This window comes from Shewanella cutis, from assembly GCF_022410515.1.
In the GTDB taxonomy this organism is placed as follows: Bacteria; Pseudomonadota; Gammaproteobacteria; order Enterobacterales; family Shewanellaceae; genus Shewanella; species Shewanella cutis.
In genome coordinates, this window is sequence record NZ_JACSDI010000003.1 from 115,344 (window position 1) to 230,686 (window position 115,343).

A 115,343-nucleotide genomic window follows, 5' to 3' on the forward strand; every position below is an offset into this window, starting at 1 on the left:
CTTATTCCATGCCGAGGCTAATCAACTTCCGCCTGCTGATTTTAAAGAGGTCACCCAGTGGATGGGTCAATTAAAGGAGGCTAGTTCGGTCAGTCTTGCTGGCGGTGATTATTGGATGGTTTCCCCTGTGATGGTCAATAGTCGCCAAACACGTTGGGTAGTAGATGCCAGCAATTCAATTATTGAATCAGTGGATTATTGGTTGCTTGGCAGTGATGGGTCCGTACAATTCGCCCACAGTGGTTACTACGCGCCCTATGAGTTTTTGTTCGATTATGGGCGCAAGGTTAGGCTGAATATGGGCACGGATTATTGGTTAGTGACCAGACTCAGCAGTCAATATTTCTCCTCCGCGCCTGAAGTGGCATTAGAGTCGCAAGAGGCACATCAGTTAACGACTGACCGCATGGCCATGGCGATACTGCTTTGTTTGGGCGGATTACTGTTTATCGCTTGTTATAATTTACTGATTTATATCTCTATTTTTGACAAGGCATTCTTGTATTACGGCCTATATGTATTGGCTTATTTGGGTGGTTGGGCGCTGACGTTCCATTTACCCGCTCACTTATTTAACTTCCATCAGCTTGAATTACATCATCTGTTTTTTATCAGTTTGCCGATATTTAACATTATGTTCTACAAGCATTTTTTGCAGCTTCCTAGTTATTCACCTCGATTGTGGCGGCTTAGCCAATACTTGTTGATTGCCTGTGTTATAGCCTTACCAACCAGCATTTGGTTGTTGCCCTATACCGCGATTATTGCCTCTGTACTCATTATGCTGTGGATTGCATTGGCGATTACCTGCGGTAATGTGTGCTTGATGAAAGGCTTTGCTCCCGCACGCTATTTTATTATGGCTTTTACCTGTTTATTGCTACCCGCAGTCATTATTTTACCCGGTAATATGGGAATTACCCCCGATTTTATTGAACACGCTGAGTTTGCCACTCTACTAGGCGGTACTGTGGATGCCTTACTGTTATCCCTTGCTTTGGCGAATAAACTTAAGCTTATGTCTGAGGAACGTAAGGCGCACATCGAAGAGTTGGGTATTGCTTGGGAAAAAGCACGGCTTGATGGTTTAACGCGAGTAGGTAACCGTTATGCCTTTGATGAATATATGAATTCTCAATTAGCCTTTGCCAATAAGGTCGTTAACCCTATGGCGCTGGTGCTGCTCAATGCCGACAGCCTCAAAATGGTGAATGAAACCTTAGGGCATCAAGAGGGGGATCGTTTACTACAAAGACTTGTGCAGTTTTTGCAATCGACCAATATTGCTCAACTTAAAATCTACCGAATCAGTGGTGATGAGTTTGTTGCTATCCTGCCTGCGAGTGGTGTGACGAGTTTTGTTAACACGCTAAGAGGATTAACTGCGCAATTTGCTACCGAGGGCTTTAGGGATTGCCAGTTTAGTTTTGGTCTTGCGATTAATGCTGATGTAGCCAATCCCCATGAATGGCTTCGTAGCGCTGATACGAGTTTATATCACTCGCGTATGGAAAAACGGCGTCAGGAATATGCCGATACCCTTACGGGTGAAATTGTTTCGCTCTAACGTTGTTTAAAAAATACCACGATACAGAGGGGCTGCATGATGCAGCCCCTCTGTCGACTAGCCGAAGTCTTTTTCACCTTTTATCACTGCTGGATGGCCACAAATTGCTTTAGCAGTATGCATCCCCGCCATCGTGGCTGCTTCAACACATCCGGCATTAAGGCCAGTTTTAATCCAGTCGCCCGTCATGTACAAATTGTCGATACCGGTCCCATCCGTGGTTATCCGGTATTGTGAACTGCCTTTGACCGATAACACATAACGTTCGGAAGGGTCCACGTTCGCCCGCCAATATTGGCTATCAAAGCGTGCCTCGTCTTGGCGGTTTTGTTCATCATGTAACCATTCCCACGGGAAGGTGTCGCCAACATGCTGCCATAGCTTATGAATTTCTGTGTTGAGTTGATGGATAGCACCCGCCTTGGCTTCGGCTGTTTTACGTTGCTGGAAACCTATATCGGTACGCGGTGGATAAATATCAACGGGCAAAGCCGAGCAGAAATAACTGGCATTTTTAGGCTCAGTGCCGCGCCAGTCCTCCTTATTGAGTAATTGATCCATTGAGGCCCAAGTATCAAAGGGTTCGGTAAATCCTGATAATACAGGCTGCTCGCCATCCTCTGAATAATTTGGCCAACCTATTCCGTTAAGATCTTGGTCCATCCACAGTTGATAGGCTTGGGTCGCTACTGCCTGCACTTTATCTACGCAGGTTTTTAGTGCCGGACTCTGCGCCATGACTTCACTAGCCACATGGGGAACCGAGCCGATTGACAGGCCAAAAATCACTTTGTCGAAGTCGACTCCTTTGACCAGACGTTTTTTCGGTAGTGCTTGGCCAAATTCTGCCTCGTAGATATTGTCCCAATCGCTCCAAAAGTGTTCGAGATTAATATCATGGGCTTTTAGTAGCGCCGCTTGGGCGGTATCAAGTTGCTCATAATTAGGTGTGCTTGGCCAACAGGCTAAGCCCTTTACATCCACCAAAGGATTGTAGCTCTCCACCGAAGGATCAAGTGCGACTTGCTCTGTGATTTCAATCGCTTGAATACTGTTGTTACGACATTCTAGATTGTCGACTCGATTGAAAAAGTGGAAGTTGACCCCGCGACGTTTGAGTACTTCATAGTAGGGGCTAAAGACCACATCGCCCATGCCAGCCTGCATTTTCCACATGATCCCACCTTGATAACAAAGGGCGATACGCAGCATGGCGCGAATAATAGTACCCGCTTCAACATTGGGTTGGTCAAAATTGCCTTTCTCGTAGGCAAAAACAAGATCATAGAAACCGCGCACAGGCGCACTATCGACAGTGTATTTTTGGCTTGCGCCGTGTTTGGTTAGCCATTCGCGGTAATCATAGTCATTGATGGCATCGAAGCCTTTTTCAAACACATTATCGACAAACATGCCTTTTAATATGGTTAAGCCTAAATCGACGGCGATATACAGATGGCGCAAATCATCATTGGTGTCTAAATGGTCGCTAAAGCGGTTTACCAGTCGTTGGTGCAGGGCATCGACGGCGGATTCGACCAGTCCATCATCGCTCAGGCTATGCACATGCTCATCGCATTCACGGCCAATCATCTGATTAAAATGGCATTCTAGCTTATCACCCAAGGCGTCGAGGGACTCCATTGCATCTTCAACGGAATTTTCTAATTTATCCTTCAATTGCTCAAACCAGTGAGTATCGAGCCAGTTTTTAGGTGTCTCCATGGCCTTTTCATCGGCTTCGAGTAAGGTGTCCATATCCTTAAGCCACTCTTTTATCCATGCAAAGGCGGCTTTAACGACCTTCCAGAAGGTTAAGGTTTCAGTGCCATCTCCAGGGATCCCCGGCAATGATGGGAAAGTGATAGGCCAACTGACGGAGCGACCATTGATTTCCTCCTGAAGCACAATAAAGTGATGGGGCTTAAAGGCATCGAAAAAGGTTGCCAGTGGCGCTTCGGGCGGGCGGTCTAATTCTTCATAGGCTTTACGCATCAAGGCGAAGGCGTTTTGATAAAATCCGAACCAGATATGCAAACCATGTTCTTCAATACGCTGTCCCATCGCCGCATTGCGACCACTTGCTCCTTTTCCACCGATTCGCCAACCTAGTTGATAGACATCAATCTCATATTGATTTTGCCAACCGGGTTTATCAGTGAGGTAGCAAGCTGCGGTCATGGCTGCGACACCGCCGCCTAGAATGGCAATTTTCTGTTTTTTGATTTCCGAGTTATCCACGAGCACTTCGCCCGGCGGCACTTCAAAATCAAAGTTTACATGATAGGGCAGTAACACGTGTTGCTCGCCAAGTTCAACCCCAAGAGTGTCTTTGAGCGGGAAACTGGCATTGTCAAAAAGGGTGGCGACAAAATCATTTTCCAGTAGTGCAACGCTGTGTACTTTATTGACCTTAGCGGGCGATGCAGTAATCGCTTGATAAACGGCTTTTTGGCCTGACGCATCGGGGAACTGCTTTAAAAATACTTGATCGATAGCGGGCTTAAACAGTAGACGGAAGATTTGCTCTTCACCGAGTTTATCAAGATCCGGAATAAAATCTGTTTGTTCCTTAAAGAATTGCCAGGTTTGGGTTATCGCTTCGAGCGTTGAAAGCTGCGCCTCTGGTTTCGCATTACAATTCACCTCAAGCAGCGGATGCATGGCAAGCTCTGTGTCAGGGCTAAAATGTAAAAAGCTTTTTGCGGCAAGGGAGAGGCGAGTTAACGGCTGACCGACCGCGGGCATAGTGTATTCACACAAATACTTAGGATAACCAAATAGCTCTCGGCCATTGATTAAGGCCATCGCATCGTTTACCCAGATATGCAGTGGCTGAAAATATACATGGCTGATTTTTGTACTGCTGCTATTGTCCTGACGGCCGACCATAACCCAAGTGATGATGTCGGTTTCTTGGATCCAGCCCTTTGCTCTATCTGTGGGGTAGTCTGAATAAGCTTTTTCTATCTGAGTAAAGGTGGTCAATACATAGGGCGACAAGACTTTAAAGTACATGGCGCTACCTGCGACTTGATTCAGTGTTTTATCGATAGAGCGTTGAAGATTTGCGAGTTTTCCCTTGAGAAAGAAACCGTACATATCGGCTTTATTCAACACCAAGGGAGAGTGCATTAACATGCTGCCTTGAGGATAGATAAAATCAGGGCGTTGTTTTTCCATGGGATCATCCTTTAAACCCGTTAAAATGTGTAAGGTAGCTAACCTCAGCTCGGGATAATAAATATATATTTAACAGCTCTTTGCACCGTTTACTGCGTTGAGTTTACTTGCAATAGGTTCGCTATTGACGCGTAAATTCACCTTGTTATCAGCGCAAAGCGTACGTTTGCGTGTAACTACTTAAGTTTTTGCTTTGTTGATTGCATTTATCCATCTCTTAACTCGGAGTTGAAGCGAGTAATGGAGATGAATGCGTTAACAAACCCTAAAAAGCATAGGGTAAATAAACTAATTAGCCTATTGATTTTACAATTGAATTAAAAAGAAAAGCAGAAGGGAAATATTTGAATTAACTAGCAAGTTGGAGTGGCTCCAACTTGCTGGGATTTGACTGGTTTGGTAAAGATCGAATTTGCTAAGGCAAACGGGTCGTTGGTCGGTTACTTCGATTTATGCTGATAGAAATCCACCTCTGCATCATCAGAATAACGGCGCTTAGTATCCCTGCGACGTTGTTTTACGCGTTTGTTTTTTTGCTTACCTTTGACGTTATCGCCCCATGGCGCATCATCGTCTTCAAATTCATAGGAGTGTGACATGGTCAAAATTCCAAAAATATCTGTGCCATTCTCAGCACTCGATCTTTTTACCCAAAGGTGCGATTAAGCTAAAGTGAAATATTTAATCACTAATGGTGAAAAGTTTTGTTCAACAAGGGGCTTTGACGAGTTAAAGAACGCTTTTAGGGATTTGACTGTGGTGCGTATGGTTTATCTTAATGATTATTAAATGAATAAATTAACTGACTCGTTAATCTGATAAGTTATGTGAAAAATGGCACTCTGGGAAAGAGTGCCAAGTTCTGATAAAAAATAAGGAGTTAGTGCTAGGGCGTGTTGACGTTTCAGGGTTATTTTTGCTGCCCGAAGGGTTCGTCTGGCAAGCCCTTGCGCTTACTGTCTGTCAGAAGAGCCGCTCGTCATTTGAGTAAACTACGCATCATTCGTCGTTTCGCGAGCACGAGCTTGCCAGAACGAACAAAATTTAATCTCGAAACGTCAACATACCCTAGTGTTTACGTTGCATTCGCGCAACAAACATCCCATCTGTGTTAGCTTCGAAGGGCCACACGGTCAACATTTCTGTTTGTTCACCGGTAAAGGGGTGGCGTATCGGTAATAAGTTGAACTCTGGGTGTTGTTGCAAAAAGGCTGAAACGACTTCCTCGTTTTCAACCGGTGACAGTGAGCAAGTGGCATAGATTAAGGTTCCGCCCGCTTTTACCGCCTTGCTGCTGCGGCTTAAAATATCGAGCTGTAACGTTGCTTTATCCATCACGGCGTCAAGTGTATCGAGCCAGCGCATATCTGGGTTGCGTCGCCATGTGCCAGTACAACTGCAGGGGGCATCGACTAATACTCCATCAAAATAGTTGGTGGCTACGGGAAGGACATCACTGCGCCAGCGCGCAATGCTGATCCCATCAAACTGTGCTCGCTGCGCGCGTTTGCTAAGTTCTTCTAAGGCGTTGGCGCGAATATCCGATGACACTATGCTGCCCTGTAATGGTGTACGTTGCTTGGTTGCAGCGGTTTGCATTAATGAACGTAATTGCAGAGTTTTACCTCCAGCGCCACTGCAGGCATCCCACCAGTGTTGCCAAGGCTCAGGTGCACAAATTTGGCCTATTACCTGTGAGGCTAAATCTTGGATCTCAATTTTACCTTCTTTGTAGAGGGTAATTTCATTGAGATTCATACTTTTACTGCCAAGATTGATCGCATCTTCAAAAAATGGACTGAGACTCGCCTCAATGCCTAATGCTTGCAATTGGCTCACCGCAGTTTGGCTGTTTATGCTCTGTGCTCGCCCCCAAATAGGCGGACGGCTTGACATGGCTTCTATCAAATTGGGGCGGCGCTTTGCATCAATGGGACAAACCTGCCAAAACCACTCGGGTAATAAATCTGTCAGTTCCAAGACTACCTGAGGGAATAATTGCCGAACTAACGCCAACTTATCCGTGAGATTGTTAACGGGGATGGATTGTAAGCGTTGATAATCGTGAGTCGATTGAGAGAGTTCATGCCACGCTTGGGCAATGTCTTGCCAAGGGTGCGCTTCAAGTAAGGCGCTGGCGCTCAGCATTGAAAAAAAGTGCTCCGCCTGCTGATAATCGCCTGCGGCTTTAAACCAGCCCCACCAACGGAACAGGCTAAATAGCGATTCGCGGATGACTTTGCGATCCTTCGAACCGTGCTTTTTATGTTCCCGAAAGTAGTTCGCTAATACTCGGTCAGCGGGTTGTTTTGCGCTTAAAATCTCATCAAACAACAACTTAATGGTATTGGCATAGCTCAACGCGCGTTTTTGCGCGGGCGTTTGCGGTTCGATATTAAAAGCGGAGTGAATAGTGATAGATGATAAGCCGTTTGGATTGCCCATAAAGTTAGCCTGAAAAGGGGCTCGGCCGAGTGACATCCATCCGGTGGGATGAATATGGCCAAGCAAAAATAAGTGGCGCAGAGTGTAGCAGTTTTACGTATCGCTAGCAGTAAAAAAGCCCCAATACTGAATTGGGGCTTGATGGGTAAAAACGAATGTGCGCGAGAGGAAATATTGACCTACTTAGTCACCATCTTTTGAATTTGCTTTGCACGTTCTTCATCTGTCATTACGGCGGGTGGTGGGGTCACAATGCCCTTTTGGCAGGCGGGCCTCTGTGCTAACTCGTCTAACCAATGTTGTAAGTGGGGTAGACCTACCATATTGATACCGCTCCATTCATGGATTCGTACCCAAGGCCAAGTCGCAATATCGGCGATAGTGTATTCATCACCCGCAAGATATTGATGTTTGGCTAATTGAGTGTCCATTACCTCAAACAAACGTCGACCTTCTTTTTGGTAACGTTCTATCGCTGCTGGGATTTTTTCAGGGAAGTAACGGTAGAATACGTTCGCTTGACCCATCATCGGGCCAACGCCGCTCATCTGGAACATCAGCCATTGAATGACTTGAGAGCGTTTTTTCGGATCGGCAGGCAGGAACTGACCGGTTTTTTCCGCCAAATAAAGCAGGATCGCACCAGATTCGAACACCACAAAGTCATCGTTATCTCGGTCAATAATTGCTGGAATACGGCCATTGGGGTTAATGGCGAGAAACTCGGGCTGCTTTTGTTCGTTGGTGCTGAAATCTAACTTATGTACTCGATAATCGAGCCCCATTTCTTCGAGTGCGATGGAGATTTTAAAGCCGTTTGGGGTAGCGGCGGTATATAAATCAATCATAGTAATCCTTTAAGTCTTGACTCGTTGATACTGAACTTGAACGCCTAATCAAGGCGTTGTTGTTAGTTTTTGGGGTTAAGCGACACTATCGCAGGACGCTGCGCCATTGTCGCAAACCAAGCCTGAATATGGGGCAAGGAATCATCCACCAGAATATCTAAGTTTTTAATAAAGCTGATAAAAACATATGCGGTAATATCCGCGATCGTAAAGTTATCACCCGCCACATAGCTTGATTGGGCTAATTGTTGGTCCAAGGTCGGTAGGAAGTCAATGACCCGTTGGCGTGATTCTGCGCCCCATGCTTCGATGCAATTTTCTCTATCTTTATAGATACCCGTTAGGTTTCTAAAGGCTTGAAAGCCAACCATCAGACCTTGCAACTCAATGATACGTTGCCACATTTCTACTTTGGCACGCTCTAGCGGATTGTTACCAAATAAGGACGTTTCACTGGGATGGATTTCTTCTAAGTAGCGGCAAATGGCGACAGATTCACACAGATAGCTACCATCATCAAGTTCGAGCAGGGGGATACGGCCGTTGGTACTTTTTGCTTTAAATTCGGGATTGAGATTTTCACCGCTGCGAATATCAACATTCACACGTGGAATAACAATACCTTTTTCTGCGAGGAAAATACTGACGCGTCTTGCGCTTGGCGTAGGGGCTAATTCGTATAACTTCATGGAATTTCCTTGTTCTGATGAGGATGTGCTGTCAAATAGTACTTTAACGGAACGATCGGTTAGGATAAAATTTACGCCATATCTAAACGGTCAGTCAAGAATGTTTTTGTCCTAAGATATTTCGTTTACCACTTGAATAACGTTAGGTTTCGTCCATGGCTCGTAGCTGTAACTTTGATAGACAAGAAAAGCTCATCCTCGCAATGGAACTCTTTTGGCAGAAGGGGTTTGCCGAAACCTCGATTGCCGATCTGGTTGAGCATTTAGGTATTAATCGCTTTAGTTTGTATAACAGCTTTGGCGATAAACAGAGTTTGTATCGCGAGTGCCTGCGGTTTTACCTCGACCATTTTTCCTTTGGAACACAGGAAAAATTGTTGCATCCGCAGGCTGGACTCGTAGACATACTGACTTATCTCGTGCGATTTGTGGCCTTACAGCGTGAGCAAAAATACGGCTGCTTTATGCAGAATGCGCTAATGGAAAAGTGTCTCGATGATGATTGTGTGCAGCAGGAATGCCAGCGGAGGTTTGCACAATTGCAATCGACTTTTACTCAAGTATTAACGCACAGTCAATCGCAGGGCGAGTTAAGCTTATCGGTTCAGCCTGAGGCGTTAGCGGCATTTTTAGTGCTGCAATTACAAGGGATTAGAGTACTAGGTAAGGCGAAGGAATATGCCTTGTTGGATAATGCATTTGGGGTATTAAGCGAATATCTTAAGAGTTTGGCATTAACACCACTTAAACCGATTGATGGAAAATAGCGCTTAAGCAAAACCGAAAAGCATGAGGCCAAGTGAATGCTTGGCCTCGTTAACTGCAAAACTTATATAAACACTTATACAAAAACTAAAAGTCCAATTCGAGGGCAAAACACAAGTAAGCCATTAACTGGCTACAATGGGCGAATTGCTCGGCGCAGTAATGGACGGCATCCACTTGGCAGAGCCGCTCAAAGGGAATATTTTTTACCGCAATAAAGTCTTTGCGCTTGAGCTCGGCTAGCATGGGGTGGTGTTTATCGAATCCCTTTGGCGGGCGAGTCAGGCTATCACCATCCATCATAAATCCATGATCTGTTAAGGTTTGCAGCGCCTTTTTGTAGCTATTGGGATTTTCATCAATACAAGTGCGAATAGCATTGAGCGCTTTCGATTCGGGGTGCCAAATACCCGCGGCAATAAAACAATCGTCTTCGGCGATGTGCAAATATAGCCCAGGCGCATGCACATCTTTCCCCTGAAAATGCCGAAACTGGATCCCCACATTGGTTTTGTAGGGCGTCTTGTCATTGCTAAAGCGACTATCGCGCTGCGGGCGCATTAAGCTACCACCGACTTTTTTAGCTACCGCGGTTAGCCTTGGTGAAATCGCAATAATATGAGGCTGAATTTGCTCGATAAAACGCAGTGCGGGCGTTCTGACGTTATCTTCATATTCATCCTGATGGGCTTTAAACCAGTCGCGGGAATTATGTTGAGCCAGTTGTTTGAGAAACGCTAAGCTGGCGACTGTAAATGTCCCTTCAGTCTGGGGTTGAGCGGTAAGCTTCGTCATATTACTAAAACCTTTGATGTACTTGAAAGCAGACCGTTTGATCGCCTTCGCAGCCGCAAGTGTACGTTCTTAAGGCTGGATTCTTATAGTTTTTATCAGACTTTTCAATCTGTTTATGATTTACATGTAAAGCTATGTGAGAATTATTCTCATCTTTGTCTTTGATGCCTATAATGCCGCCCTATTTTTTACATTTTGTATCAGGGGGCGAGGATGGGATATCAACCTAAGATAGGGATATCTAAAACAATGATTGGGTGTTTAGGCTTATGTGCGTTACCTGCCTTGCCACTTAATGCCAAAGAAGTATTAGGTGCGCCTAAAGTTGAGCCAATTGAGATCTTAACGGTCCATGGTCAGCAATATCGTCGGGCGACAACCATGACTAAGCCGGGAGAAGCGATCATCTCGATGGAGCAAATTGAAGAGATGCAAGCGACCACATTTGCCGAGGTCATTGATGATATGGCGGGAGCCCATATTGATGGTGGCACTCGCAGCGGTGGCGAGCGTATCAATGTGTGGGGATTTGGTGAAACCGAAGATTTTAACGTTTATGTGGATAATGCCCCCGTGGGGTTTGAGCAATATCGTTATGGGTCGTTTTTCTTAGATCCGGATTTAATTAAACGGGTAGAAGTGATTAAAGGCGCCCACGATGTGCGCTCTGGCAACGGTGGTTTTGGTGGCGCTATGTATGTTGTCACTAAATCGGCGGATGATTTTTTAAAATATGACCAAAGTGTTGGTGCTAGGGTTAAAGCCAGTTACGCCAGTAATAACGACGCCCAAAGCTATACGGGAACGGTTTATGGACGAGCTAATCAACAACTTTCTGGCTTATTGCATTTTACCCGTCGCGATGCGCAGGATGTGACGCTCGCCAATGGCGAAGCATTCGAATACTCAGGTTATGAGCAAAATAATTACCTAGGTAAAGTTGATTATGAGCAGGGCGATCATCAACTTATGCTAAGCGTGACCCATTATTTGGATGAAGGTCGTAAGCCTTGGGCCAATCGTCGTGGACCCATGCCCGCGATTTCTGACTTTAATATTCGTAAATACGGCTCTTATGAACAGGCACTTTATGCCACAACGGCCTACAACACCTATGAAGACAATACTTGGTCGGCAAATTACCGTTACTCGCCCAGCAATCCGTTGATTGATACACAAATTGTAGTGTCCCATTCTGCCAATGCGCGGCATTGGATTCGCCCGCCGATTGCTTGGGAGAAAATGACGGTATCGGTGGGCAATTTCGGCCATGAATCTTGGTTGGATTACAAACGTGATTATATCGACATCAATAACTTAAGTGTTGTTGGTGCCCATGAAATTACCGCGGGATTGCAGTTTCGGAGTCTCGATAGGACTTCATTAGTCTTTAATAAAAGCTATGAGAAGAATCCTGAGAAAAACTTCGGCTGGTATACCCCTTATTATCAGCCTGAGGGACGTCAAGATACCTATGCGGCGTATCTGCGAGATGCAATAAGCCTAACAGATGAACTGACCATAACCCCTTCATTACGATATGATTTTATCTACAGTGTTGGTAAGCCTAATATTGCTCCCGACTATAATGATATTACTGCAGGGCATGATTATAGTTCGACTCACCACTCAGGCTTTTCACCAAGATTGGGCGTGGATTACCAATTAACACCTAATACCCGAGTGAATTTTGATTACGCCTACAGTTTACAGGCGCCTGTTGTCGATGAAATTTATGCGGTGCAATATGCCAAGGCCAGCATTACGGCCACGAGCCGCGATATCGAGGTTGAGCGTTTACATGCCTTTAAATTGGGTTTGATGAACCAGCAAACCGATCTTTTTGCCGATCAAGATGCGCTTTCAACCCAAATCACCGTATATGCTAACCTTGGACGCGATGATATTGCCCAGCGCCGTGGGGCGAAGTCCGATCCTAATCAAGCCATCCAAAGCGGCTATACCAATCTTGATGGTTATGATATCTACGGTGCCGATCTGGAGTCTCAATACCGTTATCAAGGCTTTTTCAGTGACTTAGCTGTATCTTGGTTACAGGGCGAGCATCGTGGATCACTCAAAGATAGCCAAGGTGAGGATGAATACCTTGCCAACATTGCGCCGCTGGATATTCGCCTGCGGGTGGGTATGTATATTACGGATGACATTTCAGTCGCTTGGCAGGGAACTTGGTATGATGCACAGGATAATGTGCCTGAAGGCGATATTTTTAATGCAGAATCCCCAAGTGAGAATTACTTTCTACAAAATATATACCTAGCCTATGAACCCCTCGATAGTTTAAAAGGGCTGAGTGTACGTTTAATGGCAAAAAATCTCACAAATCAGCAGGTGACGCCGTTTTTATCGGACGGTATTCCCGCCGCTGGGCGTGATGTGAGACTTAGCTTAGCCTATGAGTTTTAAAGATAAAATGTAGTGCTGGTGGGATAGTCAATAGATAACGCATATTAAAAATAGGGTTATCTTGCCTTCCCCCCTGCCGTGAAAAGCCAATTTATGGCATAATCCGCGTTTTATTACGCATGTAGACAGAAAAATGACTGAAAATGAATTGCTAACTCGCTGTGGCGGCAAATGTGAACTCTGTGGAAGCGATGTTGAACTCGCTATTTATGACTTACCAGCTTCCGATGGTCATGAAAACGAGATCATGATTTGTGAAAATTGCAGCAGCCAAATCGCCGCACCGGATACGATGGACATGAACCACTGGCGTTGTTTGAACGACAGCATGTGGAGCCAAGTCCCTGCGGTTCAAGTGATGTCATACCGCATGCTAAAACGCTTAAGTGGTGAAAGCTGGGCGCAGGATCTGCTGGATATGTTGTATCTGGAAGATGATTTACGCGCTTGGGGCGACGCAGAAGCCGCTGCCGCCAGCGATGATACGCCACCGACTTTAGACAGCAACGGTGCCGTGCTTAACGCGGGTGATACTGTGGTAATTATTAAAGATCTCAACGTAAAAGGTACCAGCTTTGTGGCCAAGCGTGGCACTGCGGTACGTAATATTGCGCTGACCAATAATCCAGAGCATATTGAAGGCCGCGTCAATGGTACTCGCATTGTGATCCTGACGTGCTTTGTTAAAAAGTCTTAAACGACAATCTGTTAGCCCGTCATCTAAGCCGCCCAATTTGTTATAGATTGGGCGGTTTTTTATGCAGAATTGAATCTTGTCTGCCCACTAAAAGCATATACAAATCGTTAAAATAGGCGATAAAATGGTTAGCATGTAAAGAATCTTTATATAGAGATAACACCATGGCTGAAATACCACAATCACTCGACGCAAAGCAGAGATTCACTTCGCCAGAAGATGGATTAGATAAAATCATTGGCCAGTGGCAGACTCAGGGTGTTACGGATGATCTTGTCCCTATGGCAGTTTTAGGTCGCATCGCGCGGCTGACAAAATATGTGGAAAACGCCATTGCGGTATGCCATGGCGAATTTGGTTTAGGTCAGGGAGAGTTTGATGTGCTCGCGACACTCAGGCGCTCTGGTGAGCCTTTCACACTATCACCCTCGCAGCTGTATCAAAGTATGATGTTAAGTTCTGGCGCCATGACTAGCCGCTTAGACCGGCTTGAAAATAAAGGGTTAATTGCCCGTGAACACAGTAAGGAAGACCGCCGCGCTGTGCATGTGTCCTTAACAACCGAAGGTAAAGTACTGATCGATGCAGCGTTACCCAAACATCTGCAATGTCAACATGCGTTATTGGCGGGGGTGCCAAGTGCCGAGCGCACGGCATTGCAGCAGATTCTAAAACATTGGTTAACCCAGTTTGAAGGGGAATAACCGTTTAAGCGTGTCATGCCTTGATGTTTGAGTTATCACACAAGGCGCAATGTGTATCAGGGAGTGACTATGGTTAAAAGACGCGAAGCATTTGAGATTGAAGGCAAGCGAGTGATTGCAGGCTCGCAAATGGGGATTAAGTTACCTGCAGCCAAGCTCTATACCGATACCCAGCTTGATATTCATGTCGAAGTGTTTCATGGCGTAAAACCCGGCCCAACGCTTCTGGTTTGCGCTGCCATTCATGGTGATGAATTAAATGGCATTGAGATCTGTAGGCGTTTACTGGGACGGGTTAATCCTAAAAATCTGGTCGGTACCTTGATTGTTGTGCCGATTGTGAATGTGTTTGGTTTTATTCAACAATCCCGATATTTGCCCGATAGGCGCGATCTCAACCGTTGCTTCCCTGGTTCGAGTAAAGGTGCATTAGCGAGCCGTTTAGCCAACCTTTTTGCGACCCAATTACTGGTTCATGCAACCCATGTGATTGATTTACACACGGGCGCCATTCATCGAGATAACTTGCCGCAAATTCGCTGTGATACTAATGATGAGACTATGCTCGCCATGGCGAATGCCTTTGGTGCGCCGCTTATCATGCATTCCAAGGCGCGTAGCGTGTCGATGCGTGGCTATGCTAACCAGCAGGGCATTCCTTGTATTTTGTATGAGGCGGGCGAGGCGCTGCGCTTTAGTGAGCTTGCAATTAAGTCGGGTCTTAAGGGCGTGCTCAATGTGATGCGTAGTCTTGGTATGCTTAAGGGGCGTGTCAGTAATAAAATTGCCAGTGTGAGTGCGATACGCAGCTATTGGATCCGCAGTGAGTCCGATGGCTTAGTCAATATGAAGCTCAAACTTGGTCAGCGGGTCAATAAGGGTTATATCATCGCCCATATTGTCAGTCCGCATGGGGGCGACAGTGTGGCCATTCGTGCGCCAACGGATGGTATTATCATCGGGATCAGCAATATACCTGTGACGAATGAAGGCGAGGGCATGTTCCATATTGCACAGTTTGAAGGCGACGAGATTGAAATCGCTAATGAGCAACTCGATGAGTTTTTAATGGAATATGCTTAGTCTGTTATTCTCTCATTTTTGTTATTTTGTTGATGTTTAAGAAAAAAGTGGCCATTAGATTGCTGGTGGCCGTTGTTGTCCTGTTTATATCGATTTGTGCCGCAGCATTATTAATACTTCCACGCAAGTCTCATTTGCTCATCACTAAAGTGTAAAGCGTTCGACAGAGCGGGTGAGCGAGTGGGCTAATTGAGTCACTTGGTCACTGCGTTTTGCCATATCCATAGCCTCATGGGCATTTTGATCTGCCGCGAGGGCGACCTCTCCCATACTGGATTCAATATGTCTGCTGTAATCGAGTTGTTCATGGGCCGCTTGGGTTATTTGTAAACTCATCTCATTAATTGCACTGAATGTGGCTTCAATTTGAGCGATCGCATGGTGGAGTGTTTTACTTTGCTCCACACAGTCGTTGGCTTGTTTTTGCCCAGAGCTTATGGCCGTCGAGGCCGTAGTGGTTTCCTGTTGTAAGGCTAAGATCATCTTTTGGATTTCGGCGGTTGAGGCTTGTGTCCTTGAGGCGAGTGAACGCACTTCATCGGCAACAACAGCAAACCCCCTGCCATGTTCACCTGCCCTTGCAGCTTCGATGGCGGCATTGAGGGCGAGTAGGTTAGTTTGCTCCGCAATGCTACTGATGGTGGTGAGAATCCCGCCAATATTGTGGCTGTGTGCACTCAGGCGCGACATGATAGCAACAGATTCACTCAACTCAGTGCTTAACTCGGCAATTTGGGCCTGATTATTGGCGGCAATAAGCTGTGCTTGCTGACTATGTCGCGACGCTTGGGTGATTTGTGTTGCCGAACTACTTGCTTGTTCCGCAACGAGGTTAGAGCTAGTAAACATTTGTTCTGTTAAGGCTTTCGTGCCATTAATTCGCTCAATTTGTGCCGATGCTGCATTAGCGATGCTTTGGCCTTGCTGATGCGTTTGTGTCGCGGAATTATCTAATGAGTGAGCGTCATTACTGATGTGGGTTAACAGTTTTGCCAGATCATCACATAGGGTATTCATGTTATCGATAAGTTTACCAAATTCATCATTGTGACGTTTTGGAATGCGTTTCGATAAATCTCCCCGTGCAATATTTGCAAGGGCACTATTAGCAAGAGACAGCGGTGTGAGCATGGCTCTGAGGGTGAAAAATGAAATAAAGCTCACCATCAATACAAATATTACCGTGAGGGCTATCGCTAATGTTTGCCCCTGTTGAATATCACTATTAGCAATATTTTGTAGTTGGCTAAAACGTCGGTCGGCTAAGGTCACTAATTTATCCAGTGCAAGAGTATTGGCATTAAACTCCTGTTCGGCATTTTTAAAGTGCAGCTCTGCCTGTGTGTGGGTGTCAACTACTTGTTGCTGGGCTTGGTAAAGTTCGCCAGGGCTTGAAACTAACCGATTGAGGATCGACGCTTGTTGCTCAAAAGTTTGCAGTAATCCTAACGTGTCTATCCCACTTGACTGTTGTTTAAGAAAGGAAAAATTGGTATTTAAATTCCCCAGTAAAATCGCAACGTCCTGCTTATGGGAGTTGACCGTATTTACGTCCAGAGCATGGGTCAGTTCTGACAGGGTATTTGTTAGCGTGTAAAGCATATCGTCAATGCGTGTCCCCGTTCCGATAATCTCCTCAAGTAGGGCAGGGTTATCAGGTAGTGAGATTGTCTCCAAATCAATCATGGCATTACTGGCTTGGGTTTTAGCCTCAATAAATTGATTTAAAAGTGTTTGGTAATGCTGTTTTGCCTGTTCATTGGCAAGCTTAGCGTTAAACATGGCCTGGGTTTGTTGCTGATAAGCTTGGTAGTGTTTTTGTGCATCATTAAGGGATGATTGCATTTGTGACTGGTCGCTAACGCGTTGCTTTAGCTCGTTTTCAATGTTCTGATATTTTTGCTCTAGGGCATTAAATCCCTGTTGGCTGTGCGTTAATTCGGCAGAGCTAGTTTGGCTATGGGCTAATGTCGCAAGGCGTGACATTTTGACTAATACCAGTTGTAAACTATCGCTTTGTTTTTGTACGGGGACAGCGAGGGTTTCAATATTGCTATAGCTGATTTGTACTTGGTGGAGTGAGTAGTAGAAAAAACTGTTTCCAGCCAACAGTAGAATGCCAATTGCACTGAAACTTAACAGCATTTTTTGCTTGATACTGAGTGTTAACATTGAGTCATCGACCTTTTCGTCTATGATGTCAGCCAAATCAGGCTGTAACATCGAGTGGACAAGGGAAGAATACGCCGGATCACAAGTATTAGTTGCTTGTTTTTATTGGAGTATAAAAATAAGTGTAGCAGAGAGTTGCCAGAGTAAAGCCGTAACGAAGAAGGCTTGGATAATTATGTTGCCCGCTGATGTTTAAAGGAGTGTTAATGAAAACCGTGATGTTAGAAAACAAAGCCATTGCCCCCAGCAAAATCCTCTGTATTGGGCGCAATTATGTGGACCATATTCATGAACTCGGCAATGAAATCCCCGATGATATGGTGGTGTTTTTTAAGCCAAACTCGGCCATCAGTGCTCAATTATATTCCCAGCATCTCGGTGAGACACTGCACTATGAAACCGAGCTGTGTTTTATCTACCAGCAGGGGCGCTTTAGCCATGCTGGCGTGGGGCTTGATCTGACTAAGCGTGAACTGCAAAGTAAACTTAAGGCAAAGGGATTACCCTGGGAAAAAGCCAAAGCCTTTGATGGTGCAGCGCTTTTTAGCCCTTTTGTTGCCATTGATGACGCAAATGCTCAATTTCAATTTAGCTTATGCATTGATGGGGTGTTAACCCAAGAAGGCCATGTAGATTTAATGATCTATAATCCGCGGACGATTTTGTCTGAGTTACAACGCTTTATTACTTTAGAAGACGGCGACATTGTGATGACAGGCACGCCTCAAGGGGTGGGTAGCATAGCGCCTAATAGCATGTTTAAGGTGGCGTTACATATAAAAGATACGGTCAAGCAAACGCCTTTGGTTGAGCATCAGTGGCTGAGCCTGTAATCACAGAGGATGAATGGTTAAAAGATGATGGCGCTATCTGCTTTCACACCTCAGTCTGCTACTGAGCTGGCGATTAAGCCCCTGTGGCAATATCTCTTATCACTCGGTGCTAAGCCGGCGGCTTTAACGCCATTGCAGACACAGGCGCGGATACTGGAGCCTCAGCCTAACGAAGTGCTCTTGTCCCAAGGTGAGCAACAAACATCGGCCTATTATGTGGTAGATGGCATAGTGCGGGCCTGCCACTATGCCCAAGAGGGGACTGAGCGTTGCAAAGAGTTTTATTTCGAGGGTGAGCTGTGTTTTTTGTATATCAGTTGGCTAAAGCAGGAGGTTGCTCCTTATCAACTCGAAGCCGTAACGCGCTGTAAACTGGTGCAAATGCCCCTCTCAATACTGGATGATACCGCGATGCAGGGCGTTCAACTGGCGCTGCTTAAACAGCAATTACTCTATAAAGAACAAAAAGAAGCTTTTTTGCTACTCAATACGCCAGAGCAACGTTACTTATATCTACTCGAACATTTTCCCCTGTGGGTGACTCGTTTAACCCACGCCCAACTGGCTAATTATATTGGTATTACCTCCATTAGCTTGTCGCGGATCCGTAAACGATTACAAGATTCACGGTAAAATCTTCTGCCAGTTAACTTAAGTTAATGCGTTTAAAGACTATTCCTTTCATGCTCCTTAGCGATTGCTAATCCAAGCAAATTGGGCTTATTCCTGAGCCTATACCTAACCTTTAAGGAGCTTCTGTTGAGTGCTTTTACCCTGTCGCAACTATTGGTGGCCATTGCCATTGTATTTGATTTGATATCGTTTCAATTTAAGGCGCGCGAACGTATTGTCGCCTGCTTGTTTATTTCGGGGATCTTGATTTCAATCCACTTTTGCTTATTAGCGCAATGGACCGCAGCGGGATTGATGGGGATTGCCACGGTGCGTTATCTCACCAGCATTTTTACAACGTCTAAAAAGGCCATGTGGGGTTTTAGTGGCGCAGCGGTCGTGATGAGCGCGCTGACATTTAGCGGCATAACGAGTTTAATCAGTTGCCTTGGCACCTTATTTCAAACCCGGGCGGCTTTTTGTCAGCGTGATAAAGACTTGCGGCTACTGATGATTGTCGGCACCAGTTTTTGGTTAATCCACAATATCTTAGTGGGGTCGCCCGTTGCGGTATTAATGGAAATGTTGTTTATCGGCAGCAATTTAGTGGGCTATTATCGGCATTATTTGCGCGAAAAATTAACTCCATCGTAAGGCGAAAGCCGCCGATTAAATGCCTGCCACGGCTTGCATATCTAATTCGATATCAGTACAACCCTTAGGGCAGAAAATCCCCGCGGCTTGCTCGGCTTTGGCCGTTTCTGGCAATATCACTTTAAGGGTTTGATTGCAGCTTGGACATTGCACTGGCTTACCCTTAAAGACACGTTTAATTAAGTTTTTTTGTTCATTAAACGAGTGCGCAGTGGTTTGGTTTAACACCGCAAAGGGGCTGGTAGATGCATTGGTCATAGGCAATAAAATCCTTAATACTCGGAGATTTTTCGAAACAACAGGTGCTTAAGCTCAGGAATTATAGCCCGATTGGGAACATGAATGAAAAGCCTAAATCGTTTCCCATCATCTGCAGTCGGCAATGTACCCTAAAATTCGCCTATCAAGCTGGCTTGAATTTATTAGAGAAGCGGGTGGTAACTTGCTGAACTTGGACTGACTAAAAGCAAAAATAAGCTGTTTTAGCCTTGTAGAACGGGCTATTTTTTGATGCTATCAGCAAGGCTGGTCTTGCCATCCGCGCAAATGATGCAGCGCGTAGGGAAATGGGGGAGAAAATGAGTATGTTTGTTAAATTAACCATCGCGGCGACAGTCTTAGTACTGGCTATTCTGGCCGTAGGTGTTTATCGCTTTAATATGACCAACGATGATATTTATATGGTCATGGAAGATGGTCAAGTGCTGCAATATGATGAGGCTATGGCTAAAGCCGATGCCAAGGCACAAGCTAAAGAAGCACAATTTGCGAGCCGCGAAGATGCGATTGAATCTGTGGTACCCAGTGAAGTTAAGCCTGTTGTTAATGCCTCTGAAGTGATGCTTAAGCTGTTTAGCTTAAATACCGCCAATCCATTTGAAGTGAGCTTACCAGACAGCCACAAAGCGGTGGTGTTAACTCACTTTATTAACGTTAAACAAACGGAGTTTGCTATTGGGGATTATCAAGATGGCGAGGCTAAAGGCCGAGTGTTATTGGATTATTTACGTATTACGCCGCTTAATTTCGACCCTGCTTTAGAGCCAGATACCCAAAGTGATGCACCATTACAGGATGATCCACAGCAGCAAACCATGCCCTTTGTGGCGCCTTTTATTGTGACTAACCAAGGTTCAGGTGTGTTTTGGTATCTCGGCTTGTTTAGCCTAGATTATGGACACAATCGTTTGCAGCAACTAGGCAGTGTATTTATTGGCGATCGTATTGAGGTCGATAATATTGAGCCCGTTTATCCCTTTGAAGCCCCATTTAAAGTCGCCGTTACCTACCGCGAAAGAGCCGCTGATCAACCCATGACAACACCGCCAAGTGTTATTAAAACCCTTGAAATAGGTGTCAGTGCAGCTGAAATTAAAGCGCTAAATTAGGTTAATATTTGGCCTTGTGCTAAGTTATTTTTACCTCAGCTTCGGCTGAGGTATTTATTTCATCTAGCAGTCTGGAACGCTAAGATATTGAAGCAACGTATAATATCAAAACAAGGAGTGAGTTTATGGAGATGACCAAAGTCACGGGCAAGTTTGATGTTAAGCTCACCCCCGAGAATGCCTATGCCACAGGTGTGGGCGGCGTGAACTTGGGCAGAATGACTTTAGATAAAACTTTTTATGGTGAGCTAGAGGCCCGCAGCCAAGGGGAAATGCTTAGCGCTATGACTGCCGTAAAAGGCTCAGCGGGTTATGTGGCGATTGAACAAGTGGTGGGTAAACTCTGCGGCAGACAGGGCAGTTTTGTACTGCAACATTTTGGCATTATGACCGATGGACAAAACCGCTTACACCTTGAGGTAGTCCCCCATTCTGGTGCGGGTGAACTCACAGGACTCTACGGCACAATGGCGATCAGCATTGAAAACGGTCAACATTTTTATGAATTTAGCTTTTGTTTTGAGCCAGCATCGGAAGTTGAAGCTTAGATCGTATTGAGGTTTTAGCGGCATTGTCGATGATTGAGGTGCAAGGTCAACATCTATTTGAGGAATGGGTTAAGTGGCTCAGAATCGACCTTCAAAAAATGCACATTATATCAAGGTACTAAGTACCCAATACCGACCTATTTTATGGTTTTTTGCCGTTGTATTGTTAGTGCTCGCGTTACTCAGTGCTCGTGCGGCATGGTTACAACCCGATCCGGTTTTGCGACTTGTGCTAGGCTGGGCGGCACTTTTCTTGTTTCTACCCGCGTTACCGATAGCTCTGATTCGGCAACAGTGTTGGTTAGATGTCGAACGACAACAATTTTGGCTCGGTAAAGGCGTTATTAATGGCAAATCGCTTGGCTTATGGCGCTGGCGGTCCTATGCCTTTTCGGATATTCACGCCGTGCAACTCTACCTGCTGCAAACAACCCATTGGCACCAGTTCGAGCGTAATCGCCAAGCAGAAGATATCGTTGAGCATTATCTCGCCTATCTACAATTGCAGCAGCCTAAGGGCGCGCAACTAAAATTGGCTAACAGCACTGATAGAAAGGAATTACAACAAGCGTTGCAGCAATGTGTCCAGGATATAGGCTGTAAATTTCAGGACTTTAGCAACACCACTCAAAAATCCCTTCCCAAAAGCAGGGAATTTAATTTTATGCGGGTGTTAATTGTGCTAACGATATTTATCCTGATTAATATCGTGATACTGTCATCGATGGATCTTTAAAACCACCGCTTATTTTTGTGTCTAAGTTATGGGAATTGGGTTCTCAGTTATGGGAAATTGCCAGTCAAATGGCATTGCATTTTTGCTAACGGATTACCTTGAATGAGCGGATGGTCAGGCCGAATTTTTCGTAATGTTCAACGGGCCGTAATCAGTGACAATACAGTTAAGTTACTGGCAAAATTAAACATTTACCATAACATTGGGCTCAGACTGACCACAGAGTTTGGCAAACTATTTTATGGTTCAATGGACTCGCTGCAACAACTGACCGATTACTGCTAATATCTTGAAAAGCGACGACGGCACTTTGCGGCAAGCTGCCTGCATTTTTACAGCAACTAAAAACTACCTCATCACTTTAAAAGCAATCCTTGCTGAGCATCTCCTAAACACGATGGGATGACTTACCTCGTCTGAAGTACACTATTTTTGAAGGAATTAGCTCAATCTACTGCCTCAGATGTAGTCCCCGCGACTTTTGATGACTCTCATTCAAGTCATTTAAAGCAAGAGCAACTTGTAAGTAAATTAAATATTTTAAATTTATGTTTTTAAAGGTTAATTTGTTTTCATCTTCACGGTGGTCGTGATTTTTATACTAATGATGTATTTTATGTGCCAAGACTGCATGGCAATATTATAAATTTAATAGAGTTTGGAAGAAATTATAAATGAGGCTGTTAAAATTTTTTCAAGTTATTTTTTTAACTTTCCGCTTATCAGTTTTTTTTCGTATGGTTCCATAACCTCAAAGACTGCAGCATACGTATGTCATAATTGTAGCAATGCAGATTTTATTAGCTTAGTGAAAAAAGAGATTCTTTCTAATAACTGTAAGTTTTCAACTTCAAAAGGAAAAGTTTCTCGAGAAGATAGTGTTTGTTATAAACAAAATGAAAAAGTGATTGTAGTAAATCCCACTGCAAAAATTGCAAGTAAGTTTATTGTCCAATCCGCGGAAAAATTTGGTGGCAGTGAGATAAAGTCAATACCATTAACACAAAGTGAGAAGAATGATTTAGACATGTTTTATCAAATTGATAATTCATTCCGCCAACTTAGTTTGAAATCAATAGTGGCTTATGCTGGAGAATATGATAACAGCTATTTAAATAAGAAAACTCCATCTACAAAGTTTGTTCAAGGAATTGATTATAATAAAAATGCCCAGTGTAGTATGTCATCTTTCCCAACTGATTTTTTTACATCAAAAGATTATAAACAACGAGTGTTGAATGAGCTTGGTGCTTTAATGAAGGCAAGTTTAGGTGGTCTAACTTGGACGCAGTTTGTTGGTGGCTTTAAGGATACAGATCTGACTGGGCTAACTCTAGAGCTTACTGATGTTGAGATTATTTTTAATCACAGTAATGCTAGCAAAATATTTGTGCATGTGATTTATGACAAAAATGATTACCGTGTTGCTCCAGATAATAGACTAACTTTTAGTGTTTCATATGTAGGTGAATATTATAGGGAAGGGAATAAAAATATAAGTTTTAATTTTGAATTAGAATCAGAGCTTTCTTATGCTGGTGGTGTTTCAATCAGCGACCTTTTTACGCCATCAGGTAGTGATAATTCAGTACGATTTAATGGGGATAAGGTTGATCCATGCCTAGTACAATTTTTTGAACTAAACAAAACTCAAGCCACTACACGAACTCCTCTGTCTAATGATGAAATATATGGCCATTGGGCAGGTGTTCTAGATGAGGGCGGTGGGCAAATTTGTCGCTTGCGGACGCCCATACGTGGCTATTCAGGATATGGATGCTTCACAGATAAAAACGAGGTGCAAGATCTGATTTATGAGTATATGGGGTTATGTAATTAAGTTTTTTAGGATTCTAATTCATAAAAAGCTTAGGCACTTAACAAAAGCTAGCTTGATGTTATTCATAATGATGTTACAGATTAATTTCCATATCGATTTAGCTCCATTTTATGCCATAACTTGCAGGTGAGCATTGTCACGGCAGTGGCCATCGGAAAAAGGGATTTTTCCGTTGAGCCCCCAAGGATGGGTTTACGGCGTGCCACTGAAGTGACAATGCAGAGCGGAAACGGAACTCCAATCGGCTTTTGGTATTATTTATTCGATTGATAGCAATCATGCCGAGCGGAAGTTGACCCGTAAATGAATCAAAAATTGAAGTCAAAAAAGCGAGTTAAGTTTTCACTTAACTCGCTCAATACGATTTAGCAAAGCGAATTAGCAGCGTTGCAGTGGTTTCCAACGTTGCAGGCTGACCGGAATACTTACCCCTTGGGATAACAACAGGTTAATCCGTGCTTGGTAGGCGGCGCCCTGCATTAAATGTTTGGCCAAATCCACCGCATTGCGCTCGCGGTAATCATCTAAATAACTGCCTTTAGCCCAGGCATTAAAGGCGCCGAGGGCGGGGCCTGCCCAAATCTGATAATCCATTTCGCGGCCGACTTCGCCCGTGTTTGACCAGCGGCTCGAAAGACCCAAATACCAGCGGAAAATCAATGCCATTTTACGTTTTGGGTTATCCAGTGCACGCTCAATTTGTTTAGGATCGCGCTCATTAAAGTGCGCCACAGTACCCGCCCAAATCTCATCTAATGAGGCGCGAAATACTTGCTCTTCCAGCTTTTGCCTTTCCTCTGTTGGAATCGCCTCAATCGAGTCGTAGCGGGTGTAAATCTCGTAGAGTTTGTTAGCACGCATAGGGAATAGGGTGCCTCGCTTAACCACTTGTAACTTAACGCCCATTTCAAACATATCGGCGGCGGGCGCCATAGTCACATCCGCCATTTCAGTGGTGGCGAGTAACTTACGGGTATGTTCGCTGGCACCTGCTTCAACACAGGCTTGGTTGATAGAGCCGGTGACAATATAGGCCGCGCCCATATTGAAGGTCGCCAGCGCCGCATCGGGCGTGCCAATCCCCCCTCCTGCGCCCACACGGATCGGCGTTTTGTACTGGTACTTGGCTTGAATGGTATCTTTGAGCGCCAAAATGGTCGGTAATAGCGTGACCAGAGGGCGGTTGTCAGTATGCCCGCCTGAGTCTGCTTCGGCGGTAATGTCATCGGCCATAGGCACAGATTGCGCCATCAGCATTTGATCTTCGCTGATAAGCCCTTCGTTCACTAATTGCTGCAGCATCTTAACGGGGGCGGGCTCCATAAACTTGGTGGCCACCTCGGTACGGCTGATTTTAGCAATCACTTTATTGCCAATCACAATCTCGCCGTTGGCGTCGCGACTCAGGCCCGCTGCGCGGTAATAGACGATTTGCGGGGTTAAGCCCAAGAAGGCCGAGGCTTCAACCGTACGCACTTGATGTTTAAGGAAGAGTTCGACACTGCCACGCTCCAGCGCTGGCTCACTTGGGCTATGGATCAAGTTAAAGGCGTAGGGGCCATTGGGCAATGCCGCTTGAATGCGTTTAATCGCGGCTTCAACGCGCGACGGAATTAACCCCGCCGCGCCAAAGGAGCACAGAATGCCCGCCTGACCTAAGGCGATAACTAACTCTTCCGAGGCGATACCGTTAGCCATAGCGCCTGCGTAGTAGGCGTATTTCACCCCATGCACGCGGCGAAAATTGCTGTCGCCTAAGCTTTGGGTGCCAAGGGCGGGGGCGAAGGCGCTTACAGGATGCAAACCATTGCTTTTGTGTAAGCCATTGCTGGGGTGAGCTTCAGCAAGACCCACCACCTCGGCACTTTGGGCTATGCCTAGGTCTTTTTCGGCATGATTGACTAAGTAACAGGCTTGATTGAGATCTTTAAGTTTTTTGCCAAGGGAATCGATATCGAAACTGATGGCGGCTTCATCAACCTGCCATGGCCAAGGACTGAGCTTATTATTATCGAGTGTGGTATTCGTCATTTGGACTGTTCACTTTTGGGTGTTTGGGCCTGAATTTGTTTGCCGCAGAGGGGTTATTCCCTTGTACTGCGGCTGTTGTGTACTGTTCTTAAGCTAACTGTGGCTAATGCTGCAAGTTAGGCGCTAGCGTTATGCCTCTTCGATACAGATAGCAATATCGGTCACCTCATAAATGCGCAGGCCATCCTTACTCAGGTTGGCATCGCCTTTGATGATGCGTTTACCGTCTTTATCTTCAATACTGGTGATATGCACATCCAGCGACATCTGTTTGTTTAATGGATTAATTTGACCGCGATACTTCCATTTAATTTCTGACAGGATCTGGCCAAATTTCGGATTATTAAAGCCTGCGCCTAGGTCTTGGTCTATGGCATAGGTTTGCAGTAATTCGATAATCGCCTCGACGCCGAGGGAGCCTGGCATCACAGGGTCCTGATGGAAATGGAACTGGAAGAACCAATCACTCGGATCAATGGAGCGCTCGGCGTACAAGTAACCCAGCCCCTTCTTACCGCCAGTTTTTACAATCTCAGCCTTGTCGATAAAGTTCAGCTGCCCACCCGCGAGGCGGTAGTATGGTTTGCCCAGCGGCGCTACAAAACTGCGGCCATTTTTATCTAACAGATTGATTTGGCTGTCGGCTTTAATAGCGCGCTCAAGGTGCCAGGCTTGGGTTATTTTACCATTGTCGATACCCAACTGGTTTTTAAGCGCATCAGCCTTAAAGTAACCGAAAACCGCATTGCCACGGTAGAAGGGCTCGCCATCGCAGCTCAGTTCGAAACTAAAGTTTTGAATGATATTGCTGCCAGCTATCACGGTGGACAGTAGGCGCGAATCGTTGACTATGGTTTTACCGCGTAAATCCACTTCGCGCAGTAACTTGCCACTGCCGTCGAGGTTGCGGAAAAATAATTCCTGCCCCGGGAAGCCTAAGGTCGTGCCCATATAACCCGAGATAAAGCCATTGGGCTGCAATGAGATTTCCATCAGCACTGAGTAAGGCATCACACTCGGGTGGCTGTTTTTAGCGTAATACCAAGCATTGCTGGGCACTTCATACTCGGCAATACAGGAGGATGGCTTTTTCAGCTCGCCACGTTTGCCCTCAATGGCCACCACGCGGGTGGTGAGTTGCAGATCGCCGCAGGGCGTGCGCGGCGGGATTAAACCACGGTAAATACTAAAATCGGGGCCGAAGCAGTTTTCAATATCGCCAGTGGCAAACTCAAACAAATGGTAAGGCGTAAACGGCAGGGTGTCGGGCACGCGGTTGGCGTACTTAGAGCCTGCTGGCGCAATCGGCGCACTCACATGTTTTAGTGGCACAACGCCTTTATTTACCGGAGCTGCAACATCCGGGATTTGTGCCATCAGTGGCGCTTGTTCCGCTTGGTTGTCGATATTTGCTGCTTTGGGAGCATTACTCTGTGAAGAACTGCTTTGCGAAGAGCAGCCCTGTGAAAAATGGCTTTGCGAATAGCGGGTGCAATCCGCTTCTTCTTTAATCATCACCCCGAGGTTTTGGAAATCCACTACCACTTTGCCATTGAGCAGAATATCGATATTCGCCTTGGCATAGGGGCGAGGACTCATGCCAATTTCGGTGACTTCCATGCGATAGGTGAGGGTGCCTGATTGTGGCAATACCTGACCGCGGCAGCGTACTTTTTGCGATGCGTTTTCAAGGGGTTGGAAACGACCGTTTGTGACGCCACCTGCTTGTGTATTAGCGTGCATACCAATATGCAGCATAAAGAATTGCAGCAACTGGCCACAACCTTCGGCCATCAGGGAGCCGGCCATCACTTGGTCGCCCTTGAAATGGCAGGGGAAATACCAATGGTCGGGGGCTAATTGCTTGTGACCTTCAATCAAGCCTAAGCCCCAGGCGCCGCCATGCACGTCGAGCTTACTTACTTGCTCGATCATCAGGAATTTTTCCGAGGCGAAGCAGAGTGAAGGCTGGAGGCCAAACTTTGCCTGATGGGCTGCATGTTCACCGCCGAAACAGCCGCCAATGTCGGCGCTCAGCAGACGATGGATTTGGCCGTAGCTAAAGGCCGTTTGCGCGCAGTTAAGTAGCGGCGTGAAGAGTGGCTTATTGCCGTTTCGGGCATATTCATTGGCCAGTGCAATTTGTGCCTGCTCGTGTGCTTTAATTTCGGCCTCGGTGCGGATCACCCCTTTGCCATCGGCCAGTTCTTTATCGGTAAAGAATCCCGCGCAGCCGCCATCCATCTTGAGGATCAGCTTATCGCCCACGAAGCATTCGTAGGAGAAGAAAAACAGCAGGGTATCGCCATTGCGGGCAAAGTGGTTGATGGAGATATCGTAGCGCAGGGTGTCACCGCCGCGGGGTAGATCCCCAAGGAAGGTGAGGGTGCAGTCGAGCAAGCGATAGACGCGCTCGCCCTTGTTTTCAAAATCGATACCTAAGTAGCTGATCAGCATTAAGTCGCATTGGCCCGATTCGACCGCCACAGCCCAAGGAATTTGGCCATCGACCAAGAAGGGCGCATCCACGGGAATGTCGTACTCTGTGGTCATAGTGCTCGGCTGATAGCGGTTCATTTGCGCGTTGAGCTTAGTCACCCGCGAGACCAGCAGATAATCCGAGGTCGGCAGACGCACGCGGCGCGAATAACTATCGATAATGGCGTAGTCTTTGCCAAATACCTTGGCAATATCACCCTCGGCGTATTCCACTAGGTCGTGGTAATCCCAAATGCAGGGCTTAAGCGCAGGGATCGGCGGCGTGTAGGGCAACACATTAGCATGATCAGGTTTTAACTCTGATTTTAGTTCTGGGACTGATACCGCTTGCTGCACCGCGGGAGCGGCATTGGCGCTGGTGGCAACATGGGGTGCAACAGAACCCATTTGTGTCGTCTGGGACAATTGCGCTTTTAACAGCGCATCGGCCAGTTTGAGCCCTTGCTCTCGGCTCTGTAAAAAGGCTAAGTGCGCCTCGCGGGCAAGCTGCTGGTTTTGCAACAGTTGCTGGTTTTGTAACAGTGCCGCGCTATCCTGCGACGCCCTATCCTGCGCCAAGGGCTCCGCCGAATATTGGTGTGGTGCGTTAGATGACATACCGCTCTCTACTGCTAATGGTGTGGCAAATGGGGTGGCGTTTTTTGCCGTGATATCAAGTGCTGCTTCTACTATGGGCTCAGTTTGTGTCGCCTGTGGTGCGACAGGCTGTAACAGGCGCATTTTGCCTTGGATGGCGGTAAGTGCGGGCAGTGGCGTATCCACAATATGTTGATAGATATCGCGGCCACCGAGCGTCACAGGTTTGATTAAATGCTTTTGCTCACTCAAGGTTAAATCTTGCGCTAGGCGCTGTTCTAGTTGTGCCGCCTGCGTTGCAGTCTGGCTTAACAGCAGCAGCGAGCTCACTCCTTGGCTTTGGGTGGAGACTAATGCCTGTTTAGCGGCGTTTTTATCTGAACCCGCAGACCCATTCTTTAGGTTTAACAGGGCACTCAAAAGACTGGCCATACCCGCAGCGGCAAAGTTATGCCCAAGGGTATTGGCGACTCGGCTGCATGGCGTCCCCATAAGATTAAGCTGCGTTAATAGCTGCTCTGCGGGCAGTCGCTCTTCTGGGGCAATACATTGCTCAACCATATGGATGGTAGAGGGCACTGAAGGATTGGCGATAGCTGTTTCGGTTATCAACGAATCAAGCAGCTTGGGCAGCTGATGATGTGTGCCAAATGCTTGACCACGAATCTGGCCGTAACCCGTTTGTTGACTGTTGCTCGCTTGCTGGCTGGTCAGCACGATAGCGCCCGCGCCTTCACCCACCTTCCACTGTGGATTCGCGCTGTTGGCATCGAGATCAACGGCGGCTTGAGCATTTTTCAATATGACCTGTTCAATACTGCCGCTTAAATCCACGGCGGCAATCACTACGCCATCGAGTGCCTCTTGGGACAGTAAGTTTTGCGCCACATCGATACAGCGAGCGACCGATTGCTCGGCGGCTGAGATGGTAAAGGCCGGGCCGTTAAAGTCCCACAGCGAGGCGATGCGCGACGCCATAATATTGCCAATAAAGCTGGTGTATTGATTGAGCTTGGCGGCATCGAGCACGCTGTCCATGGCGATGGCTTCGAGGGCGAGGTATTCATCATTGGAGAGGTGAACGCCTTGTCGCGTTAAGCTATCTGCAAGTTGGGTGTGCAAATTCACGCGGCCACGGAATTGGTGCAGTTCAAGCTCGGTTTCCATCGCCACTAACACCGCGACCTTGCTGCCTGCGGTTAACTTGGCGTCGCGAATCGCTTCGTCGGCGACTTTGATCAGCAACAATTGCTGGGAGATTAGCCTGTCATCCTCATTGGGCGGCACTTTAAAGCGCAAAAAGTCGAAATCAAACTGCTCGATATAGGCGCCTTTGGGCGCGCGATTTAGGCCAAAGTGGTTAAGGATATCGGGGTGCTTATCTAAGCCTTTCCAGCGGTTAGGTGGCAGCGGGATAAAGGCATCTGTTTGATCTGATAACGCCTTATCCAGCTCATTGATGGAGGCCAAAGGCCCAAAGTGCGACGCCATGCCGATAACGGTTAATGCTTGCTGCTGATAAACAGGTTTGTTGGCTTGCTTCTCGGCGCTGTGAATTGTTGGCTGATAGGATTCCAACAACAGATGGGCATTACAGCCGCCAAAACCAAATACAGACACCCCCGCATGGCGACGATCGTTGCCTGTTTTATCGGGCCAAGTCTGCAGCTGAGTGGGGATATTATTTCCGCTAAACAATCCCTTAGGCGATGATATCGGCGCCTTAAGGTTGATACTTGGCGGTAGATGGCCTGAACGCATGGCAAAAATCATTTTCATGATCCCAGGCATGCCAGCAGCGGTGAGCAAATGTCCAAGGTTGGATTTAGCCGAGCCAATCAGTGGCGCGTGTGTGCCCTCAAGTTTATCTTCGAAAAAACGCTCCATCGAGGTGAGCTCAACCTTATCCCCCAGCGGCGTGCCGGTGGCATGGCATTCAATCACTTCGATATTGCTCGGGTGGGTGTTGGCGGCGGCATAGGCGCGCTCGAAGGCTTGCACTTGGCCCTTACTGTTGGGGCTTAAGACAAATTGGCCTTTGCCATCGTTCGATAAGCCAATACCACTGACCACGGCATAGATATTATCGCCATCGCGTTCGGCATCCTCTAAACGCTTAAGCACTAATACGCCAGCGCCTTCGCCTGCGAATAAGCCTTTGCTATTGCTATCGAAAGGTGCCGAAATTCCATGGTCTGGATAGGCGTGGAAAATCGAGAATCCCATATTGATAAAGAAGGGATCGGCGCCCGATACCGCGCCTGCGAGCATCATATCGGCCTTGCCTGTGGTTAAATAATCGCAGGCAAGTTTGAGGGCATAGACTGAGCTGGCGCAGGCGGCATCGAGGCTCAGCTGCGTGCCGCCAAGGCCGAGGGCATCACTGACTAACTTTGATGCGGTATGGGCAATGGCACCATTGGCGGCCTGTTGCGTGGCCGCCATCGAACCATTGGCGAAGGGCGCTAAGGCAAATTGTGGTTGATTAAGCTTGGTTTTTAATGCCTTTTCAACCGCTTGATGGTAAATCGGTAAAAACAGTTCATTGGAGCTTGCAGTCGGGAACGACAATGTGCCCATTACTATCCCTGTGCGTTCAAGCAATGGCGCCGTTAAGTCGATGCCTGCATCAATTAGCGCTTTTTTACTGCAATCTAATGCCCATAAAAAGCTTTCATCGAGCCCATCAAAGGCCGTCGGCGGCAGCTGATAACCCTGTGGGGCAAAACGAAAATTGCGGATATAGCCGCCCTTGTCGCAATAAAAACGGTCGGCTTGGCCTTGAACGCCTTGGTAATCCGCTGGATTGGCATTGAGTTTGGCCGCATCGATTTGGCTGCGGGAATCTTTTTTATCCAGCAGATTTTGCCAAAACTGCTCCGGTGTGTCGGCATCGGGATACTGGACGGCAAGGCCGACGATGGCAATCTTTGGCATCGCCTTTGAGCTTTGGCGCTGGTCGTTTGGCACAGCGGCGCTGTCTTGCAGAGTCGGGTGAGCATGCATTTGAGAACTCAAAGGGGTTCTCCTTCTTGGAATACGTTTGAAAAATGGCCTAATGCGCAGGCGTTGGCAGAGTGTGACGCTATCGTTTTAGCCGCATTCTTATCTGCATGAATAGTTGCTGAGTGCGTTACTGATTGAGCTGCCGATTGAGGCATTAGCGGCGCAAGGGAAAGTGGCACTCTATGGCTGATAAGTTGGGCTAAGCATTTGAGTAAACTGGTGATCGTATCGCTGCCCTTGGCATTGCATGCCATGGCTAATATCGGTTGTTCCTGTGTTTGAATGCCATCGACACCCAACTCTAATTGGCGGCCGATTTTATCGATAAGTGTGCTGGTTTGCCGATCGGCGCCCACCTCAACAAATAAGCGCGCACCTTGGTGATACGCGGTGTTAATCAGCCCGGTAAAATTAAGCGGCGCGCAAAAGGTGTCGGCAATGCTTTTGGCAATGCTTTGGCTATCGATACTGACGGTGCTTTGCTGCGCCGCGCTAATAAAACGCACCTGAGTCTCGTAGGCATTCGCCTTTAAGCCCAAGGTATAAAACCCTTGGATAGCACTGTGCTGTGACTGCGAGGGCGAAGTATGCATGGCGGTGACTTTATTGCTGGCAATGCCACGCTTATTCAGCCTTTTAAGGAGTTGTAAGCAGCTTGCTTCGCAGCCCGCGAGAATGCAGGTATCACCCTGTTCAATCGCCAGATAAACCCGTGGAAAATCAGTCAGCAGGGTATTAATTTCGGCGCGAGAGGCTCGCACTAAAAAGCTATTCCACGCCAGCGGTGCATCTTCACTCAACTGCCAATCGCGGCGCACCGCAAGCAGTGGGCCTGAAATCTCCTGATTAAAGATGGCGCTGTTTTGGGTGGCGTTAATCAGGGCATGTGGCGTTTGCCAGATATCCAAACTTGCCCACATTGCCGCTTCGCCCATGGAATAGCCCAGAGCCAGTTGCGGTTGAATAGTAAAGACTCGAGTCAACAGCTTACTGAATAGGTAACTGGCGCCAACACCGCTAATCGCAAGCTGGCTTAAGCTCATCTCTGCTGCATCTTTTACATCAACGGCACTTTTGGCATATGCAGCGCTTTGGTAAATCGCCTCGGCCTGCAGCATGGCGGCTAAATCCCCCTCGCGTTCAAGCTCGCGATAAAGCGCAGGGAAATAGCCATGTAAGTCACTGAACATATTCGGATAAACTGTGCCAACCCCTGGATAGACAAAGGTTAAGCCCGTATCGCCAAGGGGCGAGGCCGTAAAATAACTGCCCGCAGGGGTCTTAAAGGCTAGATTGGCCGATGGCGTTGGCGCTGGAGTCTGTTGCGTCTTTTCAATATAAGCGCGCATCGCCTTGGCTTCTTGCATTAGCTCCTCAAGAGAGCCAGCCATCAGCACTAGGGCTAATTTATCCTGTGCTTGATAACGCTCAAACCAATCACTGCCTTGGATACTAAGCCAATCCGTATCAGGTTGTTTTACCGATAAATCTAATGAATCAATCAGTTGCGACAACTTAAGCGTTAACGACTCAAACTCATTGCCGCTGATGGGGATAAACAACCTGTTAGTATTGAGTAATGGCTGAGCAATAAGCCGAGTGCCTTGGGTCAAGATAAGGCTCTGGGCTGTCTGAGCTTGAGGGGCTTTACCCAAGAGATTACCCAAGAGATTTAGGCTTAATACCCTTGCCTGATGAGGCTTGGTAAACCAATAGCTGTTCTCCGCGTTTTTTACTGGCTTTTCAGCGCGCAGTTCAGCGTGTTGCTCAGCAAGTTGCACTGCATCAGTCGCATCAAGCATTGGTTCAATGCCTTTAAGGCTTCGATGACTTAACGCCTCAACCGCTTGAGCTAATACATTCAACTGACTGGCAAGATTGCCTGCATCCGCGTAGCAATTTACCGCCTGAGCAGGATTGCGTTTGGCGAGGGCAAAAGCGCGATTTGCACAGTTTTTGATTTCTATATCGCAAAGTGCTTCATTCGCTTGGGCTTGAGTCTGTGTCAAGGCTGAAATATAAGCCTCGGCATGCAGATGTAATTGCGCGGCAAGTAGTCCATCAAGCAGATACAGGCAGCGTACTTGCTGCTGATGGTCAAAGCGGATTTCAACGAGTTGTTTTTGCGCAATATGGGCGAGCTGATCTGTGATCAAGGCGACCAGTGTTGGCTCATCTGATGGCTCATCAATCAGTGGCTTATCTTCAACATTGAGCAGAACTCGACAAGCCATCAACTGTTGCAGCTTACTGACATCGGTTTGTGCATGGTTAAGCGCACTCTGCATCCGCGTATCGTCAAGTCTGGCATCACCAAGCCATACGGCTATTCGCAGTGGCTTGGCATTGGGATGCGGACTGTTTAGTGCCGCATTGCTTAATGCGGCATGTGCGATTGGGTCGAGTGTCACTTAACACTTACCTCGGCCGTGCTTTGGGCGACTGCCTGCTCTTGCGCCTGTTGTTGGAGTTTATTAGCCAAAAACGCTTGGTTAAGCGTCTTACTGATCGTGACTTTTGCTCGCTTCATCTCGCAGCTTAGACGGCCATCTTGATGATAAAGCGCAATATTGGCTTCAAGTGAACGGGACGAATGCTTGATAACATCCAACACTAATACCGCCTTCTCGCCAAAACCTAAGGGCGAATAGGACACGAACTCGCCAATTGTGCTAGGTAAGCTTGCCGCTTGATATTTAAGACGCGCCCACACGAGCATGGCCTGCAATAACAGATCTTCGGCAAAGGGTTGTGTGCCCTTATCCTCAAGCTTTGGCGCAAACTCGCCGCAGTCATCTAATGTCACCTGTGGCAGTTCTACTTTGGCTATAAGCTGTTGGTCATCAAAGGTGAGCACTTCGCTTATGCCTTGCAGTCTTGGGCCATGGAACAGTGTGCCATCGCGGTAGAGCGACTCGCGGCTCGCGATAGCGGGTTGCTGCGTTATCTCCTCTATCAGAGAATGCAACTCGCCAACCTCGAAACGCTGCGCGTCTTGCTTATCATCCGTCTGCGCTACTAACACCGCCTGATACTGCGGGCGACCTTCAAAGCTAATCAGCGCGGCTAACGCCTCAGTCGATTGCTGTGTAGCGTCGGCAAGCGGCGTGAGCATCAATTCGAGCTCAATAGGCGCATCGCGGGCAAGCAGCGCCTCATCGAAGATTATTCCTTTGAGTAGTCGATAATCGCTGACACTCACCGCCGTACCTAAATGGGCCTTGGCGGCCTCACGCATCCAATCTATGGCGCACACCGTTGGCAACACCGCATGACCATTGATGCGATGATCCTCAATAAAGCTCATGCGGTTAGGGTCGAGGCTGCGTGTAACGCGAATACTCTGCGGCACCGTTTGGGCCATAGGCTGCGGATCTAACGCCGTGGTTAGATCCGCTTCAGGCTTTTTTACTGATGCAACTTCAACGGCATTGGCGGTATTGCCCTGCATATCGGTTCCGACCAACAGCTGCGCCCCTGTATCAGCCAATAATTGGCTGGCAAATAACTCAGCACCGGCTTTGAGTGGAATGACATAAACCCCGCGGTCGATAAACATTTTCTTCAGCGCTGGATTGACCATGCCGCCATCCCAAGGACCCCAATCGAAGCTCATCACTTTGGCTGTAGGTAATTGCTGCGCAAGTTGCAGCGCGGCCTTATTGAGAATGTCGTTAGACATGGCGTAGTCGCTCTGGCCGGTATTGCCGTAAAAACCTGCCGCCGAGGAAAACAGCGCAATGAGTTTTACTTGGCTCAGATCCAGCGTTGACAGCAGATTGTTAAGTCCGGTCACCTTAGTGCCATAAACGCGTTCAAGTTCGCTTAAGGTTTTGTCTTGAATATGTTTATCGGCTAGGACTCCCGCACCGTGAATAATCCCCGTGATGGGCGATAGGGCACTGATAGGCGCAATAGTGCTGGCAATGGCGGCAGGATCGTTGACATCCACACTTAAGTACTCGGCGCTGGCGCCCACCGCTTCAAATGCCTGCAAGGCATGGCTGATTTCAAGGCTGCTTTGTACTGGCCAAACTAAGGCATCCACTTGTTTTGGTGTGGGTTTATCACCCAGGCTTTGCAGATGCGCAATGGCTGCGGCTTTCAGCTCGTTGCGATTTTTACCCAGAGCCCAAGCGGGGATCCCCTGATGGGCGCTACGACCCGCGAGGATAAAATGTGCCTTGCAGCGTTTCGCTAAACTTAAGGCGCACTCGAAGGTAACGCCCTTAGCGCCGCCTGTGACGAGGATTTTGTCCGCATTGCTAAGGGCCGCGGGTGGATGAAGAAGTGCTGCACTGCCCGCAACTAAGGTGGTGCGCTCAAGCTCGCTATCAATACCGACTTCGACTGGCGCATCTTGGAGGTAGAATTCCTGCACCACCGCATTGGCAACCGTTTTGGCGTCCAAGTTTGGCGCGATATCCAGTGCGCGGCAGACCACTCCCGGCCACTCGTGATTTAAGGTTTTAGTGAGTCCAAAGAGTGCCGCTTGGTTGAGTTCACTCTGGCTGATGAGGGCGCTTGCAGACTCATTCATGCCGATATAGCCAAAGCCACCGTCGATACGGCTGACGGTGACAAAGCGGCAATAGTCACGTTCAGTTAAAAGTGGTTGTAAGTGCTTGGCGAACAAGAAGGCTTGCTCGACCGAAGCTTTGGCTTCGTCTGCCAGCACTAAGCCTGCACCTTGATCGGCAACGGACTTATGCTGTGGCTGCAGATGAATAAAACCGGCGATTTGGCCAAGTGCTTCAATCTGATTGATGACCTCACAAATGCTTTCATCATCAATCGCCTCTAGCGTGAAGCTGGCAATATGGCTATCGAGTGGCGATGCACTGGCCACAACCGTTTTCGGTGAGCGTACAACCGCGACCTTAACACCTTGGGCGTGAAGCTTTTCGGCAATCACCCCCGCGTTGTGGCCATCGTCGCCGATAACGACGTAACTGTTTGACGTCAGTTGAATATCGCTAGTTGAGATGATGCGCGCTAACTCAGCCGCCGCTGGCAACTTTTTTAGCATCACCTCACTATGGGGCGGCAGGTCGATGATTTCCTCGACTGTTTCTGTAATCGCCTCTTGAATTGGCGCAGCATGGTTTTGTTGTAGCGCCTCACTTGAGGCTTGCGAACCAGCATAGAGGGCGACAATTTCACCCAAGGTGCGACACTCGGTTAAATCTTCAGGGCTGAGTTCTGGCAGGTTCGGCATTTGATCTTGTACCGTGCCTAGAATTTCCACGCGCTTAATAGAATCGATACCAAGGTCGGCCTCCATATCCATGCTGAGTTCCAGCATTTCAACGGGATAGCCAGTCTTATCGGCCACGACCGCCATCATAGTGCGCTCAATTTCATCATTAGAAACCGCCGCACTTGCAGCGACTGCATTTTGTGTCGCATGGCTAACTGTGGCCGCAGCTGTTACGGCTGTTGATACTAGAGGAATTGCTTGGCTAAAGAGCGCCACAATTTCCCCTAGGGTGCGACATTCGGCTAAATCTTCAGGGCTGAGTTCTGGCAGGTTTGGCATTTGATCTTGTACCGTGCCTAAAATTTCTACGCGCTTAATGGAATCGATCCCAAGGTCGGCCTCCATATCCATGCTTAGCTCAAGCATTTCCACGGGATAGCCGGTTTTATCGGCCACCACCGCCATCATAGTGCGCTCAATCTCATCATTTGAAACCGCCGCACTTGCAGCGACTGCACTTTGTGTCGCCTGGCTGACTGAGGCCACAGCTGTTACGGCTGTTGATACTAGAGGAATTGCTTGGCTAAAGAGCGCCACAATTTCCTCTAGGGTGCGACACTCGGCTAAATCCTCTGGGCTGAGTTCTGGCAGGTTGGGTAACTCGTCTTGTACTGTGCCTAAAATTTCTACGCGCTTAATGGAATCGATCCCAAGGTCGGCTTCCATATCCATGCCAAGTTCTAGCATTTCAACGGGATAGCCAGTCTTATCGGCCACGACTGCCATCATAGTGCGCTCAATTTCATCATTAGAAACCGCCGCACTTGCAGCGACTGCACTTTGTGTCGCCTGGCTAACTGTGGCCGCAGCTGTTACGGCTGTTGATACTAGAGGAATTGCTTGGCTAAATAACGTCACAATTTCCCCTAGGGTGCGGCACTCGGCGAGATCTTCTGGGCTGAGTTCTGGCAGGTTGGGTAATTCGTCCTGCACAGTGCCTAGAATTTCTACACGCTTAATGGAATCGATCCCAAGGTCGGCCTCCATATCCATGCTTAGCTCAAGCATTTCCACGGGATAGCCGGTTTTATCGGCCACCACCGCCATCATAGTGCGCTCAATCTCATCATTTGAAACCGCCGCACTTGCAGCGACTGCACTTTGTGTCGCCTGGCTAACTGTGCCCGCAGCTGTTACGGCTGTTGATACTAGAGGAATTGCTTGGCTAAAGAGCGCCACAATTTCCTCTAGGGTGCGACACTCGGCTAAATCCTCTGGGCTGAGTTCTGGCAGGTTGGGTAATTCGTCCTGCACAGTGCCTAGAATTTCTACACGCTTAATGGAATCGATCCCAAGGTCGGCCTCCATATCCATGCTTAGCTCAAGCATTTCCACGGGATAGCCAGTTTTATCGGCCACCACCGCCATCATAGTACGCTCAATTTCATCATTAGAAACCGCCGCACTTGCAGCGACTGCACTTTGTGTCGCCTGGCTAACTGTGGCCGCAACTGTTACGGCTGTTGATACTAGAGGAATTGCTTGGCTAAATAACGCCACAATTTCCCCAAGGGTGCGACACTCGGCAAGATCTTCTGGGCTGAGTTCTGGCAGGTTGGGTAATTGATCTTGCACAGTGCCTAAAATTTCTACGCGCTTAATAGAATCGATCCCTAGGTCGGCTTCCATATCCATGCTAAGTTCTAACATTTCAACCGGATAGCCCGTCTTCTCTGCGACCACCGAGAGCATAGCGTGCTCGATTTGCTGCACGACTGACTTCTCGGAAAGCACGCGGGTTGCTGCCGCCACAGTTTGCACTTGTGGTTGCGCTAATGGTGGCTGGGCAACTTGTGGTTGCTGAACTTTGGGCTCGCTCACAGGCACAGCAGTCACTTTTGGCTCTGCGGCTAAGGCTTGAACCACGGGCGCATGCGCTGGAACGACAGGCGTTGCCACAGCTACCGCCACTGGTGCAGCGACTTGAATGGGGGCTTGAACCTGAAGCGCAGGCATTTGGCCGAGTAGAGCTAATGCCGCTTGGCTGCTGCTGGTTTGCAATTGCATAAATTCAGCATGGCTCTTTAGGGTTTGTGCCTGATGCTGGTGGAACAACTCCATCGAGCGTTGTAGGCTCTCAGGAATGGCGATGCCAAGGCTTGCCATTTTCGCTTGCTCTGCCATCAGAGCACTGACGGTATCGCCGTATTGCTGCGGTATCGCTAAAAATTGTTGATGTAATTGCGCTGCCTGGGTTTGGGCGGCAAAAAAGGCGCTCAGGGCATCTTGATTCGCCTGTCCAGCGGTAAAGCTGGCTGGCTGTGCTGGTGTTTGCTGTTGAATATTATTGTTATTTTGTGCCACGGGCTTTTCCACTTCGACAACCTTTTCTAGAATTTTTTCGACAATCACTGGTTTTTCAACGACTTTTTCAACCACTTTCTCAACGAGGCGATCCACATACTGCACTTGGCTGGTAATTTTGCCCGATTGCAGCGAATCGACCATTTTGCGGCGGGTACTAGGGCTGATGTAGTTGGTGGCATTGAGCTTGATATTCATGGCCGACGTTGCTGCTGGGGCAATCAACTCTGCTTGATACGGATCAATCTCACCCAGTTTTACCCCAGCAACAGCCAGTTGCACTGCGGCGCTGCGCAGTTGGCTGTCACTATCGCCCTTGGGATTAGGGTTAACGCTGATAATACACAGCTCGTTTAACTGCGCCGCGAGGGTATTTTCTGTCAACTTTTGCAGAATATTTTTCGGGCCGAACTCGACAAACACCCGTGCGCCTGCGGCATACATAGCTTCTAGCTGCTCACTAAAGCGCACCGACTGCAGCATATGGTCTTTAAAGGCGGCTTTGATGGCATGGGCATCGGTTGGATGCAGCTGGCCTGTGCCATTGGCATACAGGGCAAGCTTAGGTGTGTTGAACTGAGCCTTATCGATGGCTGCACTAAAGGGCTTTTGTGCATGGGCAACCAATGGCGTGTGGAAGGCGCCGGAAACGGGCAGGGAAATCGCCTTAAAGCCTAACTCGCTAATGGCCTTAGCCGCCTGTTGGGTGGCGGCACTAGCGCCTGCAATCACCAGCTGAGTGGGGGAGTTGTAGTTGGCAATCTTGACGTCGTCAAACTGCGCCAGGCAACCTCTGATAGCCTCAATATCCTGTTTTTGCTTAAGGATCACTGCATACATAACACCCGCATCGGTATCTTGGGATGACTGCGCCATCGCCTGTCCACGCTCAAAGGCAAGTTTGATGTAGTCATCCATTGAGATAACTTCTGCGGCGCACAGGGCCGAAAGCTCACCAAAGCTATGACCAGCCAGCATATCCGGGGCGAAACCTGCCTGAGTAAACAGTGCGTACTGCGCCATTGAGAGCGCGCCGATGGCGCTTTGGGCATAAAGAGTGTCGGTTAATGCCGTATCCTGCGCTTTTATCGACTCATCATCAAAGGCTGGAATAGGATAGAGCACGCTTGAAAGCGCAGGCTTATCATGGGCATTAAACACTTTATCGCTGGCGTGGATATGGCGGCGAAGCTCGGGGAAGTTATTTGCAAGCTCCAGTCCCATATTCAGGTACTGCGCGCCTTGACCAGCAAATAGCGCGGCGATCTTGGTTTGCTCATTGACTAAGGCCTTGGCGCGGTAGCTGATCCCTGAAGGTAATTGCCAGCTCTCAGCGTTATTGGCTTCAAGCTGCGCTATCGCTTGGGTTAACAGAGTCTGTAACTGGGCATAGTCTTTGGCGATAAAGCCAAGACGGGCCGATTGCGGGGGGAGTTCGCGCAGGGCGTAGGGTTTTGCAAAGGCAACAAAATGGGCATCAGAAAGCTCAGCCTTAGCCGCAGTTGCTTGCTGTAGCGCGTTTTTTAACTCGCCAAGCAGTGCGATTTTATCGGCGGCGGCAAACAGCCAGCTTTGTGCCACGCTGCGTTGGCGATAGGCGTCATCGCGCGTGTGATCTGGGCGGTATTCTTCGAGTACTAAATGGAAGTTAGTGCCACCAAAACCGAAGGAGCTGACCCCAGCGCGGCGCGGCGTATCGTCACTGCGTTGGATCCAAGGGCGCGCCTCGGTATTGAGATAAAAGGGCGAGCGGGCAATGTTTAATTTAGGGTTAGGCTGACTAACGTTAATTGTTGGCGGCAAGACTTTATGGTGCAGCGCCAATGCAGCCTTAATCACACCCGCCGTGCCCGCGGTGGACTTAGTATGACCGACCTGAGATTTAACTGAGCCTAAGGCGATATGCTGTAACTGCTCATTATCCTTAGAAAACACTGAGCTTAAGCCAGTAAATTCAGCTACATCGCCTGCGGCTGTGCCTGTGCCGTGGGCCTCAATCAAGCCTACTGTGTGCGGCGCAAAGCCTGCGTCATCATAGGCGCGCTCTAATGCCTTGGCTTGGCCTTCGGGGCGCGGCGCATAAATGCTCTTAAATTTACCGTCCGATGAGGCGCCTACACCTTTGATCACCGCATAGATCCGGTCGCCATCGCGCTCGGCGTCTTCAAGACGTTTTAGAGCGACCATGCCGATACCTTCGCCAATCATCATGCCCTTAGAGTCGATATCGAAGGGTTGGATTTGTTCGTTGGTGGTAAAGGCGGGTGTCTTTGAGAAACTCATATACATGTAAGGCGAGTTGTCGGTACAGACACCGCCGGTGATCATCATGTCGCTGCGACCTTCGGTCAGTTCGGTGAGCGCCATACGCATGGCGGCAAGCGAGCCTGCGCAGGCGGCATCGACGACGCAGTTCATCCCACCTAAATCGAAACGGTTGGCGATGCGTCCGGCAATCACGTTGCCAAGGGAGCCAGGGAAGGAGTTTTCTTCCCAGTGGACATATTGATCTTGGAATTTTTTGATCAGTAGCTCGCTATCTTCATCGCTCAGGCCACTGCTTTTAAATACTTTTTTCAGCACTGGATATTGCAGACGCGCGTTGAGGCTATGGCTTAACTTTTGGCCACCGCCAATCCCTAGGGTAATGCCTATGCGGTCACGGTCATAATTGTCCGGCAGATTGGCATCCTGCAGCACTTCTTTGGCGACCACGAGGGACAGCAATTGTGAGCTGTCGGTGAGTTCCAAAATATTGGGCGGCAGACCAAACTCCATTGGATTGAAGTCAACTTCAGGCATAAAGCCACCGCGCTTGCAGTAGCTCTTATCGGCTTTAGACTTATCCGCATCATAATAGTCATCAATCGACCAGTGGGATGCGGGCACGTCGGTAATGGCATCAATCTTGTCGCAAATTAAATCCCAAAACTTATTCAAATAGCGAGAGTTAGCAAAGATACTCGCCATGCCAACAATGGCAATCGGCATATCTTTTAAGCGTTTATTCAACCTCTTATCGGCTTTTTCATCGGTTGATAATTGAGGCTGTGAAGGGGTATGGCTCATTATGAGTCTCCACTGGCAAAGCGGGTGGCTGTTGCCTTATTAAGGGATTTAGCGATGGCTTTTGGGGTTTGCACGCCAGGAAAGCGGGCTAAAAAGGTGTGGTAGTTGCGCACCAGCAATTTACGCAGATGAAACGGCCCATCCTTTAGCACATAGGCGATGTAGCGATTGGCCGCTTGGGTATTACTGTCTTGATAAATATCGATATAAATCCAATCTGTCTTGCTATCTATACCAAGGAGCACTGATTTAGGCTCGGCTTCGGTTAATTGCGGTGGCAGCGTTAACGACACCACTTGCACTACGGTGTCGCCATCTGTGCTTGGCAGGGCGAGTGCTTTTGCTAAGGTTTCGGAGTTAACTGTATAGGTTTGTACGTCGCTGCCTTGGGCAATCGGTAATTGATTAAAATACTGTTTAGGGACAAGTTCTTGATCAAACTCATCGAGGCGCGATACCCCGTAACGCTTAAGGCAGCGGGCTAAGCCTGAGCGCGATACATTGGGGTTAATAAAGGTTTGCGTGGCTTTAAGTAGCCTATCGAGCGGCAGCTTTAGCTGATACCTCAGTCCCACCACCACATATTCTTCAATTGGGGTGAGGGTAGTGTTGAGATGATGCGGCGTATTCGGGCTATCGTTAATCGATTCGCGCTTACGCCATTTACGCACTGTGGCTTCGGTAATATTTAAAATTTTGGCAAGCTGACTGACACTCAATTCAGATTGCTGAATAAAGTGGCGCATTTCTGGCGTGGTGGTGGCATTTCGGTGTCTTACCACCTTGTGGCGAGACTTTTTCTCTGTGCTCGATTTCTTTTTGCGAGCAATATCTGCGACTTGAGTGCCAACTTTTGGAGAGCTCATACTTGTCAGTGCGATCCCATCATTATTATTTTCATCCAACATAATCTATCGGGACTGCATGATATGGCCTTTAAACTAGAGTCAGAACTCATGCTTAAGAGAGGCTTAAAACCCGTGTTTTTAGATATTTTACAGTACACAATGGTGATGCAGATTACCTGAGGTTTTTGCTCGATACAATCATGTGGGACTTGAAATGGTTTTTTAATGTTCAAATTGTTTTCGAACAAAGCAGCTAAATGCGATTTCATCAAAAATAGTTTTTAAAATTCAGTTGGTTATTGGTAAGGTTCAGATATTGTTCGTCAGCCGAGCAGAACTGAGTAGAATAGGGCTGCCGTTAAACTCAGGTGTTATTGAGATAACTTAATGAATATTGAGCTTTTTTTTATACCATTAGCCGAGATGGATGCTGAAATGGTGAGCCGTTGTATGGCGCTGTTGAGTGAGGACGAGCGCGCAAAAGTGGCGCGTTACCGGGCGCCTAAGGCACAAATGCATGGCTTATTGGTGCGAGCAGCACTGCGCTGTGTGTTATCCCAAGGACTGCAATCTCGAGGAGAATCCTCACCTTACTCCTCCCAACGACTGATGACTCCCCAAGATTGGTGTTTTGAGTATGGGGCAAAGGGCAAACCCAGCCTCAGCCATGAGCAGTTCCTTAAAACGGGGATCGAGTTTAACTTAAGTCACAGTGGCGACTGGTTATTGATAGCCTTGGCGCAAGATGATGACACGGCCGCAACCGCGAAAAGGCCGCAGCCTCGTTTAGGTTTAGGTGTGGATATTGAACGGTCGCGGGCAAGCACAAATATTTATCCCATTCTGAATCATTATTTTTCTCCGCTAGAAACCGAGGCGCTACTAGCATTGCCGGGAGAAATCGCCCAGCGACAACGATTTTTTGACCTGTGGGCGCTGAAGGAGTCCTATATCAAGGCGACAGGTTTAGGCTTAGCGCAGTCATTAAAATCCTTTGCCTTTGAGTTGATGCCCGATGCACTTGTTCAGACCCATCCCAATCAAGTAGCGCTTCGCCATCAATGGCTTGAACTTAAAAGGCGAGAACCTTTTGCATTACCGAGCCAGCTTAAATTGTATTGCGAGATTAAGCTGGTCACTGAACCTCTTCCCAATGCTGAACCTGTACAGCCTGATGCTGGGCAGGTGCAAAGCTACTTTGGTCGACTAAATGATGAATATCGCTTTGGCTTGAGTCTCATCCATCCTAATGCGTTATCGAATGTGCAGATTTCGATGACGCTTGCCAGCATTAAATCGTTGTTAGCGGTTAGTTTGGCTGACTAAGGCTTATTTACCCCTATTACTCAGTTTGCAGGTTGCTGCTTTGATATGACAGAGTCATTCATCTTGGATTAAACATCGCTGGTTATAGTCATGTCATAGCATTAACTCACAAGGGTTTTTATGACAAAACGGAATTGCTTTTTACGTGCGTGCTTTTCACCTGCAGGTCTTTTATCGACAACTGCTGTGGTGCTACTCAGTGGCTGCGGTTATTTTGGTGGCGATGAAAAACAACAATTAGAGCAAGCATGGCTTGCACAAGACCCTCAATTACAGCAAGTGGTTGAGCAAATTCGCAGTCGCGGACTCGATGTTGTGGCTCAAAGTGCGGCGGCGGGCACAGTGTCCGCCTGCGTGACAGAAAAACTGACGCAAGATCCCTTAGGTAAGTTAGTCAATGTCGAAGGCGCCTTAGTGGAGTCGGCCAAGGTGACAGAATTACTCGGCGACCTACAGAAGCTAATGGAACAAGAGGTGAGTTTTGATCAAGTCGCAGGTTTACTGCAAAAGAGTGCTGATGCGGCAGCCTATGCGAAAAACCTTATTGATCAGCAAGGATTAGATCAAGCTATACAAAGCCTTAAGCAAATGGCACTGGCGAGTGAGCAATTTGCTCAGCAGGATTTAGGCGCGCATTTTCAGCAGTTATTGTTGGAGTGTAAAACCACATCCCCAGCGACAAATACTGCCAACTAACCAGTGTGAACGTCACGCCTTCATCTTATAAAAACGCCCTGAATATTCAGGGCGTTGGATTATTTATTTAGCAGTTGGTGGTAGTGGGACAATTTCAAAGTTGGCATCGAACTGGACTAAGGTCGACATGATTTTTCCAAAAGCGGTTTTATCGCCTTCCAGTTTGGCACTGCCGTTAGCCAGTAAGTCTTTAAGGGGCGTTTTACCGAGTAAAATACCGGTAATATAACGCTTATCAATATAAAGATTGGTATCGGCCTCCATCGGTTTATCAACTTGAATATTACTTAAGTTACCGTTACTTAGCTCGACATAGAGTGTTTCTTGGGTGTCAGGGGTGATCACATTAAGCCTTAACAGCCCAAGCTCAGCGGCTTTAATGCTATCCACTCTCACTGCGAGAAAGTCAAAAAGAGTCGAGATATCCATTTCGCTTAAAATATCTGCAGAGGCTGATTTAGGGGCGCCGGGTTGAATACCTACCCTTAACTCTTGGGCACCCGTCAGATAAATATTGCGCCAGCCAGCGCCTTCGGCTTGATAACCCAGTTGCTCATAGGTATCAGCAAGTAATTGTCTTGCCTCTGTATTATTAGGTTCTGCCATCACCACTTTATTGAGTGCGGTGGCCACAAAACGGTATTCGCCTTTGGCATAGTCGGTTTTGGCATGTTTCAACACGGCGTTAGCGCCGCCCATATACTCAACAAATTTGGCGGATTCATCCTTTGTTGGTAGTGGGTTTAAGTTGGCCGGATTCATATCGAAATAGCCTAAATACATGTTGTACACGGCTTTAGCATTATGGCTGTAGGTGCCGTGGTAACCATTGGTGTACCAAGTGTCGCGCACGGCCTTAGGGATAGTGGTTTGAATCGCATCGCCAATATCTTGAATACCCACCCCATTATTGGCTAAACGCAGGGTTTGATTATGGACAAGGCCATAGTTATCCCTTTGCATTCTTAAGTAGGCGTTGACATCCGCATTACCAAAGACGGGCGCGGAGTGGGCTTCAAACAGTACCTGCGCATCATCACCAAAGCGTGTTAGCAATGCATTGATATCTTTAGACCATTTGATGGCATCCCGTACCTTTGCCCCGCGTAAGGTGTAAATGTTGTGCATGCCGTGGTAGGTGAGCTCACCTGTCCATAGGGCCTTCATGGAGGGAATATAGGTGGCCATTTCCGAGGCGGCTTCGGTGCCCGAGGCATCCATAAACACCATTTCGATACCATCGATAGTGAGCGTTTCCCATTTATCTTTGCTGTTGAGGGTGATCTCGGGTTTTACGTAGGTGACTTCGCCTTTGGATAAGCCTTTTGCAAGTGCAGCATCGACAATGCCTTGCTCGTTGCGCTCTAACGTTGCGCCGTATTGGTAGGCGGCGCGGCGGCTCATGGCATTACCGGCAAGCACGTTTTCGTCAACAATTTCTTTGGTGATGTTATTGGAACCATAGACTTTGACGTTTGGGAACATGTCTTTGATGGCGCGGGAGCCGCCAAAATGATCTCCATGGCTGTGGGAATAAATCATCGCGACTACGGGTAAGTCATTACCCTCTGGTAAGTGTTTAAGCGCAAACTCAAGGGATTGCTTGGCGGACTCTTTGGTGAGTAATACGTCATAAAGGATCCAGCCTGTTTTACCGCGGATAAGGGTTAAGTTGGCTAAGTCGGTGCCTCGAACTTGATAAATACCATCGGTGACCTTGTATAAGCCGTTAGACACCATATTCAACTGGGCCTGGCGATACAGAGAAGGGTTCACAGTGTCTGGGATTTTATCGCCAATAAAGCTGAAATCGGCCCGTAAAATCGCTGCCGTAGGTTCATCGAGCTCCGCGATAAGATTCTTCGAAAATTCTTCAAAGGCTTTTTTATCGGCAAAATTAAGGTCCGCTGCCGTGGCTTTGTTTACCGCAATGGTTTGCTCGGTGGCAGGCTTTCCCTGATAGTGCAGGCTGATATGTTCATGCTCGTGTTCTGCCTCCACTGCACTTAAAGAGAAGCTGGCGATAATACTCAATGTCATCAAAGATTTTTGCATTATTTTACCTACCGATTAGTGGGATCGTGTCGTTGATGGTTTGAGTATAACCAGCTTGTGTATTTAGATAACTCGAGTTAGCTTGGGTTGTAATATTCATATTGTGAATGAGTGTGCTCCCTTATGCCGACACAAAAACCATTAGATTTAAACTTATTACGCGTGTTTATGGTGGTTTACCGTACTCGGTCATTCACCAAAGCGGCGCAGGAGTTAGATTTAACTCAGTCTTCCGTGAGTAATGCGATAAGTCGATTCAGAGCCTGGGTTGGGGAGTCGCTGTTTAATCGGGTAGGGCGAGGTATTGAGCCAACGGCGGTGGCGCGGGAAATGTACCGTAAGTTTGAGCAACCCATGGCTGATATCGAAACCGTATTACTGGGATTTGAGCATTTTGATCCCCGCTCAAGCCAGCGGCGCTTTTATGTATATGCCAATGAGTCGGTTATTGAAACGCTGCAAGCAGGTGTGCAAGCTTTATTGCTGGATGCGGATATCGAAGTGATTTTTCGTGAGTCGCCGCCACAGGAGGCGGAATTATATCGCGATATTTTGCTAGAGCGGGTTGCGGTGGCGATCGATATTAAACCCGCGCAGCAAAGTTTGCTCTCAAGTAAATTGCTCTTTACCGAAAATTTAGTGTGTATTGTCAGTCGGCAGCATCCTCGTATTCAGGGGGGCATTAGCCATGAACAGTATTTTGAGGAGAAACATGTCTTTTTAAATCTAAGGCGTTTTAATTTGACTGCGGGGGATTTGTTTACCGAAGGCGTGTTACCAAGGCGCAAGATGTACAGTGAACAGTCATCCCTATTGAGCATGTTTGCAACCGTAGGTAAAAGTGAGGCTATAGGTATCGCACCTTTACGTTATGCCAGCCAATACGCTGACATTTTTGGCTTACAAATTTTGCCTATGCCACTGAAAACAAGGCCGATTGATTTGTATATGGTGTGGAGCAGTAAATACACCCAAAACCCGAGCCATCAATGGTTACGAAGCTTATTGCTCAGCGCCAGTAGAATGTCTGCGAATGAAAAAGCTCTGACTCACTCGTAGTGATTGCGAGTGAGTCGGAGCTTAGTTTGAGGTGCTTACCTCTAAGTGTTGGTTGGCTATCTTAATTACTGTCTGGCTAACCTGTGGCTTTCACCCGGATGCTCAAAGTCACTGCGGTAGGGGTTAATGTCTAAGCCGCCACGACGGGTATAACGGGCGTATACAGTTAACTTAGCGCAGTGGCAATAATGTTTTAGGTCGACAAAAATTCGCTCGACACATTGTTCGTGAAACTCATTATGCTGGCGGAATGAAATTAGATAGCGGAGTAGCTTCTCGCGATCGATTTTAGGCCCTTGATAACGGATCATCACACTGCCCCAGTCGGGCTGAGAGGTGATTAAGCAATTTGATTTCAACAGATTAGAGTTGAGTGTCTCGGCAACAATTTGTTTGTCATCTGTGCTGTTTTCAAGATAATCGGGATTAAAATCATAGTCACTAACTTCAATATCGAGGTCGTCAATGCAGGTGCCTGGCAGTTCGACGACACGCTGAATACCAAAACTTTTAGGCTCAATAATCTTAACGGTCACATCACCTTGGGCACATTCACTGAGATCTTTCACTAAGGTTTTTTGCACCGCATCGAGATTATCGAATTTGGTTTGATTAAAACTGTTTAAATACAGTTTGAAGGATTTTGACTCGATCAGATTTTGGCTTGCATGACTGAGCTGAATGTCAGCGATGGCCACCATAGGTTTGCCCTTCGCATTTAGCCAAGACAGCTCATAGGCCGTCCAGATATCGGCCCCGTGGAAAGGTAAACTTTCTGCAGTTAGGTTGATAGCGTTACGGTTAAGTGAGCGAGGAACCCCTTGCAGCAGCGACGCATCATACTCGGCTTGGTAATCAGTAACTTTACCTAACGTTAAGCCCGCAAGCTCTTTTGCATCACTATAGGGATCGTGATTGTGTGTCATCAATACTGTTTCCATGTCAAAATAGGCGCACATTATACCCGAAATTGGATTGTGCTTAAGTGTCTTGTCTGCCTGCTCTCGATAAATTTTTGCAAAACTATCATCAGTCTTACCTATCAACTTTAGGCGAATTACCACGATATTACCCTCAAGGTGAGCCATCTTTGTGTATTCAAGGGGAGTTTGTTGAGGCGTCAACTGCGGCGGTGAGTTGGCTACCAGTTAAGCGTGAACAGCCTGGCAGCTTTACTAACGTTGAACATGCATTGGAGCTTACGTTATGGCCCGATATCCATAGCTTCTATGGTCAGTATTTTGCCGCGCCCGTGCTCTTTGACTCAACCTGGGGCTCGGGAGAATTATTACAGGTATGGAATGAGGCGGATTTTGATGCCCTACAGCAAAATATCATTGGGCATTTGATGATGAAGCAAAAGCTCAAGCAACCGCCCACCTGGTTTATTGGTTTGCTTGATGAAGGCGATAAGATGCTAACGGTGGATAATGCTGATGGTAGTGTATGGGTGGAAATCCCCGGCGAGCTTCCCTCTACCCAATTGGCACCGAGTTTAGCGGAATTTATTGCGGCGTTATCGCCACGTATTGCGCCACCGGTGAAACACGAGGAACTCCCCATGCCGGCACAGGATCATCCGGGGATTTTTGCCAGCTTTAAACGAATGTGGCACAACTTAACGGGTAAGCGCTAAACGCACGAATTCTCTTACAAAAGACTCTTGCAAAGTGTTTTGCAAACTCGACATCACGCATTTGAGCGGCCGAGTATTGCTATAATACCAATCGTATTAAATATCTGTTCATTCAGCGGGAATTCAACGGGCTTTAGACAAGGCGAAGGCTTGAAGGCATAGTGGTGCTCTGCCTAAGCCTTAAACGCAGTATAAAGCACGTTCAACCCGCCCTTCGGGAGCCTCACAGGCATCTCACTCCCGTGTTACATTGACTTAAAAGGGAATAACCATTTCTTTGTCAATGCGCCTTGGATTGAGATGCCTTTGAGGCTCTGAACTGATTAGATGTTTAATGTGATTGGTATAAAATGGGATGGTTATTGATGATCCCAAGACAAGTTAGACACTATGCGGCAAGGTTCGCAACGAAAGTGGAACATATCTAATAAAGGTTCGTCGAGTTTCCACGCGTGACTGCCACAACGCGGACAGGGGCGAGCGAGTTCTGATGCCAGATCTTGGCCTCCTACCCGATACAAATAATAGTAAGTGGGAATGTGGGTGAGATACTCGATTCGGCCGCGGAGGTCCCAACCTCTTCTAAATAAATCGCTACTTGGATTGGATAACTCTTCTAACGCAGCAAATTCTGCTTTAGTGGCCGCGGCCATTTGCAATTCATCACAGGCCTGCCATTCACTCTGCCAGCGGATAATACGTTTATGATCACCATTAAAAGTGGCTGGGATCTGATACAGCGGAATGGGCAGCAAGTTATCGCCACTTCGCAGGGGCGAACACATATGGACATAGCTAGTGTAGAGTAACTGCCAGCTAGGCTGCTCAGTGTTACTGACCTCAGAATTAATGTCCTGACCGATAAATTTTTCTCGCGGTGCTAAGAGCTTAGCATCAGTTAATTCTGCTAGAGCCTTTTTTACCCAAGGACTGTGATAGCGATGTGTTAGGCTGTTTTTTTCAGGTGTAAGCAGGCGTACGCGAAATTCGCCATCATTAAAGGCGACAGCAAATTCGCGACCTAACACTTGGCCATTGGCGCGGTATGCTTCCAGTAATTGATTAATCGCACGCTCTGCCGCACTAATGGTGGTATCGGCAAAGCATTCAAAGCGCAGTTCGGTGACAAACATTAAACGGATTTTCCTTGGAGTTCGAGTTGATTAACGCGGTGTTTTAACTCGATAAGTTCATTTGTCAGTTGCATGATCTCGTTGTTTTTTAAAGCGAGGGCCTGTTCAATGCCTTGTTGCAACTGGGCTAACTGTTGCGCCAGTGTGGCGACTGTGAGTGGCGAAGCTTCGGCGGTATGTGTTTCTTCAATCACGTGCTGTGATTGGGCCGCTAAACGTTCCCGCTCGGCTTTAGGTATCGATTTAAATTGCTGTAATCCTTGGATTAATATCGGCATAGGAATTTTGTTGTCAACACGGCTTTTTATCAGGGCAAGGCTTGGGGTTTTACCGCTGGCGTCGAGTGCACATGCTGCCGCTAACACTTGGTCAATCGGACTCATAATAAGTGAAATTCCTTATTTTATGTTGTGTTTTTTACTAACTTACCTGTGGTGTGGTTATTTTAGTTATTATAAATCAATGGATTGATGTTTGGCATTGATTTTGCTTTTTAAGCATTTTTATAACAAATACACAGGAAGTCATAATATGAACGCAAATATTAATCGCAAACTTATCGCGGTCACGTTTTTAGGGTTAGCAAGCTTAGGTCTTAGCGGTTGTGTGGTCAATGTCGGCGATGGTGAATCGGATTGGGATCGCTCTGAGTCTTGGGAAAAAGTGCAGGATAAAAATCGCTCTAATCTGGCCAAGCTAAGCCTTAGTATGAGTAAAGACCAAGTGATGACGCTAATGGGGGCCCCAGACTTGAGCGAGTCTTATTTGCAGCAAAGCGCTGGGCAAGCCGATAAAGAAGTATTGGTGCTGTTTTATCGTACTCAACGTTCCCATAGCGATGGCAAAACCACTAAGGATGAATGCACGCCCGTTGTGCTGAGTAATCATGTTTTAGTGGGGTGGGGTGATACAGCCTATAACAAGATTTAACCACGGCTAAGACAACGCCTCAAAGACACTGAAAGCCCAAAAAATTAGGGCTTTCTTAACTGAGTATCAAGCTGTTCAATTAGTTTGGTCCACTGTGCGTCAGCTTATAACGCTTCGGTGAGAAAACTCTTTTGCGCTTGTGTCCAAAAAGTCGCTTCAGTTAAGTGGATTTGCGATGCCAGCTTGTGGGGTGCCATATATTGCGCAATGGCATTGGGTTGGCTCTCTAAGCCTAGCTGTTCAAATAGATGACTTAAATCGACTGGTGTTGTATCCATTCTATCTCTCCCTCCCTCCGATGATTAGCCTGTTATCTAGGTTATGTTTTTGTGTGAAAGATGCAATCAATGATTAAAATTTGCACTTTTTTGTTTCCTTGGTACATTGATAAAGACTCATAAGAGTGTGAGCTAAATCAAGGAATTCTAATAATGGACAATAATACCTTGGATGAGTATCGTGCAGTTTATCTCACCGCAGAAGATTTACGCTTGGCCGCTTCAATTCTCTACAATGCGTATCATGATGATCCCTTTTTTGTTGATGCTTTATCCTCCTCAGACAAATTTGCCTACGAACAAAAATTGCGCGCCGCGATTCGCGAAGAGCTCAATACCTTATGGCAGCAAAAGCAAGCCTTAATTGGACTCTTTGACGGTACGCACTTAGTGGGGGTCGCTTGCGTTGTTACCCAAGAAGTGCCACTGGGAGAAGGTCGCTATTGGCACTGGCGGCTCAAAATGTTGCTGGGCACTGGTTGGCAATCTACCCAGGCCATGATGAAAAAAGAATCAACCATTTTGGAGTTGTTACCAAACCAGCGTTGTGGGGTTTTGCAATTTATTGCTTTAGCGCCAAACGAACAAGGTAAAGGGCTGGGCCATCAACTTGTCCAAGCTGCAGTGAGTTGGTGCGATGAGCAGCCAAATCTTGAAGGTATAGGCGTGTTTACCACTCAGGAAGCCCATACGCATTTATTTAAACAACATGACTTTGTCTCCTTGGGAGAGTTGGTCATTGGCAGTGTGACTGGACAACTACTTTTTTATACAGGTAAACATGATGAATGAACGTTATCGCTCTTTCGCTGAGTTTTATCCTTTCTATCTATCCCAGCATCAAGACCGGCGTTGTCGGCAGCTGCATTTTATTGGGAGTATGATTGTGCTGGCATTATTGGGATCTGCGTTGATTACGACCCACTGGGGTTTATTGGTACTTATCCCGCTAGTGGGATACGGATTTGCTTGGGTTGGCCATTTTGTCTTTGAACGTAATCGACCTGCGACATTCCAATATCCGCTATACAGTTTGATGGGAGATTGGGTGATGTTTGCCCAAATACTGATGGGTAAAATAAAGTACTGAATTTTTACCTATTAGTGAGAAGCTGACTCGCGTGTGAGAGATCGCTTACAAAGCCTGTAAGATAAAATGTTTTCTTGCTGATTGTTTTATACATCATTTTTTTAAAAATAATTAAATTTCAATGCTTTGAGCTGCAGTTGGCATATGTTGGATGAAATTTAAACTGATAGTTGTTCTTCTGAGGGAACAAAAAAGGCGGGATTCACGTAGAATTCATTCATCGCCAAAATAAATGGATAGCACGGATAGCAATACTGGCGAAATGGACGCAAGAAGCTACGAATTTAGGTTCTTGGATTTGAACCTCTGATGGTAGGGAAACTGTCATCAACCTAGGATAGGTTAAGGAAAAGCAGGACTGCTTTCTCACGGATGATACAGGATACAACGCTTGTTAGGACGACAGGTTTAAGGATGAGAAAGGATATGCTTAAGGATTAAGCATGACTCGGTGCAGGATGTGTCGAGTAAAGGGATAAGTATAAGGGTGAACAGCTTGTACTCGTCTATGGAAGGCACTAAGCAGGATGCGTTATGGAGTGAGTCATAGGATGTGACTGGAGCCGAAATAGGATTTTCGGGTCAATGGATTGAGTGTTATGGTGAAACCATCACACAGGGAAAATTTAGGGATACAGGGACGATTGTAGGATGCACGCGTACGCATGGATGGTGCAGGGAGCACGAATGAGCAGGATGGCTTATAGAGGATAAATGGGGCGCACACAGTGCGCCCTTTCTTTTGAGACTATAAAATTTTCGAGTGTGAATGCGCTCTATTTCCCATTGCAATGTACATAAATATCGACCCGCTTATACATTGAAAAATAGCGTTCTAGCATTGCTCGGCTTTAGTTGCTGATACAAACCAAAGGGTAAATGGCTTTGGCTAGGGCTGACGTTTCGAAATTAGATTTTGAACCTTCGGGCTGCGTTTCTGGTGCGTTATCGTCCGTTTATGTAGAATAACTACATAGCACGGGATTTACAATTTTGTATGTTCATAAAGTTTTGATGGTTTACATCAAAATGTCCGTTTTTACCCTTTTTATGGCTGTAAAATAAATTAAGTTGCAGACTATTGCTCTTTTAAGCGGTTATTTACGACCGCGCTTAATCTGAAGTGTTCTTTTGTAAGCAAGCTACATTCCTTAAAGGGATTAAAATTGCCAATCTCTTTGTAAGATATGTCTCACAAGCATGTAAGTAATTTGTAAGTTTTTTGACTGGCAAAAGCTGTCTCATATTCATTAAATATATTTTAATCAGTATGTTAAGTTATTTTTTTGAATTGTGTCGTTAATATTGCTATGGAAGTTTTTATTTTGAATAGCACAAATCTTATCATGCTTGGCATAGACTTCACTTGTAGACGGAACTACAGATAACAGGATGTTAGCGGTTAGGATGACCGAGCAGTGTTTAGTGGATAAGCACTTAAGGAGTCGTAAGGAGAAACTTTCAGGATGAAAGCGATACGAACCACGGAGGGATAGACTATCACGGATAGATAGCCTAATTGCACAGGATTGCAATGGCACAAGGAGTGCAGCAGAAAGGAAGCAATTGAACCTATTTCACGGATGATGTTGGAACCGCTCAGGAAAGAGCAAGCTTGGTAAAAGGAATGCCAAGAGATAGGGAAGTACCTTGAGTACAGGGAAATATCACGGATTGAACAGGGATGATGCAGGATGCAAGTTGACGCATGGATGGTGCAGGGAGCACAACGATAGCGGGATAGCTTAACAAAGAACAGAAGGGCGTGGTCTTCAGACCACGCCCTTTCTTTTATGGATGATTAAATGTATGGGGAATTTAACTTAGGTCGTCCTAACTGCATGTTATCTAAAATAAGCCACTAATGGCATTTACCTGAACTACAACTACTTTGGCTTCCACAGCCACCAAATTTACCTTTCGCCGTAGGTGCTTCTTGCCATTCGGGTTCTGGGAAGATAGGCCATTCAATCTTTTGAATTTTTTTACCTAGCATCCAGATATGACCACGATACTGATTGATACCATCGGTACTGAACTCAAATAGATATTTTGCCTTCCAACAGATCCCTGTGGTGCCGCCAAGGCTTGGACGAGCGGTTTCCATTGCGATGGCTAATAGCTGTACTTTTTGTCTACAGCACTCTTTTTCGGCAAAAACACGGCTTAATTCTGCCATTTGACGAAGTTGCCAAAAGAAAGCGGCAACGATAATCAGTGCAATAATTAACAGAAGATCTGACATCATTTACTTGCAGCCTTAAACAAGCCGCCAATGGCTTGTGATAGTTGAACACTACGATTGGGATTGCGTAATTCACCCAATAAGTGATTGCGTAAATTAGGAATAGCCACAATATCAGCAAAGATCTGATTAAAAAAGGCTTGAGGCTGAAGTGCCAGCGCTTCTAGATAAATACTGCGACTCAGCTCTTGCTTTAGTATCGGCCAATTTCTACCTGCAATACTGATGAGGGCGTTAGCATCAAGCTGGTTTGTTTGCTTTAAGTGGGCCAAGGCTTGTTGGCTTAATTCAGTCTGTGATGCTAATGCTCGCAAGTAATAGGCTTGATATTCATTAGGTGCTGTGATGAACTTGCTAAAGATCTTCGTCGCAAGCGGTTCAGTCAAATGTAGATGTTCTAGGCACTGGCATAGAGCGATTTGCACTTCAATGGCTGCTTGGTCAAAGCTGGCAAGGATATGCTGCTCATGGTCTAATTCACCGAGACGGACACAAACATCACTCAAACCTTGCATGCCAATATGCTGCCATTCACTCGGGGCAATTTGGCCCGATAAATACTGCATGGCAAATTCATATTGGATTGATGCACTTAAACCTAATTGTTTACGTACCAAGGCGTTGAATACTGCTAATTTCTCTTGGCTGGGTTTAAAGCTAAATGGATTGTTGGCGAGGCGATCCTGCTGTTCATCCGTCAATGGCTGAGTCGGATCTTGCCCCAGTGCTGTGAGCACCATTTCAATGAATTGTGAACGAGGGGCTGGCGAGAGCAGGCCTTGCTCATCTAAAGGTAGCTTGAGAAACCAAATAAAATGCTGTTGGCTTTCATTCCAAAAAACCACGGCAAACTGTGCATGGCCTTGAATGGGATAAGGATAAGGGGTGACTAGAGATTCGATTTGATGGAAGGCCAACATGTCGATGTGCTGTACCCTTCTACCCAGTTCATAGACTTGGAATTGGGTTTTGGCTGTTGTCAAAAATTGGCTAAGAGTCGTGATTTCAGTCATTTGGTCGCTATATCAATCAAAAAGGCTCAATAAATTGGCGATATTATAGGGGGAAGTTGTTCACGATGGTATGATTGCCACACTTTTATCGCCCCTATGGCTGGGCGTTATGCTTTAACGCCTGTGGTTTACTGGACTTTAAATCGATGTTATACCGCCAAACTCAAACTAAATTAGCCCAAATTACCCAAGAGCTTCAAAATGTTGGGCTTTGGGGGGGCTGTACGCCAAGCGATGAATCTATGGCCAGCACGGCGCCGTTTGCCTGCGATCTTATGCCGTTTGAACAATGGCTACAGTTTATCTTTATCCCGCGGATGCAGGCACTAATCGATGCAGAACACCCCTTGCCTAGCCAAATTGCCATCGCCCCAATGGCTGAGCATCTGTGGTCTGAGCAGGCGGCATTAGCGCCATTGATAGCTGTATTAAATGAATTGGATATATTGTTAAATGAACCAAGATGATATCTGGCTAGATACCCCTGAGGATAAACAACCGCATACCGATAGTGATGATGCTGAAGTCGCGCCTGAACTGCACATTTTATATCAAGACGAGCATCTCGTTGCTATCCATAAACCCGCAGGATTACTGGTGCATCGCAGCTATTTAGCGCGCCGAGAGCGTTTTTTTGCGATGCAATTAACACGCGATCTAGTGGGGTGTCATGTGTTTCCGGTACACCGTTTAGACAGACCGACCTCGGGCGTATTGTTATTTGCCAAGAGCAGTGAGGTGGCGAACGCGCTTTGCGACCAGTTTGCTGACCATAGTATCGAAAAGCAGTACTTGGCGTTGGTGCGTGGCAATATGCACGAGAGTGGTGTATTGGATTATGCGTTGAAGGTCGAATTAGATGAGGTTGCGGATAAGTTCGCGAATCAAGATAAAGCAGCCCAAGAAGCGGTGACTCAATATGAACCGCTACTCAATGCCGAAATTCCTTATCCATCAGGGCGTTATGCAAGTAGCCGATTTGCTTTAGTTAAACTAAGCCCTAAAACGGGGCGCAAGCATCAACTAAGACGCCATATGGCGCACTTACGTCACCCGATTATTGGCGATACAACCCATGGTGATGGTAAGCAAAATGCATTTTTTAGAACGCATTTTGACATCAATCGACTTTGGCTGATTGCGAAAAAATTAACCTTTACTCACCCGATAACCCGTCAGCGCCTGAGTATTGAAACAGAGCTAGAGCCTGAATGGGAAACCGTATTTGCAGGTCTTGGTTGGGATGATGAGGCGCTATCTTGTGCACCGAGCATATTTATTGCAGGTTAAGACGATGTATCAAGATCTCCGCATACATATACGACCTTGCTAATGGAGTGTGTTTGCCTTTTACATTGGCTGTTTAACAATGCGGTTGACAGCTTAATTACTGGTTAACTCTTGCATTAGGGTGACTAAGCTTGAAAACCCCACTGTGGGTTGCAGTGGCGTTTGCAGGTTTTGCTGAGCAGCGTGAAAGTAATGTTTACGTCTTATTTGAGTGCTTTTATGTTGGTGCTTGAGGTGTTTTTGCCTATTGCTCTGTCGCATCAGTGTACTTCCTCATGCTCAATAACTTGATTTATAAAATTTTTACCTTGTCGCTTGCCCTAAAGCATAACAATAAAGTAACTTCAGCTAAGTTGCGTTTACGCATGTGGGACGGAGTATATCATGAAAATAGTTAATCTGGTCTTTGGTACTGTGTATGGTAGCGCACAATTTACCGCAGAAACCTTAGAAAAAGCCCTTACAGAACTCGGTTATGATGCCAAATTATGGCAGCCGAATGAAATCAGTCAGTTTATTCCCCCTCAAGACGAGCTGTTAATTGTGGTGACTTCAACCACTGGTCAAGGTGATTTACCCGATGATATCCAACCTTGGTACTATCATCTTAAGGAAACTGCGCCTTATCTACCTGAACTGAAATACAGTGTGATTGCTTTAGGTGATTCGAGTTACGACACCTTTTGCGGTGCGGGCAAGTCAGTGGATGAATTACTGACAGAATTAGGCGCACAGCCCATTGTTGCTCGTCTTGATATTGATGCCTGTGAAACCATGGAACCCGAGGTCGAAGCGATAAAATGGCTGCAAAGCTGGAATCAAATCGTCAAATCCGAGCGCGCCGCTTAGGCCATTTTGTCACCCAGCAATGGTTTAAATTTGCCCAGCGCTTAAGTCAAGCGCTGTTAATCCCTATTGCCATTTTACCCGCCGCGGGGGTGATGCTGGGGTTGACGGTAAGCCCAATCCCCTTTATGCCAGAAGTACTTAATGTATTAATGCTGGCTGTAGGTAAGCTGATTTTCGCGATTATGCCGATTTTGTTTGCGGTGGCGGTGGCGATTGGTTTTTGCAGAGATCAGGGGATTGCAGCATTTACTGCCGTTTTTGGCTATGGCGTGATGACAGCAACCTTGGCTGCCTTAGCCGACCTTTACCAACTGCCCACTCAATTAGTACTTGGCATGGAAACCTTAGATACGGGAATTGCGGGTGGTATGCTGATTGGCGGCGTCACATGCTTTGCAGTGCGTTGGAGCCAGTATATTCGCTTGCCGGCGATTTTTTCCTTTTTTGAAGGGCGACGCAGTGCGTCTTTGTTGATTATTCCTTTGGCAATGGGCTTAGGTTATGTGCTAGCCCATATATGGCCGTCTTTATCCTTATTGATTGAGCGAGTCTCTGACTGGGCTGTTTACCAAAAGCCTGCGATTGCTTTTGGCGTATATGGCGCGCTTGAGCGATTACTTATCCCTTTAGGCTTACACCATATTTGGAATGCGCCGTTTTATTTAGAAGTCGGTCAATATCAGTTGCAGGATGCGGAAGTGGTGCGTGGCGAAGTGGCGCGTTATTTAGCTGGCGATCCGCAAGCGGGAAATTTAGCGGGTGGTTATCTGATTAAAATGTGGGGATTACCAGCAGCGGCGCTGGCCATTTGGCGTTGCGCTGATGCCTCGGAGCGCAATCGAGTGGCGGGTATTATGCTCTCGGCTGCAGCAGCCAGTTGGCTGACTGGGGTGACTGAACCCATTGAATTTGCCTTTATGTTTGTGGCGCCGCTGTTGTTTCTTATCCATGTCATGCTGTCGGGACTGGCTTATTTTGTCTGTATTATGCTCGATATTCACCACAGTATTGTGTTTTCCCATGGGCTGGTGGATTTTACGCTGTTGTTTTCACTTTCGCGCAATACGGGGTGGTTTGCTGTGTTAGGGCCACTCACAGCGGTGATTTATTACATCTTGTTTAGGGGAAGTATTCTGGCATTTAATTTAAAAACGCCAGGACGGCTTCAATCTGATGGCACCCATGGTTCAAAAGAGAGCTTAAGGGCAATCATTGCGGCATTAGGAGGGCGCGATAATATTGTGGAGCTCAATGCCTGTTTAACCCGATTACGCTTAAGTGTACATAGCCCTGAGTTAGTCAATAAAGTTCGGCTCAGTCAGTTAGGCGCTAAGGGGGTGATTGTGATGGGCAAAGGGGTACAAATAGTTTATGGCACTAAGGCAGAAACCCTGCGTAAAGTGTTGCAACGCTATTTAGATACGCGGCGTTAATATTGTTGGTTGTTGAAACTAATTACTGATTTTTTGTATTTAATGAAGTCAATTGCCGTTAATATCACTTTTTGAGCGAAATAATAAGTTTTTCATGCTGTACAGCCAGATTGACTATGGCACACTCATGTGAGGGGTTATAGAGGAGATCAGATTTTGCAGTCACAGCATGAACATCGAACAAGCGCTCAGCCAGCTTTAGCCCGTAAAATTCTGATGACAGATTGTGCCGATGCCCAAGGGCTTATCGCTAAAATCACCAGTGTGTGCTTTAACCATCAACTTAACATTATTAAAAACAGTGAGTTTGTGGATAATGCGCAGGGACGATTTTTTATGCGCACTGAGCTCGAAGGCCATTTTCACAGCGAGCAATTATTGCAGGATCTGCGTCAAGTATTACCCGCTCAAAATCATATGACTTTAGTGAGTGCGGGCAAGAAACGCATCGTTATATTAGTCACTAAAGAGGCCCATTGCCTCGGCGATCTGTTAATGAAGGCCTATTACGGTGGCTTGAACGTTGAAATTGCCGCCGTGGTGGGCAACCATGATGTACTTAGAGAACTTGTTGAAAAATTTGATATTCCTTTTCATCTTGTCAGTCACGAAGGGCTCGACAGAATTCAGCATGAGCAGGCGTTATTGGTTGCTGTGTCGCAATACTCGCCAGACTATTTAGTGCTCGCCAAATATATGCGAGTGTTAACGCCCGATTTTGTGGCCGAATATCCTAACCGCATCCTCAATATCCATCATTCTTTCCTGCCTGCATTTATTGGTGCTGCGCCCTATCGTCAGGCGTGGGAGCGAGGAGTCAAAATCATCGGTGCGACGGCGCATTTTGTGAATAACTGCCTCGATGAAGGACCGATTATCAAGCAGGATGTGATCCCAGTTGACCACAGCTACAGCGCATTAGAAATGGCAAAAGCAGGTAGAGACGTTGAAAAAAGTGTTCTCAGCAAGGCGTTGCAGTTAGTGTTAAATGAGCAAGTGGTGGTTTACGGCAATAAAACCATCGTTTTCTAATGCTGTTAATCAGTGTGGACGCTCAGTTTGAGTTTACCCATAGGCTTTGACTGAGCCTGTTAATTTTTTAGCCTGCAAAAAACGTTTACTTTGCTAGTATTATGTTTATTAAGGAGTTATGGATTCATTTCAAGCGATTCTTAGCCAATACGACAGTTTAAGGATTTGTCATGGAAGGGGTGTTGGATGCCAAAAATTCACAGTCTGATTGTCGGAATAAAAGATTTACCTGAAAATTTAGCGTTGTCGTGGGCTCATTTGGATGAGCAATTTTGTGTTAAACAGATGAGCCAGGCTTTTTATCAGCGGTGTCAGCGGTCTGCCGCTCAAATTATTAATCAACCGATAGGTCATATCTTTACTGGTTTTAACGAGCAATTACGCGAACAGATTGTTTGCCGTCAAAGCCCACACATTGGATTTCAACTGCATGATCAGGAGGGCAACAGTATCCATTTCTCCCTCTACAGAGAGTGTGATGGATGGTATTTACTGTTGTCAGATATCAATTTCACCGATCCGCAGTTTAATGAGTTACACCCCGATTATCGCCGTATTATCCAAGCTAGCGATTCATGGCTGCAACATATTGAGGATGTTATAAAATCTCCCCAAGAGGATATTTTTAAGGTTGCAGTCGCTAAGGCGATGGCGCTTACAGGTAGTCGTTATGGTTTTATTTTATTGCATCATGAGAAATCCGATTCTCTGACCTTAGTGGCGCGCTCTGCTTATCCGAACGGTATTTGTGCGGAGGGTGGATTGCCTGAAGAAAACACTAAAATCGCCTCTTCAGACTGTCGGCTGTGGTTAGAGTGCGTAAAAAACTATCGGCCGATCATTCATAATTTAAGCGATAATGTTGGCCATATTATTAATGCAACAATGGATAACTTATTATTAAAAGAAGCTTATTTGGCTGTGCCGATCTTATTTCGCTCGCGTATTATGGGCTTAGTCTGTGTGCTCCATCGTAGTGAGCCATACAGCCACAGTGACGCACGGTCCCTTCTGACGTTTGCCAATATTTTATGGCATTCCATTGAGCTACCAAGATCATTAAGGGCGGTATCTCGCCAATCAAAAATTATAAAAGCTCAAAAAGAGCAGTTATCCCAATCGTTAACTCAACTGATCAGTGCTATTTCAGAAGCACTTGAACTTAAAGATGCATATACCGCAGGACATCAAAAGTCCGTCGCTCAACTCAGTTATTTAATTGGTGAAAAGTTAGGACTATCGCCACATCGATTAGAGGGATTAAAAATAGGTGCGCTTGTGCATGACATTGGTAAGTTAGCCATTCCGTCGCAGATCTTAACTAAGCCAGCCAAACTCTCTAAGGAGGAGTTTGCGCTGATCCAAACCCATCCTCAACATGGTGCCGAAATTGTCGAAGACGTCGAGTTTCCTTGGCCGATAAGAGAGATGATCCTTCAGCACCATGAGCGTCTTGATGGCTCTGGCTATCCTGCGGGATTAACGGATAACGAAATTTTATACGAGGCTAAAATTATTGCGGTAGCGGACGTGGCGGATTCTATTTTATCCCATAGACCCTATCGTCCCTCTTTGGGCCTTAAAAAAATGACGGAAGTGTTACGTGATGGAAAGGGGACTTTGTATGATCCTGAAATTGTTGAAACGTGTTTGACGATCTTAGTCAATCAGGAGATTAGTATTAGTGATCACATCGGGAGTGTGGTGCTTGAACCTATAATTGAGATTTCTGCAGAGCAGGGTTTACTGGATATCAAAGCTGTTATGCTCAAGTCCAATATCAAGGTTGCTATTGTGTTGGATGATAGCCAAAAAATGATTGGGTTAGTGAGCCAAGCAATTCTTGAGCATTGGATTAGTCCCAAAATGGCGGACATCATTGAATACGATGGGATACTTTTGCATAAAAAAGCCCATCACATCATGCAAAGCAATATCGCAACCATTAATGAGGCTGCTACCCTTGAGGATGCGCGGATCCAGCTGAATCAATCAGATAATGAGTTTTTGATTGTGTTGAATAAACAGCAACGGCCGATAGGATTAATTGGTTGGCGGGCGATTGCGATGGCGAGAAGTACTATCAATGAGTATGCCCATTTAATCTAAAATCACTCCCCAATACCAACAAGGACTTTTGGGGGAGTGCTAGGGCGTATTGATGTTTCTAGATTAACTTTTGTTCGTTCTGGCAAGCTCATTCTCGCGAAACAAGCAATGATGTGTCGTTATTCTACTCAAATGACGAGCGACTCTTATGGCAGAAAGTAAGAGCAATGGCATACCAGACGAACCCTTCGGGCAGCATTTGGATTACTGTTTCTGCTGGGTTATTGTCCGTTTATGTAGAATAACTACATTGTACGGACGTTTGCCTTGCATAAACGTCAGCCAAATTGCTGCCTAAAACCTGAAACGTCAACACGCCCTAGTCATTAATCGACGATACGTAACAGTTCGTTGATACCAACTTTGCTACGGGTTTTCGCATCCACTTTTTTCACGATAATCGCAGCATAGAGGCTGTATTTACCGCAAGCTGAGGGCAGGTTACCTGATACGACTACAGAGCCTGCTGGCACGCGGCCATAATGGACTTCACCGGTTTCACGGTCATAGATTCGGGTACTTTGGCCGATATATACGCCCATGGAAATCACTGAGCCTTCTTCAACCACGACGCCTTCAACAATCTCAGAGCGCGCACCGATAAAGCAGTTATCTTCGATAATAGTTGGGCCTGCTTGCAGTGGCTCCAGTACGCCACCAATGCCTACACCACCCGATAAATGCACGTTTTTACCAATTTGCGCGCATGAGCCTACAGTCGCCCAAGTGTCGACCATGGTTCCTTCGTCAACATAAGCGCCTAAATTAACGTAAGATGGCATTAATACGGTGTTTTTACCGATGAACGAGCCTTTACGAACAGTGGCTGAAGGCACCACGCGGATGGCTTCGGCTTTAAAGCGAGCTTCATCGTACTCGGCGAACTTTAACGGCACTTTGTCGAAATATTTGGTTTCGGCACCATCAATAACGGCGTTATCAAAAATACGGAATGACAGTAATACCGCCTTTTTCAACCATTGATGAACATGCCATTGGCCGTCGATTTTTTCAGCAACGCGCAGTTCACCCTTGTCGAGCATATTGATGACATGTTGCACATCGCTACGCACGCTAGCGTCAACAGTGCTTGGTGTGATGTCGGCACGCGCTTCAAAAGCGGCCTCAATACGTTGGCGTAAAGCCTCCATTTACTTCTCCCGTTGTGGTTAATTGGTTGACTCTGTGTTGATGGCGCTCAGTGCGCTAATCAAGGCTTCCTTGAGCGTATGCTCTTGGGTTTCATTGAGTTGCAAGCCATCATTGGTTTGCAAAATAAAAAAGTCTTCCGCTCGCTCGCCGATGGTGGTGATTTTGGCGGAGAGCAAAGTCGTGTTGCAACGATAAAAAATATCGCCCACTTTAGCTAATAATCCCGGTGTATCCAAGGCGATAAGCTCCATCATACTTGTACCATGACGGTTACTCTCAAGGAAACTCACTTGGGTGGGAACATTAAAAGGTTTCATCTTGCGCGACAGTTTTCTAAAGCGTGGCAGTTTAGGGTTATCACTGGCGAGCGCTTTTTCAAGGGCTTTACGGATACTTTGTATGCGCGAGAGTTGGCTGACGGGCTCGCCGTCTTGCTCGAGGATAACAAAGGTGTCTAGCGCGTAATTATCTTTTGATGTCATGATGTTAGCATCATGAACGTTAATGTTTTTATTGTCTAGCACCGCCATCACAGTAGCAAATAACTTAGGTCTGTCTTGGCAATAGACAAATAGCTCTGTGCCGCCGCGGGTCGTGTGTTTTGAAACCAGCACTAAGGGTTCATCTACCTGCTTATGCTTGAGGATGGCTTCAGCATGCCAAGCTACCTGATTGGGCTGGTGGCGCAAAAAGTAGTCGGCCTTAAAGCGTTGCCAAAGGGTATCTAAATCTTTTTCTTTAATGCCGCGCCGCAGTAATTCTTTTTTGGCCTTGGCTTGGTATTCGCGCACCCTAGCCCGAATATCGACGGGCTTTTCTTTGCCGCGCGCGAGCACCCTTTGGGTGGAAAAATATAAGTCGCGCAGTAGTGAGCCTTTCCAGTTATTCCAAGTCTTTTCGTTGGTGGCGCAGATATCGGCCACGGTTAAACAGTACAAATAACTTAAATGCACCGCATCGCGCACTTTGCTGGCAAAGTCCGCGACCACATCGGGATCGGAAATATCACGGCGCTGGGCTGTCACCGACATCACTAAGTGATTCTCAACCAGCCAAGCGACTAAGCGGCCATCGTGGTCGTTCAAGCCATGAAGTTTACAGAAGGCGAGGGCATCGCTTGAGCCAAGCTTGCTGTGATCGCCGCCGCGGCCCTTGGCGATATCATGGAAAATGGCGCCGAGCACTAACAAACCTTTTTTCGGCAACTGGTTTATCAGCACTGAGCCTAAAGGAAACTCTTCTTTTTGTTCTGGCTGCGAGAAGCGTTCGATATTGAGCAGCAATCTGTGGGTGTGTTCATCCACCGTATAGGCGTGGAACAGGTCAAACTGCATTTGGCCTTCAATATTACGCCAAGCAGGTAAATAGGCTGAGAGCACCCCGTGCTTATGCATAAGTGATAACGCTGCAATACCGCGTGGATGCTTTAATATCTCCATAAAGGCTTGGCGGCACAGTGGATTTTCTTGCAAGGGTTGCTGCTGCGCCCGGCGTGCACGCCTTAGTGAGCGCAGTGTTGGCGCATAAATGCCTTTAATATTGGAGTTTTTGGCAATATGCACAAACAAACGCACAATTTCTTCGCCGCTATCGAATAGATCGTCGCTTAATGCTTCGATAAAGGCGCCACGGCGCTGATAGTTATCATCAATGGCTTGGATTTCTAAAGCTTTCGTTTGACCAAGAGTTGCCCGCTTAAACAGTTGCAGCAGCATTTCGTTGAGTTCCATCACGCGGCGTACCGTGCGATAGTAACGTTTCATCATTTGCTCAACGGCAAGTTGGGTGGCGTCTTCGTACCCCATCAACTCGGCTACTTGACGCTGTACGTCAAACAGCAGGCGGTTTTCATCACGGCCTACAGCCATGTGCAGGGCAAAACGCAGCTTCCATAAAAAATGCTGACACTCGAGCAGCTCTTCTAATTCGGCGGGTTCTAAAAACTCATATTCAACCAGTTCTTCTAGGCGCGAGGCGCCAAAGTGGCGCATGGCGACCCAGGCGATGGTTTGAATATCCCGAAGGCCGCCCGGACAACTTTTTATATTGGGTTCAAGATCAAAGGCACTCGCCTTGGCATGGCGAGCATTTTGCTCATCCCGTTTGGCGATAAAGAAGTTGCTCGAAGTCCAAAAATCGCTTTGACGAATGGCATCATAGAGCTGGTCAAATAAGGTTTCAGGCCCTGTGAGCAAGCGCGCCTCAAGCAAGTTGGTGGCAATGGTAATGTCGTCTCGACCAAGGCGCAACGTATCATCGAGGGTACGGACGCTATGACCAATCTCGAGATTTGCGTCCCATAAAAAGGCGATAAATTCGCTTAGCGTGGTTTCAGCGGCTTTTGATAATTCACCTTCGAAGAGAAATAACAGGTCGACATCCGAGTGAGGATGCAGCTCTCCTCGGCCGTAACCGCCAACGGCAATCAGGGCGATAGGGTATTGGTCTAGGCCATGCTGTTGCCAGGCCTGTTTAACGAGGGAATCAACAAACTGACAGCGCTGAGTGACTAGCTCTTCAATCGGGGTTTTGGCTTTGAATCTTGCTAAAAGCGTTTGATTCTGTTCGATTAATGATTGTTTTGCTAGCAGCGCTGTATTCATCGAGTCCCTTGTTTGGATGCGTTAAGATATTTGCTATCCACCAAGGTCATATTATGGCTTGGTGGATAGTTTAACGATTGTTATTAGTGATTAATGATCCGCGGGAAATCTTCCTCATCGCGCAGCGTCAGGACTTCAACACCGTTTGGGGTCACTAATAACGTGTGTTCCCACTGGGCTGAGTTTTTACCATCGGAGGTCGTTACCGTCCAGTTATCGTCACGATCTAGTACTGTGGTGTGACGACCGGCGTTGATCATCGGCTCAATAGTAAAACACATGCCTGGGCGTAAAATGGTGTTGTCGCCATTACGGTAGTGCATCACTTGGGGTTCTTCATGGAAACCCGCGCCAATACCGTGGCCACAATAATCTTGCACGATGGAATATTTCTCAAGGCCTGTTTTGCTGGCTTTGATGAATTTTTCAATAGTATTGCCGATTTCGCCCAGTTTTAACCCTGGACGAACCTTACGAATGGCAAGATATAAACTCTCTTGGGCGATGCGGCACAGACGCTTGTCCTTAGGACTCACTTCACCAATTAAGAACATTTTAGAGGTATCGCCGTGGTAACCATCTTTAATAACAGTGATATCGATGTTGAGAATATCGCCATCCTTTAAAACGCGATCGCTCGGAATTCCGTGGCAAATCACGTTGTTTAACGAAGTACAGATAGATTTTGGAAAACCATGGTAGTTGAGCGGAGCTGAAATCGCGCCTTGCTCTTCGGTATATTTTGCGCAGATATCGTTCAATTCATTAGTGCTGACCCCCACCTTAACATAAGGCGCGATCATTTCTAACACCTGTGCCGCAAGCTTACCCGCTGCGCGCATTTTCTCGATTTCTTCTGCTGTCTTAATGACTATACTCATTGTGTTTTCTCTTGTGTCTTCGATGTCTATTGGCGCCATCAACCCGATGCAAAAATTTGTGCTTTAGGGCTATTTATGGTATAAAGCGCGCCGTTATGTTTAAGTCTTGATGAATTACCCAAGCTCAGCTTTAAACTGCTTTTGGGCGATAGCAAAACTAAAGATGGCGGCCATTATACATGGCAATTTATCTAAATACTAAATCACACACGTGTCGACACATTCTTCGGGGTGCCCTCAGCTGTTAACTGCGGGGTCGAAGACATGGGATACGTGGAGGTCTAACCCCCTAAATTTTAAGGTAATAGAAATGACTACAGTTTCAATGCGCGATATGCTCCAGGCCGGTGTCCACTTCGGTCACCAAACCCGTTACTGGAACCCAAAAATGAAGCCATTCATTTTCGGTGCTCGCAACGGCGTTCACATCATCAACCTTGAGCATACAGTGCCAATGTTCAATGAAGCACTGGCTTTCATCAGCAACGTTGCTTCAAAGAAAGGTAAAGTATTATTCGTTGGTACTAAACGTGCTGCTGGCGAAGCGATCAAAGAAGCTGCAATTTCTTGTGATCAGTACTATGTTGATCACCGTTGGTTAGGCGGTATGCTGACTAACTGGAAAACCGTTCGTCAGTCAATCAAACGTCTGAAAGAACTGGAAAGCCAATCAGTAGACGGTACTTTCGACAAGCTGACCAAAAAAGAAGCGCTGATGCGTACTCGTGAGCTTGAAAAGCTGGAAAAATCTTTAGGCGGTATTAAAAACATGGGCGGCCTGCCAGACGTATTATTCGTTATCGGCGCTGACCACGAGCATATCGCTATTAAAGAAGCTAACAACCTGGGTATCCCTGTTGTTGCAGTTGTTGATACTAACTCTGCGCCAGATGGTGTTAACTACATCGTTCCTGGTAACGACGACGCGATGCGTGCTATTCGCCTGTACACTACTTCTGTTGCTGCAGCAGCTAATGCTGGCCGTGGTCAAGATTTAGCTGTTCAAGCTGAGCAAGACGGTTTCGTAGAAGCCGAATAATAATAAGGCGGGATGAGTTTCATCACCCTTATTAACCAAGATTTTGATTGGTTAACAGGGGCCATTCGGCCCCTGTTTTATATCTGCAAATTAGTCGAATTTTTAGAGAGGATTTAACAATGGCAATTTCTGCTGCCCAAGTTAAAGAACTGCGCGAGCGTACTGGCGCAGGCATGATGGATTGTAAAAAAGCGTTAGAAGAAACCAACGGCGACATGGAGTTAGCAATTGACAACATGCGTAAGTCTGGTGCTGCTAAAGCTGCTAAGAAAGCAGGTAACATTGCTGCTGACGGTACTATCCTGATCAAAAACGGTGAAGGTTTCGCAGTACTGTTAGAAGTAAACTGCCAAACTGACTTCGTTGCTAAAGATGCGAACTTCTTAGGTTTTGCTAACGCTGTTTTAGACGTTGCTGCAGCGTCTAAAGTGACTTTAGAAGACTTAAAAGCCCAATTCGAAGAAGCACGTGTTGCTCTGGTTGCTAAAATCGGTGAAAACATCAACGTTCGTCGCGTTGAGTACATCGACGGCACTCAATTAGCTTCTTACCGTCACGGTGAGCGTATTGGTGTAGTTGTAACGGGTGAAGCGGACGAGGAAACTCTGAAGCACCTAGCTATGCACGTTGCTGCTTCTAAGCCAGAATACGTTAACCCAGAAGACGTTCCAGCTGACGTAGTTGCTCGCGAACAAGCTCTGCAAATCGAAATCTCTATGAATGAAGGCAAACCTGCTGACATCGCAGAGAAAATGGTTGTTGGTCGTATGAAGAAGTTCACAGGTGAGATTTCTCTGACTGGTCAAGCTTACATCATGGAACCAAAGAAAACTGTTGGCGAATTCTTGAAAGAGAAAGGCGCTAAAGTCACTAACTTCATCCGTTTAGAAGTTGGTGAAGGTATTGAGAAGAAAGAAGAAGATTTCGCAGCTGAAGTTGCTGCTCAAATCGCTGCTTCTAAAAAGGCTTAATCGCCAACGCTAAATACCCCCAAGACCGCAGCAATGGCTGCGGTCTTGTTATGACCAGGATATAAAAATTATGAGCACCAATCCAAAACCTGCATTTAGACGCATTCTTCTAAAATTAAGTGGCGAGGCACTGATGGGCGACGAAGGCTTCGGCATCGACCCTAAAGTGTTAGATCGCATGGCTCAAGAAGTGAAAGAGCTGGTAGAGTTAGGCATTCAGGTGGGGGTGGTCATTGGTGGTGGTAATCTATTTCGCGGTGAAGGCTTAGCAAAAGCGGGCATGAATCGTGTGGTGGGCGATCACATGGGTATGCTGGCAACGGTTATGAACGGCTTGGCCATGCGTGATGCCCTGCACCGTGCCTATGTTAATGCTCGTCTGATGTCGGCTATCCCATTAAAAGGGGTGTGCGATGACTACAATTGGGCTGAGGCGATCAGCTTATTAAAATCAGGTCGTGTGGTGATTTTTGCTGCAGGTACTGGTAACCCATTCTGCACTACCGATTCTGCTGCTTGCTTACGCGGCATTGAAATCGAAGCAGAAGTCGTGCTAAAAGGCACTAAAGTTGACGGCGTTTATTCTGACGACCCGATGAAAAATCCAGAAGCAGTGAAGTACGATGAATTAACATACACTGAAGTGCTGGATAAAGAATTAAAAGTAATGGACTTAGCAGCCTTTACGATGGCGCGTGATCATGACATGCCAATCCTAGTATTCAACATGAACAAGCCTGGTGCCCTGCGCCGCGTGGTCATGGGTGAAGAAGAAGGCACAATGATCAAAGCGAAATAAGTTATTCAATGACCAAGAAGGACATTTAACGTGATTGCAGATATTAAAAAAGATGCTCAAGAGCGCATGGGTAAATGCGTTGACGCGACTAAAAATCAAATGGCTAAAGTACGTACTGGTCGTGCACACCCAAGCTTACTGGACTCAATCCAAGTATCTTACTACGGTACTATGACACCGCTTAACCAAGTGGCAAACGTGGGCGTTGAAGATGCGCGTACTTTGTCAGTAACCGTATTTGACCGCAGCGCAATCCAAGCGGTTGAGAAAGCCATCATGAGCTCTGATTTAGGTTTAAACCCTATGTCAGCGGGTGCGACCTTACGTATTCCATTACCTGCGCTGACTGAAGAGCGTCGTAAAGATTTTATCAAAGTAGTACGTGCTGAAGCCGAAGGTGGCCGTGTGGCGATTCGTAACGTACGTCGCGATGCGATTTCTGATGTGAAGAAACTCGAAAAAGCCAAAGAATGTACTGAAGATGATGTCCGTCGCTTTGAAGATGAAGTACAAAAGTTCACCGATGCTCATATCAAGAAGGTCGATGAGATTTTAGCGGCCAAAGAAATTGAGTTGATGGAAGTCTAATCTCAGGCGCTATAAGCTAGAGTTGCTACGCCGTGTAGGGGTATACTACACGGCGTTTGTCTATTTTAAAGGGTTGTATTAGATGTCATCCACAGTGGAATTTGATCCGCAATCTAGGCCGACTGAGGCGGATGTTTGTGCTCAGACAGGCTTACCGGAGGTATTACCCGAACTCGTTAAACAGTCATTACCTAAGCATGTCGCGATTATTATGGATGGTAATGGACGTTGGGCCCAAACCCAGGGCAAACCACGAGTGATGGGGCATAAGGCCGGGGTTAAAGCGGTGAGACGTGCGGTGAGCGCGGCCAGTCAGTTAGGGATACAATCGCTAACGCTATTTGCGTTTTCCAGCGAAAATTGGCGTAGACCCGATAAAGAAGTCAGCTTGTTGATGGAACTGTTTTTTACCGTGCTACAGCGGGAAATTAAGTTACTCGATAAGAACCAAGTCAAATTGAATATCATTGGCGATATCAGCCGTTTTTCTGCGCGTTTACAAAAGCAAATTCGTGCCGCAGAAGAAAAAACTGCAGGCAACAGCGGATTGATATTGAATGTGGCGGCCAATTACGGTGGTCGTTGGGACATACTGCAAGCTGCGCAAAAGTTAGCTGAAAAGGTTGAAACTGGTGAAATGACCAGCAGTCAGTTCACTGAAGAAGCCTTGAGTGAACATTTGTGCATGCAAAATCAGAGTGAAGTTGATTTAATGATCCGTACGGGTGGGGATTACCGGATCAGCAATTTTGTACTCTGGCAGGCAGCCTATGCTGAGTTGGTGTTTTTGGACACCCTTTGGCCTGATTTTGATGAGCAGGCTTTTCATGAAGCGATTGCTACCTTTGCCAGTCGCCAGCGCCGTTTTGGTTTGACCGGAAGTCAAATTGATGAGATGCGCGCATTGTAAAACGTCATGAGGGATTTTTTTTGCTAAAACAACGTATAATAACAGCAATTTGGTTGATTCCATTAGTTTTGGGAGCGATCTATTTACTCCCTGTCGAGTATTTTGCTTGGGCCTTGATTGCCGTGTTTCTGATTGCCGCGAAGGAGTGGGGCAGGATCATCGATAGTCAATGTAATGTCACGCAATGGAGTTTTACTTGCACCGTTGGCATTTTATTGATCGCCCTTAATTTAATTGTTCCCGCCGACACCATTTGGCTTCGGGGGCAAATTCACCCCATCTATTTTGCGGTGGTAACTATAGGTTCCCTTTGGTGGATGATGTCACTGCTGCTTGTGTTGACTTATCCCAAAAGCGCTAAGCTGTGGCAAAAAAATCCGATGCTAAAGTCCATGTTTGGACAATTGACTTTAGTGCCTTGTTTTGTCGCGCTCATTGCCCTTAAATCCATTAGCTCGCAAATATCGCCTTATTACGGTGCATCGTTGGTATTGCTGGTGATGCTGATTGTGTGGGCGGCCGATTCTGGCGCGTATTTTGTGGGGAAAGCCGTCGGCAAGACTAAGTTAATGCCTGCGGTGAGCCCAGCTAAAACCCTTGAAGGTTTGCTCGGTGGTTTAGTCACTACACTAATTGTTGTTGCTGGCGTTATGGTTATTTCTCCAGAGCAAGAGTTGGGCTTGGTCGTGGCGGTAACACTTTTTGTGGCTTTAATTTCTGCCCTTGGGGATTTATCAGAAAGTATGTTTAAGCGCGCCGCGTGCATTAAAGATTCGGGCACGATTTTGCCTGGACATGGCGGCGTACTCGATCGCATCGACAGCCTTACTGCAGCCTTGCCGGTGTTTACCCTAATCTACATTGCATTTTGGATGTGACGCTATGCAAAATATGGTGATTTTGGGTGCGACAGGCTCGATTGGTGCCAGCACCTTAAGTGTGATTTCGGCTAATCCTACAGCCTATCGAGTGTATGCTTTAGTGGCGAATGCGAGCGTTGATAAGATGCTGGCCTTGTGTTTGGCTCATCGCCCTCAGGTTGCCCATATGGTTGACCACAAAGCCGCTTTAGCACTCAAGGCGCAATTACCTGCAGCACTGAATATCCAAGTCACCAGTGGTGAGGATGAGCTTATTGCCTTAGTCACCGCACCAGCGGTTGATACTGTGATGGCGGCAATTGTTGGTGCAGCGGGGTTAGTGCCCACACTGGCGGCGGTGAAGGCAGGTAAGCGGGTATTGCTCGCCAATAAAGAGGCGTTGGTGATGTCCGGCGAGCTGTTTATTGAGGCCACCAAAGCCTCGGGCGCCACCTTGCTGCCGGTCGACAGTGAACACAATGCGATTTTCCAATGCTTGCCTGAAGAAGTGCAGAGCAATTTAGGGCGCTGTGACTTAGCGGCCTCAGGTATTTCCCATATTTTACTGACTGGCTCTGGCGGTCCATTTTTAACTACTGAGCTATCAAATCTTGCGGCAATGACGCCTGCGCAGGCCTGTAAACATCCAAACTGGTCAATGGGACCGAAGATTTCAGTCGACTCCGCCACTATGATGAATAAAGGTTTAGAGTTTATTGAAGCCCGTTGGTTGTTCAACACCCAGAAAGACCAGTTGAAAGTGGTTATTCATCCGCAGAGTGTTATTCACTCGATGGTACAATACCGCGATGGTAGTGTGATTGCGCAGATGGGCAACCCAGACATGCGAACCCCTATCGCCCATTGTTTGTCCTATCCGCAAAGAATTCGCTCCGGTGTTGAACCTTTAGATTTTTTCAAAGTCGGACAGTTAAGCTTTTGTGAGCCAGACTTTAATCGCTTCCCTTGTTTAGCGTTAGCAATAGAGGCTTGCTCCCAAGGTCAAGAGGCGACAACGGTACTTAATGCGGCCAATGAAATCGCCGTGGAGGCGTTTTTACAAGGGCAGATTGGTTTTACCCATATCGCCAAGGTGAATGAAGCCTGTTTATCCTCTGTGCCAAAACGGGCGATGCCCAGCATCGATGATATTATCGCCCTCGATGCACAAGCGCGGATTTATGCCCGCGAACAGTTAGCAAAATTTGCTTAATCCCTCACTCGGTGAGGCTTAAGTGGATTTGACGATGACATAAGGAGTGGAATGTTAGATTTTTTGTGGAACTTAGGTTCGTTTATCGTAGCGCTTGGGCTGTTGATCACTGCCCACGAATACGGCCATTTCTATGTTGCACGCCGCTGTGGTGTGAAGGTTGAACGTTTTTCGATTGGTTTTGGTAAAGCTATTTGGCGCAAAGTCGGTAAAGATGGCACTGAATATGTCGTTGCCATGATCCCGCTGGGTGGCTATGTCAAAATGCTCGATGAGCGTGTTGAAGACGTACCCGATGAGTTAAAGGAGCAAGCCTTTAACCGTAAAAGTGTCTGGCAACGGATTGCTATTGTTGCGGCTGGCCCCATTGCGAACTTTATTTTTGCGATTATCGCATTGTATTTTATGTATTTAATTGGCGTGCCATCGCTAAAACCCGTCATTACCTCAACTATACCTGGCACTGCTGCGGCGCAAATTCAAGTGAATGAGCCAATGCAAGTGACGGCGATTTCTGGTCAATCAGTACGAAATTGGGAAGAAGTCAATTTAGCGCTTGTTGGCCATATTGGTGATGACAGTATAACCGTCTCCCTTGCGCCGCTAAATGGCTTACAGGGTTTAGACACTGATACTCGCACCTATACGTTAGATACCCGTCAATGGCGTTTCGACCCTGAGAAAGAGTCGCCGATCACGGCGCTGGGGTTGGGAGTGTACCGCCCTGCGATTGAGCCACAAATTGCGCTCATCAGCGAAGGCAGTGCGGCGGCTAAGAGTGAACTGAAAGTCGGTGATACCTTGGTTGCCATCAATGGGCAAAATTACACCGATTGGCAAGCTTTTGTTGACATTATTCAACATTCTGCCAATGTGCCAGTGGCGTTAACGGTGCGCCGTAATGGCGAGCAGTTTGCCATCTCAGTGACACCTGCGAGTGTTAAAAATAGTGATGGTAAAGATGTAGGTGTGCTTGGTGTAAGCCCTACTCAGGCACAATGGCCTGAGAATATGCGTCTGCAACTCGAATATGGCCCAATCGATTCTTTTGCTATCGCAGCCGATAAAACATGGCAACTTGTTGCTGTGAGCTTTAAGATGATTGGCAAATTATTTACTGGCGATGTGTCAGTGAAAAACTTAAGTGGACCTATCTCAATCGCACAAGGTGCGGGCAATAGTGCAAACTATGGCTTGGTTTACTTTCTCGGTTTCCTCGCGCTTATCAGTGTCAATTTAGGCATCATTAACCTGTTGCCATTGCCTGTGCTCGATGGGGGACATCTGCTGTATTACTTCGTTGAAGTCATTACAGGTAAGCCTGTGTCTGAAAAGGTACAGGAAATAGGATTCAGATTTGGGGCAGCATTACTGCTGATGTTGATGAGCATTGCGCTCTTCAACGATTTTGCCCGACTCTGAGCAAGGACAGACTAATAATTAGAAGTGCTCTATGAGATTGAATAAACTTTTTGCCTCGATGTTATTCGTCGGTGCGTCGTTTTCAGGGACTGTGTTGGCGAATACTTTCCAACCCTTTGAAGTGACCGACATCCAAGTTGAAGGTTTGCAGCGAGTCGCACTGGGTGCTGCCTTGTTAAGCTTACCTGTGAAAGTGGGTGACACTGTAGATCAGTTAAAACTTCAGCAAGCCATTAAAAGCCTGTATGCATCGACTAACTTTGAAAATATCTCAGTCAGTCATGAAGGCGGCGTGCTTATTGTCAAAGTGACAGAGCGGCCAACCATCAGTGCCGTGACCTTTGAAGGCAACAAAGACATTAAAGATGAGCAGTTACAGGAAAGTCTGGACGGCTCTGGCGTTAAAGTCGGCGAATCCTTAGACCGTACTATGCTGACGGGCATTGAAAAAGGCCTGCAGGATTTCTATTACGGCGTGGGTAAGTATGGTGCTAAAGTCGAAGCGCAAGTCATTAACTTGCCTCGTAACCGCGTCGAATTAAAATTCAAATTTACCGAAGGCTTAGCGGCTGAAATTCGCCAAATTAACGTGGTCGGTAATCATGAGTTCACCGATGCTGAGCTTATCGGCATGTTAGAACTGAAAGATTATGTGGCATGGTGGGATCTGTTTGGTGAGCGCCGCTATCAGAAGCAAAAGCTGCAAGCTGACCTTGAAACGATTAAAACCTATTACCACAATAAGGGTTATATCCGCTTTGAAGTCACCTCGACGCAAGTGGCGATGACCCCTGACCGTAAAGGTTTGTATATCACCATCAACGTCAATGAAGGTGAGAAGTACAAGGTAAAAGACGTTAACCTCACGGGCGATCTGATGGGCCGTGAAGAGTTAATGAAATCGATTCTGCCAATTAAGGCGGGCGATATGTACAACGGTGGTGATGTAACGTTCGCCGAAGAAATGTACAGTAAGTACCTAGGCCGCTTTGGTTACGCTTATCCTGAGGTGAAAACCTACCCAGAAATTGATGATAAAACGAAGGAAGTGACCTTAAACATCAATATCAAACCCGGCAAGCGTGTGTATGTTCGCTCCATCAACTTTACCGGTAACACAGTCACTCAAGACGAAGTGATGCGCCGTGAACTGCGTCAGATGGAAGGTGCTTGGTTAAACTCTGCGCAAGTTGAGCAATCTAAAGCGCGTCTAAACCGTTTGGGCTTCTTTGAAACCGTTGATACTGAAACGATTCAAGTCCCCGGTACTGACGATTTAGTCGATGTGGCCGTTAAGGTGAAAGAACAGCCTTCCGGCTCATTCAACGCCGGCGTGGGTTACGGTACTGAATCAGGTCTAAGCTTGCAGTTTGGTGTGCAGCAAAATAACTTCCTCGGAACGGGTAACCAAGCGGGGGTGAGTTTAAGCACCAACAAGTACTCTAAAAACGTTAACTTATCTTACACCGATCCGTACTGGACCAAAGATGGTGTGAGCTTAGGTGGCAGCGTTTACTGGAACGAGTTTGATGCGAACGAAGCTAACCTTGAACGCTATAAAAACAGCTCCTATGGTGTGGCGTTAAACTCTGGCTTCCCGATTAACGAATACAACCGTATCAACGGCGGTATTGGCTATCGCCATAACACGATTTCGGAAATCTCCGCCTATGAGCAGGCGCTGCGTTTCTATAACATTTACCGTGACGATGATCCAAATGCTGACTTAAGTTTTGATAACTTTGAACTGAGTTTAGGCTGGTATCGCAGTACCTTAAACCGTGGCACCTTCCCAACGGACGGTTCGTCACAGCGTTTAAGCGGTAAAATGACAGTTCCTGGATCAGATCTGCAGTACTTTAAGACTGATTTCGATACCAACTACTATTTCCCCATCAACCGTAGTCAAAGTTTTGTGATCTTAGCTCGCGGTCGTTTAGGTTATGGTAACGGTTATGGTCAATATAATGATAATGACCAAATCCTGCCATTCTGGGAGAACTACTATTCAGGTGGAAGTAGTTCACTGCGTGGCTTTAAATCTAACTCGGTTGGTCCGCGCTCATTCTATCTTTTCCGTGGTAGTGAACCCTGCTCGCCTGATCCATCGGGCGATGGCTGTAGCTTACCGGGCGATCCAAACAAAATTCAGGTCAGTTCTGGTCGTTCAATCGGCGGTAACGCCATTGCAACCGCCAGTTTGGAGTTAATTGTTCCAACGCCATTCTTGGATGAGGCTTATACCAACTCTGTACGTACCAGTTTCTTCGTTGATGCCGGTAACGTATGGGATACTGAGTTCGATTTTGCTAAGTATCAAACGCTGCCAGCGGAAGAGTTTGATAAGTTGCAGGACTACAGTGATCCTGGCCGTATCAGAGCCTCTTGGGGTTTAAGCTTACAGTGGCTATCACCTATGGGGCCAATGGTATTCAGCTTGGCATGGCCGATTAAAGAATACGAAGGCGATCAAACAGAGATCTTCTCGTTCAATATTGGCAAAACTTTTTAAAAGGCATACACTCGGCAGGTTTTGCTGAATATAACAAAGGTAACAAGGAGTCTATTTTGAACAAGATGGTAAACCGTGCCCTGGTGACGTTAGCTTTATTAGGTGCACCTTTAGCGGCGCAAGCAGAAAATATTGCTGTAGTTGATATGGGCGCTGTGTTTGAACAGTTACCTCAACGTGAGCAAATCATGCAATCTCTGAAGTCAGAGTTTGGTGATCGCATGTCTGAGGTTCAGAAAATGCAAGAAGAAATGCGCTCTCTTATGGAGAAGCAGCAACGTGATGGCGCGTTAATGAATGACACGCAAAAAACTGAGCTGGTCCGTAAAATGGAAGCGTTAAAATCTGAATATCAGTTGAAAGGTAAAGCGTTGGATGAAGACTTACGTCGTCGCCAAGGTGAAGAGCAAAACAAACTGTTAGTGAAGGTTCAAAAAGCCATTAACACTATCGCTGAAAAAGAAAAATACGATTTAGTTTTACAGCGTGGTGCCGTCATTTATGTTAAGCCAAACGCTGACATCAGTGGCAAAGTGGTTGAAGCCTTAAGCAAAGGCAAGTAATTAATGAAAAGTGTGACTTTAAAAGAGTTAAGCCTGTTATTAGATGGCGTTGTTCAGGGCGATGAAACCTTAGTGATCAACAGTGTTGCAACGCTTGAACATGCCACATCGGGACAAATCTCTTTTTTAGCCAACAGCAAATACCGTGCTCAGCTTGAATCAACTCAAGCGAGCGCGGTGTTATTGTCGGCTAAAGATGCGCAGGATTATCAAGGTACTGCGTTAGTTGTTAAAGATCCCTATGTGGGGTTTGCCCGTGTGGCACAGCTTTTAGATACCACACCTAAGGCGGCTATGGGTATCCATCCGTCGGCGCAAATCGACCCTTCTGCCCAACTGGGAGAAGGGGTTGCGATTGGTGCAAATGCGGTGATTGGGGCTAATGTTATTCTCGGTGAAAATGTGCAAATTGGCGCGGGCACTGTGATTGGACAAGACTCCATCATAGGTTCTAACACCCGTCTATGGGCCAATGTCACTCTGTATCATAATGTTCACTTAGGCCAAGATTGTATTATTCATTCTGGTGCCATTATTGGCTCTGATGGTTTTGGTTATGCCAATGAGCGTGGACAATGGATTAAGATCCCCCAAACTGGCGGGGTGCGTATTGGTGATAGAGTCGAAATTGGCGCCAATTCAACCATTGATCGCGGTGCATTGGGTCATACAGAGATCCACAATGGAGTGATCATTGACAACCAAGTGCAGGTTGCCCATAACGATATCATTGGGGAAAATACCGCCATCGCCGGCAGTACCACGATAGCGGGCAGTGTGACGATTGGTAAGCATTGTATTATTGGCGGTAACTGCGCGATTGCAGGCCATTTAACGATTGCTGATGGTGTGCATCTTTCTGGCGCGACCAACGTTACCGGCAATATGCGTGAGCCGGGTTTATATTCATCTGCGACAGTTGCGATGGATAATAACTTGTGGCGTAAAAACACAGTTCGGTTCCGTCAATTGGACGAACTGTTCCAGCGCGTGAAGGCGCTCGAAAAGAATTTAAATACACCAGAGTAATTGCTTTAGGCAATTTTGAGGAACTAGGTTCGTGTCTAATCAAATGAACACTATGGATATTACGGAGATCCTTAAGTATCTTCCCCATAGATATCCATTCCTATTAATCGATCGCGTACTGGATTTCACCCCAGGTGAGAGTCTCCATGCGATTAAAAACGTGACGATTAATGAGCCCTTCTTCCAAGGGCATTTCCCGATCCAGCCTGTGATGCCTGGCGTGCTGATTTTAGAAGCCATGGCACAGGCAACTGGTTTACTTGCTTTTAAGACCATGAGCGACGATGTGCCACCTCCTGGTGTGTTGTATTATTTTGCGGGTATCGATAATGCGCGTTTTAGACGTGTGGTTGAACCTGGTGATCAAATCCATTTTGAAGTTAAAATGATTAAAGAGCGCCGCGGGATTGGCGTTTTCTATGGTGAGGCCAAAGTGGATGGTGAAGTGGTTTGTTCCGCTGAAATCATGTGTGCCCGCAGAGAGATTAATCAGTGATAGATACATTAGCGTTTGTGCATCCAGATGCAAAAATTGGTAAAAACGTCACCATAGGTCCATGGAGTTATGTGGGCGCGGGTGTCGAAATTGGCGACGATTGTTGGTTAAGCTCCCACGTGGTGGTGAAGGGGCCAACCGTGATAGGTAAAGGCAACCGTATTTTCCAATTCGCCTCAGTGGGTGAAGAATGCCAAGACAAAAAATACGCAGGTGAGCCAACACGCCTTATCATTGGCGATAACAACGTTATCCGTGAGCATGTCACCATTCACCGTGGTACGGTTCAAGACAATAGCGAAACCCGCATAGGTTCCAACAACCTGTTTATGAACTATGTGCATATTGCCCACGACTGTGTGGTGGGGAATAACGTGATTATGGCTAACAATGCGTCTATCGCAGGCCATGTGCATGTGGGTGACTGGGCGATTCTTGGCGGCATGACAGGCGTGCATCAATTTGTGCATATTGGTGCCCATGCTTTTACTGCCGGTTGCTCGTTATTGCTACAGGATGTGCCACCTTTTGTGATGGCTGCGGGTCAGCCCGCGATTCCTCGTGGCTTAAACAGCGAGGGCATGAAGCGCCGTGGTTTTTCTAAGGAAAGTCAATTAGCCGTGCGCCGCGCCTATAAAACCTTATATCGCAGCAGCCTGACCGTTGAAGAAGCGGTTGAGGCACTTGCCGAAGATGCGCAAAATGATGCGCAAGTTAAGTTGCTCGTTGAGTTTGTCAAATCTTCGGGTCGCGGCATTATTCGTTAGCGGCATTATGGGTTAAGAGTTACGACTCTACACTATGCCATTCATAGGCACTGCTCGTTAATTCTGCTTTAGAAAATGCCATGGCAGAGATTCGCTGCGGTGCCATTAACTTGTCAGATATGATTGGTTTATGAGCAAAAAATCTCAATTAGTGTTTGCAATGGTCGCCGGAGAACTCTCCGGCGATATTTTAGGTGCGGGGTTAATGGCCGCGCTGCAAAAAACACACCCCAATGCTCGTTTTGTCGGTATTGGTGGACCCCGAATGGAAGCCTTAGGCTTCGAATCCCTGTTTGCGATGGAAGAGTTAGCCGTGATGGGGATTGTTGAAGTGCTATCGCGCTTGCCGCGGTTACTTCATGTGCGATCATCCCTGATTAAGTCCATCACCGAACTTAAGCCCGATTGCTTTATCGGTATCGATGCACCGGATTTTAATATCGGATTAGAGCTCAAGCTAAAAGCGCAGGGTATAAAAACGGTACATTATGTTAGCCCTTCGGTATGGGCGTGGCGGCCTAAGCGTATTTTTAAAATCGCCAAGGCAACCAATATGGTGCTGTCGTTATTGCCCTTCGAGAAAGCCTTTTATGACAAGCATCAAGTGCCTTGTACCTTTGTAGGCCATACCTTGGCCGATGATATTCCGCTCGAAAGCGATAAGGCCAGCGCGCGTCAACTGCTTGAGTTGGATCCCGAGGTGGAATATTTAGCCATTTTACCGGGTTCGCGCGGTGGCGAGTTAAAGCAACTCGCCGAGCCGTTTGTTAAGGCGGCATTGCTTATTAAACAGCAATTTCCTGATATTCGCTTTGTGACGCCCTTAGTGAACCAAAAGCGCCGTGAGCAGTTTGAACAAGCCTTAAAAGATCACGCACCAGATCTGGAAATCCATATGGTAGAAGGTAAGTCACGTGAAGTGATGGCCGCCGCTGATGGTATTTTACTCGCATCGGGTACGGCGACCTTAGAAGCGATGTTAATCAAACGTCCGATGGTGGTGGCGTATCGCGTCAGTCCACTCACCTATAGTATTGCCAAGCGTATGATGCAGGTGAATCGTTTTTCCTTGCCGAATCTATTAGCAGGACGCGATGTGGTGCCGGAACTGATTCAACACGATTGCACGCCCGAGAAGATTGCTGCCGCAGTTGGTGTTGAACTTAACCGAGACTTTGCGCCGATTAAGGCCGAATTTGAGCGTTTACATCAAGTGCTGCGTTGTGATGCCAGCCAAAAAGCCGCAGAGGCGGTGTTAGCACTCGTCGATTTTAAGGAAGTGAATTAATGGCGGTATTTAAGACGCTGACTGACGCAGATATCGCCATGTTCTCAACCAGTTTGGTGGCCGGGGTGGATGAAGTTGGCCGCGGCCCCCTCGTTGGCGATGTGGTTACAGCAGCGGTGATCCTCGATCCTAATCGACCTATTTTGGGCTTAAATGACTCTAAAAAGCTCAGCGAGAAGCGCCGCGAGGCATTATTCGATGAGATTTGTGAAAAAGCCTTAAGCTTTCATGTGGGGCGGGCAAGTCCTGCGGAAATTGATGATCTGAATATCCTGCATGCCACAATGCTGGCGATGCAGCGCGCGGTGGCAGGGCTTGCGCGTGCGCCCGAGTTAGTTTTAGTCGATGGTAATCGCAGTCCAGCGTTTAACCATGCGGGACAAAGGCTTTCCAGCCATAGCATAGTCAAGGGTGATGGCCTGATTGCCAGCATTAGTGCGGCATCGATTATTGCTAAAGTGACCCGCGATCGGGAGATGGACGTCCTTGATGCAGCCTATCCTCAATATGGTTTTGCCAAGCATAAAGGCTATCCCACAAAGGCGCATTTTGAGGCCATCGCCGAGCATGGCGTGTTCGACCAGTACCGTAAAAGTTTCAAACCCGTCAAGGCATTACTGGAGCGTTAACACCAATTGCGTGTTTTCATTTCAGCTTGAGTGCAAAGTCACTAGCCCAAGGGCGGTGACTTTGTTAGTCTGCTTTTTAGTGATTGTTAACCTGCTATTCAAAGATAATTCTAACTATGTCCGATCCTCGTTTTGTGCATCTGCGTGTCCACAGTGACTTTTCTATGTCCGATGGTGTGGCTAAGGTCAAGCCGATCCTTGCTCAAGTTGAAGCGAAAGGAATGGCGGCGGTGGCTTTGACGGATCAAAACAACCTCTGTGGTTTAGTCAAGTTTTACGGCGGTTGCCACGGTGCGGGGATCAAACCGATTATTGGCGCGGACTTTTGGATGCAAGTGCCAGGCTTTGAGGATGAATTTTGTGCTGTCACCATTATCGCAATGGATAATGAAGGCTATCAAAACCTCACTCAAATCATCAGCCAAGCCTATTTACGTGGTCAAGTTCAAGGGCGTGTAGTGATTGACCAAGAGTGGTTGATCACTTACAACCCAGGCATTTTGCTACTGTCTGGCGGCAAAGAAGGGGACATAGGTAAAGCGCTGTTAAAAGGCAACAATACCCAAGTCGAGTCGTTATGCGAGTTTTATCAGCAGTATTTCGAAGGACGTTATTTCCTCGAATTATTGCGCACGGGGCGCCCCGATGAGGAACGTTACCTGCATATGGCGGTGGGATTAGCGCAGGAAAAGGGCATTCCGGTGGTAGCCACCAATCAGGTGGTGTTTTTAAAGCCTGAGGACTTTGAGGCCCATGAAATCCGGGTCGCTATTCATGATGGTTTTACGCTTGCTGATCCGCGCCGTCCTAAAAAGTACAGTGAACAGCAGTACCTTCGCAGTGAAGATGAAATGTGCGAGCTGTTTGCCGATATTCCCGCAGCCCTTGCCAATACCGTTGAAATTGCTAAACGCTGTAACGTCACCATTCGTTTAAACGAATACTTTTTACCCAATTTCCCTACCGGCGACATGTCGATTGAAGATTTTCTGGTTGATTGCTCGAAAAAGGGGCTTGAAGAACGTTTAGCATTTTTATTCCCCGATCCGGCTGTGCGCGCCGAGCGCCGCGGTGAATATGATGAGCGTCTCGATGTGGAGCTCAAGGTGATTAACCAGATGGGCTTTCCTGGTTACTTCTTGATCGTGATGGAGTTTATCCAGTGGGGCAAGGACAATGGTATTCCTGTCGGCCCGGGCCGTGGTTCGGGTGCAGGATCGCTTGTCGCCTACGCCCTTAAAATTACCGACTTAGACCCACTCGAATTCGACCTGCTGTTCGAACGTTTCTTGAACCCAGAGCGGGTGTCGATGCCCGATTTTGACGTCGACTTCTGTATGGACAGACGCGATGAGGTGATTGATCACGTGGCCGAACTCTACGGCCGTGAAGCGGTATCGCAAATTATCACCTTCGGAACGATGGCGGCAAAAGCGGTTATCCGTGACGTGGGCCGGGTGCTCGGTCATCCCTACGGCTTTGTGGATCGTATTTCAAAGCTTATCCCACCAGAGCCTGGGATGACACTGGCCAAAGCCTTTGAAGTGGAGCCTGCGCTGCAGGAATCCTACGATGCCGATGAGGATGTCAAAGATCTTATCGACATGTGTCGTAAACTTGAGGGCGTCACCCGAAACGCGGGTAAACACGCGGGGGGCGTGGTGATTGCACCCACCAAGATCACCGACTTTTCGCCGCTGTATTGTGATGCTGAAGGTAAAAACCCCGTCACTCAGTTTGATAAAAACGATGTGGAAACTGCAGGGTTAGTAAAATTCGACTTCTTAGGGTTAAGAACGCTCACCATTGTCGACTGGGCACTGGATATGATCAACAAGGTGGAGGTTAAAAATGGCCGTCCACCGGTGCGGATTGAGGCGATTCCCCTAGATGACCCTGCGTCGTTCCGCTTGCTACAACGTTATGAAACCACCGCGGTATTCCAGCTCGAATCCCGCGGCATGAAGGACTTGATTAAACGCCTGCAGCCTGACTGTTTCGAAGATATGATCGCTCTGGTGGCACTTTTCCGCCCAGGGCCGCTGCAATCGGGCATGGTGGATAACTTTATCGAGCGTAAGCATGGCCGTGAAGAGGTGTCTTACCCCGATTCCCAATACCAGCATGAATCCTTAAAGGAACTACTCTCGCCCACCTACGGCATTATTTTGTATCAAGAGCAGGTGATGCAGATTGCACAGGTGTTATCGGGTTATACCTTGGGCGGTGCTGACATGCTGCGCCGTGCTATGGGTAAGAAAAAACCTGAGGAGATGGCTAAGCAGCGGAGTATTTTTAAAGAGGGCGCGATTAAAAACGGTGTCGACGGTGAGCTGTCGATGAAAATCTTCGACCTCGTGGAAAAGTTCGCTGGTTACGGTTTTAACAAATCCCACTCCGCAGCCTATGCGTTAGTTTCCTATCAAACCCTGTGGTTGAAGACCCATTATCCTTCGCAATTTATGGCTGCGGTAATGTCGGCCGATATGGATAACACCGATAAAATTGTGACCTTAGTGGATGAGTGTGAGCGGATGGGACTCACCATTATTCCGCCGGATGTGAATAAGGGCTTATTTAAATTTACCGTCGATGATGATCTACGTATCGTTTACGGCATCGGCGCCATCAAGGGCGTGGGTGAGGGGCCGGTTGAGTCGATTTTAGAGGCGCGTAAAGATGGTCCCTTTAAAGATTTATTCGACTTTTGTGCCCGTATTGATCTTAAAAAGCTTAACAAGCGGGTGATTGAAAAGCTTATTTGCGCCGGCGCCTTAGATGCGCTTGGGCCACACCGCGCTTCGATGATAGCAACCTTGCCTGAGGCTATTAGCGCCGCAGATCAGCACGCTAAGGCCGAGGCCATTGGCCAGCACGATATGTTTGGTCTGCTAAATAGCGATCCCGAGGACAGCAAGCAGCAGTTTGTTGAATGTACTCCGTGGCCGGATAAAATTTGGCTCGAAGGTGAGCGCGAAACCTTAGGCTTGTATTTAACAGGTCACCCCATTAATCAATATCTTAAAGAGCTTAAGCATTATACTTCTGGTCGGCTCAAGGATGTGCATCCAACTGATCGCGGTAAAACCGTGAAGGCGGCGGGGTTAGTGGTGGCAACCCGCGTGATGCTCACCAAACGCGGCTCGAAAATGGGCTTGCTGACCTTAGATGACAAGAGCGCACGGCTTGAGGTGATGCTATTTACCGAAGCCTTTGAGAAGTTTAATCACCTGCTTGAAAAGGATCGGATCCTTATCTGCGAAGGTGAAGTGAGTTTCGATGATTTTGCCGGTGGTAACCGGATGACGGCGCGCAATATTATCGATATCAGTGAGGCGCGTAGCCACTTTGCCAGTGCATTGGAGATTGATTTAGAGGCATCGCAGTTGACTCCGACTATGCTCGATAGCATCGAGCAGGCAATAAGTCCATGGCGTAATGGCGCTGTGCCAGTACTGATTAACTACAGTCAAGCTCAGGCCAAGGGGCAGTTTAGATTGGCTGAAGCCTGGCGAGTTAATCCAAGTGATGAGCTGGTCTTTGCCTTGGAAAGTTTACTTGGCCCCCATAAAGTGCGGATTGTATTTCCATAGTCAATATCAACCTTAAGTCGATCTAATTAGGTTTTTTAGTGGGGAAGGGTATGGCTGCGCAGGATTTAAGTGTACATATAGCGCGATGGTTAGATAGCTTGTCTCTCCAAGCAGGCAGCAAGTTAGTCCTCGCTTACAGTGGCGGAGTTGATTCCGAAGTGCTCGCCTGCGGCTTAAGTGAATATGCTAAACAGCGTCCGGATTTACGCTATCAATTGATTTATGTACACCATGGCTTGAGCCCTAATGCCGATAATTGGGCCAAGCATTGCAAAACTCGCGCCGCCATTTATGGTTTACCTGTGACGGTAGAACGGGTGCAGCTTGTGCTTGGTCCTCGGGTGAGTGTCGAGGCCGAGGCACGAAAAGCGCGTTATCAGGCGATTTTAGCGCATCTTAATCCACAGGATGTGTTGTTGACCGCCCACCACGAGGATGATCAACTTGAGACCATTCTACTCGCTCTCAAACGTGGTCAAGGTCCAAAAGGATTAGCCGCCATGGGGCACATTCAGCCACTCTCATTAGCAGGCAAAGGATCGTGCTTACAAGTGCGTCCTTTGCTCGATATTAGCCGCGAGACGATTGAAGCTTTCGCTCAAACGCGACAGCTAGTGCATATCGAAGATGAGAGTAATCAAGATGATAAGTACGATCGTAACTTTCTTCGTCTTGAGATTATTCCACGCCTAAAAGCGCGCTGGCCAAGTATTGCCACCACCGCCAGCCGCAGTGCCCAGCTTTGTGCCGAGCAGCAAGCCATAGTAGAAACTGAGGTAAGTGAGCGTTTACCTAAGCTGTTAGCTAAGGCGGCTGTTACTGAGCAAACTGTACTCAAGCTGACTGAATTGGCTGCGCAACCGATTGAATGGCAAGGGATACTGCTGCGGGGCTTTATTGAGTCCCAAGGGTTTGGTTTGCCTTCCTATATACAGCTACAGCAAATCCTGCAGCAGTTAATGTATGCAAAAGACGATGCCAAAGTGCAGATCCAGATTGGTGACTGTGTACTTCGCCGCTTTGCTGGCAGACTCTATGTCGATAATGTAACGAAGAGTTTCACTGATAATATGGCTGGGCGAGAGGATTGTCGGGAAAGAACACCTGCCATTTATCAGATAACCGATCTGAACCTGCATCAACATTTACTGGCGTTTTTAAGACTATCCCAGCCAATCACTGTGCAACCCATCCCACCATTGGCGTTGGTGCAGCATGGCACTAGGCTGCGTTTACCCAAAGTGGATGAAGTGGTGAGTCTAGGTTATGGATTGCCGGGGCAGTTTCGGTGTCAGCCACATTTTCGTGATAAGGGACGTGAGCTGAAAAAGTTATGGCAGGAATGCGCAGTGCCGCCTTGGTTACGTGCTGATGTGGGATTCGTGTTCTACAACGATAAACTGGTGATGGCCTTTGGACTTTGGGTTGAAAAGGCATTTTGCGTCCAAGGAGATGAACTGGGATTAAGTTATTTAATTGCTAAGCCATAAGTGGCGATGTTTTTGTCTCTATCGAGGTTTAATGCTATTAGATATGTTTTGCCAAAAAAGAGCATCCATGCACGATTAAGACAGTTGAGTTTGGCTTAGCTTGTAGCAATTTCGACCAGACGCTTTGGCTTGATACAAGGTTTTATCCGCCTGTTCATAAAGTTGTTCAGCTTCCATTGTTTCACTCGCTTCTGCAGCACCTAAGCTGCAGCTCACACCAAACTGATGAAAACTGGCATGGGTGTTAGTGGCAGATACGATACGTTCGCACAGTAATCCTGCGGCATGAATATTCCCTTGGACTATCACCACAAATTCGTCCCCACCAATCCGAAAAGCCTGATCGGTACTGCGGATGCTGCTACGGATAATGTCACCAAACTCCTTCAGAATATAATCCCCACACTTGTGACCATATTTATCATTTAGCTTTTTAAAATTATCTAAATCCAACACGATAAGCGAAACGTTGCCCTGTTTTCTTTGTGCCCTAGCCACCGCATTTTTAAGACTTTGTGAGTAATAGTGGCGATTGCCTAGCCCAGTTAACGCATCAAACATCGCTTGCATGGACATTTCTTGGTACTGCATAGCATTCAGTAATGGCTGTAACAACAGTGGCTCGATTTCTTGCAAGCAGAGACTCTGTGATGGTGTCAGCGGCGTTAACAGTTGATACTGCAATGTCAGTGGTGTACCGCCACAAATGATCTGCCGTTTAAGGCTAATGCCATAACGTTTGCCCCAGCTTAATTTATATTGCTCAGATTGCAGACGAACACCTTGAATAGGCAGATGTTGTCCCAGCACTTTGCCGTAGCAGGCAAAGACTGTCCGTGGGTCTAAAGTGGCGTGAAGTTGCTGGATCACTTGCACGAGATCCACTGGAGAGGATGTCGGGCTGTATGCGTCGGTTTGATAGTTATATTCATCTGGATATAACGTGGTCACTAAGCCAAAGTCCATGATGATTACCCCAGCAAATTAAATGGTGATAAAAATTGTTACCTTGTTTAAGCAATATGTGTGCCGGAATATTTACTAATTAAATTTGTCTTTATATGTCACTCAGTTAAGCTTAAAGCTCTGCGGTTTATTTTTTAACATGCCAGTAATTTGACAGGAGATAGTGCATCTATGGAACATGGTTTCTTGATCCAAATTCTGTTGATGTTAGTCATTGCCATCATCGCGATTGCCCTACTTCGGCGCATCGGTTTGCCTGCTATTTTGGCGTATTTGTTAACCGGTGTACTCAGTGGGCCGAGTGGCTTTCATTGGTTCACTCAGCAGCAAATGCAGTCCGTCGCCGAACTTGGGGTGGTGCTGTTGATGTTCACTTTAGGACTAGAGTTTTCGGTGCCGCGCCTATGGGCGATGCGCAGAACCGTATTTGGTTTAGGTAGCGCACAGGTGCTCGTTAGCACAGTGTTGGCTATGCTGGTGGCGTTAGCCTGTGGGTTGAATTGGCGTGAATCCCTTGTCATCGGTGCAGCAATAGCACTCTCATCCACCGCGATTGTCCTTAAGTTACTCAATGAATTAGATTGGCTCAGGCGTCGCCATGGTGAACTTTCAGTTAGTGTGCTGTTATTCCAAGATTTAGCCGTTGTCCCGCTGCTGATTTTGCTGCCATTACTTGGGCAGAGTGATGAGCCCTTGGTTTTGGCGTCCATAGCGTGGGCCTTGCTTAAGGGCATTCTTGCCTTCTTTTTCTTGATGGCTTTGGGCAAGTGGGCTTTACCAAGGCTTTTTGATGAGGTCGCAAGGTCGCGCTCGAATGAACTCTTTGTACTTTCGACGCTGGTCGTTGCCTTGGTGACGGGGGCATTTACTCAGTGGTTAGGATTATCGATGGCCTTGGGCGCATTTATGGCGGGGATGTTACTCGGTGAGAGTCAATATCGTCGCCAGCTAGAGGCGGATATCCGTCCCTTTCGTGATTTGTTAATGGGGTTGTTTTTTATCTCTATCGGCATGATGCTGGATTTTGCGCTTGTGATTCAGTTTTGGTGGCAAATTTTATTAATCCTGCTCGCTGTTGTGTTCGGCAAGGCACTTATCATCCACGGACTATTACGTTTGGTGGGCGAGCCCTTTCGGATTGCGATTAGCACAGCCTTAAGCTTGGCGCAGGTGGGGGAGTTTAGTTTTGTAGTGCTCGCCCTTGCCGTAAGTTATGGGCTATTGAGTAATGAGACCAGTACTATGCTGGTGATGGTGGCGATATTATCGATGAGTATCGCCCCTTGGTTGGTCCGCCACTGTATGGATATTGCAAAGTGGCTATTGGGGATCCGCCAGTCTGGACATGTGGAGGATGTTGTTCCCGTGATAACCGACGACCATGATTTGGTTGTGATTTTAGGATATGGACGCGTAGGGCAAACCATTGCACGTTTTTTAAAGACTGAAGCCGTGCCTTATTTGGTGCTCGATCTTGATCCCACAAGGGTTTATGAGGCGCGCCGTGCGGGGGAGCCGATTTACTTTGGCGATGTGTGTAAGCGGGCCATTCTAAAACAAATTGGCATTAAGCGTGCGAAAATGATTGTCATCACCTTTTGTGAGTCCCGTAGTGTCGAAGAAGCTTTATCGCTGTGTCGACAATTGGCGCCCGAAGCTAACATTTTGGTCCGAACCCGTGATGACAGCGAGCTAGAACTGTTGCAAAAGGCGGGGGCTAACCAAGTCATTCCTGAAACCTTAGAGGGAAGTTTGATGTTAGTTTCGCAGGTGCTGCATCAGTGTGGTGTACCATTGGCGCGGATCCTTAAACGTTTGGAGTCAGAGCGGCGCAATCATTATCAGTTTTTACATGGTTTTTTTTCGGGCACCGAGACGGATTTCACCTTAGAGTCCTTGCATGCCGTGCTGTTACACCGCGGCGCAGACGCTGTTGGTAAGCAGGTAGCGGATATCGATTGGGAGTTGCTGCGGGTAGAACTGAGGGCGATACGACGCAGTGGTCAGGAAATTGAACATCCTGCATCTGATTGGGTTTTTCGAGCGGGGGATATTCTGTTGATCGTCGGTAAGCCAAGAAGATTAGAAAAAGCGGAAGCGAAACTACTGCAGGGCTAGTTAGTGATACTAAAATATAAAGCAATTAAATAAACCACATAAATAAAAATGCCGACGCTGAGTCGGCATTTTTGTCTGTGAACTTGTTGTCAATCAAATCCCTTGCGGGAGTTTAATTACAGAACAACTACGTTCGCAGCTTGAGGGCCTTTTTGGCCTTGTTCGACTTCGTAAGAAACCTTTTGACCTTCAGCAAGGGTTTTAAAGCCATCAGATACGATTGCGCGGAAGTGAACGAATGCGTCAGCGCCACCGTTATCAGGGGAAATAAAACCAAAACCTTTGTCTTCGTTAAACCATTTTACTACGCCAGTAGTTTTAGACATGAATGTCTCCAAATTTTTCAAAAAAATAATTCGCAATAATGCGGAAACTTAGCCAGAAATAGAATTATTTACATTGATGATAAGTTATGAGTGGAAAGCTTCATGACAGTAAAAAATTACCGGGTGCAGCGAAGGTTTTCAAAAACATAATATTGCTTATAAATAGGTCTGACTCACAGGCCAAGACGCAGAATAGCATACTTCCACTTTTTGTATAGCTTTATTTTGGATAAGGGTATTTTTAATTGGCTGTTTCAAAAGAATTATTGAAAAATAAATATTTTTATCTCAATTATTCATAAGGATAGGTTTTTTACATACATAAATGATGAGGTGAAAATAATTTTTCGGCAGGTCTCAATTGGAGAATAAATAGCGTGAATTGATGAGACCGGGTGCTTAATCATTTGTTACTTTTTATTTGGTTATTAATTTGTTGCTAAAATGTGTTGGTGATATTGTTTCCATTCGGGATGTTCTCCCATTTGAGAATAATGACCAGTGGAGCGTAAAGATTGAAAACGGTATTAAAACGAATTGGACTTGGCACTTTAGCCCTAGTGCTATTGTTGATGGCGCTAGCCGCCCATGAATGGTTTGCGAAAAAGCCTTTTTTCTTTCGCGCATTTTTAGATAGAAGTGTTGTAAAAATGGCCTTTGAAAGTCCTGAGACGTTAACGTCCTTAGGATTTTTAGAATCGGTTGGGATCACGGGGCATAACGCCCTGCTGGATGATAATAGCCCTGAGGCCATGGACAAAACCTTTACTCAAGTCCGTGCCTTACGGGACACATTACTGAGTTATCAAAACGCCGAATTAGATAATAATCAGCGTATTTCGAAGGATATTGCACTGTATCTGGCAGATTTCGCTCTGGCAGCTGAACCATACCGCTACCACAACTATCCTGTGAATCAGCTGTTTGGTGTGCAAAATGGTTACCCAAGCTTTATGCAGGCGCAGCATCAAATCCATTCGGTGGATGATGCTGAAAATTACCTCTCGCGCTTAATTGCGGTGAAGACTAAGTTTGGACAAACCTTAGAAGGGCTCAAACTTCGAGAAACTAAGGGCATTATTCCGCCTAAGTTTGTGATTGAGCGGGTGCTTACTGAAATGAATGACTTTATCAGTGCGCCAGTTGAAGACAATATTCTCTACAGCTCCTTTAAAACCAAATTAGCAGAAACTCAGATTAGCAGCGATGAACAGGCGCGTTTGCTTGCCACCGCAAAAACCAATATTGAAGCTTACGTACAGCCAGCGTATCGACTCTTCATTGATTATTTTACTGAGTTACAGACTAAAGCAGGCACGGATGATGGTTATTGGGCTTTGCCTAATGGGAATGTCGCCTATGAACAGCTGTTGAAGTTCTTTACTACGACAAATTACACCGCCGATGAGATCCATGCTAAAGGCTTGGCCGAGGTGAGCCGTATCCAAGGTGAAATCATGACCATCTTGTCAGCACAAGGGTACGATACAAGCCAAGGATTTTCGGTAGCGATTGAGGCCTTGGCCGCCGATCCTAAATTTTACTATGAAGACTCAGCTGCTGGCAGAGCGCAGATCTTAGTCGATTACCAAAAAATCCTCGACGAGATCAATGCAGGACTCGACAACGCATTTCGTATCCGTCCAAAGGCGGGAATGGAAGTGGTGCGTATTCCTGAATTTAAAGAGAAAACGGCTCCAGGTGCTTATTATCAGCAACCGGCGATTGACGGCAGCCGCCCTGGACGTTTTTATGCCAACCTCTTTGATATTAAAGCAACGCCTAAATATGGTATGCGCACACTAGCCTACCATGAGGGGATCCCTGGACATCATTTTCAGGTTGCTGTCGCGATGGAGCTTGAAGGGCAACCGCTTATTCGCAAGATGGCGCCTTTTACCGCTTACATTGAAGGCTGGGCACTCTATAGTGAGCGTTTAGCTTGGGAACTCGGTTTCCAGCAAGATCCCTTTGATAATATTGGTCGCTTGCAGGCGGAATTGTTTAGAGCAGTGCGCCTCGTTGTTGATACGGGTATTCACCATAGCCGTTGGACGCGGGAACAAGCCATTGACTATATGAAGAAAAATACCGGAATGTCAGACCGCGATGTGACGGCTGAAATTGAGCGTTATATTGTGATGCCCGGCCAAGCTACGGCCTATAAGGTGGGGATGATGAAGATCCTCGAACTGCGGGAAAAAGCCAAAAAAGCCCTTGGGGATAAGTTTGACTTGCGGGATTTTCATGATGTGGTACTCAAAAATGGTGCTGTTCCCTTAGATATTTTAGAAAAATTGGTTGACCGTTATATCGCGGATAAGCGCAGCCAAGCTTAAGATAGCGCTATTTTAGTTTGAACAACCCCGCAGGAATTCCCTGCGGGGTTGTTATCTCGTTTTGCGAGTCCTAACTTGCCCGAACGAACAAAATCTAATCTCGAAACGTTAACACGCCCTAGCTTTCTGGCTTTCCCCATCTTGTTTCAATACAATTCCCCCTTACACGTTGATAAATGCCTTTGACAATTATGGTTTATTGTCTGTTGAGGTATTTTTGAGTTTCAAGGTTTTGCTGATGAATCGCTTTTCCCCCCAAGAGCCCATTCAATTGACTCAAACGGCTATTGAGTCTTTATTCACACCGCCGACGTTGATGCGTGCCCGTGATTATGTGATGCAGGGGAGGGTGTTAAGTGCAAAAGCCAATGCCGATTTTCGCCATATTGAAGGCTCGGTAGCGGGCAGTGAAACCTCGCCCTATCGTCAGGATATACGTCTGGTCAGCGTCAATCATAAGCTCATCATGAACGGTTTTTGCTCCTGTCCCGCAACGGGACATTGCAAGCATATGGCTGCGGTGCTTTATAGCCTGCTTACTGATAAAACGGTTGAGGATCAACGTATCGCCCAATGGTTACATCTGCTCGATGATGCTGATGATCCTCGTTTGAACGATGTTGAATCTCTCTACGATGATCGGGTGCTGTATATCCTGTCAAAGGATAATAACGGGGTTTTTATCGAGCTAAGACGCGGCAAGCTTGGCAAGAAGGGCGGTTATAACAAGGGCTCCAAAATTGCGCTCTCGGATGTGCAATATTATATGCCCGCATGGATTGGTGCAGAGGATGTGCTGATCATCAACCTGATTATGTCCACGAGGCGCCATGGCGCTTCGCGGCTCTATCTTAAAGCGCAGTTAGGTGCGGTTGCGCTCGAGAAAATGCTCGCGACCGAGCGCTGTTTTTGGGAGGAAAGTCGCCTCGCATTGACCGCGGGTGATGCCATTACGTCGCAGTTTAGTTGGCAAGATATTGATAGTGAGCACAAGCAAATGCGCCTTGTTTTGCCTAAGCGAGAGAACTGGGAGCTTGTGCCAACCGAGCCTGCGTATTATATCGAACTCGATTACTTTCAAATTGGTCTTATCGACACCGATATCAGTATTGAAAAATTGCGTCTACTCAGCCAAATGCCGCCCGTGCCTCGCTCACTGGTTGAGGTGGTGAGTCATAAACTGATTAAACATTTTTCGGCGCGTACAGTGCCGTTGCCAAGCGCTATCAATTTTGTCGAACTGAGGGATAAACTACGGCTTCGGTTGAGCCTGAATATGCTTACGGCGGCATCGACTCAGGCCAATGCTACTCTGCCTAATACGATCCTGCCTAATACGACCCAACTCAAGACAACAACGTCGCATGCTCAAGCTATAACTATCAGCCAGCCCTATTTGACCTTGGAATTTATCTACGGTGATGTTGTGTTGAGTGGTAATGCTGCTAAAGAAGCCTTAACCCTTGTTACCCAAGGCGGAACGACCTATCAAATTAACCGTGCGCTGGACGAAGAGCAAGCAGCGGTTGAAACTCTACATACACTTGGATTTAGTCGCTTTATATTCGATCTTAGCTGTTTAGCCTCCAACTGGCGTTTAGGGGCATTGCCCGATGGGATTCGGGAGTGGCTGCACTTTATTGAGGAAGACGTGCCAAGATTACAAGCCCAAGGTGTTGAGGTGTTATTTGCGCCAGAGTTTAGCCTTAAGGTTGTCGACACGGCGTTAACCGTTGAGCTGGATGACAGTAAAGAGGGCTGGTTTTCCCTGTCTTTGCATGCGGATATCAATGGTCAGCGCCTACCCATGTTGCCGCTGGTGGCCACTTGGCTTAAACAACATGGTGAGCCCGCCGATGATGCAGAGCTATTGCTACCTAGCCCAAACGGTGAGTGGCTTAAAATTAAAGCCAGTGTTATCAAACCCTTGATGAGCATTATTTTAGAGCTGTTTGAACAGCACCGCGGCAACAGTATCGCCTTACCTAAATATCGGGCGCAGTTACTCAATGAGTTGGCCCAGAGCGATATCAGCTTGCTTAATGGTGAGCCGGTGCGCCAACTTGCGGCCAAATTAGAACAATTTACTGGTGTTGTTGCGGTTACTGCGCCAACCCAATTACAGGCAGAACTGCGTCCCTATCAGCAACAGGGCTTAAATTGGTTATGTTTTTTAAAGGAATATCAGCTAGGTGGCATTTTAGCTGACGATATGGGATTGGGTAAAACCATTCAAACTTTGGCATTCCTGTTGAAGCAAAAACAGCTTAAGTCAGCGGCAGCCCCTCATCTACCCAGTTTAATTATCTGCCCCACCAGTTTGGTTGGGAACTGGGCAAAGGAGGCCGCAAAATTTGCGCCTTCGTTAACACTGGCGGTGATCCATGGCGCACAGCGTGGGCCGCTTTTGGCACGGTTAAGTGAGTTTGATGTGGTTGTTACTACCTATCCGTTAATGGTGAGGGATAACGATTTTTACCAGGCACAAGCTTTTGAGCACATCGTGCTCGATGAAGCACAGCAAATTAAAAATGCTCAAGCTAAAGTCAGTCAGATGATTAAAGCACTGCAGGCGCCATTTAAACTCTGCCTTACGGGGACGCCCCTTGAAAATCATTTAGGTGAACTCAAATCCTTAATGGATTTTTGTTTGCCGGGACTCCTTGGGACAACGGCTTATTTTAATAAGGAGTTTCGCAATCGGATTGAGCGTTACGGCGATAGCGAGCAGGCAAAAGTGTTAAGTCAACGCATCGCGCCCTTTGTACTCAGACGAACTAAGACGGAGGTAGTGACTGAGCTTCCGCCTAAAACCGAAATTTATCAAACCCTTGAGCTTGAGAAAGACCAACGCAATCTGTATGAGAGTATTCGCTTAAGTATGGAGAAAAAAATTCGGGAATTATTTGCTACTCAAGGGGTTGCTGGGAGTCATATTGAGTTTTTAGACGCGCTGCTTAAATTGCGCCAAGCCTGCTGCGACCCAAGATTGGTCAAACTGGAGCAGGCTCAAAAGGTTAAAAATAACGCCAAGCTTAACTGGCTTAGCCAAAACTTGCCGGAAATGGTCCAGGAAGGACGCAAGATTTTAATCTTCAGCCAATTTACTAGCATGCTGATTTTGATTGAAGAATTACTGCAATCCTTAGATATCGACTACAGCAAATTGACGGGGCAAACTCGACTGCGTCAGGTACAGATTGATAAATTCCAAGATGGCGATACGCCAGTGTTTTTAATTAGTTTAAAGGCGGGCGGAACCGGGCTTAATTTGACCGCTGCCGATACGGTTATCCATTATGATCCTTGGTGGAATCCTGCGGCCGAAAGGCAAGCCACTGACAGAGCACACCGTATTGGCCAAGAAAATCCGGTGTTTGTCTACAAGCTTATCGCCGAGGGGACGGTGGAAGAAAAAATCCAAGAGATGCAGCAGCATAAACAAGGTTTAGCCGATAGTATTCTTGAAGGTAAGGGCAATTGCGCGTGGCAAGGTAGCGCCGATGAACTGCTCTCTTTATTCCACTAAGGCATTGTTGTATATCACCGCCTGTGGTCGTTGACTTGGCGACTCTATGTACAAGCCGAGCGTTAACAGATTGATGTTTAAAAATTCTTTTTAAAATGCGAGTTAAAAGACAGAGGTGACCCATGCAGTACCCAGTCGATACCCATACCCATACCGTGGCATCCTCCCATGCCTATAGCACTATCCATGATTATCTTGCGGTGGCAAAACAAAAGGGGATCCGCCTGTTTGCGACGACAGATCATGGCCCTGCCATGGCGGATGCGCCGCATTTTTGGCATTTCGTTAATTTACGGGTATTGCCGCGCATGGTCGATGGTGTCGGGATTTTACGCGGCATTGAAGCCAATATTAAAAATCGCGACGGTGAAATCGATTACTTTGGCGATTATCTGTCTCACCTCGATATCGTCTTGGCGGGATTCCATGAACCTGTGTTTGCGCCCTCGGATAAGGCAACCCATACCGAGGCGATGATTAATGCCATTAAAAGTGGCAAGGTCGATATTATTACTCACCCAGGAAACCCCGCATATCCCATTGATATTGAAGCTGTCGTCACCGCTGCCGCCCAATATGGGGTTGCACTTGAAATTAATAATTCCTCCTTTGAAGTGTCTCGCAAGGGCAGTGAAGCCAACTGCACCGCGATAGCCAAGGCGGCGAAAGCGTTAGGTGCAACCTTAGTCATGGGGTCTGATTCCCATGTGGCATTTAGCCTTGGTGGATTTGATCGCGCCTTAAGCATTATCAATGCGGTTGATTATCCAAAGGATAAGCTGCTTAATCGCTCGCCCATGGCGCTGTTAGACTTTTTGACTCTGCGGGGGCATCAAACTGTTGCTGATTTTATACCGCTCTTTCGCGATGAAGCATTTTGAGGTGCGTGAGTAAATCAATGCAGGATGTCAATCCCTTGCGACCAACAGTGCTCTTAACTGGCGCGCACAGCCAACTGGCGAAAGCATTAATCCGAACGCATCTCAATGGTGGATTAGCATTTAATCTCCATCCGCTTACGCATGCTGCGTTAGATATCAGCGATAAATACACTGTCGCTGAGGTGTTTGCGCAGGTGAAACCCGACTGGGTGATTAACTGCGCGGCCTATAATGCGGTCGACAAGGCTGAGATGGCGGTGGATGAGGCTTATCGCGTCAATAGCCTCGGCCCAGAATTATTGGCAACCGAGTGTGCGCTCACGGGCGCGCGGTTAGTGCATATTTCAAGTGATTATGTGTTTAGCGGTTTGCTTGCGGGCGTTGAGGCCAATGCCTTAAGTGAAACCGTGACACCTTCGCCATTATCCGTTTATGGCAAGAGTAAGCTCGCCGGAGAGCAGGCGGTGCTGCGTATCTTGGGTGAGCGCGCGATTGTTATTCGTACCGCATGGCTGTACGGTGTCGATGGGCATAATTTTGTGAAAACCATGCTCCGGTTGATGACCGCCACGTCCGATGGTCAGCCGCTCTCAGTGATAAACGATCAAATCGGCTCACCTACGTGGGTTGATGCCCTCGCGTCGCTTATCTGGCAACTGATGCTATCGGGTGAGGCGGGGCTATTTCATTACGCAGGACAGGGGCAATGCAGTTGGTATGAATTTGCTGTTGAAATTCAGCAGCAAGCGTTGGCTCTTAAGTTATTAGATAAAGCCGTGCCTGTTGTTGCTATCGATAGCCTCAGTTATGCCGCCAAAGTGCTTGAGAAAGGCAATGTACTGGCACAAAGGCCGAGTTACAGCGTGCTGAATAGCGATAAACTGCGACAGACGCTAGGGAAGGATAATCTTGCGGCTATGCAATGTCCTGAAGTTTGGCAGAATTGGCGAGTGCAACTTAACTGCATGCTTAACGCCCTTATAACACAAGGTGCAAAACCCTAAACCGATGCAGCTCAGTGCTGCTCACAGGCAAGCGGATTGCCTTTGCCAGTATTCCAATCCTATGTGGTTTATTTTCAAGGCGGTGAATACGAATGCAACCTAGGGAATGACTCTTTTCAGCGTATCTTGCTTGGCTTAGACTCGACTTATTTAAAATTAACGCCTGTTGCTTAGGACTTAAGCTTTGGTGTTTAAGCCCGCTTAGTCAATTTTGCTTGATGTATGACGAATTTGTTCTTAATTCTCAATAGCTGCCAATGGCATAATGCCGCAAAGCTGATTGAATAAAGGACGACTAAGTGACCGATATCACCACGATTGCACTGCATTTTTCTAAAGCGGACTTGTTGCGGCTAGTGAATATAGCCCATGCGGCAGGTGATGCCATTATGGCGATTTACGCGCAAGAGCATATTGCTGTTACACAAAAGAGTGATGAGAGTCCTGTCACTGCTGCCGATCTTGCGGCTCATAGGGTGATTGTCAGTCAATTAGCTGAGCAATTTGCAGGCATTGCTGTGATGTCAGAAGAAGCTGCCGATATTAGCTGGGATGAACGTAAGCAATGGCAGACCTACTGGCTTATCGACCCCTTAGATGGCACGAAGGAATTTATTAAGCGAAATGGTGAGTTTACCGTCAATATTGCGCTTATTCATCGAGGCGAAGCTATCGCGGGTGTGGTTTATGCTCCAGTGTTGAACACGACTTATTATGGGGCGAAACACTTAGGTGCGTGGCGACAGGATGGACAGCAAGAGCAGCCTCTTCAGGGCTGCAAGATACCAAGACAGGTGCCGATAGTGGTGGGCAGTCGTTCGCACTTAAGCCCAGATGTGGCTGATTATTTGAACAATATTGGTCAACATGAAATGCTAAGCGTGGGAAGCTCGCTGAAGTTTTGTATGTTGGCAGAAGGGAAAGCCGATCTCTATCCAAGATTGGGGCCTACCAGCGAATGGGACACCGCGGCAGCGCAGGCGGTACTTGAAAGCGCAGGCGGTAAAGTCGTGTGTTATGACTCAGGTTTACCCTTAACCTACAATCAAAAACCTGACATATTAAACCCTTATTTTATTGCCACAGCGCCTGGCTGGGCAAAATAACGAGCAATCACAAGTGAGTCTGCGCGGACTCCTTGGTAAAACAATAGCGGAGAAGGTCATTCATGATACGCATGGGCATCGATTTAGGCGGCACAAAAATTGAACTCGTCGCCTTAAATGACGAAGGAAATGAAGTTTTTCGTAAGCGTATCAATACCCCTCGGGATTATCAGGGCACGCTTAAGGCGATCGTCGATTTAGTCAATGAGGCTGAAGCGACCTTAGGTGAAAAAGGCTCAGTGGGGGTAGGGATCCCTGGTGTGATTTCCCCCTATTCTGGACTGGTGAAAAATGCCAATTCAACTTGGATCAATGGACAACCCCTTGATGTGCATTTAGGGGAGCTCTTAGGCCGTGAAGTGCGTGTTGCCAATGATGCCAACTGCTTTGCGGTATCTGAAGCCGTCGATGGTGCTGCAGCGGGTAAGTCGGTCGTGTTTGGCGTCATTATTGGCACTGGCTGCGGTGCAGGGGTTGCTATTAACGGTAAAGTACACGCTGGTGGCAATGGTATCGGTGGTGAGTGGGGGCATAATCCATTGCCATGGATGACCAAGGAGGAGTTTAATACCACCCGTTGTTTTTGCGGTAATCCTGATTGTATCGAAACCTTTATTTCTGGTACTGGCTTTGTCCGAGATTACAATGAGGCGCTCAGTCGCGCAGCAAACGTCCAACGTGTACCCGCTAAATCCGGTTCAGAGATCATGACCTTAGTCGATGGGGGCGATGAGATTGCCTTAGCAGCCTTTGATCGCTATGTGGATAGGCTTGCGCGCTCACTGGCCCATGTGATTAATCTACTTGACCCTGATGCGATTGTGTTAGGTGGTGGCATGTCAAATGTTGAGGCTATTTACCCAAGATTACCTGCATTATTAAGCCATTATGTTGTAGGGCGCGAATGCCGAACACCAGTTGTGCAGAATCTTTATGGCTGCTCTTCCGGCGTGCGTGGCGCTGCGTGGTTATGGGAAAAATAAGGCAATCTTTCCCTTAAAACGCATCGCCTACGCGATGCGTTTTGTTTTCTTTTGATGTTATGATTGCGCTCCTTTGGATTATTGGGCGCTAGCGCATGTTTTGGGTTAAAAAAGCAGTCTCTCAGGCAATCATGCCTATTCCATTTATCCTATTATTATTGCTATTTTCCTTGATTATTTGGCGCAGACCGCGGCTAGCAAAATGGGCGATTGCCAGCGCTTTTACTCTTCTACTGTTATTAAGTAGCCAACTTAGTGTCGATTATTTAGTCAAGCCGCTTGAGACCCAATATCCCATCAATGCAAGCTCCATCACTGGTCAGTGCGTGGTGATGGTGCTCGGCTCGGCTCACTCGGATATAGAAGACGCTACGGCGGTGCAATCCTTATCGGCGGTCGCTTTAGCGAGACTAACAGAAGGACTGCGGCAGCTTAAGTTAGGTCAAGATTGTACTTTGGTCGTCAGCGGTTGGGGCGGTGAGCTAACCAAACATCCCCACGCCGAAGTGATGGCCAAGGCTGCAGCAGAACTTGGCGTTGATGCATCACGCATTATTCAATTTCCGCTCGCGCGTGACACCCTTGAAGAAGCGCAATACTTTAAGGATCACTTTGGCAATCAATCTGTTCGTTTAGTGACGTCGGCCTCACATATGCCACGGGCGATGGCGATTTTTAGTGGTAAAGGATTAATCGCGAGCGCAGCGCCGACGGATTTTAGGGCCAGAGACGATTTTTACTTGCGCTTTACTGCAGATAACTTATTAGCCTCGCAACGTGCGTTACATGAATACATTGGTCGTTTATGGCTTTGGATAAAACAGGAATAAAAATATGGCCTTAGAGTCAGATATTGTCTCGGTTCGCCCGCTCTCTAAACGTAATGGCTTAACCTTAACCATTGTGGGCGGTAGTGCCTTTGTTTTGGGTTTTGGCTTGTTTGTGATGTTTCCTGAGCTATTTGCCGTGGGCTTAGTGTTTTTCAGCTTAGGTGCAATTGCCTTGATCTTGGGCCTTGCAAAGGTTTATGAGCCTGACACCACATTGACTATGGATGAGCTGGGGCTGACTTATTTTCATCGCCGCGGCAAAGTGTCGATAAACTGGGATAATATTCAGCGGGTTGACATCCCACGGGTGACTCAGGGTGTTGAGACTATTGAGCTTTCCTATATTGGTATTAAGCTCAAACAGTTAAATCCGATACTTGATAATATTTCATTACGGCTTGCGGCGGGATTATTGACTGAGCAACGGCCGTTACTGGTTACCGCCGCATCACAGCTGGAAGACTTAGCGACCTTAGAGACTTATCTTGGTGCGGAATTTAGTCCTTTGGTGATTGATGGCGACCGTTACCGAGGTGTGTTGGCGATGTTTGGCCATCGCTGCGTGATGCTCAACACTCACCTTGGTTATCATCTTTATATTCCCCATGACAGTTTAGATCGGGACCCTCGAGAGTTTATTAAGCTCTTAAGGCAACGGATTGAACAGTATTTGGTGCAGAAAAATAGGACCATTGATTGATTTGTATTGGTAAAAAATTAGTTTTCTTGCCCCTGCGATATTAAGGTGTTAATCGCTGTTGTACTGGGGAGGCTATGGGCATGGATTGTCTGGCGATCCTCTTTGATCCTTAAGCCAATAAACTGGCCACCCTCATTGATTTGCATGGAGGTACAAGCTACATCACCGTCAACAATCCCATGAGCTTGGATAACTAAGCGCTCGCAAATCAAACGACCTTTAAAATAGCCATCGATAATCAATTCTCGACATTTTACCTCGCAGTGAAGATGGCCCGTTTGCTCAACAATAATGTTTGCCTGCGACAGGATTTGCCCTTGAATAGCTCCACCAATCAATACATCACTCGTAAATTCGATATTACCTGTTAGCTTAGTGCCTTCGGCAATAAAGCTCAAAGTGGGGGACGATTTGCGGGTAAACAAGAACTTTTTACCGAACATGGTGATGTAAGACCTAATACATTGGGATTGAAATAGCATTGGGATTGAAATAGTAACGTAAAAGCAAAGGGAAACCCAGTTCTGCAGTGTGAATTGCTTGATGGTTATTCTGGTTGCTTAATACTAATCGCTTGACTTGGGCAGGGTGCAACACAGGCGCCGCAACCAGTGCATAGGCTGGTGTCAATTTTTGGTATAGGCGCTTGACCCACACTTAGGATAAAACCAATGGCGCGGGGCTCACAGGCATCCTTACAACTTTGGCACCAAATGCCTTGAAAGGTTAAGCAGTTATCTTGAATTATCGCTTGGTGTAGCCATGGCGTTTGGCTCAGATCAAATAGCTTTTCTTCAGGGCAGATGGTGGCACACTGAGTACAAAAAGTGCACTCATTGTCCTTAAACGAGACTTCTGGGAAGCCGCCATCACCTTTATAGATAATCTTGGTTTCACAGGCAGTAATACAGGCAGAACACCGAGTACACACATCGGTAAACTCCACTCCCTTGCGCACCCAAGGCGGCCTAATCACCAAGGATTTTCGGCGGCTAAAGAGACTACGGCGACTGTGATTGATGCTTTCTGACATAGGTGTTTAATGAATAACAATTTTTATTAACCGAGAAGAAAAATGGCTTGGGAATTACCACAAGCCATTTAGATGATTAGCTTTTATAACCATTGGGATTGATTGATTGCCAATGCCAGCTGCTATTTGCCATATCCTCAAGACTATGAGTTGCCTCCCAGCCCAGATCGGTTTTTGCATGATCTGGATTTGCGTAACAGGCAGCAATATCACCTGGGCGGCGTGGAGCAATTTGATACGCAATCGACTTACCACAGGCCTTTTCGAAGGCTTTAACCATATCCAGCACACTGTAACCTTGTCCTGTCCCTAGATTGTAGGTGACAAGCCCTGGTTGGGTAGCAAGCTTTTCGAGCGCTTTAAGGTGACCAATCGCCAAATCTACTACATGGATATAGTCGCGCACACCCGTACCATCGTGGGTTGGATAATCATTACCAAACACACTGAGGGCCTCGCGTTTACCAACGGCAACCTGCGCGATAAACGGCATCAGGTTATTGGGAATATCGTTAGGATCTTCGCCAATCAACCCACTGGCATGGGCGCCAACTGGGTTGAAGTAGCGTAAACGAGCAATATTCCAACTTGGGTCACTATGGTGTAAATCTGCCAGTATATGCTCAACCATCAACTTAGATTGACCGTAAGGGTTGGTTGCGCCCGTAGGAAAATCTTCAGTGATAGGCAGGCTAGCAGGATCGCCATATACCGTTGCAGAAGAACTAAAGACGAGATTTTTTACCTTAAACTCGGCCATCACTTGGCAAAGTATTAAGGTGCCAGTCACGTTATTCTCATAATACTTGAGTGGCTTAGCAACAGATTCGCCTACCGCTTTTAATCCAGCAAAATGGATAACGGCATCGATACTATGGTCGCTAAAGACTTTCTGTAACAGAGCCTTATTGAGAATATCACCTTGGTAAAATGTGACCGATTTACCAGTAATGCGCTCAACACGGTTTAGGGCTTCGATACTTGAATTAGATAGGTTGTCTAATACAATCACTTCGCTTCCCGCATTGAGTAATTCCACTACGGTATGAGTGCCAATATAACCGGCGCCTCCGGTCACTAAAATCGTCATTATTTAATTCCCTTTACAACTGTTTTTAAGTAGTGGGCAAAATCTTCACCGATTTCGCTGTGGCGCAGCGCGTATTCCACGTTAGCGCGCATATAGCCTTGCTTGTTACCGCAGTCATGACTCTTACCCTGCATGTAGTAGGCGTTTACCGTTTCTTCCTTCATTAACATCGCAATCGCGTCGGTTAATTGGATTTCATCCCCTGCGCCTGCTGGTGTTTTGGCGAGCAATGGCCAAATTGCCGCTGGTAACACGTAACGGCCAACAACAGCTAAGTTAGATGGTGCTTCATCAACCGGTGGTTTTTCAACCAGTTCCACTAATGGCTCTGACTCACCCGGTTGCAGATCGTGACCATTCACATCCGCAATACCGTATTGGTTTACTAAATGATGTGGCACGCCTTCAACCATGATTTGACCCACCTGGGTTTCATCATAAAGATTTACCATCGCAGCAAGGTTGTCGGTTTTTAAGTCGCAACTGGCCTCATCGATAATCACATCTGGCAGTAATACGGCAAAAGGTGCATCACCTACCACGGATTTAGCGCATAAAATCGCATGACCTAAGCCTTTAGCTTGGGATTGGCGCACGCTGATCACAGTCACGTCTTTCGGGCAAATGGATTGCACGGCTTCGAGCAATTGACGTTTCACGCGGCGCTCTAGTTGCGCCTCTAATTCAAAACTGGTGTCGAAATGGTTTTCGATGGAGTTTTTACTGGCGTGGGTCACGAGCACAATTTCTTTGATACCCGCAGCGATGGCTTCACTAACGACATATTGGATCAATGGCTTATCAACAACGGGTAGCATTTCCTTAGGGATAGCTTTAGTCGCAGGAAGCATACGAGTGCCAAGTCCGGCGACAGGAATAACGGCTTTACGAATTTGATGTTGTTTCATTGCGAACCTTCAGATTAAGGAGAGGCGATTATTGGGCAATATTGTAAATGACCTGCACAGAAAAGCCATTTACAAACACCGAAATTTGTCGGTTTTTCTGCATATTATCTGTCTATCGTCGTCATTTTTGTGTAGCAGTGTCAAGGTTTGCTACCCGTCTCAATCAGATTCAATTTGTATCCATTAGGGGTTTTAAACGCCTTGTAATATTTGCTTTACGTTTGCGTCACATTTTGGGGCGGACAATAAACTGTGAGGGAGTTAACAAAAATCGAGGCTTAGATCACTATGGAGGTATTAGCGTCAGCCATGAAGTGAATTTTATGACTAAAGATACCGTCCACATCGCCCCCTATGTTGCCAGAAGTGCCGATGATTCAGGGTATATCCATTACCCGCAGGAAGAACATGACATTTGGAGCCAATTGTATGCTCGCCAAGCGGTGAATTTGCCGGGGCGTGCTTGTAAGGAATATCTGCAGGGGCTTGATGCCTTAGCTATGCCAAAGGATCGAATTCCACAATTGGCCGAGATTGATAAGGTGTTAATGGCCACCACGGGCTGGAAAACCGCCGCTGTGCCAGCCTTAATTTCCTTTGGTCGATTCTTTGAGCTATTGGCCAACAAGGAATTCCCCGTTGCGACCTTTATCCGTCGTAAGGAAGAGTTTGATTATTTACAAGAGCCGGATATTTTCCATGAGATTTTTGGCCATTGTCCTTTGTTGACTAATCCATCCTTTGCCCATTTTTCCCATATGTATGGCCAGTTAGGATTAAATGCGAGCAAGGAAGACCGAGTGTTTTTAGCTCGTCTTTATTGGTTTACCGTGGAGTTTGGTTTACTTAAGCCTCAAGATGGCGAACTGTGTATTTATGGTGGCGGCATCTTGAGCTCACCTGGCGAAACCTTGTATGCCATGGAAAGCAAAGTGCCTGAACGTAAGCCGTTTGATCTATTAGATGTGCTGCGTACACCTTATCGTATCGATATTATGCAGCCGATTTATTATGTAATTGAACATATTGATATGTTAGATGAAATCGCCAAAATGGACATTATGGCTTATGTGGCCAAGGCGCGGCAGCTCGGCTTGTTTGCCCCTAAATATCCGCCAAAGGCAAAGGCGAGTTAATTACCGACTTTTAGGGCGTGTTGACGTTTCGAGATTAGATTTTGTTCGTTCTTGCAAGCACGGTGCTCGCGAAACGAGGAATGATGTGTCGTTATTCTACTCAAATGACGAGCGGCTCTTATGACAGAAAGTAAGCGCAAGGGCTTGCCAGACGAACCCTTCGGGCAACATTTGGCTGGCTTTTCTGCTGCGTTATCGTCCGTTTATGTAGAATAATCTACACTGCACGGACTTTGCCTTGCATAAACGCCAGCCAAATAGCTGCAAAAATAACCCTGAAACGTCAACACGCCCTAGTCATAAACGAATTAAATAAAGCGTAATAAGTGCAACGGAGTGATCCGTGATGTTGCCAAGAGGAGTATGTATGACCGCGTTAACCCAAATGAAATGTGAAGCTTGCCAAGCCGATGCGCCAAAAGTCACCGATGAAGAGTTGGCCGAACTTATCCGCATGATCCCCGATTGGGGCGTGCAAGTGCGTGACGGCATCATGCAATTGGAACGGGTGTACAAGTTTAAGAACTTTAAACTAGCAATGGTGTTTACCAATAAGTTGGCGGAACTGGCCGAGGAAGAATTCCACCATCCAGGTATTTTAACCGAGTGGGGCAAGGTGACCGTGACTTGGTGGTCACACTCGATTAAGGGGCTGCATAAGAATGACTTCATTATGGCAGCCAAGACCGACCAGTTATTAGATTAAAAAGTTAATATTTAAAATCAGCATCTTAATGTAATTTTGATGCTGATTTTTTCTTCCTGTTACAAATGCGCTGTAAACTAGGCTTGCCACTTTGACCGTAACCTTCTAACGTATACACGCCCAGCTATTAATCCTGCCCTTTACGTTTGCGTAAACTAAATGCGTTTCGCCAAACGAATCTCTTATGAGGTCATACTCAGGGAGAATAGCTCGCACGGTTTATTCCAAAATTCGAATCAAAAAAGGAATATCAGTCATTATGCGCTTGGAAGTTAGCTGTCAAGATCGCGTGGGTTTAGCGAAAGACATCTTAGTCGTGTTAGAACGTTATGGCATTAATCTCATTGCCATTGATGCCAGTAATCAAGGCTTTCTCTACCTGCAATTTGCCGAAGTCAGTTTTGAAACCTTGAGTGCTTTGATGCCGCAGATCCGTAAAGTGGAGAGCGTCCACGATGTGCGAACGGTGTCATTCATGCCGTCGGAGCAAGAACACTACGCCTTAAAAACCCTGCTTAAAACCCTCCCAGACTCAGTGTTTTCCATCGACGTGAAGGCGCGTATTCGCATTGTGAACGAATCGGCGCTGCTCAATATGGGCATGGGAGAACATGAAGTGCTCGATGAATCCTTAAATCATTGGGTGCAAGGTTTTAACTTCAGCCGCTGGCTCAGTGAGGGCCAAGTGCTGCCGCAGGCGGCGCGGGTGAATATTGGCCAAAACGAATATCTGGCTGAAATGTTACCGATTTATTTACCCGATGAGGATGAAAAAACCATCCTAGTGGGCGCCGTAGTATCGCTAAAATCGCCTGCGCGTGTGGGTAAACAATTTAATGCCCTGCAAAATCAAACCACAGGCTTTGAAAATGTGTTGGCTAGCAGCGACAAGATGAAAGAAGTGCTTAAGCAAGCCCGCCGCATGGCGCAGCTTGATGCGCCATTACTGATCACCGGCGAAACGGGCACAGGTAAAGAGTTAATGGCCAGAGCCAGCCATGATGCCAGTATGCGCCGCGAAAAGCCGTTTATCGCCATTAACTGCGCAGCATTGCCCGATAGCGCCGCCGAAGAGGAACTCTTTGGTTACGTCAGCCAAGGCAAAGTGATCAAGCGTGGCTTTTTTGAAGAGGCGAAGGGTGGCACAGTATTCCTCGATGAAGTGGCTGAAATGTCCAAGGCGGCGCAGGTCAAACTGCTGCGGTTGTTACAGGATGGCACTTTTAGACGCATTGGCGGCGACGAAGAAGTCCGCGCCGATGTGCGAATTATCTGCTCGACCCAGAAAAACTTAGCCGAGCTATGTCAAACCGGTGAATTTAGGGAAGATTTGTACTATCGCATCCATGTGCTTAGTTATCACATTCCGTCACTGCGTGAACGTAAGGTCGATATTATTCCGCTGACAGAGATGTTCCTCGAGCATTACAGCCAGCAACTCTCTAGCCCTGTCAGGCGAATTTCGGCCCAATGCCGTGATCATCTGTTAACTTATGCTTGGCCGGGGAACGTCCGTCAGCTTAAAAACGCCGTTTTCAGAGCCGTATCCATGTGGGATGGTTCGGGCGAATTGACCGTTGAGCAACTTAAGCTGCCATCCTACGCTGAAGGTTTTGGTTATTTCGATAATGCTTTCGAAGGCAATCTCGATGATGCGATGAAGCAATTTGAGGCCAGCTTACTGCGACGCTTATATCCGGCTTACCCTAGTACTCGGCAATTGGCAAAGAAATTGGGCGTGTCCCACACGGCTATCGCCAATAAACTTAGGGAATATAAGATTGCTAAGCCAAAGTAATCTTGGCTTAAGCTTGAGATGTAACAGTATCGTTCCACTTTGTTGCCGACTTTTTCACCATATCGTTCAGCGAAATAGTGACAAGCGGCAACATTATCTGAAACGTAATGATTAGTTTACAAAATGTGAAAAAATAAGCTGAAATGTGATTTTGCTCACGCTATAGGAATCCGCCGTCGCTTCGGGTATTTCTACGCGCAGCAAACCCTAATACCGAGTCAATATAGGTTTTTATTCACCTATGTTCTCGTCAGCAAAAAATTCGCGTTAGCTGATATTGTCGGTTAACCATAACGAGATAAAAAGCCCAGTACGCCGAGCCGTAGAAGCACAGGAGCAGATATGAAACTTGCCAGTTATAACAATGGTCGCCGCGATGGTCAGTTGATGTTAGTGAGCCGCGATCTTACTCAAACGGTGGCCGTGCCAGCGATTGCCCATACGATGCAGCAATTACTTGATGGTTGGGATCTGCTCAAACCACAATTACAAGAACTGTACGATGCGCTCAATGAAGGCAAATTACCTAACACGCAAACCTTTGATGAAGCTAAATGTTTATCCCCCTTGCCACGGGCGTATCAATGGGCAGATGGCAGTGCCTACGTTAACCACGTGGAGTTAGTCCGTAAGGCGCGCGGCGCGGAAATGCCTGAAACCTTCTGGACCGATCCGCTGTTTTACCAAGGTGGCTCTGACAGCTTTATCGCGCCTAAGGCTGATATTCCGCTGGCGAGCGAAGATTGGGGCATCGATTTTGAATCTGAAATCGCTGTGATCACTGACGATGTGCCTATGGGCGTGAGTGTTGAAAATGCTGCAAAACACATCAAACTGCTGATGTTAGTCAACGATGTGTCACTGCGTAACCTGATCCCTGCAGAACTCGCCAAAGGTTTTGGTTTCTTCCAATCTAAACCTTCGAGTAGCTTCTCTCCAGTAGCCATTACGCCAGATGAATTAGGCAAGCTCTGGGAAGATTCAAAGGTGCATTTACCGCTTATCACCTACTTAAACGGTGAGTTATTTGGTCGCCCAAATGCAGGTGTCGATATGACCTTTAACTTCAGTCAGTTAGTATCTCATGTTGCTAAAACCCGTCCATTGGGCGCGGGCGCCATTATCGGGTCTGGTACGATTTCTAACTATGACCGCAGTGCAGGTTCAAGCTGCTTAGCCGAAAAACGTATGCTCGAAGTGATTGCCGACGGTAAAGCGTCGACTCCCTTTATGCGCTTTGGTGATACAGTGCGCATTGAAATGCTCGATGACAATGGCGTGTCTATTTTTGGCTCAATCGATCAAAAAGTGGTTGAGTACAAGGCGTAAGGCTTTGTTATTTGAAAAGTGATAGATAATATTGACGGGGCTATATAGCCCCGTTTTTATCAGAATTTTATAAGGACAGCGTGAGATGAGACTTTATGGTTATTGGCGCTCTAGCGCGGCCTATCGTGTGCGTATCGCCCTCAATCTTAAAGGGATTAGTGCAGAGCAACTGTCGGTACATTTAGTGCGTGATGGTGGTGAACAACATAAAGCGGATTATATTGCCTTAAATCCGCAGGAACTTGTGCCTACACTGGTGGTTGATGATGAGCAGGATGGTGATGCGTTAACCCAATCTTTGGCGATTATCGAATATCTGGATGAGCTATATCCTAAAACACCGCTATTGCCAGCTTCGGCCCTTGAGCGTGCCCAGGTGCGCGCCATGGCGTTGACTATTGCCTGTGAAATTCATCCCCTCAATAATTTGCGTGTACTGCAATATTTAACGCAAAAGTTGACCGTGAATGAAGATGCTAAAAATGCTTGGTATCACCACTGGGTGGTCACAGGATTTACGGCGCTCGAAACCCAATTAGTGCGCCACAGTGGCCGTTATTGCTTTGGGGATAAGGTGACTATCGCAGATTTGTGTTTAGTACCGCAGGTGTATAATGCCCAGCGTTTTAATGTGGATTTAACGCCTTATCCGAACATTATGCGAGTGTGGGCAGAATGTAATCAGCTACCCGCCTTTGCGGATGCGGCGCCCGAGCGCCAAGCCGATGCGGTTTAACCTAGCATTTACGGCTAAATAAGTGCTATGAAATCGATGATGAAGTGGCGTGAGTCGATGTCACTTCTGAATTTCTTGCTGATATTAAAGCGGATTTTAGCCAATGACAGAAATCGAATTAAGCGAGCGATTGCGCTCATGGCTAAGCCAAGATAACGAACGGATGCGAGCGCTTGAGTTAGTATTGCAATGCGCTCAAGTGCATAGCATGCCGCAGTGGTGTATTGCGGCCGGGTTTGTTCGAAATTTGGTGTGGGACAAGTTGCATGGTTTCGACCGCCAGCCATTAAACGATATCGATCTCATCTACTATTGTCCCTTGGATACGAGACCTGAGCGAGATAGGGCGATAGAAGCCTATCTGCGAGCTGGTGCACCAGAGTTACCCTGGTCAGTAAAAAATCAGGCGCGAATGCACATTAAGAATCAGGATAATCCCTACCAATCGACGCAGGATGCGATGTGTTATTGGCCAGAGCAGGAAACGGCTGTTGCTGTGTATTTTGAACATATGCCTAACACAGTATCTTCCGCGGTCGATAACTTACACCTTATTGCTCCCTTCGGGCTAACCTCGTTATTTGCTTTGCAGTTAACCCATAATCCCAAGCGTGCGTTAGCGGTATTTGAGCAGCGTATTGCCGCAAAGAATTGGCTTAAGCAATATCCACGATTGACCTTGGCCGATGAAGCCATTTCATCAATATGCGTTAGAGCTTTACGCTCTGGTTTCTAGCTAAGTATCGGCACTCAATAAGTACCACCTCCCTCGTTTCCTTATTATTTTGGTTACCGACTTTATATTAATTCTTCAGCGTTTTTTGATTCTCATCTGTGTAACTGAAATGTAAATAAAGAACTTGACTATCCTCCCCCTGATTACTCCTTGTGGAGATCATTAGTGATGACTAATTCATGTGTTAAGTCACAAAAAACTAACTGGCATTATCAATAAATGTTTGCTTTGCGTGATTTAGATCTCAATGGTTATACCTAAAAATAAGTATCGCCACTTAATTTTGATTTGGATCAATAAGGTAAAGAAATTTATCTGGCAGTGTAGGCGTCAATTGTTAAGGATGTAATGTAAAATAAAAACCAATGTTGTACATATGGAGTATGATGATGAATAAAACTACTGTTTCTACACTGTTCGCTGCCACCCTGCTAGCCGCTGGTTTCTCTGCTTCTGTTTCTGCCCATCAAGCGGGCGATATTATTGTTCGTGCTGGTGCGGTGGTTGTTGCACCAAATGAATCGAGTGATGATGTTGTAACTCCTGATCTCGGTAATCTACGCGAATTTAGTGTGAGCAATAACACTCAGCTAGGTTTGAATTTTGGTTATATGTTGACCGATAACTTTGGTTTAGAGCTATTAGCTGCGACGCCTTTTAGCCATGACGTGTCTTTAGGTGGGACTAAGATTGCCGAAACGAAACATTTACCTCCAACCCTAGTAGCGCAGTACTATTTTGGTGATGCTCAATCAACATTGCGTCCTTATGTGGGCGTGGGTGTGAACTACACAAATTTCTTCGATAATGAATTCACTAATGATCTTGGCGGAAAATTAACAGATTTAAGCTTGAGCAACTCTTGGGGCGTTGCGGCTCAAATTGGTTTAGATTATCAAGTCAATAAAAACTGGTTAGTGAACGCTTCTGTGTGGTATGCGCAAATTAGCACTGATGTGAAATTTAACTATCACTACAAAGATGCAGGTGTAGATAAGGCCGCTGCAGTAACAATTGGTACCGATATTAACCCATGGGTTTATATGGTTAGCGTAGGTTACACTTTCTAATCATCTGATTATAAAGTTAAAAAAGGAGCCTTGGGGCTCCTTTTTGCTTTCTAGGCCATTATGCCGTCAAAAGATTAATAACACTACTTTTTAGCCTTTTTCGGTTTCCAGTGGCGGGTGTTATAGATAAACTCCGGCAGTAATTTAGTCAGCCAAGCCACTAAGCGCCAACGCTTGGTTACATAGACACGGCGTTTACCTTGCTGCATAGCCTTAATAATCTGCGCCGCCACTTGCGGGAGTGGCGCCAGCCAAAGGGTGCTTTGCTGCATTGCCGCTTTGTCCAGTAAACCGAGTTGGATATCGGTAATGGTAATCGGCAATTTAAGCCGCTGGGCATGCATGCTTAAGCCTTCCAAATAGTTTTGTGCAAAGGCTTTGGATGCATGATAAGCCACGCTTGGGCCGCCACGTAAACCTGCAATCGAGTTAATGGTGGCAAGCTGGCCGTAACCCTGTTCGCGAAATAATCTAAATGCCGTATTGCAGATAGCCGCAAAGCCCCGCACATTGACGTCGATAATATCTTGCTCTGGTAACCATGGTAAAGCTGGGTCGTAGCTATTGAGTCCGGTATTCACCAAGACTAAATGGGCACCACCGAGACTTTGCCAGACGTTTTCAAGCTGTTCGATGATGGCGCTTGGCTGTTCAATTTGCAGTGAAAATACTTGTACCTTGGTAGGTAAGGTCGAGGCGAACTCGCGCAGCGATTCAACATCCTGCGCAAAAAGCGCTAATTCAACTTGCTGTTCGGCCAATTGTTTGGCAAGTTCGCGGCTTAAATGTGAGCTAGCGCCCACAATTATCGCAGTTGCTTGGGTCATAAGTTTTTCGGCAACGAAATGGTGGCTTATCATAGGAAGATATGTCCAGCATGACAAGATTTATAGCTTGGGCGTATAGACATCCAGAAGTCTTTATGTATGATTGGGAGAAATGAAATGACACATGGGTTAAGGATTAGCGGACTGACATCTGCATGGCAAAAATGGGTGGCAATGGTATTACTTGCGGTGACGACGATGATGACAGGTTGTGCAACACCAAATGCGGTTGTCGAGATTAAAGGTGAGGCTATGTACCGCGAGCGTATCGCACTGCCTGCCGAAGCCAAGTTGATTGTGCAGTTGCTTGATGTCTCTAAGATGGATGTGCCTGCTGTAGTGATGGCAGAGCGTGAGAGTCAAGGCGCTAAAACCCCAACGCCATTTAGTTTTACTATAGGGCGTGATCAGTTTGAAGCAGGGCATACCTATGCCATTGGGGCAAGGATAATGCTCGGTGATAAGTTATTGTTTATTAATACTCAAGCCTATCATGTCGACCTAAACTCGACTGAGCCTATGACGATACTGCTTGAGAAAGTCGGCCGCTAATTTGTTTGCTCTTTGTTGAGTGGCATACGCGCGCCGGAACCCTTGATTGTTGAACAGAAGAGGCGCGGTATGCCAGTTAAAA

Annotated in this window: 92 protein-coding genes and 1 pseudogene (2 of these 93 cut by a window edge); 62 read left to right on the forward strand and 31 right to left on the reverse strand. The window is 46.8% G+C overall.

Going from position 1 to position 115,343, the window contains the following annotated elements; translation table 11 throughout:
- Positions 1-1,567, forward strand: partial view of a diguanylate cyclase gene (locus tag H9J30_RS07260; protein ID WP_240130411.1) — the 3' portion only. The gene continues 101 nt to the left of window position 1, outside the view; the window shows 1,567 of its 1,668 coding nt (coding positions 102-1,668); the start codon falls outside the window, past its left edge; the stop codon is at positions 1,565-1,567.
- Positions 1,568-1,624: 57 nt separating this feature from the next.
- Here H9J30_RS07260 and H9J30_RS07265 read toward each other — a convergent pair whose 3' ends face one another.
- From H9J30_RS07265 to H9J30_RS07285, 5 genes are all read right to left on the reverse strand, one after another.
- On the reverse strand, positions 1,625-4,750 hold the full coding sequence (locus tag H9J30_RS07265) for an NAD(P)-binding protein (protein ID WP_240130412.1): 3,126 nt from the start codon (positions 4,748-4,750) through the stop codon (positions 1,625-1,627).
- A gap of 440 nt (positions 4,751-5,190) precedes the next feature.
- Positions 5,191-5,349, reverse strand: a complete 159-nt coding sequence (locus H9J30_RS07270; protein WP_011071739.1) for a small highly charged protein — start codon at positions 5,347-5,349, stop codon at positions 5,191-5,193.
- A 469-nt stretch (positions 5,350-5,818) separates the two neighbouring features.
- Positions 5,819-7,195 (reverse strand): RsmB/NOP family class I SAM-dependent RNA methyltransferase, encoded by a 1,377-nt coding sequence (locus H9J30_RS07275; protein WP_240130413.1) that lies wholly within the window; start codon positions 7,193-7,195, stop codon positions 5,819-5,821.
- 179 nt (positions 7,196-7,374) lie between these two features.
- Complete coding sequence (locus H9J30_RS07280; RefSeq protein WP_240130414.1) at positions 7,375-8,043, reverse strand: glutathione S-transferase family protein; 669 nt, start codon at positions 8,041-8,043, stop codon at positions 7,375-7,377.
- 62 nt (positions 8,044-8,105) lie between these two features.
- Positions 8,106-8,732 (reverse strand): glutathione S-transferase, encoded by a 627-nt coding sequence (locus H9J30_RS07285; RefSeq protein ID WP_240130415.1) that lies wholly within the window; start codon positions 8,730-8,732, stop codon positions 8,106-8,108.
- Positions 8,733-8,887: 155 nt separating this feature from the next.
- Here H9J30_RS07285 and H9J30_RS07290 point away from each other — a divergent pair, with 155 nt between their 5' ends.
- Positions 8,888-9,499 (forward strand): TetR/AcrR family transcriptional regulator, encoded by a 612-nt coding sequence (locus H9J30_RS07290; RefSeq protein WP_240130416.1) that lies wholly within the window; start codon positions 8,888-8,890, stop codon positions 9,497-9,499.
- An 85-nt stretch (positions 9,500-9,584) separates the two neighbouring features.
- Here H9J30_RS07290 and H9J30_RS07295 read toward each other — a convergent pair whose 3' ends face one another.
- Positions 9,585-10,292, reverse strand: coding sequence for a DUF2461 domain-containing protein (locus H9J30_RS07295; RefSeq protein ID WP_240130417.1), 708 nt, complete (start codon positions 10,290-10,292; stop codon positions 9,585-9,587).
- A 213-nt stretch (positions 10,293-10,505) separates the two neighbouring features.
- Here H9J30_RS07295 and H9J30_RS07300 point away from each other — a divergent pair, with 213 nt between their 5' ends.
- The 4 genes from H9J30_RS07300 to H9J30_RS07315 all read left to right on the forward strand — a co-directional run bounded on the left by H9J30_RS07300 (position 10,506) and on the right by H9J30_RS07315 (position 15,203).
- Positions 10,506-12,719, forward strand: a complete 2,214-nt coding sequence (locus H9J30_RS07300) for a TonB-dependent receptor domain-containing protein (protein WP_345795842.1) — start codon at positions 10,506-10,508, stop codon at positions 12,717-12,719.
- 133 nt (positions 12,720-12,852) lie between these two features.
- Positions 12,853-13,416, forward strand: coding sequence for a PhnA domain-containing protein (locus tag H9J30_RS07305; protein WP_011071746.1), 564 nt, complete (start codon positions 12,853-12,855; stop codon positions 13,414-13,416).
- A gap of 164 nt (positions 13,417-13,580) precedes the next feature.
- Positions 13,581-14,120, forward strand: coding sequence for a MarR family winged helix-turn-helix transcriptional regulator (locus H9J30_RS07310; protein ID WP_240130419.1), 540 nt, complete (start codon positions 13,581-13,583; stop codon positions 14,118-14,120).
- 69 nt (positions 14,121-14,189) lie between these two features.
- The gene (locus tag H9J30_RS07315; protein ID WP_240130420.1) at positions 14,190-15,203 is read left to right on the forward strand and encodes a succinylglutamate desuccinylase/aspartoacylase family protein; all 1,014 of its coding nucleotides are present in this window, start codon (positions 14,190-14,192) and stop codon (positions 15,201-15,203) included.
- A 144-nt stretch (positions 15,204-15,347) separates the two neighbouring features.
- Here H9J30_RS07315 and H9J30_RS07320 read toward each other — a convergent pair whose 3' ends face one another.
- Positions 15,348-17,375, reverse strand: coding sequence for a methyl-accepting chemotaxis protein (locus tag H9J30_RS07320; protein WP_240130421.1), 2,028 nt, complete (start codon positions 17,373-17,375; stop codon positions 15,348-15,350).
- Positions 17,376-17,581: 206 nt separating this feature from the next.
- On the opposite strand from H9J30_RS07320, the gene H9J30_RS07325 reads away from it, so the two are divergent.
- From H9J30_RS07325 to H9J30_RS07335, 3 genes are all read left to right on the forward strand, one after another.
- Positions 17,582-18,208, forward strand: a complete 627-nt coding sequence (locus tag H9J30_RS07325) for a fumarylacetoacetate hydrolase family protein (RefSeq protein WP_240130422.1) — start codon at positions 17,582-17,584, stop codon at positions 18,206-18,208.
- Positions 18,209-18,232: 24 nt separating this feature from the next.
- Positions 18,233-18,841 carry a Crp/Fnr family transcriptional regulator gene (locus tag H9J30_RS07330; RefSeq protein WP_240130423.1) on the forward strand — a complete coding sequence of 203 codons (609 nt, stop codon included), beginning with the start codon at positions 18,233-18,235 and terminating at the stop codon, positions 18,839-18,841.
- A gap of 126 nt (positions 18,842-18,967) precedes the next feature.
- Complete coding sequence (locus H9J30_RS07335; RefSeq protein ID WP_240130424.1) at positions 18,968-19,474, forward strand: YgjV family protein; 507 nt, start codon at positions 18,968-18,970, stop codon at positions 19,472-19,474.
- Between the two features lie 15 nt (positions 19,475-19,489).
- Here the strand turns inward: H9J30_RS07335 and H9J30_RS07340 are convergent, their stop codons facing one another.
- Positions 19,490-19,732, reverse strand: a complete 243-nt coding sequence (locus H9J30_RS07340; RefSeq protein ID WP_240130425.1) for a hypothetical protein — start codon at positions 19,730-19,732, stop codon at positions 19,490-19,492.
- A gap of 320 nt (positions 19,733-20,052) precedes the next feature.
- On the opposite strand from H9J30_RS07340, the gene H9J30_RS07345 reads away from it, so the two are divergent.
- From H9J30_RS07345 to H9J30_RS07365, 5 genes and pseudogenes are all read left to right on the forward strand, one after another.
- A complete protein-coding gene (locus H9J30_RS07345) occupies positions 20,053-20,862 on the forward strand; it encodes a hypothetical protein (RefSeq protein WP_240130426.1) in 810 nt (269 codons plus the stop codon).
- A 125-nt stretch (positions 20,863-20,987) separates the two neighbouring features.
- Complete coding sequence (locus H9J30_RS07350) at positions 20,988-21,410, forward strand: DUF3224 domain-containing protein (RefSeq protein WP_240130427.1); 423 nt, start codon at positions 20,988-20,990, stop codon at positions 21,408-21,410.
- Between the two features lie 73 nt (positions 21,411-21,483).
- Positions 21,484-22,146: a hypothetical protein gene (locus tag H9J30_RS07355; RefSeq protein WP_240130428.1), complete on the forward strand. Its 663-nt coding sequence runs from the start codon at positions 21,484-21,486 to the stop codon at positions 22,144-22,146.
- Between the two features lie 61 nt (positions 22,147-22,207).
- Positions 22,208-22,431 (forward strand): annotated as a pseudogene (locus tag H9J30_RS07360) (transposase); the annotation flags it as partial.
- A 373-nt stretch (positions 22,432-22,804) separates the two neighbouring features.
- The gene (locus H9J30_RS07365) at positions 22,805-23,986 is read left to right on the forward strand and encodes a hypothetical protein (RefSeq protein WP_240130429.1); all 1,182 of its coding nucleotides are present in this window, start codon (positions 22,805-22,807) and stop codon (positions 23,984-23,986) included.
- A 378-nt stretch (positions 23,987-24,364) separates the two neighbouring features.
- Here H9J30_RS07365 and pfaD read toward each other — a convergent pair whose 3' ends face one another.
- The 5 genes from pfaD to H9J30_RS07390 all read right to left on the reverse strand — a co-directional run bounded on the left by pfaD (position 24,365) and on the right by H9J30_RS07390 (position 43,597).
- On the reverse strand, positions 24,365-26,017 hold the full coding sequence (pfaD, locus tag H9J30_RS07370; protein ID WP_240130430.1) for an eicosapentaenoate synthase subunit PfaD: 1,653 nt from the start codon (positions 26,015-26,017) through the stop codon (positions 24,365-24,367).
- A 129-nt stretch (positions 26,018-26,146) separates the two neighbouring features.
- On the reverse strand, positions 26,147-32,098 hold the full coding sequence (locus tag H9J30_RS07375) for a hotdog fold thioesterase (protein ID WP_240130626.1): 5,952 nt from the start codon (positions 32,096-32,098) through the stop codon (positions 26,147-26,149).
- 8 nt (positions 32,099-32,106) lie between these two features.
- Positions 32,107-34,509 (reverse strand): PfaB family protein, encoded by a 2,403-nt coding sequence (locus tag H9J30_RS07380; protein WP_240130431.1) that lies wholly within the window; start codon positions 34,507-34,509, stop codon positions 32,107-32,109.
- Positions 34,506-42,731 carry a type I polyketide synthase gene (locus tag H9J30_RS07385; RefSeq protein WP_240130432.1) on the reverse strand — a complete coding sequence of 2,742 codons (8,226 nt, stop codon included), beginning with the start codon at positions 42,729-42,731 and terminating at the stop codon, positions 34,506-34,508. The genes H9J30_RS07380 and H9J30_RS07385 overlap by 4 nt, the downstream gene beginning before the upstream one ends.
- Positions 42,731-43,597, reverse strand: a complete 867-nt coding sequence (locus H9J30_RS07390) for a transcriptional regulator (RefSeq protein ID WP_240130433.1) — start codon at positions 43,595-43,597, stop codon at positions 42,731-42,733. The genes H9J30_RS07385 and H9J30_RS07390 overlap by 1 nt, the downstream gene beginning before the upstream one ends.
- A 369-nt stretch (positions 43,598-43,966) precedes the next feature.
- Between H9J30_RS07390 and H9J30_RS07395 the strand changes: the two genes are divergently transcribed.
- The gene (locus H9J30_RS07395) at positions 43,967-44,905 is read left to right on the forward strand and encodes a 4'-phosphopantetheinyl transferase family protein (protein WP_275679553.1); all 939 of its coding nucleotides are present in this window, start codon (positions 43,967-43,969) and stop codon (positions 44,903-44,905) included.
- A gap of 120 nt (positions 44,906-45,025) precedes the next feature.
- Positions 45,026-45,601 (forward strand): hypothetical protein, encoded by a 576-nt coding sequence (locus tag H9J30_RS07400; protein ID WP_240130434.1) that lies wholly within the window; start codon positions 45,026-45,028, stop codon positions 45,599-45,601.
- A gap of 63 nt (positions 45,602-45,664) precedes the next feature.
- On the opposite strand, the gene H9J30_RS07405 is transcribed toward H9J30_RS07400, so the two are convergent.
- On the reverse strand, positions 45,665-47,656 hold the full coding sequence (locus tag H9J30_RS07405; RefSeq protein WP_240130435.1) for an alkyl/aryl-sulfatase: 1,992 nt from the start codon (positions 47,654-47,656) through the stop codon (positions 45,665-45,667).
- A gap of 123 nt (positions 47,657-47,779) precedes the next feature.
- On the opposite strand from H9J30_RS07405, the gene H9J30_RS07410 reads away from it, so the two are divergent.
- The gene (locus H9J30_RS07410) at positions 47,780-48,715 is read left to right on the forward strand and encodes a LysR family transcriptional regulator (RefSeq protein ID WP_240130436.1); all 936 of its coding nucleotides are present in this window, start codon (positions 47,780-47,782) and stop codon (positions 48,713-48,715) included.
- Between the two features lie 65 nt (positions 48,716-48,780).
- On the opposite strand, the gene queF is transcribed toward H9J30_RS07410, so the two are convergent.
- Complete coding sequence (gene queF / locus H9J30_RS07415) at positions 48,781-49,641, reverse strand: NADPH-dependent 7-cyano-7-deazaguanine reductase QueF (protein WP_240130437.1); 861 nt, start codon at positions 49,639-49,641, stop codon at positions 48,781-48,783.
- 59 nt (positions 49,642-49,700) lie between these two features.
- Between queF and syd the strand changes: the two genes are divergently transcribed.
- Positions 49,701-50,351 (forward strand): SecY-interacting protein, encoded by a 651-nt coding sequence (gene syd / locus H9J30_RS07420; protein WP_240130438.1) that lies wholly within the window; start codon positions 49,701-49,703, stop codon positions 50,349-50,351.
- Positions 50,352-50,710: 359 nt separating this feature from the next.
- Here syd and H9J30_RS07425 read toward each other — a convergent pair whose 3' ends face one another.
- Positions 50,711-51,484, reverse strand: a complete 774-nt coding sequence (locus H9J30_RS07425) for a Zn-ribbon-containing protein (protein WP_240130439.1) — start codon at positions 51,482-51,484, stop codon at positions 50,711-50,713.
- The gene (locus tag H9J30_RS07430; RefSeq protein WP_240130440.1) at positions 51,484-51,867 is read right to left on the reverse strand and encodes a hypothetical protein; all 384 of its coding nucleotides are present in this window, start codon (positions 51,865-51,867) and stop codon (positions 51,484-51,486) included. Before H9J30_RS07430 ends, H9J30_RS07425 begins: the two co-directional genes overlap by 1 nt.
- A gap of 148 nt (positions 51,868-52,015) precedes the next feature.
- Between H9J30_RS07430 and H9J30_RS07435 the strand changes: the two genes are divergently transcribed.
- On the forward strand, positions 52,016-52,414 hold the full coding sequence (locus H9J30_RS07435) for a DUF3192 domain-containing protein (RefSeq protein ID WP_240130441.1): 399 nt from the start codon (positions 52,016-52,018) through the stop codon (positions 52,412-52,414).
- Positions 52,415-52,518: 104 nt separating this feature from the next.
- On the opposite strand, the gene H9J30_RS07440 is transcribed toward H9J30_RS07435, so the two are convergent.
- Positions 52,519-52,692 carry a DUF2789 family protein gene (locus H9J30_RS07440; protein WP_240130442.1) on the reverse strand — a complete coding sequence of 58 codons (174 nt, stop codon included), beginning with the start codon at positions 52,690-52,692 and terminating at the stop codon, positions 52,519-52,521.
- A gap of 153 nt (positions 52,693-52,845) precedes the next feature.
- Here H9J30_RS07440 and H9J30_RS07445 point away from each other — a divergent pair, with 153 nt between their 5' ends.
- Together H9J30_RS07445 and H9J30_RS07450 are read left to right on the forward strand one after the other, a co-directional pair.
- Positions 52,846-53,484 carry a GNAT family N-acetyltransferase gene (locus H9J30_RS07445; RefSeq protein ID WP_240130443.1) on the forward strand — a complete coding sequence of 213 codons (639 nt, stop codon included), beginning with the start codon at positions 52,846-52,848 and terminating at the stop codon, positions 53,482-53,484.
- The gene (locus H9J30_RS07450; protein ID WP_240130628.1) at positions 53,477-53,782 is read left to right on the forward strand and encodes an Mpo1-like protein; all 306 of its coding nucleotides are present in this window, start codon (positions 53,477-53,479) and stop codon (positions 53,780-53,782) included. Before H9J30_RS07445 ends, H9J30_RS07450 begins: the two co-directional genes overlap by 8 nt.
- Before the next feature lie 1,861 nt (positions 53,783-55,643).
- On the opposite strand, the gene H9J30_RS07455 is transcribed toward H9J30_RS07450, so the two are convergent.
- Both H9J30_RS07455 and H9J30_RS07460 read right to left on the reverse strand, forming a co-directional pair.
- Positions 55,644-56,030: a DUF3301 domain-containing protein gene (locus tag H9J30_RS07455; protein ID WP_240130444.1), complete on the reverse strand. Its 387-nt coding sequence runs from the start codon at positions 56,028-56,030 to the stop codon at positions 55,644-55,646.
- Positions 56,027-57,040, reverse strand: coding sequence for a DUF3549 family protein (locus tag H9J30_RS07460; protein WP_240130445.1), 1,014 nt, complete (start codon positions 57,038-57,040; stop codon positions 56,027-56,029). The genes H9J30_RS07455 and H9J30_RS07460 overlap by 4 nt, the downstream gene beginning before the upstream one ends.
- Before the next feature lie 146 nt (positions 57,041-57,186).
- Here H9J30_RS07460 and H9J30_RS07465 point away from each other — a divergent pair, with 146 nt between their 5' ends.
- A complete protein-coding gene (locus H9J30_RS07465) occupies positions 57,187-57,507 on the forward strand; it encodes a YqcC family protein (RefSeq protein ID WP_240130629.1) in 321 nt (106 codons plus the stop codon).
- Complete coding sequence (gene truC / locus H9J30_RS07470; RefSeq protein WP_240130446.1) at positions 57,494-58,330, forward strand: tRNA pseudouridine(65) synthase TruC; 837 nt, start codon at positions 57,494-57,496, stop codon at positions 58,328-58,330. Before H9J30_RS07465 ends, truC begins: the two co-directional genes overlap by 14 nt.
- 93 nt (positions 58,331-58,423) lie before the next feature.
- Here the strand turns inward: truC and H9J30_RS07475 are convergent, their stop codons facing one another.
- A complete protein-coding gene (locus H9J30_RS07475; protein WP_240130447.1) occupies positions 58,424-58,591 on the reverse strand; it encodes a hypothetical protein in 168 nt (55 codons plus the stop codon).
- A gap of 123 nt (positions 58,592-58,714) precedes the next feature.
- Between H9J30_RS07475 and H9J30_RS07480 the strand changes: the two genes are divergently transcribed.
- From H9J30_RS07480 to H9J30_RS07495, 4 genes are all read left to right on the forward strand, one after another.
- Positions 58,715-59,179 (forward strand): flavodoxin, encoded by a 465-nt coding sequence (locus H9J30_RS07480; RefSeq protein ID WP_240130448.1) that lies wholly within the window; start codon positions 58,715-58,717, stop codon positions 59,177-59,179.
- Positions 59,131-60,612 carry a PTS transporter subunit EIIC gene (locus tag H9J30_RS07485; protein WP_240130449.1) on the forward strand — a complete coding sequence of 494 codons (1,482 nt, stop codon included), beginning with the start codon at positions 59,131-59,133 and terminating at the stop codon, positions 60,610-60,612. Before H9J30_RS07480 ends, H9J30_RS07485 begins: the two co-directional genes overlap by 49 nt.
- 216 nt (positions 60,613-60,828) lie before the next feature.
- Positions 60,829-61,644 (forward strand): formyltetrahydrofolate deformylase, encoded by an 816-nt coding sequence (gene purU, locus H9J30_RS07490; protein WP_240130630.1) that lies wholly within the window; start codon positions 60,829-60,831, stop codon positions 61,642-61,644.
- Between the two features lie 186 nt (positions 61,645-61,830).
- Complete coding sequence (locus H9J30_RS07495) at positions 61,831-63,753, forward strand: HD domain-containing phosphohydrolase (protein ID WP_240130450.1); 1,923 nt, start codon at positions 61,831-61,833, stop codon at positions 63,751-63,753.
- 326 nt (positions 63,754-64,079) lie between these two features.
- Here H9J30_RS07495 and dapD read toward each other — a convergent pair whose 3' ends face one another.
- The 3 genes from dapD to map all read right to left on the reverse strand — a co-directional run bounded on the left by dapD (position 64,080) and on the right by map (position 68,389).
- The gene (dapD, locus tag H9J30_RS07500; protein WP_240130451.1) at positions 64,080-64,904 is read right to left on the reverse strand and encodes a 2,3,4,5-tetrahydropyridine-2,6-dicarboxylate N-succinyltransferase; all 825 of its coding nucleotides are present in this window, start codon (positions 64,902-64,904) and stop codon (positions 64,080-64,082) included.
- Between the two features lie 18 nt (positions 64,905-64,922).
- On the reverse strand, positions 64,923-67,508 hold the full coding sequence (glnD, locus tag H9J30_RS07505; protein WP_240130452.1) for a bifunctional uridylyltransferase/uridylyl-removing protein GlnD: 2,586 nt from the start codon (positions 67,506-67,508) through the stop codon (positions 64,923-64,925).
- A gap of 83 nt (positions 67,509-67,591) precedes the next feature.
- A complete protein-coding gene (gene map, locus H9J30_RS07510) occupies positions 67,592-68,389 on the reverse strand; it encodes a type I methionyl aminopeptidase (protein WP_240130453.1) in 798 nt (265 codons plus the stop codon).
- Positions 68,390-68,699: 310 nt separating this feature from the next.
- Between map and rpsB the strand changes: the two genes are divergently transcribed.
- From rpsB to tilS, 17 genes are all read left to right on the forward strand, one after another.
- Positions 68,700-69,428 carry a 30S ribosomal protein S2 gene (rpsB, locus tag H9J30_RS07515; RefSeq protein WP_011071784.1) on the forward strand — a complete coding sequence of 243 codons (729 nt, stop codon included), beginning with the start codon at positions 68,700-68,702 and terminating at the stop codon, positions 69,426-69,428.
- A 119-nt stretch (positions 69,429-69,547) separates the two neighbouring features.
- Positions 69,548-70,399: a translation elongation factor Ts gene (gene tsf / locus H9J30_RS07520; protein ID WP_240130454.1), complete on the forward strand. Its 852-nt coding sequence runs from the start codon at positions 69,548-69,550 to the stop codon at positions 70,397-70,399.
- 70 nt (positions 70,400-70,469) lie between these two features.
- Positions 70,470-71,198 (forward strand): UMP kinase, encoded by a 729-nt coding sequence (pyrH, locus tag H9J30_RS07525; RefSeq protein ID WP_011071786.1) that lies wholly within the window; start codon positions 70,470-70,472, stop codon positions 71,196-71,198.
- 30 nt (positions 71,199-71,228) lie between these two features.
- Positions 71,229-71,786, forward strand: a complete 558-nt coding sequence (gene frr / locus H9J30_RS07530) for a ribosome recycling factor (RefSeq protein WP_011071787.1) — start codon at positions 71,229-71,231, stop codon at positions 71,784-71,786.
- Positions 71,787-71,868: 82 nt separating this feature from the next.
- Positions 71,869-72,696, forward strand: coding sequence for a polyprenyl diphosphate synthase (uppS, locus tag H9J30_RS07535; protein WP_240130455.1), 828 nt, complete (start codon positions 71,869-71,871; stop codon positions 72,694-72,696).
- Between the two features lie 20 nt (positions 72,697-72,716).
- Complete coding sequence (locus H9J30_RS07540) at positions 72,717-73,574, forward strand: phosphatidate cytidylyltransferase (protein WP_240130456.1); 858 nt, start codon at positions 72,717-72,719, stop codon at positions 73,572-73,574.
- A gap of 4 nt (positions 73,575-73,578) precedes the next feature.
- A complete protein-coding gene (gene ispC, locus H9J30_RS07545; RefSeq protein WP_240130457.1) occupies positions 73,579-74,769 on the forward strand; it encodes a 1-deoxy-D-xylulose-5-phosphate reductoisomerase in 1,191 nt (396 codons plus the stop codon).
- Between the two features lie 51 nt (positions 74,770-74,820).
- Positions 74,821-76,191 carry a sigma E protease regulator RseP gene (rseP, locus tag H9J30_RS07550; RefSeq protein WP_240130458.1) on the forward strand — a complete coding sequence of 457 codons (1,371 nt, stop codon included), beginning with the start codon at positions 74,821-74,823 and terminating at the stop codon, positions 76,189-76,191.
- Positions 76,192-76,222: 31 nt separating this feature from the next.
- Positions 76,223-78,703: an outer membrane protein assembly factor BamA gene (bamA, locus tag H9J30_RS07555; protein WP_240130459.1), complete on the forward strand. Its 2,481-nt coding sequence runs from the start codon at positions 76,223-76,225 to the stop codon at positions 78,701-78,703.
- Between the two features lie 65 nt (positions 78,704-78,768).
- Positions 78,769-79,266 (forward strand): OmpH family outer membrane protein, encoded by a 498-nt coding sequence (locus H9J30_RS07560; protein WP_037416754.1) that lies wholly within the window; start codon positions 78,769-78,771, stop codon positions 79,264-79,266.
- Between the two features lie 3 nt (positions 79,267-79,269).
- Positions 79,270-80,295, forward strand: a complete 1,026-nt coding sequence (lpxD, locus tag H9J30_RS07565) for a UDP-3-O-(3-hydroxymyristoyl)glucosamine N-acyltransferase (RefSeq protein WP_240130460.1) — start codon at positions 79,270-79,272, stop codon at positions 80,293-80,295.
- Positions 80,296-80,326: 31 nt separating this feature from the next.
- On the forward strand, positions 80,327-80,791 hold the full coding sequence (fabZ, locus tag H9J30_RS07570) for a 3-hydroxyacyl-ACP dehydratase FabZ (protein ID WP_011071795.1): 465 nt from the start codon (positions 80,327-80,329) through the stop codon (positions 80,789-80,791).
- Positions 80,788-81,558, forward strand: a complete 771-nt coding sequence (lpxA, locus tag H9J30_RS07575; protein WP_011071796.1) for an acyl-ACP--UDP-N-acetylglucosamine O-acyltransferase — start codon at positions 80,788-80,790, stop codon at positions 81,556-81,558. Before fabZ ends, lpxA begins: the two co-directional genes overlap by 4 nt.
- 130 nt (positions 81,559-81,688) lie before the next feature.
- Positions 81,689-82,846 (forward strand): lipid-A-disaccharide synthase, encoded by a 1,158-nt coding sequence (gene lpxB / locus H9J30_RS07580; RefSeq protein ID WP_240130461.1) that lies wholly within the window; start codon positions 81,689-81,691, stop codon positions 82,844-82,846.
- Positions 82,846-83,475 carry a ribonuclease HII gene (rnhB, locus tag H9J30_RS07585; protein ID WP_240130462.1) on the forward strand — a complete coding sequence of 210 codons (630 nt, stop codon included), beginning with the start codon at positions 82,846-82,848 and terminating at the stop codon, positions 83,473-83,475. Before lpxB ends, rnhB begins: the two co-directional genes overlap by 1 nt.
- Before the next feature lie 116 nt (positions 83,476-83,591).
- Positions 83,592-87,068: a DNA polymerase III subunit alpha gene (dnaE, locus tag H9J30_RS07590; RefSeq protein ID WP_240130463.1), complete on the forward strand. Its 3,477-nt coding sequence runs from the start codon at positions 83,592-83,594 to the stop codon at positions 87,066-87,068.
- 50 nt (positions 87,069-87,118) lie between these two features.
- The gene (gene tilS, locus H9J30_RS07595; RefSeq protein ID WP_240130631.1) at positions 87,119-88,558 is read left to right on the forward strand and encodes a tRNA lysidine(34) synthetase TilS; all 1,440 of its coding nucleotides are present in this window, start codon (positions 87,119-87,121) and stop codon (positions 88,556-88,558) included.
- 75 nt (positions 88,559-88,633) lie between these two features.
- On the opposite strand, the gene dgcS is transcribed toward tilS, so the two are convergent.
- Positions 88,634-89,524 carry a diguanylate cyclase DgcS gene (gene dgcS, locus H9J30_RS07600; RefSeq protein ID WP_240130464.1) on the reverse strand — a complete coding sequence of 297 codons (891 nt, stop codon included), beginning with the start codon at positions 89,522-89,524 and terminating at the stop codon, positions 88,634-88,636.
- Between the two features lie 171 nt (positions 89,525-89,695).
- Between dgcS and H9J30_RS07605 the strand changes: the two genes are divergently transcribed.
- Positions 89,696-91,642 carry a monovalent cation:proton antiporter family protein gene (locus H9J30_RS07605; protein WP_240130465.1) on the forward strand — a complete coding sequence of 649 codons (1,947 nt, stop codon included), beginning with the start codon at positions 89,696-89,698 and terminating at the stop codon, positions 91,640-91,642.
- A gap of 116 nt (positions 91,643-91,758) precedes the next feature.
- On the opposite strand, the gene cspE is transcribed toward H9J30_RS07605, so the two are convergent.
- On the reverse strand, positions 91,759-91,968 hold the full coding sequence (cspE, locus tag H9J30_RS07610; RefSeq protein ID WP_011071803.1) for a transcription antiterminator/RNA stability regulator CspE: 210 nt from the start codon (positions 91,966-91,968) through the stop codon (positions 91,759-91,761).
- 515 nt (positions 91,969-92,483) lie between these two features.
- On the opposite strand from cspE, the gene H9J30_RS07615 reads away from it, so the two are divergent.
- From H9J30_RS07615 to H9J30_RS07650, 8 genes are all read left to right on the forward strand, one after another.
- Positions 92,484-94,307, forward strand: coding sequence for a DUF885 domain-containing protein (locus tag H9J30_RS07615; RefSeq protein WP_240130466.1), 1,824 nt, complete (start codon positions 92,484-92,486; stop codon positions 94,305-94,307).
- A gap of 238 nt (positions 94,308-94,545) precedes the next feature.
- A complete protein-coding gene (locus H9J30_RS07620) occupies positions 94,546-97,836 on the forward strand; it encodes a DEAD/DEAH box helicase (protein ID WP_240130467.1) in 3,291 nt (1,096 codons plus the stop codon).
- A gap of 122 nt (positions 97,837-97,958) precedes the next feature.
- Positions 97,959-98,717, forward strand: coding sequence for a phosphatase (locus H9J30_RS07625; RefSeq protein ID WP_240130468.1), 759 nt, complete (start codon positions 97,959-97,961; stop codon positions 98,715-98,717).
- Between the two features lie 17 nt (positions 98,718-98,734).
- Positions 98,735-99,721, forward strand: coding sequence for a dTDP-4-dehydrorhamnose reductase (gene rfbD / locus H9J30_RS07630; protein WP_275679563.1), 987 nt, complete (start codon positions 98,735-98,737; stop codon positions 99,719-99,721).
- Positions 99,722-100,020: 299 nt separating this feature from the next.
- The gene (cysQ, locus tag H9J30_RS07635; protein WP_240130470.1) at positions 100,021-100,827 is read left to right on the forward strand and encodes a 3'(2'),5'-bisphosphate nucleotidase CysQ; all 807 of its coding nucleotides are present in this window, start codon (positions 100,021-100,023) and stop codon (positions 100,825-100,827) included.
- 62 nt (positions 100,828-100,889) lie between these two features.
- Entirely contained in the window at positions 100,890-101,810 is a 921-nt protein-coding gene (gene mak, locus H9J30_RS07640) for a fructokinase (RefSeq protein ID WP_240130471.1), read from the forward strand.
- A gap of 95 nt (positions 101,811-101,905) precedes the next feature.
- Positions 101,906-102,640 (forward strand): YdcF family protein, encoded by a 735-nt coding sequence (locus tag H9J30_RS07645; RefSeq protein WP_240130472.1) that lies wholly within the window; start codon positions 101,906-101,908, stop codon positions 102,638-102,640.
- 4 nt (positions 102,641-102,644) lie between these two features.
- Positions 102,645-103,340, forward strand: coding sequence for a DUF2982 domain-containing protein (locus tag H9J30_RS07650; RefSeq protein WP_240130473.1), 696 nt, complete (start codon positions 102,645-102,647; stop codon positions 103,338-103,340).
- Positions 103,341-103,357: 17 nt separating this feature from the next.
- On the opposite strand, the gene H9J30_RS07655 is transcribed toward H9J30_RS07650, so the two are convergent.
- The 4 genes from H9J30_RS07655 to galU form a co-directional block, all read right to left on the reverse strand.
- Positions 103,358-103,783 carry a bactofilin family protein gene (locus H9J30_RS07655; RefSeq protein WP_240130474.1) on the reverse strand — a complete coding sequence of 142 codons (426 nt, stop codon included), beginning with the start codon at positions 103,781-103,783 and terminating at the stop codon, positions 103,358-103,360.
- Between the two features lie 104 nt (positions 103,784-103,887).
- Positions 103,888-104,373 carry a ferredoxin-type protein NapF gene (napF, locus tag H9J30_RS07660; RefSeq protein WP_240130475.1) on the reverse strand — a complete coding sequence of 162 codons (486 nt, stop codon included), beginning with the start codon at positions 104,371-104,373 and terminating at the stop codon, positions 103,888-103,890.
- A gap of 76 nt (positions 104,374-104,449) precedes the next feature.
- Complete coding sequence (galE, locus tag H9J30_RS07665) at positions 104,450-105,463, reverse strand: UDP-glucose 4-epimerase GalE (RefSeq protein ID WP_240130476.1); 1,014 nt, start codon at positions 105,461-105,463, stop codon at positions 104,450-104,452.
- Positions 105,463-106,371 (reverse strand): UTP--glucose-1-phosphate uridylyltransferase GalU, encoded by a 909-nt coding sequence (galU, locus tag H9J30_RS07670; protein WP_240130477.1) that lies wholly within the window; start codon positions 106,369-106,371, stop codon positions 105,463-105,465. The genes galE and galU overlap by 1 nt, the downstream gene beginning before the upstream one ends.
- A 323-nt stretch (positions 106,372-106,694) precedes the next feature.
- On the opposite strand from galU, the gene phhA reads away from it, so the two are divergent.
- The 7 genes from phhA to ompW all read left to right on the forward strand — a co-directional run bounded on the left by phhA (position 106,695) and on the right by ompW (position 113,882).
- The gene (phhA, locus tag H9J30_RS07675) at positions 106,695-107,507 is read left to right on the forward strand and encodes a phenylalanine 4-monooxygenase (RefSeq protein ID WP_240130478.1); all 813 of its coding nucleotides are present in this window, start codon (positions 106,695-106,697) and stop codon (positions 107,505-107,507) included.
- Positions 107,508-107,874: 367 nt separating this feature from the next.
- Positions 107,875-108,213: a 4a-hydroxytetrahydrobiopterin dehydratase gene (locus H9J30_RS07680; protein WP_240130479.1), complete on the forward strand. Its 339-nt coding sequence runs from the start codon at positions 107,875-107,877 to the stop codon at positions 108,211-108,213.
- A 259-nt stretch (positions 108,214-108,472) separates the two neighbouring features.
- On the forward strand, positions 108,473-110,011 hold the full coding sequence (tyrR, locus tag H9J30_RS07685; RefSeq protein ID WP_011071819.1) for a transcriptional regulator TyrR: 1,539 nt from the start codon (positions 108,473-108,475) through the stop codon (positions 110,009-110,011).
- 342 nt (positions 110,012-110,353) lie between these two features.
- Positions 110,354-111,340 carry a fumarylacetoacetate hydrolase family protein gene (locus H9J30_RS07690; protein ID WP_240130480.1) on the forward strand — a complete coding sequence of 329 codons (987 nt, stop codon included), beginning with the start codon at positions 110,354-110,356 and terminating at the stop codon, positions 111,338-111,340.
- Positions 111,341-111,425: 85 nt separating this feature from the next.
- The gene (maiA, locus tag H9J30_RS07695; protein ID WP_240130481.1) at positions 111,426-112,076 is read left to right on the forward strand and encodes a maleylacetoacetate isomerase; all 651 of its coding nucleotides are present in this window, start codon (positions 111,426-111,428) and stop codon (positions 112,074-112,076) included.
- Positions 112,077-112,179: 103 nt separating this feature from the next.
- Complete coding sequence (locus H9J30_RS07700; protein WP_240130482.1) at positions 112,180-112,812, forward strand: nucleotidyltransferase family protein; 633 nt, start codon at positions 112,180-112,182, stop codon at positions 112,810-112,812.
- A gap of 386 nt (positions 112,813-113,198) precedes the next feature.
- The gene (gene ompW, locus H9J30_RS07705; protein ID WP_240130483.1) at positions 113,199-113,882 is read left to right on the forward strand and encodes an outer membrane protein OmpW; all 684 of its coding nucleotides are present in this window, start codon (positions 113,199-113,201) and stop codon (positions 113,880-113,882) included.
- Between the two features lie 83 nt (positions 113,883-113,965).
- Here ompW and H9J30_RS07710 read toward each other — a convergent pair whose 3' ends face one another.
- Positions 113,966-114,709: an SDR family NAD(P)-dependent oxidoreductase gene (locus H9J30_RS07710; protein ID WP_240130484.1), complete on the reverse strand. Its 744-nt coding sequence runs from the start codon at positions 114,707-114,709 to the stop codon at positions 113,966-113,968.
- A 117-nt stretch (positions 114,710-114,826) separates the two neighbouring features.
- On the opposite strand from H9J30_RS07710, the gene H9J30_RS07715 reads away from it, so the two are divergent.
- Together H9J30_RS07715 and metA are read left to right on the forward strand one after the other, a co-directional pair.
- The gene (locus H9J30_RS07715; RefSeq protein ID WP_240130485.1) at positions 114,827-115,261 is read left to right on the forward strand and encodes a YbaY family lipoprotein; all 435 of its coding nucleotides are present in this window, start codon (positions 114,827-114,829) and stop codon (positions 115,259-115,261) included.
- Between the two features lie 69 nt (positions 115,262-115,330).
- Positions 115,331-115,343, forward strand: the beginning of a protein-coding gene (gene metA, locus H9J30_RS07720; RefSeq protein WP_240130486.1) for a homoserine O-acetyltransferase MetA. Its footprint extends 929 nt past the window's final position; only the first 13 of its 942 coding nucleotides appear in the window; it begins with the start codon at positions 115,331-115,333; its stop codon lies beyond the right edge, outside the window.

Bases quoted from the DNA above. Each gene is read 5' to 3' on its own strand.
- H9J30_RS07265 (WP_240130412.1), bottom strand. From the start codon at position 4,750: ATGGAAAAACAACGCCCTGATTTTATCTATCCTCAAGGCAGCATGTTA.
- H9J30_RS07270 (WP_011071739.1), bottom strand. From the start codon at position 5,349: ATGTCACACTCCTATGAATTTGAAGACGATGATGCGCCATGGGGCGAT.
- H9J30_RS07275 (WP_240130413.1), bottom strand. From the start codon at position 7,195: ATGGGCAATCCAAACGGCTTATCATCTATCACTATTCACTCCGCTTTT.
- H9J30_RS07280 (WP_240130414.1), bottom strand. From the start codon at position 8,043: ATGATTGATTTATATACCGCCGCTACCCCAAACGGCTTTAAAATCTCC.
- H9J30_RS07285 (WP_240130415.1), bottom strand. From the start codon at position 8,732: ATGAAGTTATACGAATTAGCCCCTACGCCAAGCGCAAGACGCGTCAGT.
- H9J30_RS07290 (WP_240130416.1), top strand. From the start codon at position 8,888: ATGGCTCGTAGCTGTAACTTTGATAGACAAGAAAAGCTCATCCTCGCA.
- H9J30_RS07295 (WP_240130417.1), bottom strand. From the start codon at position 10,292: ATGACGAAGCTTACCGCTCAACCCCAGACTGAAGGGACATTTACAGTC.
- H9J30_RS07300 (WP_345795842.1), top strand. From the start codon at position 10,506: ATGGGATATCAACCTAAGATAGGGATATCTAAAACAATGATTGGGTGT.
- H9J30_RS07305 (WP_011071746.1), top strand. From the start codon at position 12,853: ATGACTGAAAATGAATTGCTAACTCGCTGTGGCGGCAAATGTGAACTC.
- H9J30_RS07310 (WP_240130419.1), top strand. From the start codon at position 13,581: ATGGCTGAAATACCACAATCACTCGACGCAAAGCAGAGATTCACTTCG.
- H9J30_RS07315 (WP_240130420.1), top strand. From the start codon at position 14,190: ATGGTTAAAAGACGCGAAGCATTTGAGATTGAAGGCAAGCGAGTGATT.
- H9J30_RS07320 (WP_240130421.1), bottom strand. From the start codon at position 17,375: ATGTTAACACTCAGTATCAAGCAAAAAATGCTGTTAAGTTTCAGTGCA.
- H9J30_RS07325 (WP_240130422.1), top strand. From the start codon at position 17,582: ATGAAAACCGTGATGTTAGAAAACAAAGCCATTGCCCCCAGCAAAATC.
- H9J30_RS07330 (WP_240130423.1), top strand. From the start codon at position 18,233: ATGATGGCGCTATCTGCTTTCACACCTCAGTCTGCTACTGAGCTGGCG.
- H9J30_RS07340 (WP_240130425.1), bottom strand. From the start codon at position 19,732: ATGACCAATGCATCTACCAGCCCCTTTGCGGTGTTAAACCAAACCACT.
- H9J30_RS07345 (WP_240130426.1), top strand. From the start codon at position 20,053: ATGAGTATGTTTGTTAAATTAACCATCGCGGCGACAGTCTTAGTACTG.
- H9J30_RS07350 (WP_240130427.1), top strand. From the start codon at position 20,988: ATGGAGATGACCAAAGTCACGGGCAAGTTTGATGTTAAGCTCACCCCC.
- pfaD (WP_240130430.1), bottom strand. From the start codon at position 26,017: ATGACGAATACCACACTCGATAATAATAAGCTCAGTCCTTGGCCATGG.
- H9J30_RS07375 (WP_240130626.1), bottom strand. From the start codon at position 32,098: ATGCATGCTCACCCGACTCTGCAAGACAGCGCCGCTGTGCCAAACGAC.
- H9J30_RS07385 (WP_240130432.1), bottom strand. From the start codon at position 42,731: ATGAGCCATACCCCTTCACAGCCTCAATTATCAACCGATGAAAAAGCC.
- H9J30_RS07390 (WP_240130433.1), bottom strand. From the start codon at position 43,597: ATGAGCTCTCCAAAAGTTGGCACTCAAGTCGCAGATATTGCTCGCAAA.
- H9J30_RS07395 (WP_275679553.1), top strand. From the start codon at position 43,967: ATGAATATTGAGCTTTTTTTTATACCATTAGCCGAGATGGATGCTGAA.
- H9J30_RS07400 (WP_240130434.1), top strand. From the start codon at position 45,026: ATGACAAAACGGAATTGCTTTTTACGTGCGTGCTTTTCACCTGCAGGT.
- H9J30_RS07405 (WP_240130435.1), bottom strand. From the start codon at position 47,656: ATGCAAAAATCTTTGATGACATTGAGTATTATCGCCAGCTTCTCTTTA.
- H9J30_RS07410 (WP_240130436.1), top strand. From the start codon at position 47,780: ATGCCGACACAAAAACCATTAGATTTAAACTTATTACGCGTGTTTATG.
- queF (WP_240130437.1), bottom strand. From the start codon at position 49,641: ATGACACACAATCACGATCCCTATAGTGATGCAAAAGAGCTTGCGGGC.
- H9J30_RS07425 (WP_240130439.1), bottom strand. From the start codon at position 51,484: ATGTTTGTCACCGAACTGCGCTTTGAATGCTTTGCCGATACCACCATT.
- H9J30_RS07430 (WP_240130440.1), bottom strand. From the start codon at position 51,867: ATGAGTCCGATTGACCAAGTGTTAGCGGCAGCATGTGCACTCGACGCC.
- H9J30_RS07435 (WP_240130441.1), top strand. From the start codon at position 52,016: ATGAACGCAAATATTAATCGCAAACTTATCGCGGTCACGTTTTTAGGG.
- H9J30_RS07440 (WP_240130442.1), bottom strand. From the start codon at position 52,692: ATGGATACAACACCAGTCGATTTAAGTCATCTATTTGAACAGCTAGGC.
- H9J30_RS07445 (WP_240130443.1), top strand. From the start codon at position 52,846: ATGGACAATAATACCTTGGATGAGTATCGTGCAGTTTATCTCACCGCA.
- H9J30_RS07450 (WP_240130628.1), top strand. From the start codon at position 53,477: ATGAATGAACGTTATCGCTCTTTCGCTGAGTTTTATCCTTTCTATCTA.
- H9J30_RS07455 (WP_240130444.1), bottom strand. From the start codon at position 56,030: ATGATGTCAGATCTTCTGTTAATTATTGCACTGATTATCGTTGCCGCT.
- H9J30_RS07460 (WP_240130445.1), bottom strand. From the start codon at position 57,040: ATGACTGAAATCACGACTCTTAGCCAATTTTTGACAACAGCCAAAACC.
- H9J30_RS07465 (WP_240130629.1), top strand. From the start codon at position 57,187: ATGTTATACCGCCAAACTCAAACTAAATTAGCCCAAATTACCCAAGAG.
- truC (WP_240130446.1), top strand. From the start codon at position 57,494: ATGAACCAAGATGATATCTGGCTAGATACCCCTGAGGATAAACAACCG.
- H9J30_RS07475 (WP_240130447.1), bottom strand. From the start codon at position 58,591: ATGCGACAGAGCAATAGGCAAAAACACCTCAAGCACCAACATAAAAGC.
- H9J30_RS07480 (WP_240130448.1), top strand. From the start codon at position 58,715: ATGAAAATAGTTAATCTGGTCTTTGGTACTGTGTATGGTAGCGCACAA.
- H9J30_RS07485 (WP_240130449.1), top strand. From the start codon at position 59,131: ATGGCTGCAAAGCTGGAATCAAATCGTCAAATCCGAGCGCGCCGCTTA.
- purU (WP_240130630.1), top strand. From the start codon at position 60,829: ATGACAGATTGTGCCGATGCCCAAGGGCTTATCGCTAAAATCACCAGT.
- H9J30_RS07495 (WP_240130450.1), top strand. From the start codon at position 61,831: ATGCCAAAAATTCACAGTCTGATTGTCGGAATAAAAGATTTACCTGAA.
- dapD (WP_240130451.1), bottom strand. From the start codon at position 64,904: ATGGAGGCTTTACGCCAACGTATTGAGGCCGCTTTTGAAGCGCGTGCC.
- glnD (WP_240130452.1), bottom strand. From the start codon at position 67,508: ATGAATACAGCGCTGCTAGCAAAACAATCATTAATCGAACAGAATCAA.
- map (WP_240130453.1), bottom strand. From the start codon at position 68,389: ATGAGTATAGTCATTAAGACAGCAGAAGAAATCGAGAAAATGCGCGCA.
- rpsB (WP_011071784.1), top strand. From the start codon at position 68,700: ATGACTACAGTTTCAATGCGCGATATGCTCCAGGCCGGTGTCCACTTC.
- tsf (WP_240130454.1), top strand. From the start codon at position 69,548: ATGGCAATTTCTGCTGCCCAAGTTAAAGAACTGCGCGAGCGTACTGGC.
- pyrH (WP_011071786.1), top strand. From the start codon at position 70,470: ATGAGCACCAATCCAAAACCTGCATTTAGACGCATTCTTCTAAAATTA.
- uppS (WP_240130455.1), top strand. From the start codon at position 71,869: ATGTCATCCACAGTGGAATTTGATCCGCAATCTAGGCCGACTGAGGCG.
- ispC (WP_240130457.1), top strand. From the start codon at position 73,579: ATGCAAAATATGGTGATTTTGGGTGCGACAGGCTCGATTGGTGCCAGC.
- rseP (WP_240130458.1), top strand. From the start codon at position 74,821: ATGTTAGATTTTTTGTGGAACTTAGGTTCGTTTATCGTAGCGCTTGGG.
- bamA (WP_240130459.1), top strand. From the start codon at position 76,223: ATGAGATTGAATAAACTTTTTGCCTCGATGTTATTCGTCGGTGCGTCG.
- H9J30_RS07560 (WP_037416754.1), top strand. From the start codon at position 78,769: ATGGTAAACCGTGCCCTGGTGACGTTAGCTTTATTAGGTGCACCTTTA.
- lpxD (WP_240130460.1), top strand. From the start codon at position 79,270: ATGAAAAGTGTGACTTTAAAAGAGTTAAGCCTGTTATTAGATGGCGTT.
- lpxB (WP_240130461.1), top strand. From the start codon at position 81,689: ATGAGCAAAAAATCTCAATTAGTGTTTGCAATGGTCGCCGGAGAACTC.
- rnhB (WP_240130462.1), top strand. From the start codon at position 82,846: ATGGCGGTATTTAAGACGCTGACTGACGCAGATATCGCCATGTTCTCA.
- dnaE (WP_240130463.1), top strand. From the start codon at position 83,592: ATGTCCGATCCTCGTTTTGTGCATCTGCGTGTCCACAGTGACTTTTCT.
- tilS (WP_240130631.1), top strand. From the start codon at position 87,119: ATGGCTGCGCAGGATTTAAGTGTACATATAGCGCGATGGTTAGATAGC.
- dgcS (WP_240130464.1), bottom strand. From the start codon at position 89,524: ATGGACTTTGGCTTAGTGACCACGTTATATCCAGATGAATATAACTAT.
- H9J30_RS07605 (WP_240130465.1), top strand. From the start codon at position 89,696: ATGGAACATGGTTTCTTGATCCAAATTCTGTTGATGTTAGTCATTGCC.
- cspE (WP_011071803.1), bottom strand. From the start codon at position 91,968: ATGTCTAAAACTACTGGCGTAGTAAAATGGTTTAACGAAGACAAAGGT.
- H9J30_RS07620 (WP_240130467.1), top strand. From the start codon at position 94,546: ATGAATCGCTTTTCCCCCCAAGAGCCCATTCAATTGACTCAAACGGCT.
- H9J30_RS07625 (WP_240130468.1), top strand. From the start codon at position 97,959: ATGCAGTACCCAGTCGATACCCATACCCATACCGTGGCATCCTCCCAT.
- rfbD (WP_275679563.1), top strand. From the start codon at position 98,735: ATGCAGGATGTCAATCCCTTGCGACCAACAGTGCTCTTAACTGGCGCG.
- mak (WP_240130471.1), top strand. From the start codon at position 100,890: ATGATACGCATGGGCATCGATTTAGGCGGCACAAAAATTGAACTCGTC.
- H9J30_RS07645 (WP_240130472.1), top strand. From the start codon at position 101,906: ATGTTTTGGGTTAAAAAAGCAGTCTCTCAGGCAATCATGCCTATTCCA.
- H9J30_RS07650 (WP_240130473.1), top strand. From the start codon at position 102,645: ATGGCCTTAGAGTCAGATATTGTCTCGGTTCGCCCGCTCTCTAAACGT.
- H9J30_RS07655 (WP_240130474.1), bottom strand. From the start codon at position 103,783: ATGTTCGGTAAAAAGTTCTTGTTTACCCGCAAATCGTCCCCCACTTTG.
- napF (WP_240130475.1), bottom strand. From the start codon at position 104,373: ATGTCAGAAAGCATCAATCACAGTCGCCGTAGTCTCTTTAGCCGCCGA.
- galE (WP_240130476.1), bottom strand. From the start codon at position 105,463: ATGACGATTTTAGTGACCGGAGGCGCCGGTTATATTGGCACTCATACC.
- galU (WP_240130477.1), bottom strand. From the start codon at position 106,371: ATGAAACAACATCAAATTCGTAAAGCCGTTATTCCTGTCGCCGGACTT.
- phhA (WP_240130478.1), top strand. From the start codon at position 106,695: ATGACTAAAGATACCGTCCACATCGCCCCCTATGTTGCCAGAAGTGCC.
- H9J30_RS07680 (WP_240130479.1), top strand. From the start codon at position 107,875: ATGACCGCGTTAACCCAAATGAAATGTGAAGCTTGCCAAGCCGATGCG.
- tyrR (WP_011071819.1), top strand. From the start codon at position 108,473: ATGCGCTTGGAAGTTAGCTGTCAAGATCGCGTGGGTTTAGCGAAAGAC.
- H9J30_RS07690 (WP_240130480.1), top strand. From the start codon at position 110,354: ATGAAACTTGCCAGTTATAACAATGGTCGCCGCGATGGTCAGTTGATG.
- maiA (WP_240130481.1), top strand. From the start codon at position 111,426: ATGAGACTTTATGGTTATTGGCGCTCTAGCGCGGCCTATCGTGTGCGT.
- H9J30_RS07700 (WP_240130482.1), top strand. From the start codon at position 112,180: ATGACAGAAATCGAATTAAGCGAGCGATTGCGCTCATGGCTAAGCCAA.
- ompW (WP_240130483.1), top strand. From the start codon at position 113,199: ATGATGAATAAAACTACTGTTTCTACACTGTTCGCTGCCACCCTGCTA.
- H9J30_RS07710 (WP_240130484.1), bottom strand. From the start codon at position 114,709: ATGACCCAAGCAACTGCGATAATTGTGGGCGCTAGCTCACATTTAAGC.
- H9J30_RS07715 (WP_240130485.1), top strand. From the start codon at position 114,827: ATGACACATGGGTTAAGGATTAGCGGACTGACATCTGCATGGCAAAAA.